Raw genomic sequence first — 114,117 nt, 5'->3', positions numbered from 1 at the left:
TTGCACCCGGTGTTGTGAGGTCCAAGTCGGCACGAAGTGCAGCAAATAGTTGTGATGCCTGGGGATCGACGAGTTCCAAGCGATTAGGGTCAACTGCGGCTTGTTGCGTGGGCACCGCTACGAACGCCACCTTGGAAACGTCAATATCCTTGAGCCGCCCGCCAATGGTGAGCAGCGAAGGAACTGAAGCGAGTCCCTCGTCCACCGTCAGGTTCTGGGTGACCACGTCTGCAATTTGCAGCAGCCTCTGCGGGTTGCCCAGAGTTCCCTCGTCTTTGAGCTTCCTGGTGAGGGACGAGAGGAACGCTTGCTGGCCCTTGATACGGCCGAGGTCGCCTCCGTCACCAAAAGCGTGCCGGGTCCGGAGGAACGCCAAGGCTTGTTCGCCCTCAACCAGGGAATCCCCCTTGGCCAACCGGAGCCGCGAGTCCGGGTCAAAGACCGGATCACTGACGCAGACTTTGACACCGCCGACGGCATGGGACAACTCCTTGACAGCGTTGAAGTCAGCCATCATGAAGTGATCGATTTCCAGGCCCGTGAGCTTGTTGATGGTGTCCACGGCGCAACCAATTCCAGCCTCAGCCATGGCCTCGTTGATCATTACGCCACTGCGGGCTGGGAATGTCTGGTTATTGGTGCGATCGGTACATTGCGGCACGTCAACCAACAGATCCCGCGGAAAACTCAAGACGTTGACCCGTTTGTTGTCCGCAGAAATGTCCAGCAGCATCATGACGTCCGAATGGCCGTAGCCAGTGGAGTCTTCGGTACTGCCGTATTCCGCATTCTTGCCATCACGGGTATCGGAACCGAGGATCAGGATCTGCAAACGATCCGTTTTGTCGTCGGCCAGGGCGTCACCGGCATTACGGCTTTCCGCAGCGCTCAAGGGCGCCTTGGTGATGTTGGTCTGCAGCCGGATAAACCAAAAAGCGGCAAAGGCAACGCCTGCAACCAGCGCAACGGAGACTACGCCGGTAACAATCTTCAACCAAAGTGGGAGCCCTTTGGGCGCCTTCATGTGGCGAGGGGTGCCGTCGGCATCCTCCCCATGGCGTGCCCCTGCAGGGCCAGCGGTGCCGGTGCCCTGCGGGCGGGCGTCACGACGTCGCACTATTTGGTTTACCTTTCATCAAACAGCTGGATCCCCGCAATCATAGTTGCCGTTTCTGGGAAGTTCCTTATGGAGCCCCGAGCCACGCCGGATCCAGTGATGCACATCAGAAGCCGAGTTTGACCAATTGCTTGGGATCGCGTTGCCAATCTTTGGCAACCTTAACGTGAAGATCAAGGTAGATCCGGGTGCCCAGAAGCGTTTCAATACCCTTACGGGCGTTGGTTCCCACCTCACGCAACCGACTTCCGCCCTTGCCGATAATGATCGCCTTCTGGGAGGGGCGTTCGACGTAAAGATTCACCCGAACATCCAACAGCGGGTTGTCCTCGGTACGGCCTTCACGCGGAACGATCTCCTCCACTACCACTGCCAGTGAGTGGGGAAGCTCATCGCGGACGCCCTCAAGGGCCGCTTCGCGAATAAGCTCGGCGATCATCACAGCCTCAGGCTCGTCAGTGAGCTCCCCGTCGGGATAAAGCGGTGGTGAGGACGGCATGTGGCTGATCAGGACGTCGGCAACGGTAGAAACCTGGAAACCATCGGCGGCAGACACGGGTACGATGTCCGCCCAGCCCTGCTCACCCAGAACGTCGCGGCCCAACGCGGCTACCGCCAGCAATTGCTCAGTCAACGCCTGACGGTCCACGAGGTCGGTCTTGGTCACCAGCGCCACAATGGGCTTGCGACCGACGGCGGCCAGTTGAGCCGCGATGTATTTGTCGCCGGGGCCGATTTTTTCGTTGGCCGGCAGGCAGAAGCCAATGGCGTCCACTTCCGCCAGCGTATCGGCTACAAGCTCGTTCAGACGCTTCCCCAGCAGAGTGCGTGGCCTGTGGAGACCCGGGGTGTCCACAAGGATCAATTGGGCATCTTCGCGGTGGACAATTCCTCGGATGGTGTGCCGCGTTGTTTGCGGTTTGGCGGAGGTGATGGCCACCTTTTGCCCCACCAAGGCATTGGTCAGTGTTGACTTTCCCGCATTGGGCCGGCCCACAAGCACCGAGAAGCCCGCGTGGAAGCCACCGAAATCTGCATCGGCGTCGAATTTCTTATTTTGCTTGCTCACGTGGAACTCCCTGTTGCGTTGAGTCGGCGTCATCGAGTAGGTCTTCAAAGTCAGTGTCTTCCTTTGGCATGGCTGCCGCAATGATGTGGCTGACCCTGTTTCGGCGACCCTCCAGCCTATCGGCCCGGAGCGATATTCCGTTCACTTCAACAGCGCTCCCCACAATGGGGACCTGGCCAAGGGCTTTAGCCAACAGCCCGCCCACTGTATCCACTTCGTCGTCGTCCAGATCAATATCGAAAAGTTCGCCCAGGTCATCGATGCTCATCCGGGCACTGACGCGGTACGTGCCATCGCCGAGGTCGACAGCCTCTTCCGCTGCGGCATCGTATTCATCCACAATCTCGCCAACGATTTCCTCAATGAGGTCCTCAAGGGTGACCAATCCGGCCGTGCCGCCGTACTCGTCAATGACGATTGCTACGTGCGTGGACTCCTTCTGGAGTTCCTTGAGAAGATCGCTCACCGGCTTCGATTCCGGGACATACCGCACGCCCCGCGCGAGCGAGTCGACGTCGTGGACCTGCAGTCCCGGCTCCCGCCGATGCATGGCAGCTGCCACGTCCTTGAGGTAGAGAATTCCACGGATCTGATCAGTGTTCTCTCCGATGACCGGGATCCTCGAGTAACCGGAACGAAGGAACAGGCCCATGGCAGTTTCGAGATCCGAACCAGTACCAATGCTGACAATGTCCGTGCGGGGAACCATGACGGAACGCACCAAGGTGTCTCCGAAATCGAAAACCGAATGAATGAGTTCCGCTTCGTTGTCTTCGATCATGTCCGACTCCGCAGCACGATCGACGAATTCGCGGAACTCTTCCTCGCTGACGAAAGCATCGTCCCCACTCGGCGCGCCGGGCGCAACTGCCTGTCCCAAAGCCACCAGCCATCCGGGGATCGGCCCCAGTATCCAGCAGAGGAACCTAATGAGCGGTGCCGTGAAACGCACGACGGGTCCGGAGTGGGCCCGGCCCAGCTGCCTGGGCGAAACGCCCACCAGCACGAAGCCGATCACCGCCATAATGCCCGTTGCTGCAAGCCCGGCGAGCCATACGTTGTCCAGCATGCTGTGCAGAACCACCGCGACGGCGACTGCTGCCGCCATCTCGAACCACACTCGCCAGAACCGGAGGGCGCGCATATGTGCGATCGGATTCTTGAGGATACCCCCCAGCGCCTTGCCCTTGCTTCGCACTATGGATTGTTCAGCCTCATGCCGGGGCAGGAAGTTGAACGCAGCCTCGGCTGCGGTCAGCAGGGCAACAAAGCTGAGGAAAACCAGCGCCATGCCGACCAGGATGATCGAGGTCACTGCATGGTCTCCATGGGGGCATCCTTGCCCAGGAATTCAGACAGCAGTTCCCGCTGCAAACCAAACATCTCTGCTTTTTCCTCCGGCTCGGCATGGTCAAAGCCAAGCAGGTGAAGAATGCCGTGAGTGGTCAGGAGCAGCATTTCATCCTGCGTGGCGTGGCCGGCATTACGTGCCTGCACCTCGGCCACCTGCGGGCAAATGGCAATGTCGCCCAGCATGCCTTGCGGCGTGGGCTTGTCCGGAGTGCCTGGTGTCAGTTCGTCCATGGGCACGGACAAAACGTCCGTAGCTCCGGGCTCGTCCATCAGTTCGATGTGCAGTTTCTCCATAGCCGGTTCATCGACCAAGAGGATGGACAGTTCAGCTTGGGGGTGAATGTACAACCGCTCAAAGATGAAGCGTGACAACGTCACCAACTGTGCCTCGTCCACCACCACACCGGACTCGTTGTTGACTTCAATGCTCATTGACGTTCTCCACGTTTGTTTTGCGCTCCGGGTTTGTACTGAGTGTGTGCAACCTGGCTGTTATGAGCGTCATCCCACGTGCTGTAGGCGGAGACGATATCCGCTACCAAGCGGTGCCGCACGACGTCTGTTGCTTCCAGGATGGAAAAGTTGACGTCGTCGATCCCCTTGAGGATTTCCCGGACGATCCGCAAACCCGACGTCGAACCGGACGGCAGGTCGATCTGCGTGACGTCGCCGGTGACCACCATTTTCGATCCGAAACCCAGACGGGTGAGGAACATCTTCATCTGCTCCGGCGTGGTGTTCTGTGCCTCGTCCAAAATGATGAAGGCGTCGTTCAGCGTACGTCCGCGCATGTAAGCCAACGGGGCTACCTCGATGGTTCCGGCAGCCATCAGGCGAGGAATGGACTCAGGGTCCATCATGTCGTGCAACGCGTCATAAAGCGGGCGAAGATAGGGGTCGATCTTGTCGCTTAGGGTGCCGGGGAGGAAGCCAAGCCTCTCCCCCGCTTCCACGGCAGGCCGGGTCAGAATGATCCGGCTGACTTCCTTTGTCTGCAGGGCCTGCACGGCTTTGGCCATGGCCAGGTAAGTTTTGCCGGTACCCGCAGGACCGATTCCAAAAATCACCGTATTGTCGTCGATCGCGTCAACATAGTTCTTCTGGTTCAGCGTCTTGGGACGTATGGTCTTGCCCCGGCTGGAGAGGATGTTATGAGTGAGGACATCGGCCGGATTCTGCACGGACTGGGCCCTCAAAAGGGACACCAGCTGCTGAAGGATATCCGGGGTAACCACGGTCCCTTTCGCCACGAGCCCGCGGACTTCCTCCAAGAGGCGCATCACGCGTGGAATGACCGTGGAAGGGCCGGTCATGGAGAGCTCGTTGCCGCGGACGTGGAAATTGACGTCCTGGAACTGTTCCTCGATGTAGCGCAAGGCTTCGTCGTGGCTGCCCAACGAGTGAACCATTTGGTCGGAGTTGTCGAACGTGACAACTTCAGTGCGCGTACCCGGTAGTGTGTGCGGGAACTCGGTAGGCGGCTGGTTGCCGTTTCCGGTCCTGAGCCGCCCGTTCAAAGATTCACTCATAGTGCTGGCCTTAGGCCTTTTCTCCTCCGGTTGGTCATATTAACGCCATCAATTCGACATTCGTGGCCGCTGTAACACGCCCGTCCGGATGCCGGAATGTCTTCAATCCTACGCCAGCACGGCGCCCGATGACCCGAAACCGGCTTCGCTGGCAGCACCTTTGCCGTCATGTCATACATATTGTCTCAACTCGGCATCAAGCGGGTATCAATCATGTTTCAGTTGGCGCCGGTCCGCCGAATCCCGGCTGACTGCCGTCGACGATGTGCCAAGCTGGCATAGCGGGTGACATCAGCACCTTGCGTCCCGGCTTGGCGGCCGGGGATCGGCGGCCGGGCTGCCACGAGACACACAGTGAGGCAGGACACCCATTACGGAGCCATCAAGCATCGGAAACGGCGCGAGCAGGCGGACGAAATCCGTCATTGCCGTGCCGGCGATGCTTGCTGTCCTGCTGCTGACGGGTTGCATTGCCAACGGCGGCGGCACAGAAGCCAGCACCATTTCCCCGCCGGTCACCGCTCAAGACGCACCGGCCAGTCACGCACCGCTTGAAACTACGCAAGCCTCCACGAAAATCCCGGTTTACTGGATTGGACGCAGCAAGGAAGAGGTCTACCTCTACCGCGAGTTCCGGGACATCTCCGGGGACGGAAACCCTGTGACCACCGCACTCCGGATCATGATGTCTGAAAAACCCCTGGACCACGACTTCTTCACGCCCTGGCAGGCCCCGGAGAATTTGGCTACGTCCATCTCCGGCAAGAATGTCATCACTGTTGATATTTCGCGTGATGCCTTTAACTCAAACCTCGACGCCGGAATGGCACAGCGTGCCGTCCAACAACTGGTCTACACAGCAACTGCAGCAGCATCGTCCTCGGGGCTCATCAACTCCGGCCAGCAAATCCAAGTTGTCATATTGGTTGACGGGCACAAGGACTACATGGCGTTCGGGCAAATAAAGCTCGGCCAACCCATGGAACGGAACGCATCCCTCGTGGCGCCGCTATGGATTATTGATCCGCAAGAGGAAACAACATTGCCTGCAGGTGCGGTCAAATTTAATGGCCGTAGCACCGACAGTTCAAAGCCCGTCAGCTGGCAGATCCTTCAAGAGAACGGCAAGGGCGAAAAGACCAGCCTGTTCACGGGACAGACGCAGGCAACCGGTGATCCGGATCAATACGGAGTCTTCACTTTCAGCGCCCAATTGAAGGCCGGAAAGTATGAATTGCGGGTTTCCCAAGTCGATGAGGCCGGCGCAACCATCGAAACGAGCATCGACACCCGCTTGTTCAACGTCGGATAACTGCTGCGTAGGACGTTTTTCGCACTTCCTGCCGGGGAGGGCTGCTACCAGCGGCCCAGAACGTCACTTGCAAGAACGACGGCGGCGGGCCCCGCCGTCGAGGACCTCAAGACGTGGTGACCCAGGAGTGCCGTTACGGCACCAGCGTCACTAAGCCGGGTTACCTCACGCGGCGAGATACCGCCCTCCGGTCCAACGATCAAGAGCACCTCTCGCGGAGTCCCTTCGTCTCCATTCAGAAACGCATGTGACTCATCAAGGACAGTCCGCAAAGGGTTCTTGGCGTCTTCATGGAGGATGATGGCCAGGTCAGCGGCGGCGACGGCCTTCGCCAAAGCGCTGGTGTCCACGATGGAGCGCACCTCAGGAATCCAAGCCCGCCGTGCCTGCTTAGCTGCCGCAGTGACCACCGATTGCCATTTCGCGTGCGCTTTGGCTGCGCGTTCACCCTTCCAACGCACGATTGCCCGCTCGGATTGCCAAGGAATGACCGCATCTATTCCGAGTTCCGTGGCAGTCTCAATGGCCAGTTCGTCGCGATCACCTTTGGCGAGTGCCTGAACCAGCACCAGCCGGATCTCCGGCTGGTGCTCGACCAGGACCTCCGACGCCTCAACCGTAAGGGTGCTGGAACCGGCGTCAACCACAGTTCCGGTCAACCGCATGCCCGATCCATCTGCTATGTCCACGGGCTCTCCCACAGCCAACCGCTTGACCGTGACGGCGTGGCGGGCCTCAGCACCCTCCAGGACGAAGGTGGACCCGGGGATCAAATGGTCGAGACTACCCGTGGGCGTAAAGAAGACCGGATTACTCACCGCTACAGGTTACCGAGCTTGTCCCGAAGCTTCGCGAACATGCCGCCGCTGGCCACAAGCTTTCCTTCGGTAAACTGCTCACCGCGCAGTTTGGCGAGCTGCTGCAGGAGTTCCTCCTGGGCGGGGTCGAGCTTGGTTGGGGTCTCCACGTGCAAATGCACCTTAAGATCGCCGCGGCCGTAGCCCCGGAGATGCGTAACACCCAACCCGCGGAGGGTAATGACTTCCCCGGACTGAGTACCGGCTTTCACGTCAATGTCCTGTGCGCCGTCGAAGGTGTCCAGCTGCAGTTCGGTGCCGAGTGCTGCTGCCGTCATGGGCACGCTCAGTGTCGCGTGGAGGTCGTCTCCTTCACGCATGAACATGGAATCGTTGTTGACCCGTATCTCCACATAGAGATCGCCGGCGGGACCGCCTGCGGGACCGGCTTCGCCTTGTCCGGACAACTGGATGCGTGTTCCGGTGGCTACACCGGCGGGGACCTTGATGGTGAGGGAACGGCGGCTGCGGATCCGGCCCTGCCCGTTGCACTCGTTGCAGGGGTCCTTAATGACCGTGCCGAAGCCTTCACAAGAACCGCAAGGGGCGGTGGTCATGACCTGGCCGAGGATGGAACGGACGGCCCGCTGGACCTGGCCGCTGCCACCGCAAATGTCGCATCGTTCCGGGTGGGTGCCCGGGCGGCAGCAGCTGCCCTCGCACGTGGGGCAAGTTACGGCGGTGTCCACTTCGAGCTTCTTGTTGACACCGAACACGGCGTCCTTCAGATCGATGCGGACGCTGATGAGCGCATCCTGGCCGCGACGCACCCGGGAAGCCGGTCCACCGTGGCCTCCACCTCCGCCGAAGAAGGTGTCAAAGATGTCCTGGAACGCGAAACCCTGGCCGGCGTAGCCGCCCCCAAAACCGTTGTCGGTTCCGTTTTCATTGCCCGTGGCGTCGTAGACGCGTCGCTTCTGGGGATCGGACAACACTTCGTAGGCGTGGGTTACGGCCTTGAACTGTTCCGCGACATCTTCACCGGGGTTTACGTCAGGGTGCAGTTTCCGCGCCAACTTGCGGTACGCCTTTTTGATCTCTTCCCCGGTGGCTTCCGGCGAGACTCCCAAAACGTCATAGTGGCTGCTCAAAGTCGGTATCTCTTCCTAGTTGTACTGCGGATGTTTCCTCGGACCGGTGTTCAGCCGCCGAGAATGCGGGAAAGGTAACGGGCCACGGCGCGAACTGCCGCCATGGTGGTGGGATAGTCCATACGGGTGGGGCCAAGAATTCCCACTTTGGCACCGGAGCCGTAGCCGGTTGCTACGACGGACGCCTCCGCCAAACCATCGTAGGGATTCTCCCGGCCTATGCTCACAGTGACGCCGCGGGGATCATCCCCCATGTCAGACAACAACCGGAGCATGACAACTTGTTCCTCGAGTGCCTCGAGCACCGGTCCGATGCTCAGGGGGAAGTCCACATTGGAGCGGGCCAGATTTGCGGTTCCGGCCATCAGGATGCGCTCTTCGCGGCTGGTGTCGCTGAGTGACTGCAGCCCCTGGGCCAACGTCTGCGCAAGGCCCCGAAGCTCCGGAGGGCACAGTGCAACTACCGAAGGAAGCACTTGCGGCAAAAGGGCCAGCTGGGTGCCTGCAATGTTGCCAAGGAACCGGGACCTCAAGAGCATCAAGGCCTCGTTGCTCACGTCAGTGCCGGCGTCGATCACCTTCTGCCCAACGCTGCCTGTGTCCGCAATCAGGACCACAAGGACCTGCTTGGGGGCGAGCAGGACAAATTCCACGTGACGAACCAACGCCCGATTGGAATGCGGGTACTGTACTACAGCCACCTGGTTGGTCAGCTGGGAAAGGAGCCTGACAGTACGCTCCAGGATGTCGTCAATATCATCCGGGCCTTCGAGCAATGAGTGGATGGCCCTGCGTTCGGCTGCCGACAGGGGTTTGACCTGCGAAATGCGGTCAACGAACAGACGGTAGCCCTTGTCTGTGGGGATTCGGCCTGCGCTGGTATGGGGTGCAGCAATAAGGCCCTCCTCTTCCAGAACAGCCATGTCATTCCTGATGGTGGCACTGGAAACGCCAAGATGGTGCCGCTCCACAAGGGCCTTGGACCCGACAGGCTCCCTGGAATGCACGTAATCTTCAACGATGGCACGCAGCACCTCAAGCTTGCGCGGCTCACTCATTGCTCCACCTCCTGACGACTGCCATGGTCCCTACGACCGGTCAACGCGTGATCTCAATCGGACCTCCACATTTAGCACTCAACATGCCCAAGTGCTAACAAGTCTAGTATGAGCTACCCCGTTGTTAGCATTGAAACCTGCCGCGGGCAGCTTCGGCCCGAACCATAAACCAGCACAAAAGGTAGGAATTCCTTGGCTTTGAACAATTGGGGTCCGCAGGATCTGTCAGCTCCAGCCAAAAAGCAACTGCCGGAAGTAGCTGTGCAACGGGGAATGGTCCTCGAGGACGTCCAGTCCGGTTGGGTGGGCGAAGTCACCCGCGTTGAGAAATCCGGCGGCATGCACGTGGTCTCCCTGGAGGACCGCCGCGGAAAGACCAAGTCCTTCCAGTTGGGATTCGGGTTCCTCCTCGAAGGACAGGCCATACGGTTGATGCCTCCTGCACCGCGCTCCGCCACATCCCCCGTTCCGGCTGGCCGGACGGCCTCAGGCTCCGTGAGGGTTAAGGGTCAACGCGCCCAGGTAGCCAAGGCCAGCCGCATCTGGGTGGAAGGAAAGCACGACGCCGAGCTCGTGGAGAAGGTCTGGGGTGACGATCTCCGGGTGGAAGGCATCGTGGTTGAACCTTTGCATGGCGTTGACGACCTGAAATCCGCCATCGCAGAGTTCAATCCGGGCTCTGGTCGCAGGCTTGGCATCCTGGTGGACCACCTCGTCCCCGGCTCCAAAGAGTCCAGGATCGCAGCCGATGCCATGACAGTGCCGGGGGCTGCAGGAAACGTCCTCATTGTTGGCCATCCCTACGTGGACGTCTGGCAAGCCATCCGGCCCAAGGTCCTGGGCATTGAGGCGTGGCCTGCCGTTCCCCGCGGGACCGACTGGAAGACGGGGATCCTCAGCGCCTTCGGCTGGCCGCATGAGACCGCTGAAGACATAGGCTTGGGCTGGCAACGGCTCTTGGGTGCAGTCCGCACCTATGCCGACCTCGAAGCATCACTGTTGGGTCGCGTCGAAGAAGTCATTGATTTCCTCACAGTTCCTTGACGCGGGGAGCCTCAGCCAACACCAACTACCGTGTCAACGGGGCGTTGGTCCAGGGAAGGGCGTTCAGGCCGGTATTCTGGGACAGCAACACCGCAGCATCGTTTACAGCAAAGGGAAGACACCGTGGCAGATAACGCTCCTGAAGAACCGGGCAGCGCCGCAGGCCGGCCCCAGTACCATGGCGCGCCTGCCAATGCACTGCCGTTGACGGCCAGCGAGGACAGGCAATGGGCTACTTTGGCCCACTTCGGCGGCATCCTGGGATGCCTTCCGTCCCTTTTGATCTATTTGATTTTCCGGGATCGCGGGCCGTTCACTGCGCAGGAATCAAAAGAAGCGCTGAACTTTACGCTGCCTCCCACCATCGCCGCAGTCCTGGCCAACATCCTGGTGCTGCTCCCCGTAGTGGGCAATATCTTCGCCGTTATCGCCACCGCTATCTGGGTGGCACTGACGTGCTTCTCAGTCTCGGCGGGCATCCGGGTAAACCACGGTCAGCCCCACCGCTACAAGGTCAACCTTCGCTGGATGAAGTAGCGGGGTCAGTCCGGCAAAATCCTTCGGACCACAGCGTCAGCCAGAAGACGGCCCTTCAGAGTCAGAACCAGCCGGCCCTTGAATGCCTGCACCGGGTCCACCAGTTGGTCCGCAATGAGACCGGCCATTGCGTGGCGTCCGATCCCATCCAAAGCATCTACGGACAATCCTGTGCCCAGCCGGGCTTCAAGCATGATGCGCTCGACTTCCCGGGTTTCGGCGTCCAGGGTTTCCCGTCCGGCGGCCGGCGAGCTTCCACTCCCGAGCCTTGAGGCGTATGCAGTGGGGTGCTTGACGTTCCACCACCTGACACCTCCCACGTGCGAATGGGCGCCGGGGCCAATGCCCCACCAGTCATCTCCACGCCAATAGGCAAGGTTGTGCCGGCACGCCTGTTCGGGCGTCCTTGACCAGTTGCTGACCTCGTACCAGTTCAGGCCCGCTTCGGAGATCATTTTCTCAGCCAGCTCGTATTTGGACGCGTGGTCGTCGTCATCAATGCCGGGTACCTCACCGCGACGTATCTGGGCGGCCAGTTTGGTGCCGTCCTCCACGATCAATGCGTAGGCACTGATGTGATCAGGCTGGTACGAGAGTGCAGTTTCAAGGGACAACTGCCAGTCGGCCATGGACTCCCCCGGCGTGCCGTAGATGAGGTCCAAGCTGACAGCGAGCCCGGCTTCACGCGCCCACTGTACAACGAGGGGCACACGGCTGGGAGTATGGGTGCGGTCCAGGACCTTCAAAACGTGCGGGACTGCGGACTGCATGCCGAAAGAGACCCTGGTGAAGCCTGCATCCGCCAGAACTTTGAGGGACTCGGGAGTTACGGAATCCGGATTCGCCTCGGTAGTAACCTCCGCGCCGGGTTCAAGTCCCCAATGATCGACGGCGGCGCGCAGGATCCGCGCCAGGTCTTCAGCCGGGAGGAGGGTTGGCGTACCGCCACCAAAGAAGACAGTACTGAGTGGACGTCTTGGCAAACCCGAGGCATCCAGCGCCGTTGCGGCGAAATCCAGCTCAGAGACGGCCGTAGACGCGTATGCGTCCTGAGAGGCACCCCCGCCAAGCTCCGTCGCCGTGTAGGTGTTGAAATCGCAGTAGCCACAACGTACGGCACAAAACGGAATGTGGACATAGAGCCCGAATTTGCGGTGCTCGACCCCGGCCAACACCTGCGGAGGCAAGATGCCGTCCGCAGGTGCCGGGTCGCCCAGAGGTAGGACGCTGGGCATTTACTTCTTGGCCTTGTCCTTGGATTCATCGGTGGTCAGAGCTGCGATGAATGCCTCTTGGGGCACCTCCACGCGACCCACCATCTTCATACGCTTCTTGCCTTCTTTCTGCTTCTCGAGCAGCTTGCGCTTACGGGTGATGTCACCGCCGTAGCACTTGGCAAGAACGTCCTTACGGATGGCCCGGATGCTCTCGCGGGCAATGATGCGGGATCCGATAGCCGCCTGGATGGGCACCTCGAACTGTTGCCTTGGAATAAGCTCCCGGAGCTTGCCGGTCATCATCACGCCATAGGCGTAAGCCTTGTCCCGGTGGGTGATGGCGCTGAAGGCATCCACTTGTTCACCCTGCAGCAGGATGTCAACCTTCACGAGGTCGGCCACCTGCTCGCCGTCGGCCTTCCAGTCCAGCGAAGCGTAGCCACGCGTCTTGGACTTCAGGAGGTCGAAGAAGTCGAATACGATCTCGGCCAGCGGGATCCAGTAGCGAAGCTCAACCCGGTCCTCGGACAGGTAATCCATGCCGCGCATCTGGCCTCGCCGGCTCTGGCAGAGTTCCATGATGGACCCAACAAACTCGTTGGGCGCGAGGATGGTTGCAGAAACCATGGGCTCGCGAACCTCGGAGATTTTGCCCGTGGGGTATTCACTGGGGTTGGTGACGTGGATAACCTTTTTGTCCTCAAGGGTTACCTCGTACTCCACGTTGGGAGCTGTGGAGATGAGGTCAAGGTTGTACTCACGCTCAAGGCGCTCACGCGTGATCTCGAGGTGAAGCAGACCAAGGAAACCTACGCGGAACCCAAAGCCCAGTGCCGCGGACGTCTCGGGCTCATAGACCAGCGCAGCATCGTTGAGCATCAGTTTTTCCAAGGCATCACGGAGTACCGGGTAATCCGTGCCATCCAGCGGGTAGAGACCGGAGAAGACCATCGGCTTTGCGTCAGCGTAGCCGCTCAGCGATTCCGACGCCGGCTTGGCGAGGTTGGTGACAGTATCGCCAACCTTGGACTGGCGGACATCCTTCACGCCGGTAATGAGGTAGCCCACTTCGCCGACACCAAGCCCCTTTGACGGTGTGGGCTCCGGGGAGCTGACACCAATCTCCAAGAGCTCGTGCGTTGCGCGGGTAGACATCATCTGAATGCGTTCGCGGGGGTGAAGCATGCCGTCCACTACACGGACGTAGGTCACTACGCCGCGGTAGGTGTCATAGACGGAGTCAAAGATCATGGCGCGGGCCGGAGCGTTCGGGTCGCCAACCGGCGCGGGGAGGTCGCGGACAATCTTGTCCAGCAGCGCCTCCACGCCAACTCCGGTCTTGCCCGAAACCTTGAGGACGTCCTCGGGGTCGCCGCCAATGAGGTTGGCAAGTTCTGCCGCGTACTTCTCGGGCTGGGCAGCCGGGAGGTCGATCTTGTTCAGCACCGGAATGATGGTGAGGTTGTTTTCCATCGCCAGATACAAGTTGGCAAGGGTCTGGGCTTCAATGCCTTGGGCCGCATCCACCAGCAGCACTGCGCCTTCACAGGCGGCGAGCGAGCGGGAAACCTCATACGTGAAGTCAACGTGGCCAGGGGTATCGATCATGTTCAGTGCATAGCTGTTGCCATCAAGTTCCCACGGCATACGGACAGCCTGGGACTTGATGGTGATGCCGCGCTCACGTTCGATATCCATGCGGTCCAGATACTGGGCCTTCATGTCGCGTTGTTTAACGACGCCGGTGTACTGCAGCATGCGGTCGGCCAAGGTGGACTTACCGTGGTCAATGTGGGCAATGATGCAGAAGTTCCGGATGATGGCCGGATCTGTTGCGGCGGGCACCGGTGCGGTGCGGGCCATGGGAGACACGCAGGATCCTTACTGTCGACACTCGCACGGCGATTCCTGGAACCGGGCATAGGCCAGCCGGAACACGCCGCGCATCTGATCCTCTAGTCTCCCATGAACCGGCGCTTCGCCGTACATTGCGCATCCGGCATTGGCAGCATCCGGCTGTAGCGTTGTCACATGGCTTTCGACTTGCGCCCCTTGGGCAAACTTCTGCTGCGATCCTTCAAGGCACTCGGAGGCAGCACCACCAAAGCCGGCATGCCGACCGGAGCGTCCGCCAAAGGCGCCTCCACAGCGCGAACCCGGCGCACCGCCGTCGGGCGTCAACCCGGCTACTACCCGGGGGACTTTCGGGGAAAGGCTTCCGTCCATTACTCCCCCAAGCCGGATGGCCAGCCGGACCCCGGCGAGATCGTGTGGAGCTGGGTTCCCTACGAAGAAGACCACACGCAGGGAAAGGACCGTCCAGTGCTTCTGATAGGGCGGGATGGGCAGTGGCTTTTGGGGTTGATGCTCACCTCGAAGGACCACGACAACGGCCACAGGGCTGGTGAGTACGTTGATATTGGTGCCGGTGCCTGGGATCGGCAAGGCAGGCCCAGCGAAATAAACGTGAGCCGCGTTATCCGCCTGGATCCCACGGCAATCCGTCGCGAGGGTGCGGTTCTGGGAAAGTCGCAGTTCCAGGAAGTAGCCAGGGCACTCCAAGCCCGGCAGTAGCAGTCCCATGCGCACAGTTCTGCGTGAGCCCGGACTTTCTGCTATCCTTTATAGCTGTGTGTCCGTGCAGGTCGACGGCCACTCATGGTTGGCTGCCATAGGCATCCCCACGCCGCTCAGTCGATGGCCAACCTGAAAACCCTCTAGACCATTTCCGCATTAAAAAGAGAGTTCATACGTGGCTAATATCAAGTCCCAGAAGAAGCGCATCCTCACCAACGAGAAGGCTCGCCTGCGTAACAACGCCGTCAAGTCTGAGCTGAAGACGGCCATCCGCGCCGTCAACACCGCCGTTGAGTCTGCCGACAAGGATGCTGCTGGAACTGCACTTGTTGCTGCCAGCCGCAAGCTGGACAAGGCTGTCAGCAAGGGCGTTATTCACAAGAACAACGCTGCAAACCGCAAGTCGGCGATCTCCAAGAAGGTCAACGCACTCTAAGGTTTTTCCAGTTCGACTGAGCTGATCAAAAGGCCGGCGCCCATTGGGCGCCGGCCTTTGGGTTTAAGCGGGAGTTTGCGGGATAGCCTTACTCGCTTACTCGCTTCAGCGGCGACTGGCCGAGGTGGCTATCACCGTTACCGCGTGCTCCACTGCGTAGACAGGGTCACGCGCCTCACCCTTCACTTGGGCATCCGCTTCTGCGATGACCTGAATGGAGCGGATCAAACCATCCGGTGTCCAGCGACGAACATCGCGCTGGGCCTGCTCTACAAGCCACGGCTGCATCCCAAGATTTTTGGCAATGGTGGCCGGTGAACCATTGGCGCCGGCAACTTTGGCCAACGTCCGCAGTTTGGCAGCAAGAGCCGCTACCAAGGGGACCGGATCAACGCCGGTGGCCAGGGCGTGCCGCAATGTTGACAGTGCCACCGGTCCGTTGCCGGCCATGGCGGCATCGGCCACCTTGAAAGCCGTGGCTTCAACCCGGCCACCGTAGTAACGTTCCACGGTGTCAGCGGTGACAGCTGTGGTGGCATCGGCGATCAGTTGACTGCACGCAGCTGCGAGTTCCGAAAGATTAGCACCTACGGCGTTCACCAACGCCTGCACGGCCTCCCCTTCAATGCGGCGCCCGCCGGCCCTGAACTCGGAGACCACAAATGCCGTCTTGTCAGAGTCCTTCTTCAGCGGTTGGCAATCAATGACGGGCCAGCCGGCGGACTTCACGGCGTCGAGCAGCTTCTTGCCACGTACTCCCCCGGCATGGCGCAGGACGAGGACAACGTCCTGGTCGGGATGCTGGAGGTAGGCCAATCCGTCCGCCAGGAAGGCATCGTTCATGGACTCCAGACCCTCAACCTCAATGAGTTTTTGCTCGCCGAACAGGGAAGGCGTCACGGCCATCGCCAGGGAGCCGGCCTCGTAGGAGCCCGCGTTCAGCCGGCTGAGCTCGACGTCAGGGGTGGTGCTCCGCACCTGGGTTCGGATGCCATCCATGGCGCGGATGCCCAGATATTCTTCCGGGCCCATGATCAGGACCACGGCGGCAGGCGCCGCATCGCGCCAGGTGATGGTGTTCGCCGCGACGCTCTTGGCCCGGGTGTTTTGGGCAGCAGCCACTGGTGGTTCCTTCCGGACGTTACTTTGGAGACTTCAAGTTTGCCACGTTTAATGGTGGCCCCTTGCTCGACGGGGATCGAGGCCAAAGGTCCCGCGGCATCACTAACGCATTCGAGTGACCTTCCCGCCGACCAGTTCTTCTAGTAGCTGACCAGTTCTTCTAGTACTTCTGCGCCAGGCTGACAGATGACGTCATCGTTGCCGGCACCTGGTACTTGGTGAGCACCTGAGCCATGACGTCGTTGAACACGCCGGCCTGGGTGACGCCGTAGATGTTGCCCTTCGGGCGCTGCACATTGACCATCACTATGTAACGGGGGTCTTCCATGGGCGCCATCCCTACAAAGGACGCCGTGTAGCCGTCAAATCCGGTCCCGTCGTCGGCAACCGCTTCGGCTGTGCCGGTCTTACCGCCAATACGGTATCCGGGGACGCTCACGTCTTTGGCGCCGCCGGCAGTAACCACACTTTCGAGGATGTCCCGCACTTGCTTGGCTGTTTCCGGGCTGATGACCGCTGTGCCGGCCGCGGCTTCAGTAACATGCTCAACGCCGTCGTTGTCCACCACGGACTCAATCAACTGTGGCTGCAACCGCACGCCGCCATTGGCAATGGCCTGGAACGCCATGGCAGTTTGCAGCGGCGTCTGCGATAGGCCCTGCCCAAAGAGCACGGAAAATTCCTGCCGGGAGTCCCACTCATCCGGTTGAGCCAACAGCCCTGCGGACTCGCCAGGTAGTGCAATGCCTGTCTTCTGGCCGATGCCGAACTTCCGGAGATACTCGTAGCGCTGTTCACGAGTGAGCTTCTCACCGACCATCACAGTGCCGGTGTTCATCGAGTCACCGATGATCCCCGCGAAGGTGCGTTGCTGTTCACCATGAACAAAGGAATCCTGGAACTTCTGCCCATTCACGGTGTATGTGGGCGGAACCAGCAGCTGCGACAAGGGGTCGATCTTGCCTTCTTCGATGGCGGCAGCGGCTGTGATGGCCTTCTCGGTCGATCCGGGCTCAATGGCCGCTGTAACAGATCTTGCGCCGCGGTCCTCGGGTCGCGTCGCCCCCGGGGCATTAGGATCCACGGTTCCTGTCTCGGCCATCGCGCGAATCTTGCCGGTCTTGGCCTCCACCACAATGACGTTCCCGTACTCGGCGCTTTGGTCCTGCACCTGCTTCTCGATCGCATTCTGCGAGTAAAACTGTAGATAACTATCGATGGACAACTTCACCGTTTCTCCGTCCGTTGGCGGAGTAATCCGGTTCGCGGCCGTGGGGATGATGATCCCGTCAGCGCCAATCTGGAAGATCCGTTCACCGTCGACACCCATGAGCTTGTGGTCGAGGGTTTGCTCGATGCCCGCAGCTCCGCCTTCTTCATTGACATAGCCGACGATGCTGCCCCCAACCGAACCGAGCGGATACGTCCGATGCGGGACCGGACGGGAGGTAACCCCGGGAATCCGCAATTCGGCAATGATGGACTCAACTGCCGGGGAAACAGAACGGGCCAGATAAACGAACTGGCCATCGCCCGTGAGAGCAGTTTTCATGTCCTCCACCGAGCGCCCAAGCGCCTGGGCCAGCTCGCTCAACCCATCATCACGGGCAACATCACCAATGGTTCCATCAGAACCAAGCCGCGGGAAGGTCTCAGCGCCGTTGTTCTCTCGGGGAGAACCTACGATGTCGTAGCGGATGATGCTCTCGGCCAGCACAACCCCTGAGGCATCCACGATCTTTCCGCGCGAAGCACCCAACACGGACGACTGAGTACGCAGATCATTGGCGGCATTGGCAAGCCCGGTCGGATCGAAGCCCTGGACAATTACCACCCGACAAGCAAGGACCAAGAGGAAGGCCAGCATTATTCCCAAGCCAATACGCAGCCGGGATGTACCGCGGCCAGCGTCGCTTTGGCATGGGTCCAAAGGTGTTGGAGTGCGCACAGCTGAAGTCCCATCCTCAACATTCTGATGAGCCATGACTGAAGGTGCGCATTTCCCAAGCCTGACAAGTACCCTCGCAGCCTACTGGATGCGGAGATTAATGGGGGAATTGCCGTCGCCGAGGCGCAGGCCGCCGACCGAGGAGCCTCACCAGGACCCTATGCAGCCCAACGATGACTGTCCACACCCGCACCGGATGAAGCGATCCCCAGACGAGGAGTACCGTCATCATCGAAAAGGCCACCATGGACGTGATACCGGCTGGTCCCTCTGCCCACGGCAGGGCCGCCCCCGGCAGATGGGCGAAGAACCTGGCTAAGCCTGCCACCCCTCCCGCGCAGGCGCCGGCTACAGAGACAGGGACCCCCGCCAACCACGGAAAAACGGCGGCAATCGGGACCGCAATGGTTCCGAAGATCGTTATCGGTGCTATCAACGGACCAGCCACCACGTTGGCGATCAGCGCGTACGGAGTGAACTGGGGTTGGAGGGCCACGATGACGGGGCCGCACAGTAATTGGGCGGACAGTGGCACCGCCACTCCGGCGGCAAGCCAGCGCGGCACCATGGAAGGAATCCAGGATGCAATGCGGGTGGCCAGTAGTACTATGCCCAAAGTTGCCAGAACCGACAGGAGAAACCCGACGTTCGCCGCCATACCCGGATCCAGCAGCAACAGAATAATGGTGGCCAGGCAGAGGAAGGTCAGGGACCGACCCCGCAGTCCTCCGGCCAATGCGGCCAGCCCTACGGTCCCCATGACGGCAGCCCGTAGAACGCTCGGATCCGGACCTGCCAGGACAACAAAAGCCATGAGGCCGCATGCAGCAAAAGCTCCTGCGAGCGGGCGGGTCAACCTGAGGCATCTCGCCAACAGAATGAAGCCTCCCAGCACCAAACTACAATTAGCGCCGCTGACCGCAGTCAGATGAGTGAAGTCCCGAATGTTAGTGTTATCAGGTGAAGGCTGCCATCTACACTCGCGTGTCTGTTGACCGTACTGCAAATGCACGCTCCGTAACGTCCCAAGAGCAGGAGTGCCGGGCCGAGGTGGAGCGCCGAGGATGGCAAGCCTCCGCCATTTACACGGACAACGATCGCTCCGCATCCCGATTCGCCAAGAAGAATCGTCCTCACTTCGATCAGCTCATGGTCGATATTGCAGCGAAGAAGTTCGACGTTGTAGTGACGTGGGAAGCGTCAAGAGCAACGCGTGACCTTGAAGTGTACGTAGCGCTCCGGGCGGTGTGCCGAGCCGCTGGCGTTCAATGGTCCTACTCGGGCAAGCTCTACGATCTCACCCGCCCAGATGACGCGTTCAGCACAGGCCTGGACGCACTCATTAGTGAGCGAGAGTCAGACCAGACCCGTGAGCGAATCATGCGAGCGATGCGCCAGACCGCAGCGACTGGCAAGCCGCATGGAAAGATCCCCTACGGCTATGCCCGCGAGTACGACAACAGCACAGGCGTGCTGATCAGGCAGTACCCGCACCCCGAAGAGGCGCCTGTTGTTCGTGAGGCAGCAAAGCGCGTGCTCGCTGGTGAGTCCATGCGAAAGATCGCTCAAGATCTCAAATCCCGCGGCCTCATGAGCCAGACTCAAGCTTGGGCGCCGGCCAGGCTTACGGAACTTCTAAAGTCACCTACTCTCGCTGGATACCGGGTCTATCAAGGGAAGATCATTGGCGATGCCGCTTGGGAGCCCGTGATCGATCGTGAGACGTTCCACGCGTTACAGGGCATTCTTGGTGACCCGTCGAGGTCCAAGCAGCGAGGCAGCGCACCGGCGCAACTACTCACCGGCATAGCGACCTGCGGCGTCTGCGATGGTTCGATGGTTCGGCGGCACACCCGTGGCAAAGACCAGTACCAGTGCCGGGTCAATTACTGCGCGTCGAGGAACGTTGAGAAGACGGACGCTTACGTTGCTCACGTCTTGCTGCAAAAGCTCCAAGAGAAGTCAGTGATGGACACGGCCGCTGCCGTCGCTGGCGAAGATACTTCTCCCATGCTTGATGAGATCAGTGCCTTGGAGGCACGCTTGAACGGCTTCTACCAGCAGGCCGCCGATGGGTCCCTCACACCCCAGGGTCTTGCACGCGTGGAAACCTCCATCCTTAATCAGCTGCAGTCCAAACGGCAGGCCCTCGCGTCAGCCTCAAAACCAAAAACCGCCACCCTTGATGCGGAATGCATCGTCGCCGGGTGGGATGGCCTTGAACTCATGGAACAGCGCGAGGTTGTACGCTCCATGATGAAAGTGCGGATCCTCCGGGCAGGACGAGGGCACTCGACTTTCGACCCGTCGCTTATTGAAATCACTTGGCTGCCTTAGGCTGTTGGGGCATGGCAGTCTCAGGTCTGTGTTTCGACAGTCTTGAGGGTGGCCCATTCTGCTGACGTAAGGGACGTGAGCCTGTCCAGCAGCACTCCCTCGGTGACCCAGAGTTCCTCCGCGAGTTCGGTGAGGGATCTGGACCAGGCGAGTTGTTTAGCCAGGTCGTCTAGACAGATTAGGCGCCGGGCCGTTTCCACCCGAACTGCCTTTTCCACGGCGGTCGGTTGGCAGCTTGTGTGGCCGCGCTCGATGTGGACCAGCTCGTGCGTGAGCGTGCAGCGGCGCTCGACCTGGTTGAGGGCTCGGTCCAACCAGATCATGTCACGGCCGTTGGTGCGGCCAGGGGCGCCGTCGGGCATGACTATCCACGAAAGCGTCACATTGGCTAGAGTCTGAAGAGTTTCCCAGGGATGAAACACACCTTAATGTGTGCCCGGCATCCCATTTATGTCGCGAAAATGGCTGGTAACGTCAAGCAAAGGCCAGGCGTTTTCAGAACCTAACCTGGGTGTGGCTTTCTGTCTGCCGGCCGTGCGATACTGGACATGAAATGACGCCTTTGGCGCCTACTGGGAAAAACGCGCGAGGTGCTGCCACCTCTCTCCTTAAGTGGATCCGCTCCCAGAGGCACCAAGGGTGTTATTTTTTTGTGTTTGCAGGCACCACACGGAAACCAGTCGTGCTGTGTGACCAGGTAGCTCTCCGGCATGGACATGATGCCCAAGGGGATGGCGCAGTGCGGGCTGTACGAATTGCCGCACAGGTGTGCTTGTCGAATCTGGTGCCAAATCGTTTTTATGTAGCTTCCCTCGAATGAGCCGTATTCGTCTTCCCAGATAGCAGATTTGAGGAAGCCACCGTAAAGGTCTGCGGCCTGAGACTCACTGTGGTCCTTGGAGGCCACCCACTTCAGCTCCCTCTGAACGAGGGCTTGGGCGGCTTTGGTGTCTCGATGTCCCTCAAGGTAAGTCTTGGTCTTGTTGTGGTCGTGGTGACGTACGTGCCCGAAGCGTATAGCCACGCTGAAGTACCCGCTGAATTGGGTGGCCCAAAGAATGGCCTTGTGCATCTTGTGGGCAAGGTAGTCGTAGGCACGCTGCTGATCCGTATGGTAGGTGCCTTGAGTGATGCGGTCCTTGCGGTAGTAGACAAACAGGACTGTCACGCCAGGGACTGCCCCGAGGACTGCCGCCGCATGCTTTCGACGCGAGTGGCTTTTGAGGTCCTTTTTCCATGACATGTCCCGATCGTCCGGGACGCCGAAGTCTTTGCGGAGGCGAGCAACAGCGGCTTGCAGCCGACTGGCGGCGGGTTGATCGACCAGGACGCAGGCCATCCCATAGATGGGGCTGGAATTGGCCACTGTCACGCTTCCCCGGTCGCCGGTCTCGTCGATGTAAGCCCAGAGCGGCGTTCGACTCGGAAGCGGGGCGGGTGCCGGCGGCGCTAGCCAGTCCTCATTCTGAGCGGAGAACCACTCTACAGGTGGTGGCGGATCACCCCACCCGTCCGGCCAACCATTAGTCATATTGTTGAAGTCCTAAATAGAGTTCCCTCTCCCCTATTCGTTGCCATTCTCAGCTTCCTGTGATTCTTCGCCGCGTTCAGACCACTGGCGTTCACGGTCGCGGTGGCTGGTTGGACCCTTGTAGGCCGCCATGTCTTGCCAGTTGTCCGGGAGCGGCACGGTGCCGTCCTCAACTTCCACAGGCTTGAGGTGTCGTTTCGCAGGGCTCTCCCCTGCTCGATTCATGGGGGCGGGATGATCTGCATTGCCCACCACCTCCTGCCGTAGTTCGTGAACCAGCCGGTTCTGCTTGATGAACACACGGGTCAGGTCGATCACTACGCGACGCTGGTCTGGCGTCAGAGTGTCCGCGTCCGGCGGCAGTTGTTCCGCAAGCGATGCTTGGGGAGCTTCGATGCCTGCGGCTTTGTACGCTTCGGCCGCTGGCACCCCTGCGAGCGTCGCCAGGGCTTCAACTGTCTTGATGCCTGGGCGGGAAGTGTAGGTGCCGGCGATGATCTTGTTGACTGTCGTGTAGGAGAGCGTCAGGCCCTTGCTCTTAGCGATCCGGTCCAGTTCACGGCCCTTAGCGCCTCCGTTGTTGTCAGAGGCCATCTGGGCGATCTGACGCAGCGAGAGTTCAGTGCTTTCCATGGCTCAATCCTTGCGGCAGTTGTACTACTTGTTGAAGTCTGGGTATGAGATTCAGATACAAGTAAACCGCCTACTCTCCTTATCCCCCAGTGCATCCGGCGGCGGCGTGTTGACAAGTGGGTGAGAATTGAGGCAAGCTCTACTTGTCAAAATCAAATCAGAGGAGTAGACATGTACTTGCGACAGGGAACAGTAAGGCCGGCGCCCAGCGCCTACCGTCGACCAAAACAGCGACTCAGAGGGGAGGTGTACATGCAACCCATCAACCGCGAAAAGCTGAAAGAGCGACGCATACGCGAGGGGTTCAATCAGCGCCAGCTGGCCATCCTTTGCCAGTGCAGTCAGGCCGCAATTTCCGCACTGGAGACCGGCACCATGAAGCAGTGCTCGGAAGACCTGGCGGCCCAAATCTGCAAGTGGCTCAAACGGGACCTGGACGAACTCTTCATCCGAAAAGAGGACTCTCGCGCGCATCGAATGACAAACGCGGCAGGCTCCACCCGTCGCAGAGCACTGATTCAGATATGAAAAAGGTCCCCTCCTGATGCACCAGGAGAGGACCTCGACAAGAAAGCAAATCTCAATGGCAACTATACGCAGCCGACCAACCCCTCCTAGCGGCCCCGTGACCGGAGCCGACCGCCTGTGCTCCACGCAAGCAGTCCCCGATGGAATCGTTCTGGCGGTGGCCGCATGACCGCCGTGAGGAATTTCGACTTCAACGGCCAACATGTCCGGACCTTGATGGTTGACGGGGAACCATGGTTTGTCGCATCTGACGTTTCATCCGTCTTGGGATACCGCAAAGCCAGCGATATGAGCCGCGTCATTGACCGTGATGACAAGGGGGCGCAGATGGTGAGCACCCCAGGGGGCGCACAAGAGGCGACCGTTATCTCCGAGCCTGGCCTGTACACAGTCATCATGCAGCGCCAGGCCGGATATGTGGCTAGTTCATCCATGCAAGAACAAATAAAGTCCTTCCAGCGCTGGGTAACACACGAAGTCTTGCCGACGCTTCGCAAGACAGGAAGTTATGGAACGGCACCGGCCCTGACTGGTAAGGAGCTCCTCGCAGCAGCGCTCCTCGAAGCGCAGGCAACGATGGCGGAGAAGGACTTCCAATTACACGCGCAAGCCCAGCAGCTCGAAGCAGCGGCCCCGAAAGTCACCTACGTAGACCAGTTTGTTGCCGAGCATGACCTGCTGAGCTTCCGCACCGTAGCAGCGAGCCTCGACGTCGGAGAGCAGGAGCTACGCCAATACCTGACTGCGAAGAAGTGGATGTACTGCCAGTCAGATGAGCGCTGGTCTAACACCCATGGCCGGAAGGTCAAGCGCAATCGGTACTCCGCCTACGCGGAGAAGAAGGCCTATTTCCAGCCCGTGCTCAACCATGAGGCTCCCCGGTTCCGTGGGGGCGAGGTCATGCACACCCTCAAGATCACCCCAGCCGGGGCTTCGGCCATCACCCGCCTGTACACCGCCAGCACGAAGGAACTCACAGCATGAAGACGTGCCCATTCACCCCAAAGGAGCAGGAGCTCGTGAATCGGGCGGCTGCCAGCATCAAGCAGGCCGGGTATCCCCCGCTTAGTTCAACCCAGGCGCAGGTTATCCGCCGCACCTTCGGCCGGTTGGTGACCACGTGAGACTCCGGGACCAGTCGCTGACCGTGAAGCCGCGCGTTGTTCGGTCGGGCGTCAGCTGGTTTGCCGACCGAATCAACCCCGCGACAGGCAAGGCGCAAACCTCTTTACCTGGTTCATTTGACCTCGCTGTCTCGACGGCCCTCGGGTGGGCAGGTGACCCATGCTGAACGGCCCGTTCCTCGTGGTGTTTGTCGGGGCGATCTTCGCCGGTCTCGCCATCATCCCGGCACGTAACCATGACCGGCTCCTCGAGCAATCCGAGGGCATCGACCATGACGCGGTTGCGGACGCTAAGGATCAGCGCGCAACTGACGACGCCGATGCCTGGCGGAAGGGAGAGCTGTGAAGGTTCACGAAGCAATCGTCAAGGTTCGCGAGGACGTCGGTGCCGTCCGTAAGGATGGCCGCAACACGCAGCAGAACTTCAACTTCCGTGGCGTGGATGCAGTGGTCAACGCCGTCTCGGCTGCCATGTCTAAGCACGGCGTGATGGTGTTCCCGTCCAAGGTGGAGCATCGTGACGCTTCCAAGCAGCTGTCTGGAGGGAAGGTAGCCACGGCACCAGTGCTGATCGTGGACTACACGTTCATCGGGCCTGAGGGTGACCAGTTCGTGGCTCAGGTCCCGGCTGAATCGTTCGACCTGGGCGACAAAGCGACAGCCAAAGCTATGTCAGTGGCGTATCGAACCTGCCTGCTGCAGGTCTTCACTCTGCCCACGGATGACTCCGACCCGGACGCCGACACCTATGAGCGGGCTCAGCGCCCGCAGCCGCAGCAGCAAGGAACCGACTGGGCTGCCGCCTTGGTAAACGCCAAGGGCAATCTGGAGCGCCTGACCGCCCTACGGCACACGGCCAAGCACGCCGGAGCCCCTGATCACTACATGGGCGCTGTAGAGGCCTCCATCCAAGAAGCAACACCCATCGAAGGGGTACTCGCCAATGCCTGAGCTGACTTTCAAAGAGAAGACCCTGCGCACGGCGGTCATGAACGCGATGACCTCCGTGATCGTGGATGCCAACAAGATCGGCCGCGAGGCTGCCCTGAAGGACCTCGTTGCCCAGTACAAGGAAACCGGTAACAAGTCCTTCAGCGTGTTCAACCCGGATGGCGACAAGGTTGCCCAGATCACCCTGACCGAGGCCAAAGCCGAGTCTGTGGTCACGGATCACGGTGCGCTCCTGGACTGGTGCCGCGAGTATCGCCCGGACCTCATCGAGACCGTGGAGCACCCGCCCGTTGAGGGCTGGACCGAGGTGCGGGTTAGGCCGTCCGCCGTGGAGCACATCGCCGCTGACTGCAAGCTGGCAGGCGATTCCTTCGTGACCGATGAGGGCGAGCTGGTGGAAGGCATCGAACACCGCCTGCCGGGCGACCCCACGAAGTTCACCATCACCTACACGGCCAAGGACAAGGGCTTGTCCCTCGTCCAGGCGTGGCGTGACGGCGGGATCCCGCTGCAGCTTGACCCGAACTTGCCACAAATCGGCGGGCGACCATGAGTAACGACGTACTGAACCCCGTTGCCATCGAGCAACGCATCCGTGAGATCAGTGAGCGGATCGCCAAGTCCGCCAGCGTTTGCAATGACCGATACATCACCTTCACGACCGCTGACCGGAATCATGATCTGGCCTACGCAGCGGCCTACATGGAGCACAAGGGCGCGGCTCATGAGAAGCGCTACGCCGCCGACCTCGCAACAGCTGAGACCCGGGGCGCCCGGGACGTAGCCGACGCTGCCTACCGCTACGCCGACCGGCTGGCCAAGGCTCTGGAATCGGAGCTGCGCGCGTACCAGTCCATCGGAGCCAGTGTCCGCGCCATGTACCAAGTCGCGGGGCGAGGCGAATGAGCGGCCCAACACCCAAGGTCCGCCAGACGGTCATCAAGCGGGACCAGTCCACATGCCAGTGGTGCGGCTGCCACGTGGACACCAGCAGCGGCTGGTACTCGCTTCAGCACCGCAGATCACGCGGGATGGGAGGCACCAAGCAAGCATGGGTCAACGGCCCAGCGAACCTGGTCTTGATGTGTGGCACTGGTACAACCCGGTGCCACGGTCACGTTGAGGCGCACCCCATCGAGGCAGCAGGACGAGGGTTCCGATTGGGCATTGGGGAACACCCGGACATGACACCTCTGGAGGACTGGTCTGGGTTCCGATGGCGACTTGAGGTCGACGGTTCCCGTACCGCGCTGGAGGTGGCACGGTGACCGCAACGACCGAGACCCAGACATTCAGGGCCATCTGGCCCATCGTCAACAACGAGGCATCAGGCGCCACGAACGACGAGCTGCTGCAGCTCGCCCTCGCTGACCTGCCTGCTGTCGCTCAGCGCCATCGAGTGAAGATCGACGGCCAGCCCCGCGGCTACATCACCGAAGCAGCCAAGATCCCCGGATCAGGCGGCTCAGGGCACGTCGTCGTCATAGAAGCCCCTGCCATCCGAGCACCCCACCGCGCCTACTGGAGGCCAACATCATGACTCAACTCACCATCACCGACATGTTCTGCGGCGCCGGCGGCTCATCCACCGGCGCAACCATGGTCCCAGGCATCGAAGTAGCCATTGCCATGAACCACTGGGCCCGCGCCATCGAAACCCACAACACCAACCACCCCGACGCCCTGCACATCGAAAAGGACATCAGCCAATACGACCCCCGCAAGATATTCACCACTGACATCCTGTGGGCGTCGCCTTCATGCACCAACCACTCAGTGGCCAAGGGCAAGAAGCGAGTCACCCATCAGGGCGCCCTTTTTGGCGAGCAGATTGACGAGGCCGCTGATAGGTCCCGCGCCACCATGTGGGATGTTGTCCGCTACGCCGAAGAGCACGACTACAAGCTGATCTTCACTGAGAACGTCGTGGACGCCGCCCGCTGGTTGTTCTTCGACCAGTGGCTCGGATGCATGCACGCTCTCGGCTACGAGCACCACATCGTCTACATGAACAGCATGCACGCCCAGCTCGGAGGGCTCCCTGCTCCCCAGTCCCGGGATCGCATGTACGTGGTGTTCTGGAAGAAGGGCAACCAGCGACCAAACTTCGACCGCCTCCGACCAAAGGCCGTCTGCCCTGAGCATGGCCTGGTTGATGCTCTGCAAGTCTTCAAGAAGGCCGAACGTTGGGGGCGCTACCGTGCGCAGTACAACTTCCGCTGCCCGCACACCTCATGCAAGAACGCCATCGTTGAGCCCGGCTGGCTGCCTGCTGCTGACGCCATCGACTGGACCCTGAAGGGCCAAAGGATCGGGGATCGCGACAAGCCGCTGTCCCCGAAAACCATGGCCCGGATTCAGGCAGGCCTTGACCGCTTCGGCGGAGCTCGGCTGGCCGTGGATGCAGTCCGCGGTGCTCCCATCCTGTCCGACGTCGACCGCGAAGCGTTCCGCACGCAGACCACCTCTTACACTCGCGGGCTGCTGGTTCCGGTTGGAGGTCGTCACGGAAAGGAAGCTCAGGAGATCGCCCAGGCGATGCGCACCCAGACCACGCGGAACGAAACGGGCTTGCTGGGCTATCCCGAGGCGTACCTGATGCGGAACAACACCGGTGGGGCAGAGATGACCACACCGGTCCAGGAGACCATGCGGACCCTGACAACTGCGGGCCACCAGTCGCTGCTGATGCCCTACTACGGTTCAAGCAAACCCCAGGGCATGGACAAGCCCATCGGCACGCTGACCACCGTGGACCGTTACGCGATGGTCACGCTGCGCGGGCAGAACGCTCCAAAGGACGTTTATGACCCGCTGGACACCTTCGCTGCCAGCGGCAACCACCATGCGCTGATGGGAGTGCAGCCGCCCAAGGTTGAGGACTGCACGTTCCGGATGCTGGAACCCCACGAAATCATGGCGGGCATGGCGTTTCCCAGGGAGTACGTCATGACCGGGAACAAGCGGGAGCAGGTCAAGCAGTCCGGCAATGCGGTCACTCCTCCGGCGGCCCGTGACCTGATCATGATCGGCGCTGAATCCCTGGGCGTGGCAGCATGAGCCGGCCCACCCCAGCAGCAACGGCACCATCCCCTGCATCTGGGCCAGCCTACTTACCCCTCGCCTCGAAAGCGGCGGCCAGCGCGTCGGGATGTTTACGAGCCTGTGCTAGCAGTTTCATGCCCCGGATTGTCTCCGCGTCGCCCTGGCGAGGAATGGCCGAAAACAGCGAGATGAATGTTTCAGTGGAAAAGATCAGCCGTTCGAACTCTGGCGTATTACGCGGCCCGTCAGGCGTGAGACTCTTCGCGGCGGCAATGGCCAAATTGGCAGTGTGGTGCGGCCAGCGCATGACCTCTTTCACCGCATTGCGGTCGGAAACCTCGGTACTCCAACGAAACACGGCTGATCGCATTCTCTGCAATATGGCATCGATGGCGTCAAGGCCCTTGTCATACTCAATTGCTACATCATCGGCTGCCGCCACGGCATCATGGACGGCCAGTCGTAGTCGGTCCTGCCGGGCTTCTTCGCTCTGCCGCTTAAGCGTCAGCTCAAACTGCCTTTTCTGTTCCTCCAAAGCAACCTCGGCGAGCCTCCGCTGCTCGTCGATTGCTTTTTGGGACAGCGTTGTTTGGTGCTTGTTTGTCAGAGTCACGACGAGAATGGCCACCCCGGCTGCGAGGACGGCACTGATTGCCGCACCAAATACGCCGCTCCACAGTTGGAGCAGCCAAATCTCGTCACTATTCACCAGCACATCCTATTTCACTGTCACCGTGGGCTATGCCTTGCAGTGCAGCATGGGGGACATTGAAGCCTCAGGCCTGCGGGGCACCTCTGAGGTGAAGCGCTGATGGCAAGCGCAATATTCACACACGCGGCCGAGCGCTGGAAAGAAATGCGTGACGCCTACGACGGCTACATCAAGCACGCCTACGACCAGGCTCTGGAGGCCACCGGCGGCGTGCTGGTGAACAGGCTAGGTCGGTCATTGCACATTGATGGGCTGGACCTCTTCACTGGCTCAGCCCATCGCGCCCAGCGTTATGCATCCTGGGAGCTCATCGAGCACTGGCAGCACACCCCACGGCTGACTCTCGAAGAGTTCGAGGCCCGCTGGGTCGCTGGGGAGGTGGAATACGTTGGCGCGTGACAGGGCGAACATCAACACCGCGATCCATACAGACGAGGACTGGCGGGGCCTAACCATCATCGAACAGCATCTGTACTGGCTACTGATGACTCACCCCAGGCTCAGCTATGTAGGCGTAGCCGATTGGAGGCCGGCGCGCCTGGCAGCAATGACCAGGGATATGACGCCGCAATCCATTCGGGCGGCAGCGGAAGGGCTTCAGGCAAGCCGTTTCGTACTCATCGATGACGAGACAGAAGAGATCCTGATCAGGTCATTCCTGCGCCATGACGGGCTTCTCAAGCAGCCAAAACTCTCCATCTCGATGGTGAACTCCTACGCGGATGTGGCTTCCAAGCGCATCCGGGAAGTGATCACCTTCGAACTGCAGCGCCTCAATGCTGAATTTCCGGAGTGGGCAGCGTTTAGGCAACCCAAGGTCATGTCACTGGTCAAGGGAACGGGCACCGACATTTCAGCCTTTACCCAAGGGCTTACCCCTGAAGTTACCCCGCTGTTTAGGGTAAACGACGCCCAAGCCCAAGGGTTGCCTACATCTACAGCTACTACTACAACTACCTCACCTAGCGGTGAGGGGGTGCAGGGGGAACGTAAGAAGCCGGAGCGTCCACTCCCTGCCACCTGGCAACCGAACGACGCGCACAGGAGCTACGCAGCGTCTCGGAGCCTCGACTTCTCAGGAGAGGCTGAGAGGTTCAAGCTTCACGCCCAGGCCAACGACCGGCGCCAGCGCGACTGGGATGCATCCTTCCGGATGTGGCTCAGCAAGGCAAAGCCGGTGGCATCCACAGGGGCCGTCCCGTCGCAGTATGGGTGGGCGAACCAATGACACCAGAGCACTACGTCATCGGCGCCTGCCTCCTGTCCCGGGATGCTGTCCGCTTCGCCACTGAGATCGTGAACCCGCTGGACTTTCAGTCGCACGTACTGGGCGAGGCGTTCGCGGCCATGCAGGAGATGCATCCGACGTCGGAGCCCATCGAGCCAGGGTCTGTGTACCTGAAGTTGAGAGCTCGCGGGCAGCAGGCCCTGCAGATCACGGAAGTGTTCGCCTGGATGGAAGGCACGTCTTCGGCTCACACGGTGGAGTTCTACGCCAAGCAGGTCCGGGAGGCGTCCGTGAAGCGGGCGCTCCGGTCTGCCGGGCAACGGCTCATCCAGCAGGCCACCGCTGAAGGGCTGCCACCGGCCAAGGCGCTCAGTGACGCGATGGAGGACCTGCAGGGCATCCGGGACAACACCCCCGGACAGGGCATCGACTCGAAGAAGCTGGGCGAGGTTCTTGCCACCGAGGAAGACCACGACTGGCTGGTGCCGGGACTGTTCGAACGCGGTGACCGGATGATCATCACCGGGTTCGAGGGCTTCGGTAAGTCCACATGGATCCGCCAGATGGCTGTCCAGTTCGCCGCCGGCATCAACCCAGTCAGCCTTGACCACATCGACCCGCTACGGGTGCAGGTGGTCGACGTTGAGAACACTGAGGGCCAGTGGCGGCGCGAAGTACGTGGCATGGCAGCCAAGGCCTGCCATTACGGCAGCAACGACCCGTCCAACATCGACCTTGCCTGCACAGGCCGGATCGACATCACCAAGGACGCCGCGCTGGGTGCCATCCACCGCCTGGTGGACAAGAACCGGCCCGACGTCCTGTTCATCGGCCCGATCTACAAGATGGTCCCGAACGGCATCAACAACGACGACGACGCGGCCCCGCTCATCACCGCGCTGGACTCGTTGCGGGACCGCGGCTTGGTGATGGTCATGGAGGGCCACTCCCCCAAGGGAAACGGCCAGCAGGCCCGCGACCTGTCCCCTCGTGGCTCAGCTGCGTTCATGGGCTGGCCGGAGTTCGGCTTTGGGCTCGCCCCCGAGGCTGACGGCACCACTGGCGCGACTATCCAGCGCTGGCGCGGTGACCGTAACCAGCAAACGGACTGGCCTAAACGTCTGGAGCGCGGCGGCCCGTTCCCGTGGACCGCAGACAACATCCACCCCGAAACCCGGCGCAAGTACTACGGCTGGGACCAACCACAGAAAGAGGCAGTCACTTGGTAGTCACCGTCTATTCGAAGCCCTCATGTGTCCAGTGCACCCTGACCAAGGACTGGTTGGAACGCGAAGGCTTCACGTTCAAAACCGTTGACATCAGCCAGGACCTGGCCGCATTGGAGGCAGTCAAGGCACTCGGCTACATGGGCGCGCCAGTGGTCAAGGTGGATGAACGGCACTGGTACGGCTTCCGGCCGGACCTCCTCGAGGAACTCAAATCAGAACGAAAGGCGGCCTGAACATGGCAGGCGAAACAACAATCACGATCATCGGCAATCTCACGAACGATCCCGAGCTGCGCTTCACCCCGAGCGGATCCGCGGTGGCTAACTTCACCATCGCTTCTACTCCCCGGACGTTCGACCGGCAGTCCAATGAGTGGAAGGACGGAGAAACCCTATTCCTCCGGGCCTCGGTGTGGCGGGAAATGGCCGAGAACGTGGCCGAGTCCCTCACCAAGGGCATGCGCGTCATCGTGGAAGGCCGGCTGAAGTCCCGTAGCTATGAAACCAAGCAGGCCGAGAAGCGCACAGTGATCGAGCTGGAAGTGGACGAAATCGGCGCCTCGCTCAGGAGCGCGACCGCGAAGGTAACCCGCACATCACGCAACGGTGGCGGCCAGGGCGCTGGAGGCTTTGGCGGCACCACAAACACCGGCAACAACTGGGGCAACCAGCCCGCACAGCAAGACCAGTGGGCAACTCCCAGCACCAGCGACAGCAGCAGCTGGGGCACCGCTCCACAGGGAGGATTCGGAGGTGGTGAAAGTGAGCCACCTTTCTAAGCCACTCGAAGGCAAGTGCAGGATCTGCAAACAGCCAGTCACTCTCACTGATAGCAAGTGGATGCACTCGTTCTTGGACCTGTTCGCCCACGCAGCGGCGCTAATGGCAGCTCCCACGACCAGAGTCGACTACGCGCTGGCCGGCCCCAGCGAGGGAGGTGCCCAGTGATTCACACTTTCATTCCCGGCACGCCTGTCCCCCAGGGCTCAGTGAACAACTACCGAGGCCGCATCGTCGGAGTCACCCCGAAACTGCGGGAATGGCGCCTGAAGATCCGCGCAGCGACCATGGCAAAGCACACAGGCGAACCGCTCGACGGCCCGATCACCGTCAGCCTCGTGTTCCAGCTCGCCCCGCCACAGCGCCCCCGCTGGCCGCTCCCCGCGGTCAAGCCCGACTTGGACAAGCTCATCCGCGCTGTCATGGACTCCCTGTCCACCACCAAGCAGCTTCGAGGCGTCATCACTGACGATGCCCGGGTTGTGAACATCACCGCAGCGAAGACCTATCACGGCACCCCCGGGGTCTTGGTCACCATCAACCAATCAGGAGCTGACCTGTGAGCATCCCCAAGCCGACAACCTATGAAGCTATGCAGATCATCTCCAAAGCTGTCGAGAGCGGATCATTGCAAAGTGGCACTGACGTGAGATGGAGCGGTGCGCACATCACCGTGGGCATCGAGACGTTGAATTACTACCACCCTGAGTTCAGGGACATCCGTCTGATGGCAGAGCTCTTCGCGGTTAGTTTCCCGGACGGCCAGACCCGGCGTCTCTACTGCGTGGGCCAGCCGAACAAGCGCTACAAGATCCCTGCCAAGGACCGCATCGAGTACAGGGCGAGCCTGGCCAACGGAACGATCATCCTGAACTACGTGGCCGAGCATGAATGCCGAGAGTACCGGGGCGTCGCAAGTAACTCGGAGCAGCCGACCTGGGAGTGCAGTGGATGCCGCCGGCAGCTCACGGTCACAGAGTGCCGAAAGCTGGGCTTCCTGCCGCCACTCATGCGAGGACGCAGGCCGGCCAAGGATGGAGGGCAGGCCAAGTGAAGAACTGCAAACGGTCCTGCTGCTGGACCCCGTACCGCTGCGCTAAGGGACGCGCCTGCGGCTGCCACTTCCAAGAGCGCCGGCAAGAGGCCGACGAGGAGCGAGTGGCCCTGATACGGGCAGAAGCTTCACGCGCCACGCCCGTCAACCGCCGCAACCCAGGGGAGCCACGGTGAACCTCGCAACCAACGTAGACCAGCTCACCATGGAGACCACACACAAGATTGAAACGGACAACGGCCCGCAATGGGTCAAAGCCCCGCCCCTGCTGGACCAGCTGCGGGTAGCGTGCAAAGGCATCAGCGGATCGTCTCAGGGTGGAGGGTCCGGAACACCGGCACCACTGGCCCTGTCCGCCTATGACCTGTACCTCCGCATCGAGTCCGTGGTGTTCTTCCAGCACGGCAAATTCTTCCCGGGTGTCAAGCATGGGTCGCTGGAGGACTCCATGAAGGCATGGGCGCGGGTGGCATCAGTGAACGATGGCCCGCGGAAGGAAGCCGAGCAGTTCACCGCGGAGTGGGTGGCCGCCATCGAGCAGGTGTTTCAGCCAGCCAAGCCGCTCGTGATCGACGCCCCTTGCCCGCAGTGTGGGGAGCTGTTCTACACGGCGTTCGAGGAGGACGAGTCCAGGTGGAAGCGCTGCCTCACTGGGCACGCGTTCAACGGCGAGGCATGGGTGGAGTGCGGCAACTGCGGATCAGCATGGGTGGGAGCTGAGATGCACCACCTCAACGCCGCCATCAACACGCCCACCCGCTAGCTTTTAATCCACGCCGATCTGAATTAAACTAGTGGTACCGCCGCGGAAGTGTCTCTACTTTCAGGCAGAAGGCCCGGACTGTTATCCCCAATACAGTCCGGGCCTTCGTCGTCTCTTGGGGAGACGCATAGGGGTCCGTTTCCGTGAGTAGCAGTGAGCTGTGGGGCTGCACCACGGAACTTGGGATAGCTGGCAGGTGCATAAGCCCCGAAACCTGCCCGGGCTGTAGCTCAATTGGAAGAGCGATGGAATTTGGCTGGGGCCACTCCAGAGATGCAGGTTCGAATCCTGTCAGCCCACGGAAGCTCCATAGCTTCTGAATGAGGTGTTCCCTCAACACAGCGTGCGCCCGTCAACGGCATCTCTTCGAACCGAAGGTTGAACCGGGCTCCCCTCGGATGTGCCTGTCATGGGACTTCCTGCGGGCGCACGCAACACCACACCATGGAGGTGGAGTGAGTCAGCATCACAAGACCACCCGCAACATGCAGACGCAGAAGCTCAAGTTCAAGGGTGAATGCCAAGACGCCGACGCACGCTGCTGGCTCTGCTCACAGCCCATCAACTACGAACCGGTAGACGACAACGACCCGTCCCGCTTCGAACTGGATCACTACTACCCAGTGTCCACACACCCAGAGCACCAAGAGGACCCAGCTAACTTCCGGGCATCACACGCTGAATGCAACAGGCGCCGAGGCAACAGAGCCCCGGCGCCCGGTCTTGGCACGCTCAGTAGAGACTGGCTCTAGGCAGGCGTACCCGCCGCCGTCCACTCAATGCTGTGACCCTTAGGGCAGTAAGGTCGGCCAACGCGCTGGTACTCCTTGACGTGGTTGATGCTCCCGTCATCGACCATCTCCCACCTCTCAACCAGCTGGGTCTCACACTTCGGGCATGCGTACTCGGACTCTTTGCGGGCCACTGCTGACTCTCCTCGGGTAGGTAGTTGCGAACACCCTGAGCATAAGCCGAACAAGGAGCGCATCGATGGTTACTACAGACGCTGGCAATAGCCAGCCCACAGAGACACGGATGATCGGTAGGGCATTGCGCCTCGCACCATCCCGCGCTCACATCCTCGGACTCGAACGATCAACCATCAGACGCCGGCTCGTAGAGAACCCAGCATTCAGGGACGGACCACTGCACGTCATCACAGGTGGCAGGCAAGAGGGTAAGACGACACTCGCAATGCAGTGGCTACTCGACGCACCCGATGGGACAGAGCGCGTCCTCGTCGTAGCGAACAGCGACCAAGCCAGCCACATCAGACGAGAGCATGGGCTGAAGCAGAAGGACCCACGCATCATCGGGTACCGAACACTCATCAACCAAGGACCCCGCGAAGGAGTCCAGTACGGCATCGATGACACTGCAGAGGTACTAACCCGGCTCCTCGGACTCACAGAGACACCGCACCTTCTCACTGTCGGATACGCAGCACCCTGGCAGGGGTAGGGGCGTCCAACTCTTGGGAGACCCTCCGGGCGGTACACCTCCCGCCTGCACTCTTCCTCCCTCCCCGAGGCCCCTGAGGGGGTCGCGCACACGCACACGCGATAGTTCGGAGGCTCGAAATTGTCAACGGAGCCTGATGACACGATCTACGACGCGACGGTGAAGGCTCTGGACGCTGCTACGCACCTGAAAGCGACGGATAAGGGTGCTGTTGCTGCTCTGAAGTTCCTGGCTCGGAAGATCGACACCGAGGACCAGCTGCGGGACTTGGTTTTGGAGCGTGCTGGCGAGGACAACGTGAAGCCTCCCCCGCTGGATAACGTGTCGATCCCCACCTACCTGAAGTATTGCGAGGCTCTTGGCTTGACGCCGGCCGCCCGCGGCGCGGCTGGGGCAAAGGGTGCCGCTCCTGCGCCCGAACCGGAGGATGAGCTTGCAGCATTCAGCAGGAAGAAGAAGCGCACCGGGTGATCTGAAGGGCAAGGAAACACCCCGCCTGTTCACGAAGCCTCTCCGGAAGCTGACGCCGAAAACCTCGCTCGGCTTCGACGTGATCCGCTTCGCGAGCGTGATCCTCGGCCTGGAGCTGTTCCCGTGGCAGAAATGGTTGCTGATTCACGCTCTGGAGCTGAACAAGGACGGCACTTACCGTTTCCGGAAGCTCTGCATCCTCGTTGGCAGGCAGAACGGCAAGACAACGCTACTCACGGTGCTGTGCCTGTACTGGCTGTACGTCGACTCTGGAGCATTCCCGGAGCACGTGAAGCCCCGCGATTTCCTTATCCTTGGCACCGCGCAGGATCTCGACACTGCCCAAGAGGCATGGGACCGCACGAACGCCTACTGCGATCCGGATCCTGAGAACGAAGCCGGGATCCCCACACTGCAGTCCAAGACCCTGAAGCCTGTCCTTGGCAACGGCAAGACTTCCATCCGGCTGAAGTCGGGCGCCAAGTACCGCGTGAAGGCAGCCAACCGTAAAGGTGGCCGTGGCAAGTCCGCCGCGCGGGTCCTGATGGACGAACTCCGCGAGCAGCAGAACTTCGACGCCTGGTCATCGGTCACGAAGACCATGAACGCCATCTTCAACTCGCAGCTGTGGGGCATCTCCAACGCTGGCGACGCGAAGTCCGTTGTGCTGCGCCACCTCCGCGATATTGCGCTGGAGTCGGTCAACGAGTGGGACAAGTACGTTGAGACCGGCATCCAGTCCGTCGAGGAGTACGCGAACAAGAATGACCTAACCCTCGGATTGTTCGAATGGTCTGCCCCTGACGGGTGCAAGAAGGACGATCCAGAGGCTATCGCCCAGGCGAATCCATCGCTCGGCTACACCATCGAGTGGGAAACGATCCTTTCGGACCTCAAAACGGACCCCGAGTTCGTGTTTCGCACCGAGGTTCTGTGTCAGTGGGTGACAGCGGCAGTGTTCACATACATCGACCCCCTTGCATGGGCTTCGCAATGCGATCTTGAGTCTGAGATCGCGCCCAACTCTCCTGTGGTCATCGGCGTGGACACCTCCGCTGACCGGTCGATGACCTACGTATCTGTGGCCGGCTTCCGTGAAGACGGCAACCGGCACGTTGAGACCGTGGCGCAGCGAGCCGGAATGATGTGGGCGCCTGAAGCGATCAAGAAGATCGCTGACAAGGCTGGCACGACCGATGTGGCCGTCCAAGCTAAAGGCACTCCAGCCATCGAGTTCATCGAGCCGCTCGAGAAGCTTGGGCTGAACGTCATCCAAGTTGGTGGGTCGGAGCTGGGCTCCTCCGCCGGGCAGTTCAAGGACCACGTCGAGGCTGGCACGGTATTCCACCGCTCACAACCCGTACTGGACATGGCCATATCCGGCGGCGTGACCAAGACCCTCGGCAACATGCAGGTCTGGGACCGTATCGGCTCCTTGGTCGACGTTGCGTCCGTCATCTCAGCTAACTACGCACTCTACGGACTGGACGTCCACAAAGAGCCCGCGACCGTCTCCGCATATGTGGCGATGGGTGAAGAAGACAACCCGGATTGGTGGTGAGCATGGGCGTCCTGGACGAACTGACACGACTGTTCACCTCGAAGACTCCGGGGAAGGTCGAAGGGCAGACACCCTACGGATATGTCCACGGGACCGCTTTCATGTCTGACCAGGACGGCGTCGAGCGATACAGCATCGAGAAGATGTGGGAATCGCAGCCGAACCTCCGCACAGTCGTGGATTTCTTCGCTCGGAACATATCCCAGCTGAACCTGCACCTGTTCGAGCGTGACGGTGAGGAAACCAACCGCGTCCGGACAGGTCCGGTTGCTGATGTGCTGGGCAAGCCCAACGAAAGTGACACTCTCACGGAGCTGCTCTACGCGCTCGTTGGAGACTGGGCCCTGTACGAGGATGTCTACGTTGTGGCCCTCCCAAACCTTGACGGCGGCAAGACAGTCCGAGTGATCCCCGCGGCGTGGGTGACCCCGAAGTACAAAAACAGCTTCGAGGTCGAGCGCTACGATGTCAGCCAAACTGACGGGGGCCTACTCAAGCTCCTTCCTGACCAAGTCTGCCGCTTCAAGGGCTGGACCCCGGCAAACACCAAGGCCGGGACCTCCAGAGTCGAGACGCTGCGCTTGATCCTCGAGGAGCAACACCACGCGCGCGTCTACCGGAAGCAGATCTGGAAGAAGGCTGGCCGGTTCGGCGGCATCCTGACCCGCCCCAAGGACGCCCCGTCCTGGGACAACGCGGCACGCCGCCGCTTCGACAAGATGTGGATGGCCTTCACCGGAGACGGCGGCTCACGAGCTGGCGACACTCCGCTTCTCGAAGACGGCATGGACTACAAGCGTGCTGGTTTCGCGGCGAAGGAAGACCAGTTTGTCGAGTCCGCAAAGCTCTCCCTGGAGACTGTCGCTCAGGTCTACCACGTGAACCCGACCATGATCGGCATGCTGGACAACGCGAACTTCGCAAACGTGCGGGAGTTCCGCCGCGGCCTGTATGGGGACACTCTGGGACCGGTGTTGAGGATGATCGAGGATCGCTTCAACACCTTCCTCCTGCCAATGCTTGGAGCGCCACCCAATCAGTACGTGGAGTTCAACGTGGAGGCCAAACTGCGCGGGTCCTTCGAGGAGCAGTCCAACGTGGTGTCTACAGCCACCGGGGCGCCATGGCAGACCCGCAACGAAGCCCGCAAGCTGTTCAACCTCAAACCCGTTGACGGCGGAGACGAACTAATCGTTCCTCTCAACGTCCTTGTGGGCGGCCAGGCCTCGCCACAGGATGGCGGCCCGGGCGCGGGGCAGAACTCCTTCGAGCACGTCCTACGGAAATTCCTTGAACGGCAGGGAACGGTCGTAGCAGCCAAACGCGCCAGCGGACTCGAGAACTGGTGGGACATCGAAAGGTGGGACCGCGAACTGACTGCGGACCTCAAGGCAGCCGGCATGAACGACCAATTTGCTGTCTTCATCGCCCGCAAGGTCAACGAAGAAGCAGAACGAATGCACGGCGAGGGCGCTGACACAGGTGCCTTGGTGCAGAAAGCACTGGAGGGAATCTGATGATCAAGATGAAAACAGCTCTGATCGAGCTAAAGGCCGCTTCTGACTCCTCGCTTGAGGAAGGCCAGTTCACCGGTTACGCCTCGGTCTTTGGCAACAAGGACTCCTACGGGGACATCGTCCTGCAGGGCGCGTTCGCTGACTCGCTGGCCGAGTACGGCGACAAGGGTTCAGGCATCCCCTGCTACTGGGCTCACCGCATGGATGACCCTTACATGAACATCGGTCAGACGGTCGAGGCTTACGAGGATGACCGCGGCCTGTTCGTGAAGGTCCAGCTGGATCTGGAGACCGCCAACGGCAAGCAAACCCACAAGCTCATCAAAGAGGGTCGCGTCACCCAGATGAGCTTCGCCTACGACGTGATCGAAGGCGCATGGGTCGACCGTAAACCGGAAGAGGGCGGCTGGTACTACGAGCTGCGCAAGCTCAAAATCCACGAAGTCTCGGTAGTGCCTGTTGGTGCAAACCAAGAGACCGAACTGACCGGCGTGAAAGACGCCATCACAGCTTTCAAGGCTGGCAGAACCCTGTCAGCTAAGAACGAAGACCGCCTCGCTCAGGCAAAGAGCCTCCTCGAAGAGGTACTGGCCGAGGTAATAGAGGTTGACGGAACGGACGTCAGCGACGAGGAACCGAAGGGTGGCAAGCCTCAGGAGCCGGAAACGGCCAAGGGTGAGGACCACGTGGAAGTCAAGGCGCGCAACGACGACCCGGAAGCAGCTCTCGCGCTAATCGCCCTGGCATCCGCCGGGGTTCATTTCTAAGAAAGGTGAAGCCACCATGGCTAAGCTCAAAGAACAGCGAGAGGCCGCTGCCGAGAAGGCACGCGCTATCGCAGAAGGTGCAAAAGCCGCCGAGCGCGCGCTGACGTCCGACGAAGTAGGCCAGATCCGCTCCTTTGTGGAGGAGATCAAAGCCTTTGACGAGCAGATCAAGTCCGCGATGGACGCTGATCAGCTCCTCGCCTCCATCGGGGCAATGCCCGAGTCGGAGAAGAAGAACGCCGATGGAACGGAAATCCTTTCTCTCGGCCATCACTTCGTGAAGCACGCCCACGGCGCTCTCCTGAGCGCCAAGGGCTCCCGGTTCGACATCGCGGCTCCCGAGTTCAAGGCAGCCTCGGACTCGCACCTGGTCACGACCACGGGTAACGGCCTGATCATCCCGGAAATCGACACGAACATTGTTCGCGGTTTCCGGGAACGCCTGACCATTGCCGACTGGCTTGGTTCCGGCACGCTGACCTCCAATGCCATCAGTTACTTCGTGGAGAAGGCCACCGTTGAAGGTGCCTTCACGACGGTCGCTGAAGGAGGAGCCAAGCCGCAGCTGCACTTCCCCGACTACGACAAGGTCACTGAGACCCTGGCGAAGATCGCCGGCTTCATCAAGATTTCCGACGAAATGACCGAGGACGCCGCGTTCCTGGTCACGGAAATCGAGAACCGCCTGCTCTACCAGTTGCGTCTCTTCGAAGAGGCACAACTGCTCAATGGCAACGGCACCGGCACCAACGTCCGGGGCATCCTGAACCGCTCTGGCGTCCAGACCGAAGCAGCGGCCAACAACACGGACAACGCTGACGCGATCTTCCGTGGCCTCACCAAGGTGCAGACCGCCACCGGCCTTACCGCTGACGGCATCGTGATCAACCCGATTGATTACCAGAAGCAGCGTCTGGCGAAGGACGGCAACGGCCAGTACTTCGCAGGTGGCTTCTTCGCTGGCCAGTACGGCAACGGAGGTATCTTGCAGGATCCGCCCCTGTGGGGCAAGAACACCATCGTCACCTCGGCAATCGCCGCGGGCACGGTCCTGGTGGGCGCAGGAAAGCAGGCCGCTACGGTCTACCGCAAGGGCGGCGTCCGGGTGGAGGGCACTAACACTCACGGCGACGATTTCACCAACAACATGGTGACGATCCGTGCTGAAGAGCGCTTGGCGCTTGCTGTCCGCCAGCCGGCAGCCTTCGTCAAGGTCACCCTGTCCAACGCAGCACCCGCCTAAGCAACCCCGCAGCTCGTGGCCGCTGATCTGATCAGCGGCCACGGTGTGGTGGGCCTGAAAGGAGCCATGCCATGAAGGAAATCGAGATCAGCATCAACGGGATCCCGCACACGGTGCAGGTAGATGACGATGTTGCAGCGGAGCATGAGGCCGCGCGCAAGGTAGCCGAGGAGAAGGCCGCCGCTGAGCGCAAAGCCGCCGAGGACAAGGCTGCAGCTGAAGCAAAGGCAGCAGAGGCCACCGCTGAAAAGAAGGCAGCCGAAGCCGCATCCAAGCAGCAAGCTCCGGCCAATAAGTCGGCTACACCGGCGAATAAGTAACGGGAGGGAGGGCGTCTGATGGCAACACCACCGATCTTGACGCTGCAGAATGGCGTCCTCCCAACCAACCCGCAGTTTTGGCTTGACGCCGCAACTGCTGAAGTCCGCAAGTTCTGCGGCTGGCACATCCTGCCGGAGGTCACCGAAGAGTTGGTACTGGACGGGGACGGCGGCACAGACCTGCTGGCGCCCACCGGTCACATCATTGATGTCACCGCATGCACCAACGACGGGGCCGACGTTCTGCCCGCCCTCGATTGGTCCGCAGCGGGGCTCCTCACACTCTCCTGTGGGCGCTGGACACGGAAGAACCGGGGCGTTCGAATCACGCTTACGCACGGCTTCACAGAGGCCCCGGACGTCGCCGGCGTCGTCGCTACCGTGGCAGGCAGGGCAGCCCAGCAAATAGGTCCTGTGGTCCGTCAGAACGCTGGCCCCATGGGAGTCTCCTACGGCACTGTCAATGGCGCCCCTATTAGCCTGCCGCTGCTTCAGTCAGAGAAGGACATCCTGACACCCTACAAGCTGGTGTGGGGGGCCTGATGTTCCCACTAGCCAACGGTCAAGCCGTCACCCGCCAGCGCGCTCCATTCGTGAATGACCCGTACTCTGGGGAATCCACGGAACGTGACTGGGACAACCCAGACGAACTGGAAATTGAGGGTGTGGCCATCGGCCCATCCTCCAGCGTCGAGAGCACCACGGAGAACCGGCAAACGGTCACAACCAGCATGAGTATCTACGGCCCTCCCGACATGGACGTAGAGCCGGCAGACAGGATCGTTGCCCGCTCTGGCGTCTGGGAAGTGACCGGAGAAAACGCTGCCTGGCTAAATGCCTTCACTGGCTGGCGCCCGGGCGATGAGTTCCCCATCAGGAAGGTCAAGGGCTGATGGCTGATGGTGTCCAGTTCAATGACAAGTTCTTCGAGCGGATCGGCAAGTCCGCCGGCGTCACGCAGATGGCTAAGGACGTGGCCGAGAAGGCCCTTGCCATTGCCAAGGCTTCCGCCCCTGTCGATGAAGCTGACTACGTGAACGGCCTGCACGTTGAGGTCAAGTCCGCGGATAACAGGAACGTCGCCCTTGTGGTGGGCAGTGACTGGAAAACCATGCTCATTGAGTCGAAGACAGGGAACCTCGCGCGCGCACTGAAGCAGGTGAAAAAGAGTGGGTAAGCGTGTCCTGTTCACTGACTTGGAGCTGTACCTGACAAGCAGACTCCGGGCCGAGCTGGCCGCGCTCGGGACGCCGCTGACAGCCAATGTGTTCGTCAGCAACAGATTCCCGGACCCCGCCCGAGAGAAAACCGTCGTCGTGCGAGATGACAGCGGGTCCACCTCATCCATCGTCACCAAGGAACCCAGCGTCGGCATCACGGTTCTGGGGAAAACGGACCAGATGGCCACTGACCTGGCCAACGTCGTCCACATGATCATGAGCGACTGCGCAGGTCCTGAGCTTGATAACCCAGTGGCAAACGTCCGCGGCTCCAACGGCCCCTTCAAGGTGCTCGATGAGGGCGGCCAGCCGCGCCGGTACATGACCTTCGATCTATCCGTAGTCGGCAACGCGTACCCATAGCACCACGCCAAACCAATCAACCAGCCATTCACGCCTGTGGATGGTTTTTCTATTTGGAGGCAAATAATGGCTGCTGATTCTTTCGGCAACGACGTCGAGGCTGTTGGTGTACCGGTAACCGGTCACATCGGCTTCGCACCCTTCGGGACCGCTGTTCCCACTCCCGTGGCTGGCAAGGCCCTGGACTTCGTACTCCCGGTGGACTTCAAGATCCCCGGCCTTCTCACGGAGGATGGCGGCTTCGAGTGGACCATGGAGGCCGATGGCGACGCCATCACCTTCTGGCAGGACGGTTTCTCCCTTCCCTCTGGCCTCGCGAATGTTGAGCTCAAGGTGAAGTTCGCCCAGACGGACGAGACCGTGCGCTCGATCATCCGCGGCAAGAACGCTGACGCCAACGGCTACATGACCATCGACGGCGGCGGCACTTCCGCCCGGTACGTCGTGTTCGCGGAGGAGATCTTCAAGAACGGCGTCATCCGGCGCCGTGTGGCCGCGAACATCGGCGTGAAGTCCGTCAAGGAAGACAAGTCCGAACGCGGCAAGGTCCTCGGCTACGAAGTGACCTTCTCCGTGTCCCGGTCCCCCGAGCTGGACAACCAGCACCTTGGTGAGTGGCTCATCCCGCTGCCCACCACCCCGTAGCCTCACCGGCTCCCCTAAACCTGTGGTCCCGCGCTTTCGATGGGTGAGCGCGGGACCGCAGCACCAACCCATCAAACCCACCACATCCCATAGGAGATCCAATGGCCCGCGCAGCAGCCCCCAAACCCAAGTACCTCGTTGTCGAGAACGTATTGAAGTGCCAAACCCCCAACGGCGAACTTTCTCTGCCTCTGACCGTCAAATTCGGTACCGTCCGCAAACTCATGGGCGGCGAGGAAAAGACCCAGTTCGAAGAGTTCGAATTTTTCATGTCCAAGATCTTCAGCGCAGCCAATAACAAGGCCCTGGACGAGCTAGACACCGCTGACGCAGCCGAAATCCTGACGGAATACAGCCAAGCCCTCGCCGCCCGGATGTCGGTGAGCATGGGAAAATCCGTTGGCTCGGCGGACTCCTCCGAGAACACCGAGGGGCAATAGCCTACGACTTCCGCCGGTTGGGGGTATCCGTCGAGGACATCGGCGGATCCCTGCCGGTTTGGGAAGCTGTCGAGCTAGCCGAGCAGGTCCTGCAGGACATGGGCTCGCACCTGTTCGCTGCAGTTTCGGGCTGGGCCTACCCAATGAGCCGCGCCGAGATGCTGGCCACAGCCTCACTCGCCCAGGCGATCAATGTGAACCGGGAGAAGGGCACTCCGCCTTATGTCCCGGATTGGCCGTGGCCCGCAGACCAGCCCGTTGAAGAGATCACCCCTGAGGAACGCGCCCAAGCCGAGGCTCAGCTGAAGCAGTACAGCGCTTTCGGGCAAATCAGAACTACATAAAGGGGTTGCACGTGACTGATGAAGTCGGGTCCGGGCAGATAGCAATCTTCCCCACGTTCCGGGGGTTCCGTTCTTCAGTCAATTCCGAGGCCTCTGGCGCTGGCCGCGAAGGTGGCAAGACCTTCAGTTCCGCGTTCAACGTCGGCGCCGGAGATCCTGGCCAAGCGCTGATCAAGAAACTCAACGCCCAAATTGCTTCCGGCGCTAAGGCCCTTTCCAGCGCGCGCCTGGCGGAGCAGGACGCCACTGGCAAGGTTCGTGTGGCCGAGGCTGCTCTGAACGAGGCCCGGGCCAAGGGTGAGCAGGGCAGTGCTCGTGTACTGGCCGCAGAGGAGCGCCTCGCTACTGCGAAGCGCAAGCTGGCCGAAGCCAGCGGTAAGACCATCACCGTATCGGACCAGCTACGGCAGTCCCAGGCGAAGCTGGCTGAGGCCATGGACGCCGCCGGTTCCTCGGGCGAGCAAGCCTCTGGCAGGTTCGCCCGCGGCTGGCAGAGCATCAAGTCAAAGCTCTCCGGGGCAGCCAAGAGCGCCGTTGATGAAGAGGGCAACAAAGCCAAGGAAGCGGCTGACAAAGCCGGATCAGATGCGGGTGGCCGGTTTGGTAGGGGCTTCAAGGCCCTCGTTGGTCCGGCGATTGCCCTGGCAAGCGCTGGGGTCTTCGGCGGTTTCGTGGCCGAGGCTGCCCGGGCTAGCGATGCCACGGACAAGTTCAAAGCCACGATGGACTTCGCCGGGCTGGACACCTCAGCTATCGAGGATGCCTCCAAAGCTGCGAAGGACTACGCGGATCAGACGGTCTTTGACCTGCCGACGATCCAGAACACCATCGCGCAGCTCGCATCGAACGGCGTCAAGGACTACACGGGCCTGACCAAGGCCGCGGGTAACCTAAACGCCGTCGCTGGCGGTAACGCTGACACCTTCAAGTCAGTGGCCATGGTCATGACCCAGACCGCGGGCGCGGGAAAGCTGACCACGGAGAACTGGAACCAGATGGCGGACGCCATCCCAGGCGCTGCTGGTCCGTTGATGCGGTCCTTGGAAGAGGCTGGCGCGTATACCGGCAACTTTCGTGACGCGATGGCCGCCGGTGAGATCACGGCGGACGAGTTCAACGAAGCTCTGATGAAGCTCGGTAACGACCCCGTTGCTGTGGAGGCTGCCAAGTCCACCAAGACCTTCGAAGGTGCCATCGGCAACCTTCAGGCCACGATCAACTCGGGCTTGATGGGTGCCCTGGACAAGATGAAGCCCGGAATCACTGGGGCTATCAACCTTCTTTCCGGTGGTCTCGGCAAGGCCTTCGAGTGGACAGGTAAGGCCGCTAGTGGCCTGATTGATGTGTTCGCCAACGGCGACTTCACCGGCAACCTGCGTGAAGCATTCAACGTTGAGGAAGACTCGGGCTTTGTCAGCTTCCTGTTCAGCATCCGGGACGGAGCTCAGGGGGTAGGCGGAGCGCTCCGCCCGGTTGTTGACGCTTTCAAGGCGCTTGCACCAACTTTGCTGGGGCTGTTCCAGTCCTTCTCCCCCATCGGCCTGCTTTTCAAGGCACTGGAACCGGTCCTGCCTGTTCTGGCCGCTGCGGTAGGGCAACTGGGCATGGCCCTTGCTGGGGTGCTGGGCTCTGCTCTGACAACCGTTCAGCCCTTAATTCAAACGCTTATCGGCGTCCTGAGCGGTGTTTTCATCGCGGTAATGCCGAGCATTGTCAGCCTCGTTTCGATGCTGGGTGACGCGTTCACCATGCTGTCGCCGGTAATTGCGATGGTCCTGGGTGCGGTGCTTCCGCTCATCACCACGCTGGTGTCGCAGCTTGCGCCGATCTTTATCAGCCTGGTCACGTCGATTATGCCTCCGCTGATCAGCATCTTCGGCATGGTCATTGCGGCCATTGCTCCGCTGATCACCCAGATCATGGGCCTGTTGATCCCTGTGATTCAAGCCTTGATGCCAGTTGTTGTGACGGTTTTCGGTGTGATTGCTGAAGTGATCAAAGCCGCTATGCAAATCGTCCAAGGCGTCATCCAGGTTGTGACCGGGATTATCTCCGGGAACTGGTCACAGGTCTGGTCCGGGATCCAGAACATCTTCGGCGGCATTTGGAACACGATCATCGCTGTCGTTAGCGGAGCAATACAAATCGTCTGGTCAGTCATTCAGGCCGGCTTGGGCATCGCTGGAAACGTTGTCTTCTCCGTCCTTGGCGGCATCGGATCGTTTTTCGCTTCAACCTGGCGGAACATCACAAGTGGAGTCGCCGGGTTCATTTCCGGGTTCCTCGGTTTCTTCAACGACCTGCCCGGCAAGATCATGGGAGCCCTATCCGGGGCAAGCACTTGGCTCGTGAGCGTCGGCCAAAACATCGTTCAGGGCCTTATTAGCGGCGCTAGGGGCATGATCGACAGCGCCGTGAGCGCGATTAAGGACGTCGGCGGGGCGATGCTGGATGGTGTCAAGGGCTTCCTTGGGATCAAGTCCCCGTCGCGGCGGTTCCGGTTCGAGGTTGGCCAGCAGGTTGGCGAAGGTGCGCGCTTGGGCATCCTCGACAAGGTGAAGTCCGTGGCGGCCGCAGCTAAGCAGCTCGTGACCATTCCAAACGTTCCTGACCTGGGCAATTCCACCACTAACGGGACCTCGGCGGCACGTTCTGCTGTTGCCGGTGGCACGGTGGTGAACTTCAACGCCCCCGTCTACGGGAACCCAGAACACATCGTCACCGAGATGGAAACGAAGAAGCGGCGGACCGTCCAGGTCACGCAGCTGCGCGCAGTAGCGGCAGGAGGCTAAATGGAAATCGTCTACGCGGCGCCATATGTGCCTCCTGCCCCACCCGTGCCCTTGTGGGTTGGTATGCGCGTCACCTGGACGGGTTGGGATGGTTCCGTGTGGGACCTGAACGACCCCTCCGGTGGTGTGTGTCTGATCCGTGCTGGCGTTGAGGGCCTGGCGATGCCGGCCTTCACGGAATGGGTGCAAAGCTCACCATCCGTTGCCGGGCAGTGGTTCCGTGGCGCTGTCGCGGATCCCCGTCGGGTGTTCTGGCCGCTGTGCGTATTTCAGGATGCCAGCACGCAGGGCTGGATCGACTTGGACCGGGCATTTTGGAAGACCATGGACCCGCAGAAGTACGGCATATGGACCATCACGACACCGGACGGGTCCTCACGATCCTTACGCTGCAGGTTCAAGGACGACGGCGGGCACCCGTTTGAGCATGACCCGTTCGAGCGCTGCTGGGCCACCTACGGGGTTGCTTTGGTGGCTGACGCGCCTTTCTGGTCCGGGCCGGAAGTCTCCCGCGTCTGGAATGGCAACGTGCTTGTGGACTTCTTCCCAGGCCCACCGTTTCATATCAGCTCCGGCTCGACCATGGCAAACGCGTCGATCAACAACCCGGGCGACGAGGATGCATGGCCCGTATGGACGATCGTTGGGGGCTCTACCGACGCATCTGTTGGTGTTGGAAGTTCCGTCGTGGAGGTCCCTTTCGTAGTTCCTGCGGGCAAGGCGCTTGTAGTGAACACTGACCCCACGGTTCAGACCGCTGTCATGTATACCTACATGCCGGCAACCAACGATGATCCGGAGATTCTGTCCAACCCGGTGGACCGCACCGTGGACCTTGGGACAGCAAACTTTGCGCCCATCCCTGCAGGGCAAGACCGGCGCCTCAACATCAGCATGACTGGTGACGGGATTATCCGTGCCGCAATCACTCCCCTGTATAGGAGGGCTTGGTGAAGAACCCTTTCAAGCTAACCATCTATGACCAGGCGTTCAACCGGACAGGCTGGCTGGGTGACGCTATCGAGGTCCACGCGACGCCGCGGTTCAACCATGCCGGTTCACTGGAGATCACGGTGTCCACGGCGAACGCCAAGCTTGGCCTGCTGAACACTTCAGGCGCTCGGCTTACATGTGAGTACGAGGGCGAACAGATCATCTCTGGGCCTGTTCGTATCCGTGGCGGCCACGGCCCGCACCTGCAGGGCACAGTCTCTGTCACCGTGGAAGACGACTTCCGGCTGCTGAACAACACGCTGGGCTGGCCAGTCCCCACAGCTGGGCTCGGCGGCCAGAGCGTCGAGTACTACACCGTGACAGGCCCGGCTGAGGCGGTCCTGAAGGACATTGTTCAGAAGAACATTGTCACCCGGCTAGGGCGGCCCCTTACCGTGGCTCCCAGCCTGGGGCGCGGGGCCACCATCACCGCGAGCATCCGCTTCCACCCCATCTACGACCGGCTGTTCCCGGCAGTGGAGGCCGCCGGCCTCGGCGTTACCATCAAGCAGTCAGGCGCCGGTCTGGTTCTGGACGTCTTCGAACCGAGCCTCTACAAACAGGAGCTCAGCGAAGCATCAGGCGTGGTCACGGAGTGGGACTGGAGTAACGAAGCCCCGCAAGCGACACGTGGCGTCATCGGAGGCAAGGGCGAAGGCGTTCTTCGGGCCTTCCAAGCATTCAATGCCGCATCCCGGGAGGCCGAATGGGGTGACGTCATTGAAGTGTTCCGGGATGCCAGGGACACCGAAGACGGTGACGTGTACAGCCAACGCGCAGCAGAGACTCTGGCGGAGACCTCCGAGAAGTCAGGGCTGTCCCTAACGCTCTCCGAAACGAAGGAATTCCGCTACGGCAGGAACGGGCTGAAGGTCGGCAACATTATCCCGTTCCGGGTTGGCCCGTCTTTGCTTATCACCGACTTGCTCCGAGAAGCCCAACTTTCATGGACCCGCGACAAGGGCCTGAACATCACACCCCAGGTAGGGGATATCACCGACTCAGCAGACCTCATCTTCGCGCGCGCCATCAAACGCAACTCGCAGGACATCAGAGACTTTAGGAGCAGCAGATGACCATCACCTCCATCGGATATGACGGAAGCGTTGATGAACTTCAGTCTGCCAGGTTCTTCCCGAGGATCGGCGGCGCTGACTACGGGGTTCTGGACCCGTCGCACTGGAAGCTGTCGCCGCACCCCTCCACAGCACGGGCAGTGAACCTCTCTGCCGGCATAGGGTACGGAGACAGCGTCATGGACAGCAGCGACTCTGTTGCCACCGTCCAATGCGATCCAATCACTTCCGGGACACGCTGGGACATGATCGTTGCGCGGCGCAATTGGCAGCCATTAGCAGGTGTAACCACCTTCACGAAGGTCACAGGCGGGGCCAGCAAAGCCCTCCCGGTGCGCGAGCACAACCCCGGCGTGCTGGCCGAACAACCCTTGTGGCTGGTTCAGTGGACGGCGGGGCAGACACAGCCCACAGCAATCGTGGATCTACGCTGCTTCGCCGGCCCAGGCGGGATCTACGCCAACGACTTCCTCAGCCTCGGCTACCTCGATGTGCCCGGTTCCCGCGTGCAAGTCGGTTCCCGGGCATGGCGATACACCCCGGACCCTACCGGATCCCCCGCCTGGGCCGTGGACAGTGTGACCTCGGCCTTATCGATGACGGGAACCCCATACAAGAACTACGGCGGCGCCTATGCCGCCCCTTCATGGACTGTGCACCCCTCCGGGCTGATCAGCCTCGCAGGCAGCGTCGGCCATAACGTCGCTGTCGTTAAACACGACTACCAGAAGGAATACCAGTTCGGGGCGATCCCAGCTTGGGCCGCACCCCCAGCAAAGACACCGTTCCCGGTAGGCATGTCAGCCCCACACATGGTGCAAGCCATTGGCTACGCATACCCGGACGGAAAGCTCACCTACTCAGTGGCAACCACGGCGGCCGCCGAACTTTGGATGTCACTCAACGCCTGCTGGATCGCCCGCGGGGGCATCAGCTAATTCCCACCGGCCCGCTGGAGTGGCCCGAAAAGGAGAACCCATGACTGACTACATCCACAACCCCGCGCTGGTTGCTGATCCGTTCACATTCGAGAGGGCCGCAAACGCACCAGTCACTGTGTATGACGCAGATGACACCTTTAACGCGGTGCCCCTTGTGCTGAAGGACTTGAACGGCATGCCGTTGGCGAACCCGATCACCTCAACGGGCGACGCCGTGACTCCCTGGATGGTCACGACGTCCCCGCAGCTCAAACTCGTTGGGGGCGGGCTCACAGTCGTGGTCTCAAGCTACAAGGGGCTGCGGGAGGATGCGCTGGCTGCGCAGACGGAGGCACAGCAGGCTAGAACTGCGGCTCAGGGCGCACAGGCAGCAGCCGCGCAGGCCGCCGAGTTCGCGCGAGCCCCCACAGATGCGCAGGTTGACGCCGGAATCAGCCGAGCCAACATCCCTGGGCAGGTCTCCGCGGTCGTGACACCCATGGTTGAGACTCAATTGCCACCGTTGATCGGTCCGCTCGTCGCGGAGGCCATTGCTGCGGACTCGACCGTGACCGACGCAGCGGCAGCGGCCGTGAACGGTGAACTCGCCATCCGGTCGTTGCTACAGTCGGCCTTTTCGGATGAGACGGACGTTGAGCTGGCCATCACCGACGAGGCCGGCAGGCGTAACTTCCTCGAAGCGACCAAGGACGGCACCCCCACGACCTTGTCTCAGCAGCTGCTGGCCCAAGTGTTCGGCCTCTTCCAAGGCCTCGCTTATGAGGGGTATTCATTCGTGGCCGTGGATGCTTTTGACCGTGCAGGCGTCATTGCCCAAACGGACGACGGCGGCTGGCCGGCGCACTCGGTAGAAGCGATGCGTAACGCCTTGACCCCGCCCGCGGCTAAGAAGATCACAACGATCGGGCACTCGTTCACCTCGAACGGCACCGAAGCGGACTACCTGCGCACTGCGCTGGGCTGGCCGTCCCACGCAACCCTGGGCGTTGGTGGTGAAATTGCATCCACCATCGCCGCCCGCATCGGCGCGCTCGTCTGGGAACTCCACCCCGTGGGCGGATCCATCCCAACAACCGGGCCGGTAGAAGTCCAGCTGGACCTGGAGGGTCGCGGCATTGCGTTGAATACCGCGTGGCCGCTGCTGTGGTCCAACGTTGCGACCGGACAGAACAACGACGGCCTGACAGGGCTGCGGGGCTCTCTTGCCGGGATCCCCGGCAAGCTCACGATCACCCGCCCAGCCGGAACCACATCCGGGGCTGCGCACCTTGCCGGAGATCAGTACTTCTTCACCAGGGACACAGCCGGAGCAGCAACACCCTGCGCCCGGGCCTCGTTCATGCCATCGTTCGCGCAAACCGCTGTCGGTGGTGTGGTCATCATCCATACCGCCATCAACGGGCTCGGCTTGCCGGACTCGGCAGAATCCGATGACACCTTCGGGGTGGTTCAAGCCATTATCGACTGGCTGCCGCATGATCGTTGGCTAGTCATTGGCGAATGGTGCGGCGCCACCGGAGCGCCTGGGACCACTGCCGGGGACGCTGTTATGGCCTGGAACCGGCGAGCCTCGCACCGGTGGGGGCGGCGGTTCGTTGACATCAACTCCTTCGCCCTGACGCACGGCCTTGCTACTGCCGGGATCACCCCCACGGCAGGTGACGTTACCGACATCGCCACGGGTATTGTCCCCCGCTCACTACGGGCGGACGGCCTGCACCCCAACGGGGCGGGCTATTCCGTTATCACCGCAGCAACTTCCCCCCGCGTTCGCGCCCTTGGCTGGGCCTGAAAGGACTAACCATGACCGCCATCATCCGCGCCATCGGCGCCACATTCTCCGACACCCTACCCAAGGCCCGCGCTATCCTCGCCAAAGACAACTTCACCCGGGCAGCCGGGACGGTGCTGGGTTCCACAGAAATCGGCGGAAAGACATGGGCTGCGGTTCATAACGCTGAAGCCCCCGCGCTCACCGGAACCGCGTTGCGCGTGAAAGCCATTGAGGCCGGGAAATCCGGTTGCCTCATTGACCTGGGTATTCCCGCGGCGGAGGTCGAGGCGGTTTGGGCGGCCAACGGCACGACGGTCCAAACGGGCCTCGCGGGTGTCATGGTACGCGCGAACTCCGCCGGAACGTCCGGGTTCTTCTTCGGCCCCGCGTACATTGGTGCGGGCTCAAGCCGCTGGCTGCTGGCAAGGCTCGACGGTGGCGTGTTGACCTGGTTGCTGAACGGGCCCGCTTCCGGCGCTGCTGACCGGCCAGTGCTTGGGGACAGGTTTTCGTTGCGCTGCAACGGATCAACCATTGAGGGCAGGGTAAACGGCATGACCTTACTGACCCTCACCGACGCGGCCTACGCAACAGCAACACGGGCAGGTCTGATAGCCATCGGATCAGCAGGCGGCAACACCCAATCAGACTTTGACACCTTCAAAGCCTTACCTGCCTAACCCCAATGGCGATCAAACGGCTGGAGGACCAATGAATGAATGGCTTGCCGGGCTGACCCTTGGTGAAATCATTTCGACGCTCGCGGTCATCACCGCCTGCCTCGCCGTGATCCTCAAGTTCTGGAGACCGTTCCGCAAAATCTTCAAGGGCTTGGAAACCATTGGTTCGGACTGGAACGGCGCCCCGGAGCGCAAGGATGCATCAGGGGAGGTCATCGAACCTGCCCGGCCAGGAGTCATGGCACAGCTCGAAACGCTACGCGCCCAAGTCCAGAACTCGCACAGCACCAACCTGCGCGACGACGTCGATAAGGCGTTGGAAAGGCTGGACGTGGTGACCGAGGTGCTAGCGGAGCATATCGGCATCGCCAAGCAGTCCGATGAGCAGCAGAAGGAACTGGCCGGAAAGGTCGATGACCTGCACGAACGCTACGGAACCAAAACAGGAGGCACCTCATGACAGCCCAACTCATAACGCCGAACCCGCACATCCCATGCGAACCGGGCTACTGCCTTCAGTACGTCCGCGAAACGTTCGGTCTCGGCGGCGTCTACCCGTCCGCTACCTCGGGCTGGTCCAACGCCCAATATAAGCATCGGGATCAGAATTTCCCGGACGCTTGGGTGCCGTTGTGGTTCTTCATGGCCGACGAACCTTTGGGCCATGTGGTCCTGCGCGCGCCGGACGGTTCGATCTTCTCCACAAGCGACGACTCAACCGTCCCACACCATCACCCGAACCTCGCGGACCTTATGGGCTACTACGCCCGCTATGGCCTGCCACTGATGTACCTCGGCTGGTCCGAGGACATCGAAACCGTTCGGGTAGTGAATGTCAGCAACTCCATCGAATACACCGGCTTCACCCAATCCCCACAGGAGGACGAATTGTCTGCTGCAGAAGTTCAAGAAATCAAGGACCACATCAACGACGTGTTCCTAGGCGACTACGCCTGGGACGGGCGCATGGATAACCCTGGCCTCGCTAAGGTGCTGATCGAAACTCAGAAGCGCGTGACGGCGCATCGGGAGGAAACAAGGGCAGCGTTTGATGCACTGCCCACCCGAGTCTGGTGGGGAACCACCGTTGTTCGTGATGGCAAGGAAATCGCGGTCATCCAAGACCAGGCAAACGTACGTACCGAGCAGCTCGGGCAGGGCCAAGTGCTGGTGGAAATTGCGGATAGCGTTTCTCCGGGAGCGCTGGCCACACTGGTTACCGAGGCCAACGCCGAAGCTGTCATTGAGGCTATCCGTGCCCGACTCGCTGCAACGGAAGGCTGAGCATGTTGACGTCCCTTCTCCGGACCGTTGTCCCCGCCCTGTGGGGTTCACTCATCGGCTGGACAATCGGCCTGCTGCCGGTCCTTGAACCCCACCGCGTGGCATTGCTTGAGTACGGGACGCCGCTGTCCGCCGTTGTTGCGGCCGTCCTCATCGGTGCCTGGTACGCGTTCTGGCGCTGGCTGGAACCACGCCTCCCCGACTGGCTTACCCGCGCTGTCCTCGGTTCCGCGAGAACGCCGAACTACGGAGCCAAACACCTCTTGATGAGCCCGGTAAGTGACCTGAGCGTCCAAGACACGCGAAAACGCTCCAAGAAATAGACATGAGAGCCCCCACCCTTCCTGGGTGGGGGCTCTTTTGCATTGCCCGCCGTCATGAAGCCCACGAGACCGCCACTGGCATGAAGAAATGGCGTTCGTCGAGTCCAAGCTGTTCGGCATCAGGACAGCCCTAGGTTTGCAGTGGAGTTGTGGAATGGCAAAACAAGAAACAGAAGGTCTGTTCGAAGGAGAGATCGGGCGAGCTATCGAAATGATCAAACCCGGAAATGGCGTTCGGATCATTGGAGCCGCGGGCAGCGGCAAGTCGACGGTAATAGCGGAGTTAGTAACCCGGCTGGAACGCTTCGGCCACACACCCCGCGTCATCAACGCCCTCCGCACCCAGCGGAACATCCCGCTCGCTGCAATTGACGCCCTCGAGTTGGCCACAAGGCCAGGACGCACAAGAGTCGTTCACCTCGCCAATGCACTATCCGCCCAACTCGCAGCCCAACACCAGCCCGTCATAATGATCGATGACATCCAATACGTCGACCAGCACTCCCTCGCAGTGCTCGAAGACGTTCTCCGGCGTACTGATTGCCCGCTCGTGACCTCAGCTCCAGCGTCCACACCCTTGGGGCAGGATCACTTAGCCCTGCTCGCTAGACGCTCCGAAGCCGTCATCCGGTTGCATCCACTCTCCGATTCAGAAACCAGTTCGCTTGCAAGAAGGACGCTCGGAAACCCATTGACCAGGGCGGCGGCAGCACGGCTCGTCTCCGCTTCGGAAGGAAACCCCAAGCTCGTTGTTCGAATCGTCCAGGCGGCCGTGCTGGCTGGACAGCTCTCCCTCAACGGTAAGGAATGGAAGATGACCTCCGATTCCCTTTCGAACGAACATATGGCAGGCACCCTTGAAGAAATGCAGTCAGAACTCAGCCCCGAACAGGTGGTTGCCTTGCTCCCCAAACCGGACACCGCGCCAACGGCAAACCCCGCCGGCGTCCGACTCACACCCCGCGAAGTCGAGTTGTCCGCCCTGGCCGGCGAAATGACGAACTGGGAGATCGCGGAATATCTGGAGATCAGCGTCCGCACCGTCGAAAACCACATCTCCAATGCCCTCCGAAAGACGGGTACCACTTCGAGGGCAGTGCTGTGCGAATTGGTAAGGAAGACGGCAGGACGAGGACGCTAGTTCTCTCTCTGCAGCTCGCGGCTCGGATTCACCGGTGCTGTGAACCGTGGGTCATGCCAGGGTGGGCACGTGCAGCCGGCATAGGACCCCTGACCGGATGAGGGCATTTTCTCGTTACTGTCCCCAAGCTTCGACAACAACCATGTCCGCGTTGGCAGCAATGTGCCGGCCCTCATGCCCCGCCGCTAGGACACAGGACACTTCAAACCCCAGATTGCTGGACTTAGCAGGGCAATCTCGCGTAGCGGCTACCGGGTTCTGCGGAAAGCTACTACCAACATTGACTATCTTCATTGACGCCCCTCTTCAGTGGTCCGGTTGCGGCCCGTGGTCCTCATGCTCGCCATTCAGCGCCTACCGTCCCGGATCTGGTACAGCCTCGCCTTGGATAGACCGGTGGCTTCAATCAGATCCTTGAGCCGGACGTTGTCGTCAGCGAACGCTTCCTGGATCAGCTCACGGAGCTCCAGCTCGAGGCGGGTTGCCTCAGCGGTGGCTTTGGTCTTCGCCTCGGCCGCCGCCCGCACTTTCTCCAGCTCAACCATGCCGGCGACGCTTCGTGAGGATGACCGCTGCAATCGCCGCAGCGACCACCCATGCGGCCAGGATTCCAAGACTGGCTGCCGGGTACTTGTCACCTGCGAGCATGGCCCCGGCCCCGATGGCGATGCCGGTAAAGATGATGGTGATGAATAGTGGGTCTTTGGTGATCTTCATATGTTTTCGAATGGTAGGTAGGCTGGGAGGGGAACCGGGCTACTTTCTCTAGCCCGGTTCCCTTATTGGCTACTTACGACGTCTGCCTTTCCCTTTGCGGGGCCACGCGATGATGATTTGGATTATCGCCGCGATCAGGCTGGCCGTCATAACTGCCAGTCCCAGTACTTCCATTCGTACCTCCTTCCTTGTCCGATATAGAAAGTATAGCGCGCTACACCCAAAGGGCAAGCGCGCTACACCTTGGGATTTAGGGCAACATGGAACCATGCCAATCCTCCCGCCCACATCGTTCCTGCTTGACGGGCAGAGGTACGACTTTGCTCACCCGGAGCGCGAGGGGCCCGTGAACGAGGTGAAATCGTGGGAGATGGGCCATTACCCCAAAGTGCTCGCGCAAGTGCCGCTGAAGGCCGGCGGGACGGTTGCTGTCTATGCCGAGGCGAAGTACTGGAACGGCACGCAGATCAGCGTCAACTGGTACGACGATGACAAGGACAGCCTCACCGCTTGGTTGCCCAAGGAATCGGTCCGGCCGGTCACTGAATCAGAGTGGGACATCGATGAGTACAACCGGTGCCCGGAATGGCTGCGCGGGGTGCAGTGGGGCAAGAGGCTCCCGGGGTTTCTTTCGCAGTAGGCGGCTGACCGGTCTTGCTTGTGTCCGGCGGCGTTGATGGAGGAGTGCAACAGTCTGCGGGTGGTACGCCACAGCGGCCTCCGTGCGGATCAGGCGGTTTCTTGTCTTTTCAGCGGCGGCGTCGTGTCCCGGTATGTTTATTCAGGATCAGGATCAGGATCAGGATCAGGGCCGACGACGAGGGAGAAATATGGCAAGCACAACTTGCGGCCGCTGCGGGACGCATAGCCACATGACAGTAATTGGGCCAGGTAACTGGGTTCCTGACGTGAACGGAATGGGCACTGGATGGAACGAGTCGTCGTTCAGGTGTGACAACTGTGGGCGTCTCAATGTCGGCGGACTCCGGCGTCCGCAGCGGCCCACGACAGCGGGCGATGTTGGGAACAATGTGAACTTCTGGTCTCAAAACGATCCTTCAGACTGGGCCCCAAGGTATGTCCAGGGCCAAGACTTCCCCGACGTCCCAGACGTTGTGGGAATTCCCGCATCAGAGGCCCACAAATGCCGCAGCATTGATGCTCTTATGTCATCCATACTGATGGCCCGAGCGGTCATCGAATCCGTTGCAAAGGAAAACGGAATCACCACCGGCAGCCTGTACAACAAGATCGAAGCCATGTTCACTGCCGGGCTCATTAACCAGTTCGCCAAGGATACCGCCAACACGGTTCGCGTCTTTGGGAATGACATGGCTCATGGTGATTTCACGGTGCCAGTTGACGCTGAGGACGCTGACGGCGTTCTGACATTCATGGATCTCATCCTTCATGATGTCTACCAGTCGAAAGCGAAACTCCAGCGCCTCAAGGATGCCGCGGATGCTCGTACGGCTGCCCGCAACTCCTAGTTAGCGGGCTGGGTGGCGCATCCGCATTTGGACGCGCCACCCTGACGGCGTTGTAGGTGATGGGGGCGTATCGGGGTAATATTCGGCGTGCAGATTTCTGAATCTTTCGCTGGCCTTGTCGCCCAGGTCTTTCCCGCCCTACTGATCGCGATGATGCTCGAGCAGAAATTGCTGCCCAGGGTATCCGCGATCAATCGTCCCCGGTTCTACGCATGGACCGGCTTTATCAACAATGTTGCTCGCTATGTGGCAGCGGCCGGGGCGATTTTCTCGACAATACTCTGTCTTCACATAGCGGCGGGCAGAGGGTCCACGCCACTTGCAGAGTGGGTCGTCTTGATTTCGATCTACCTTCTCGGCGGTTCTTTCGCGCTGACTATCAGCACTATGGCTTACAACTACTGCCACGAAGCGTGGGAGCAAGTGCAAGATGCCAGCGCTAAGGCCAACAAGGCTAAGAACCGCGCTAACGCCAACAAGGCTAAGAATCGGATCCGCTAGTTCCCAAGCATCCGAATCACGTCCTTCTAAGTTGTCAGGCACACGACGGATCGATCTATCCTTCTTTGCATTCTGGCCGTGCCGGTCTCGTGGCGGCAGCTGGGGTAGGGAATACCTCGGTCAATGGCTTCCAGTACCAATCTTGGAGTTTTCCGCCGCTGGCACAGAGGAATCGCTCCTTGAGGTTGTCCTCACTGATCCATGTGACAGCATTCCTTTTGACGGCGACCACCAACGTTTGCTTCCCTTGCTCGCCGATCACGTAACCGGAGATCTCCCGTTGCTGGTCGCCCTGATTGACGCTGATCGTTTCGGTAGGGACCCACGGAGTACTGACGAGAGCAGTGGCTTGTGTCACAACGATCATGCTGACCAGAAATGTTGGCCCTTCCCGCTGGATCCAGCCTCTGTTCACTGCATCTGTGGCCTTTCTGGCCGTGCCTCGCTTTCTTTTTCTGGCTTGGATGAGGCTCATTACAGCAAGAAGCGCCAAGCCCGCCGTGCCCATGGCAATTTGGAGGACCGGAAGGGTCAAAATAGCCACAATTACGCACAACGGAAGTAGGACCGATTGCAGTCCCGTGGAAAGGATGCTCTTGGAGGCCGGCACGTTTGGAAACACGTACTTGCTCAGTTGTGGGAGAAAGAGCCCGAAGAAGGAGGCTGCAGACACCAGGGAGAAGAGTGTGGAGGTGAGGATAGTGAATTGCTGTCCAGTGTTCAGGACAGCAAGTGCGATGCTCACGTCCCCTGCTGCAAAAATCAGAATGCGAATGGCGCAAAAGACCACCAGAACCCCTGAAGCGATTAGTGCGAAGTGCTGGATGATCATGGTTTTGATACTTGGTTCCGCTTGGGCGTTGGGTCGCATTTCCATGGTGTGGTCTTCCGGGGTGTGAGTTGGGGCAATTGTCCTCAAACATCATGCAGCCCTCGAAGCGCCAGCGGGAAGTTGATGGCTTCCGGCGCATGCCGATGCCGACTGTTACTGGATGATGGGTGGTGGTTTGACAACGCCCACTGAGGTGGTGTCGTTAGGTGGAAAGTGTCCCGCCCTCGTTGTTCTACGACTGCCGCGTCAGGGCGGCTCATTCAGCACTCGCCATCGTTGCTTTTCGACGCTTACTCATAACACTGCCTATCCCGATTTGTGTTGTGTCATGCCCGTTGTCTTCATATCCGCCTCAAGACTTTCCGGCAGCACGCTGGTGTCCCCCGTGACCATTCCCGGCAACAGGCCAGCCGGATCCGGAGGCAGCCAAGCCGATGCACTGACGAACTGTCTTCTCACGTCCAAAGCAGACTGCCGGACATCAAAATCATCCGCGATGAGAACAGGTGCTGAGGATGCGGACAGGACAGCGGCATCCGACTGTCCCTCACGTACAGCTTTCAGCGTTCCTGAGGTTCTGACGCGCTGACCGGGCCGCACGTCCTGCCAGCCATTGCCACCGACCACCATCACGTTTGCGGAACCCCGGGTTACGGAACCCTTGGAAGTGACCTCAACCAAGGCCGCAGCAGCAGACCACCGCTTTCCGCCGGAGTGGCCAGGCATAGGGACCTCTGCAGGAACTGCGGTGATGCGAACTTCGATTAGGACACCACTACTCCCTGCCACAGCTTGAGCCAACGGCCCCTGTTCCCGTGCGTTGGCCGTGACAGCGCAACTTACAGCCACCGCCGCACCAAGAACACTTGCCAGTGCGAGGGTGGCACATATGGTTCTTGCCCTATGCGCGTTGGGGCGATGCCTGCGTGCCACCACAAGCAGCAGGGCCCCCGCCAGCGCCATGACCGTCGCCAGAGCTGCTGATAGAGCGGCACCAATCAGCGACCCTGCAAAAGCAACGAACCAGGTCACCAGCACAGCAGGGACCAGCCTAAGGTCCATGCGTTTCGCTTGCGTTGGGCTACCTGTAGTGTTTGTAGGCCGAGCAAGCCCGGTCAACCCCAGTGGCTCAGCCACCCTGTACCGCGATCAGGTCTTTGAGTGACTCCATGAGCTTGGGTCCAATGCCCTCAACCGCGTCAAGTTCATCTACAGAAGCAAAAGGTCCGTGCTCCTTTCGCCAATCGATGATTCCTTGTGCAGTTACAGGCCCGACCCTGGGCAGAGTGCCCAATTCCTCCAGCGTGGCTGTGTTGATGTTTACCTTCGCCCCCTTGGCCGCGGGGGCCGCGGTTCCCCCGTTGCTGCCGGAGCCGCCACCAGGAGGGGATGGTGCCACCTGCATCTCCCCTATGACCGGCACGTGAATTTTCACGCCGTCACTGAGCACTTCGGCGAGGTTGAGCCCGTTAAGGTCTGCGTCGGACGCAGCACCCCCGGCGGCTTGTATCGCTTGAAAGACCCTGCTTCCTTGGGGCAGGGACACGATGCCGGGCTTCTGCACGGCACCGGCCACGTGCACCACCACCCTCTCACCGGCATCTGTTGCTTCCGGCTGAGGGGACACCGGGGATTCCGGCAATGCAGAACTGGAGGAAAGTGACGGACTGAGCGGTTCGGAGCGTGGCTGTCCAACAGCAGACTGCCACAAGTGCCAAGCAATGATGCCAACGCCCAAGATGGCCAAGAAGGCAGCTACCCTCCACGGGGTGCGCCACCGGGTTCGCGTTTGCTGCATCTGGACGTCGGGGTCTGGATCATCAAAAGCAGAACCAAGCTCGACTGGCAACTGTAATAGTGGAAGGGCTTGAGTGTCCGAACCCAATCGGGAAGTAAAACGCTGCCGGGCTGCCCGCCTTGCGGCATCTGGGGAGGCGTCCCGGTTCCGGCGTGGCATCTTTCGAGCCTATGGCTACCACTACTGGAACGACGTGGCCAAAATGCTCTATGTGGATAAGGCCAGGGATCAGTCCGTAGGCGTACTGCTCTCCCCCACGATGACCGCAAGAACGCCCAATCCTGCATGTGCTGCCAGAACGGCCGGGAGCGCGCTGATTTGGGGCGCCGGGCAGTCCGGACATTGCTCGGTCAAGCGGGCCGCCAAGGCTTCGGCTTCCAGCTGGTTACCAAAATGGTGAACCGCCAAACGCTGTTGGCCTGCGGGGCGGGAAGCGACATCCGCGGCGACAATCTCCTCAAGGCGGGCTATGGCGCGCACAGCGGAACGTACCTTTTCCAGCGGAACGATCCTGCCGCCGTCGACCGCCAGGATGGGCTTGATGGCAAGGACGGTACCGAACAAGGAGGCTGCCGCACCGATGCGGCCACCGCGCCTCAGTTGTTCGAGGCTGGGTACGTAGAAATAGACCCTGGTGCGTTCCATGCGCTTTTCGGCGAAGCCGCGGACTTCCGCCGCTCCCTGGCCGTCGGCTGCTGCTACGACCGCACTCTGTACACCCATTCCCTGTGCCATGCCAACGGTACGTGAGTCAACTATCTCAACCGGGATAGTGACCCGTGCGGCGGCCAGTCGGGCGGCATCAGCGGTCCCGGAAAGTTCGGATGAAATGTGGATGGACACCACAGACTCGAAACCGTGGCGCTGGGCAGCAAGGTACGCCTGCTCAAACTGCCCGGGTGATGGCCGTGACGTTTTTACCGAGGCGCCCGAAGCGAGGGCCAAGGACAGGGTTTGGGTGATGTCGTCTTCGCCCTCGCCGTAGATTTCGGTGCCCACCATCACCGGCATGGGAACAACTGCGAGGCGGCCGTCGGCGGTGAAGGCAGACACCCAGTCCGGAGGCAGCGCTGCTGCGGAATCAGTGACGATCGCAGTCTTGACGACGGCGGCCAACGGCACCTCAGCGGCAGGAGCCGGCGCGGTTGGTTGCCGCAGACGCGCCACTCTTTCTTTGAGCCACAGCCATGCAGGTGGTTCTCGCTCAGGCACGCGACCTCCAAAGATGATGGCCGGCCGCCGGCAGACTGCCGGCGGCCGCTCAATACCTGCTAGGCAGGAACGATGTTCACCAGTTTAGGTGCCCGCACGATCACCGTGCGGATGCCGCGGCCGTCCAAGGCCCGCTGGACGTTGTCGGAGGCCAGCGCAAGTTCACGCAGCGCGTCCTCAGTGATGTCCGGTGAAACTTCCAGGCGGTCGCGAACCTTGCCCTGGACCTGAACCACGGCGGTGACGGTGTCCTGCACCAGCAAGGCGGCATCGTGCTGTGGCCAGCCCGCATTTGCTACCGAGGCCGGGTGGCCCAGGGTGTTCCAGAGGTCTTCGGCCGTGTAGGGCGCAAAGAGGCTCAGGATTACTGCTACGGCTTCAACGGCTTCACGAACGGCGGGATCTGCAGCACCTGCACCAGAGTCGATGGTCTTGCGGGTTGCATTGACCAGTTCCATCAGGCGGGCAACCACCACGTTGAACTTGTTGTTGTCCAGGAGCTCAGCGGCATCGGCAATGGTCTTGTGTGTAACGGTGCGCAGGGCACGGTCACCGGTGGCAGGATCCACACCGGGTTCGCTGGTGACGTCCTGGCCAAGGCGCCAGGCACGGGCCAGGAACTTGGCAGAACCCGACGGCGACACATCCGCCCAGTCGACGTCGTCCTCCGGCGGGGAGGCAAAGACCATGGTGAGGCGGACGGCGTCGACGCCGAACTTGTCCAACTGCTCGCCCAGATCCACACCGTTGCCGAGGGACTTGCTCATGGCTTTGCCGCCGTTGAGTACTTGACCTTGGTTAAGCAGCGCGGAGAACGGCTCGTTGGCCTCGATCAGGCCGATGTCTTTGATGACCTTGGTGAAGAAGCGGGCGTACAGCAGGTGGAGGATGGCGTGCTCCACGCCGCCTACGTACTGTCCAACAGGCATCCAGTTGTTGATCTTTTCGGGATCAAACGGACCCTCGGTATAGTCCGGCGAGACGAACCGCAGGAAGTACCAGGACGAGTCCACGAACGTATCCATGGTGTCCGTGTCCCGCTGTGCAGCACGGCCACAGTTGGGGCACTGAACGTTGACCCACTCGACGGCGGCAGCCAGCGGAGAAGTTCCCTTGGGTGACAAGGCCTCACCGCGGAGGTTGTCCGGCAACCTCACCGGAAGCTGGTCATCGGGGACCGGCACTTCGCCACACTCACCGCAGTGGATGATGGGGATGGGGGTGCCCCAGAAACGCTGGCGGCTCAGCAGCCAGTCACGCAGCCGGAAGTTGACGAATTTCTCGCCGGTTCCCAGTTTCTCCAGGATCTCAATTGCTGCGGGAATGCCTTCGGACTTGGTCAGCCCGTCCAGTTCGCCGGAGTTCTTGAGCGTGCCTTCGCCGGCAGTGGCAACACCGGTCTCTGCCGGGTCTTCGGCGCCGGTGTCCAGCACTGCGCGGACGGGCAGTCCGAAGGCTTTGGCGAAGTCGAGGTCTCGCTGGTCGTGTGCCGGGACGGCCATAATGGCGCCTGTGCCGTAGTCGGCAAGGACGTAGTCGGCGGCCCATACGGGGAGTTTTTCTCCGTTGAGCGGGTTGATGGCGTAGCGGCCGGTGAAGACGCCGGTCTTCTCACGTTCGGTGGACTGGCGTTCAATTTCGGAGAGTGCCTTGACCTTCTCGCGGTAGGCCATCAGTTGGTCGTGCTGTTCCGGGGTCACCAAATCCAGTGCCAGGTGGGCATCAGCTGCGACCACGAAGAACGTTGCACCGTAGAGGGTGTCAGGCCGCGTGGTGAAAACAGTAACTTCGCGCTCGGCACGGTCCTCGGTTGCTTCGATGACGAAGCGCACGTGGGCGCCTTCGGATCGGCCGATCCAGTTGCGTTGCATGGCCAGAACGCGCTCGGGCCAGTGACCTTGCAGCTGATCCATGTCCTCGAGGAGACGGTCTGCGTAGTCCGTGATCTTGAAGTACCACTGGTTCAGGGACTTCTTGGTGACGGGTGTGCCACAACGCTCACAAGCACCGTTGACAACTTGCTCGTTCGCCAGGACGGTGAGGTCCTTGGGGCACCAGTTGACCGGTGAGTCCTTGCGGTACGCCAGGCCACGCTCGTAGAAGCGCTTGAACAGCCACTGGGTCCACCGGTAGTACTCGGGGTCTGAGGTGTGGATGCGGCGGGACCAGTCGGCAGAGATCGCGTAACGCTTGAAGGAGGCTGCCTGGGTGTCAATGTTGGCGTAGGTCCACTCGCTGGGGTGGGCGTTGCGCTTGATCGCCGCGTTCTCCGCGGGCAGTCCGAACGAGTCCCAACCAATGGGGTGGAGGACATCGAAGCCCTTCTGGCGCAGGTAGCGCGCTACGACGTCGCCCATGGCGAAGGCTTCCGCGTGGCCCATGTGGAGGTCGCCGGAGGGGTAGGGGAACATGTCCAGCACGTAGCGGCGTTCCCGGGAACCGTCGTCGACGGGGGTGAAGACTTTGAGGTCTTCCCAGACCTGCGGCCACTTGGCTTCCATCGCAGCGAAGCTGTAGACGCCCTCTTCAGGCGCTTCGGCTGCGGCTGTTGGTGCTGTTCCGGTCTCTGTCTCCGGCTGAACGCTCACTGCTGCCCTCTTCTGTTCTTCGATGGCGGTTTTGACTCCTGCTATGTCACCGGAATGTCCCGGACACACAAAAGCCCCTCAACAAATGGAGGGGCGGCCGCACGGCTATGAAAGCCGAGCGGCTAGCTAAGCAGAAGGATCGCACGCATAGATCTACAATAGCGCACGATTATCCATCCACTCACCGACGAATCACGGTTGGCGGCCCAGCACGTGGCTTGCAGACCGGCTCAATGACGCCGTGCTGTTATGGGGGCCCGGGAGCGGCTTCGGGCGTCCGCGAAGCGGGCGGGGCCCCCATAACAGCTAAGGCGCCATGTCGCTGGTCTTATTTCACGTCCTCGTCCACCCAGTCCATGGACTTTGTCACGGCCTTCTTCCAGAGGCGCAGCTGACGCTCCTGCTCCTCTGCCGGAAGCTGCGGCTCCCAGCGCTTGTCTTCGTTCCAGTTTGCGCTGAGCTCACCGAGGTCTTTCCAGAAGCCGACGGCGAGGCCGGCAGCGTAGGCCGCGCCGAGGGCGGTGGTTTCGACCACTTTCGGACGAACAACCGGTACGCCCAGGATGTCTGCCTGGAATTGCATGAGAGCCTCGTTGGCCACCATACCGCCGTCGACCTTCAACTCCGTGAGCGGTACACCCGAATCAGCGTTGACGGCGTCGAGTACCTCGCGCGTCTGGAAAGCAGTTGCTTCCAGTGCCGCGCGGGCAATGTGGCCCTTGTTGGCGAACCGCGTGAGCCCGACGATCGCACCGCGTGCATCGGCGCGCCAATATGGTGCGAACAGTCCGGAGAAGGCCGGGACGATGTAGACGCCTCCGTTGTCCTTTACGCCGGCGGCCAGTTCCTCTACTTCAGGAGCGGAACTGATCATGCCGAGGTTGTCGCGGAGCCACTGGATCAGGGATCCCGTGACGGCGATGGATCCTTCGAGGGCATAGTGCGGCTTTGCGTCGCCCAGCTTGTATCCGAGGGTGGTGAGGAGCCCGTTCTTGGAGTGAACGATCTCTTCGCCGGTGTTGAAGATCAGGAAGCAGCCCGTGCCGTAAGTGTTTTTGGCTTCGCCCGGCTGGAATGCCGCCTGCCCGAAGGTTGCTGCCTGCTGGTCACCAAGGATGCCGGCCACCGGTGTTTCCCGGAGCAATTGCGAAGTGTGGACGTGGCCGTAAACCTCAGAGGAGGACTTGATGGCGGGCATCATGGAGGCGGGGACACCAAATACGTCCAGGATTTCCTGGTCCCACTGGAGTGTTTCGAGGTCCATGAACAAGGTGCGGGAGGCGTTGGTGACGTCGGTGACGTGCACACCGCCGTCCACGCCGCCGGTCAGGTTCCAGAGGACCCAGGCATCGGTGTTGCCGAAGAGGAGGTCGCCGGCTTCGGCCCGTTCCCGGGCACCCTCCACGTTGTCCAGGATCCACTTGATCTTGGTGCCGGAGAAGTACGTTGCCAGCGGAAGGCCCACCTTCTGTTTGAAGCGCTCCACTCCCCCGTCCCGTGCCAGTTCGTCGACGATGGGCTGTGTGCGGGTGTCCTGCCAGACGATCGCGTTGTAGACGGCCTCGCCGGTGTTCTTGTCCCACACAACGGCGGTTTCGCGCTGGTTGGTGATGCCGACGGCGGCAATGTCGTGCCGTGTCAGGTTCGCCTTGGACAGGGCGGAGGCAATAACTTCCCGGGTGTTGTTCCAGATCTCGGCGGGGTTGTGCTCCACCCAGCCGGCCTGCGGGAAGATCTGCTCGTGTTCCATTTGGCCGGTGGAGACGATGTTGCCTGTGTGGTCAAAGACGATGGCGCGGGAGCTGGTGGTGCCTTGATCGATGGCGATGACGTATTGATTCATGGTGACGTCCTTGTCTGGGTTGTTGGCTAATCAGGTGATGATGTACAACGTGCGGGTGGGTGGTGCGAGCCTGTGCAGAACTAGCCGGCGATTGCCGGCATGATGTCCGGGACCCATAGGGCAACTACGCCTGCAAGGGCGCCGCCAACCAGCGGTCCTACCACCGGGATCCAGGAGTAGGCCCAGTCACTGCTGCCCTTGCCCTTGATGGGTAGCAGAGCGTGGGCGATGCGGGGGCCGAGGTCACGTGCAGGGTTGATGGCGTAGCCGGTGGGGCCACCCAGTGAGACACCGATGCCGACAACAAGCAGGCCAACGGCAAGCGGACCAAGTTCATTGGGGGTGCCGGCGAAGGTCAGGATGACGAAGACCAGAACGAACGTGCCGATGATTTCGGTGATGAGGTTCCAGGCGGTGGAGCGGATGGCCGGGCCGGTGGAGAAGGTGCCCAGCTTGTTCGCTGCGAGGGGTTCTTCATCGAAGTGCTGCTTGTAAGCGAGCCAGCAAAGAACTGCACCCAGGAAGGCGCCCAGCAATTCAGCACCGAAGTACGTCAAGGTGGAAGCGAACGTGACGGCCACGTCCGGGGCGTACTCGGCTTTGCCGTTGACAAGCAGGCCCAAAGTAACGGCCGGGTTAAGGTGCGCACCGGACTTTGCGGCCACAAAAACGCCCGCGAAGACCGCAATACCCCAGCCCCACGTCACCATCAAGAATCCAGCGTTGTAACCCTTGGTGCCTTTGAGCGCAACGTTTGCCACGACGCCGCAACCCAGCAGGGTCAGCATCATGGTTCCGAATACTTCGGAAAGGAAAACAATTCCAAGAGACATCTTTGACTCCTCATTTTCTGTTGTCAGCCTCCTCGCGGGTGAAGAGGCTGTTGGGACGGTTCCGTTGTCTCCGGAACCGTCCCGGTGTGGTGGTCCCCTGGCGGGCCCACCTACCCCATTCCGTCCCTACCGCACGCTGGGACGGTCAAGCTGTTTCCGCTGCCTGGGCTCAGGCTACGAGACTGTGCACGTCTACCTTGTGGAACCGTTGCAGTACGTCCTGGGCGTGGCGGATTTCTGCCTCACGGGCTGCAGCGTCCCAACCGAGTGGCCCGGCCAATGCCGCTGCGATCTCATTGAGCAACTCGCCGGTGACAAGGCCACGGAACGCGAGCGAGGTCCTGCGGATGAGGACATCCACCAGGTGCCCAATTTGCTCGTGCTCTGCCATGAAAGCCAATTCCCGAATGCTCAGTTCGCGGGTGGAGCGCAGTGGCGCGTCGTGTCCGGCGTTCAGGTAGTTGATGACTTCCTCGGCCCTGGTTCCGTAACGGGTCAGCAGGACAGCTACGCGGTCAGCGTCCAGGCCCGGACCCATGTGCTTCTTGATCCATTCCTGCTCACCTTGTTCCGTGGCAGGGAAGCCGGTGCCGCCACCGATGGCGAGTTTCGCCGTCGAGACTTTGCGTTCCATTCCCAGTTCGCGCAGGACGTCGTTGGTCATGTGCTCGGCGAGGGCGCGGAAGGTGGTCCACTTGCCGCCCACCAAGCTGAGCACGACGGCGGCCTTACCGCCCGGCGTCGCGACTGAGTCGTTGCCGGAGCGGACGCTGCGTTCAATGCGGTAGTCGCGTGAGACGAAGCCCGGCTGCGTCGCGTCGTGGCGCGGCAGGGGACGAACACCGGCAAAGCTGTACACGATCTGATCGCGCTCCACTTTGATGGTGGGGAAAACATGGCCGACGAGATCGAAGAAGTAGTCGATTTCTTCTTCAGTACATACAGCGTCTTCGGACATGTCAGCATCCACATCTGTGGTACCAACCAGGACGCGGTCTCCCATGGGGTAGATCAGGACGATGCGGCCATCGGTGTGCTCGAAGAAGATTTCGCGGCCGTTGCAGGCTGCGAGCAGTTCCGGGTGGTCCAGGACGATGTGCGATCCCTTGGTGCCGCCCATGAACTTGCTGACCGCGCCCATGGCCTGGTTGGTGAGGTCCACCCAGGCACCTGTGGTGTTGACGATGACGTCAGCCTGGAAGTCGAATTCCTTGCCGGTCAGTTCATCTCGGAGCCGGACACCGTCCGAGCCCATGGACACGAGCGAGACGTAATTGCTGGCGCGGGCTGTGCCGCCCGGCAGTCCCCCGCCCCGGCCTGCCTTCTCGCCGTCCTGCAGGACGTCAAGGGTCAGGCGTTCGGGGTTATGGACGGAAGCGTCAAAGTAGGTGGCCGCATACTTCAGATTTGAAGGAAGTTTGGGAAGTTCCGCCAGGGCCTTGGTCCGGCCGTGGAACTGGTGGCGGGGTACGCTGCCGCCGTCGCGGGAGAAGAAGTCGTACATGCTCAGGCCGACCTTGATGAGGAACGCGCCGCGTTCCTTGGGCTTGCCCTGTTTGTGGGTGAGAAAGCGCATGGGTGCTGACAGGATGCCGGAGAACGTGCTGAAAATCGGAATGGTGGTCTGCAGCGGTTTCACGTAGTGCGGAGCGATCCGCAGGAGCCTGTTGCGCTCTACCACGGACTCCTGGACCAGGCGGAACTCACCGTTCTCCAAGTAGCGGATGCCGCCGTGAATCATGTGGGAGGAAGCTCCGCTGGCGCCCTGGCAATAGTCGCCGCGTTCAACAAGTGCCACGTCCACGCCTTGGAGGGCGAGATCGCGGAACGTTCCCACACCGTTGATGCCCCCGCCGATGATGAGTACCTTGGCCGAAGGCCGCTCCTGCAGGGCAACGACGGAGTCGCGCTGAGTGTGCTGTGAGGTACCGGAAATCTTGTTGTGTCCCAAAACTGCTCCCTTGGGCTTGGTTCGTGCGCCGCGCCACTCGCTGCTGCACCGTTCACCACTAATCTTGCGAAGGTGGAAAATGGAGTCAAGCTATTTGCACAAACGTGCAGTAAGGAAATGAGATGGCACGATCACGTCACTCGGATGCGCTCCGGGCTGCACAGATGTATTACCTCCAGGACCTGACCATGGATGCGATTGCCCGGGAGCTCCGGACGTCGCGCTCCACTGTCTCCAGGCTGTTGTCCTCGGCGAGGGAAACAGGCCTGGTTCAGGTCCAGATTCGAAGCCCGTTCGATACAGGTCCTGAGCTGGAAAGCCAGATAAGGAACCAGTACGGCGTGGACGTCCACGTGGTTCCTGTGCTGGATACTCTCAACGAGGCCGAGACCCTGGACCGCGTAGCCATGCAGGCTGCAAGAACAATCGGCCCCCTGGTGGACTCAAACGCAATCATCGGCGTGGCCTGGGGCGCTACCCTGAGCGCGGTCAGCCGGCACCTCACCCGCAAGGTGACCCACGACAGCATCGTGGTTCAACTCAACGGCGCCGGAAACATGCAAACCACAGGAATTACCTATGCCAGTGACATCATGCGGCGCTTCGGCAGTGCGTACGGTGCGCGCGTGGAGCAGTTCCCCGTTCCTGCATTTTTTGATCATGCCTCCACCAAGACAGCCATGTGGAATGAGCGCAGCGTTCAACGCATCCTGGACTTGCAGGCCCGCATGAGCATCGCCATCTTCGGCGTCGGATCAGTGGACTCGGACTACCCTAGCCATGTGTACGCCGGCGGCTACCTGGATGAACACGATCTCACCATGCTGGCTGCCGACGACGTCGTAGGTGACGTGGCAACGGTCTTCTTCCGCAGCGACGGTTCCTCGGACGGCATCACCCTTAATGAGCGGTCCACCGGTCCCGGCCATGAACAGTTGCGTCAAGTCAGGCGGCGGATTTGCGTGGTCTCCGGAGCGTCCAAAATCAACGGACTCCAGGGAGCCTTGGCGGCCGGGCTGGCAACAGACCTTATTTTGGACGAAGCCTCAGCCCGACGCCTGGTGAGTTTCAACGGCCATTCCTGAAGCAATCGTGCAAGGAATAGGTAGAGTCGTTGCTATGAGATCCCCTTCCAAGCTGACATCGAATAGGTTGGCGCTCAACAACGGCGTACAGATGGACCGCATGGGATACGGACTCTACAAAGTTCCCGCCCAGGATGCAGAAGCGTTGGTTTCCACGGCCTTGGGCGAGGGCTACCGAAGATTTGATACCGCAGCCATGTACGGCAACGAAGTAGGTGTGGGCCGGGCTTTGGGCGGCGCAATCTCAGATGCGACCGAAGCCAACAGAAGTACCGGCGGCTCCGGTGAATCCGTGCACGCACTCACTCGTGAGGACGTCTTCGTCACCACCAAGGTCTGGAACGATGACCACGGCTACGATGCCACGCTGCGCGCCTTTGACACATCCATGGCGAACCTTGGGCTCGACTACGTGGACCTCTACCTCATCCATTGGCCGTGCGCCGGGCGCGGTTTGTTCATCGAAAGCTATAAAGCCATGGAAACCCTCTACAGGGAGGGCAAGGTGCGGGCGATCGGTGTTTCCAACTTCCAGCCGGCACATCTCGACGAGCTGATGCAAAAGGCCGAGGTGGTTCCCGCCGTCAACCAGATTGAACTGCACCCCTGGCTGCAGCAGAGCAGGTTGCGGACTTTTCACGAGCAACTCGGAATCCGCACCGAGGCGTGGAGCCCCCTTGGCCGCGGGCAGGTACTTGCGGACCCCGCCATCCTCTCGCTGTCTGAAAAGTACAGCCGCACGCCGGCCCAGATCATTCTGCGATGGCATCTACAGTTGGGAAACCTGGTGATCCCCAAAGCAAGCACGTCGGGGCGGATCAAGGAAAACTTCGCCGTCTTCGATTTCGATCTGGACGCCGCGGACATGGACGGCATGGCAGCACTCGAACGCCATCATCGAACGGGATCACACCCGGACAACGTGAAGTAGGGACCAAACGTATGGACAACGTGGACACCACACACTCCACGCCGGGGGCACACCCCTCCCTTGGCGCGCAGGCCGCCAACGAATTCTTCAGCACAACCCTGCCGGGCAGGACGAGCGCCTCCGGCGTCGAAGTGGACGGCAGCAAGGTTGCGTACTGGACGTACCAACCGGTCCGCGTCACGCCGAAGACCCGCACCATCCTGGTCATCCATGGGTTCCGGGGAGACCACCACGGATTGCTGCGAGTGGCCGATCACCTTCCCGAAATGCGCATTATCATGCCGGACCTGCCTGCCTTCGGGAGCTCGGAACCCTTCCACGAGGACGAACACACCGTTGAACGCTATGGAAAGTTCATCTCCGGTTTCATGAGCGCACTTGGTTTGGATGACAACACTGTGCTGCTGGGCCACTCCTTCGGCTCAATCGTCGCCAGCCACTTTGCCGCGGCGAATCCGGGAGCCATCTACCCGCTGATCCTCATCAACCCCATTGCCGCTCCGGCGTTGGAGGGTCCCAAAGGCATCATGACCAAGCTGGCGGTGCTCTACTACCAGGTATCCGCCAAACTTCCCCGCCCGCTGGGACTTGCCGTCCTTCGCAACCGGATGATCGTTCGCATCATGAGCATCACCATGGCCAAAACCAAAGACAAGAACCTTCGCCGTTTCATCCACGGCCAGCACGACGCCTACTTCAGTGCTTTCGCCGACAGGAAGAGCCTGCTCGAATCGTTCAAGGCCTCCGTCTCAGGCAACGTAGCTGAAGTCGCTGAGCAATTGACCCTCCCGGTTCTGCTGATTGCCGGCGAAAAAGATGAGATTGCCACCCTTCCCAACCAGCACAAGCTCATGAAGCGACTACCAGAGGCCACGCTGGAAGTGATTCCCGACGTCGGGCATCTCATCCATTACGAGACGCCGGTTCCGGCCGCTGAAGCAATCCGCACCTTCCTGGAGGAACATCCCGCGTGAAAATTGTCATCGACGCCCGCTTTACCCGAACGGACCATCACGATGGCATCAGCCGCTACGGTTCCAGCCTCATAGCCGCAACATCCAAAATCGCCGATGTCACCATGCTCATCAGCGACAAGCGGCAACTGGCCCTACTGCCGGACGTCCCATACGTGATGGTCAACAGCCCGCTGTCACCCTTGGAATTGTTCGTGGCCCGCAAAGTCAACCCCTTGGGCGCTGACGTGGTGGTGTGTCCCATGCAGACCATGGGAACCTTGGGCCGCAAGTACGGGCTGGTCCTGACCCTGCACGACCTCATTTACTACGAACACCCGGCTCCTCCGGGCTTCCTGCCCGCACCGGTGCGCTTGCTCTGGAGGCTATACCATAAGGCGTTCTGGCCTCAGCGGCTTTTGCTCAACCGCGCGGACATTGTGGCCACCATCAGCCGCACCACTGAGGCCCTCATGGCGAAGTACAAGCTGACAAAGCGTCCGGTTCGCATCGTAGGGAACGCACCCCAACCCGGTCAAACACCTCGGGACCCTGAAGCCGGCGCAGAGAAGTCGCTGCTCTACATGGGTTCGTTCATGCCCTACAAGAACGTGGAAACCATGATCCGGGGGATGTCCGGGCTGGAGGATTACACCCTGCACTTGCTCAGCCGGATCACTCCCCAACGCAAAGCTGAATTGGAGGCGTTGGTTCCCTCCGGAGCCAAGGTGGTGTTCCACAACGGTGTCACTGACACCGAATACGACGAACTGCTACTGCGGGCCACCGCACTGGTCAGCCTGTCACGAGCTGAAGGATACGGCTTGCCGCTGGTGGAGGCCATGGCCTTGGGCACTCCCGTTATAGCAAGTGATATCCCCATCTTCCGTGAAGTGGGCGGTGACGCAGTGAGCTACGTCCACCCCGAATCGGCGGCGGAATTCGCTGCGGCTGTAACTGCGCTCGGCGAGGACTCTCTCTGGAAGGAGCGTTCCCGGTCTTCGGTGGAACGCGCTGCGCAATTCAACTGGGACGAATCGGCCCGGCAGCTGCTGGCTGCCGCCCAGGAAGTCGTGGCTGGACGTCAACGCAATCAGCGTTAACGCAAGGCCCCGGCGGGGCTAGAGGATGTCCACCCCGTCCAAACGCAACTGCACCGGCCCGGACGTGCGCTTGGCAGCGCTGGCGACTTTCACAGCCCGCATGGCACGGGTGGTTTCTGCGGCATCTGCGTAGGGAATGAAGTAGAGCGTCCTGACGTCCGCATCGGCCTCGCCGGCAGACGGTTGCGCGCCGGAGAACAGCTGAATCGGGGCGGGCCCCGCGCTGCGGAGTTTGGTGCCCCGCGGCGCGCTGGCGTCGAAGGCTTCGGCAAAATGCACGACGTCGGCCCTCGACCCGGTCACGGATGCCACCCGCACCGCTGGCGGCAGCTGCAGTTCCTTTCGGAGGGCCAGTTCGCGTGAGGCGAAGCCGGCGGCATCCCACCGCAACAGTGCTCCCGTCGCCGCGGTGTCGTCGGCAGTAATCACCACGAGGCCCCCTTGGCCGGCCGGCTTCACGAGGGAGGCGGCATTGAACCACCGGCGGACGGTGTCCTCCCCTGCGCGAAGGTTCTCGCGCCGGAGCAATGAGTTGCCGTCCAGCAACAGGGCTGCCGCGTAACCGTTGGGGGCAACCGGTTCAGCGCCCACCGTAGCAACCACCAGGGCGGGAGTATCAGGGACAGTTGCTTTGATGTGCTCGCCTGAAGAGGTGACCACGGCTTTGCCGGGGAAGGCGCGCCCCAGTTCCTCAGCAGTCCTCATAACCCCCGCCGCTCCCCGGCGCAGCCGTGTCCCGCTGCAGTGGCTGCAGCGCCATTGCGGGGCGGGTGTGGAGCACCAGCGGCATGCGGGCATGGCGGAACTGCTGGATACTGCCAAGGGGCCTTGGCAGGCATTGCACCGCGCGAGTTCCCGGCACGTCTCACACACTAAGGACGGGGCGTATCCGGCCCGGGCCACCTGGACCAGGACAGGGCCCACCTCTAAGCCTTCCTTCGCCGCCCGCCACGCCGCGCCGGGCAGACGCGCGATGCGCGCCAAAGGGTCACGTTCTTGTTCGAAGCTGTCCGCAGTGTTGAGAACCCTGGGTGCCGTGGCGCGGACAGTAGGTCGCGGAGCTTCAATGGGCACCGCCCACTGCATCTCAACAAGGCGTTGGAGTTCGGTGCTTCGACTGTGCGAGGCCATCAGACACGCAGCGTTCTCCTGCTCCGCACGCAACAACAAGACTTCCCTGGTGTGCGCATAAGGAGCCCGTTGCTCAATGTGGAGGTCGTCGCCGTCGTCCCAGCACACCACTAAACCTAGATCGTGTACGGGGGCATAAGCCGCCGAACGAGTGCCGATAGCCACTCCCGCTGCACCGCTCAGAAGCCTGAGAAAGTTCCTGTAGCGGGGAGTTTGCCCGTCATCAGCAGTTAGCCGGGCGACGTCGGATGCGGGCAGGACGTTGCCAAGCGCTACCTCCAACCGCTCAAGATCGCGGTAATCCGGCACCACCACCACCGCGCCGCGTCCTGAGGAACGAACCGTGGCGACTGCCGTAGCGACCAAAGCCGGCCAACCATCGGGCCCGAATCCCTGAAGAGCAGTGAGCACTGCTTTGGGGGAACCGCCGCTTCCGAGGTGCTGCAGATATGGCTCACCATTGCCGTAAGAAGACCATGCTTTTGCCCCGGTGTCCGGCTTCAGGTCAACCACGCCCGCGTTCAGCTCGCCGGCCAGCAGTTCCTTCTCCACTTTGGCTACCCGCGGCGGAATTGCGGTTCGAAGGACATCGCTGCGGGTTCCGGCGTATCGGGCAGCGACGGTGCCTGCCAACTCCATGACGGCCGGGGTGAGGACCGCAACCGGCGAGACCACTTTGTGCAGGGTGCTCAGGGGTGCGGCAGCATCCGAATCTGCGCGCCGTTCGATGATGTAGCCGTTGAGCTCCTGGCCGTTGAACTTGACCTTCACCCGGACGCCAGGCACAGCCACCTCGCCAAGCCCGGCTGGAACGCTGTAGTCGAAGGGCCTGTCCAAATGGGGCAGGGACGACTCGAGCACCACCCGCGCCACCGGATTTTCTGCCGCGAGTGGCGGACCATCGGCCGCCGCGCGATCCGGAAAGCCCTGCAGCAACGAGGGTTGAAGCAACGACGGCTGGGCCTCGTGTCCTGCCATGCACTTCACCTCCACCTCTGAGCGTGGAAAAACCCACGCATTCTTAACCCGGGATGCCCGCAGCGGGATCGACCCGCTGCGGGCATCTCTGTGGCACCAGCCAATCATGGGGCACTGACATTACAGGGTGCCCCTGCAAAAACAGGTCAGGCGTTGAAGTATTCCTTCAGATCGGCCACCCGGTCCAGGCGTTCCCACGTGAAATCGGGGTCGTCGCGACCAAAATGACCGTGCGCCGCCGTCTTGGCGTAGATGGGACGCTTGAGATCAAGGGCATCAATGATGGCACGCGGGCGGAGGTCGAACAACTCGTTGATCGCTTCGCTGATGCGGGCCGGGTCAACGGTTTCCGTGCCGAAAGTCTCTACGTAGGTTCCAACCGGGCGTGCCTGGCCGATTGCGTAGGCAATTTGAATCTCAGCTCGCTTGGCCAGTCCTGCCGCCACCACGTTCTTGGCGACCCAGCGCATGGCATAAGCCGCTGATCGGTCAACTTTGGACGGATCCTTGCCTGAGAACGCGCCGCCACCGTGGCGGGAGAATCCGCCGTAAGTGTCCACAATGATCTTGCGGCCAGTGAGCCCGGCGTCGCCTACGGGACCACCAATGACGAAGGCGCCCGCAGGGTTGAGGATATTCGCAGTGTGCGAGATATCGAGGTTGGACGCGGACATGACGGGATCAATCACGTAGCTGGCCAAGTCCGCACGAAGCTGCTCAAGGCTTGCCTCTTCGGCGTGCTGGCTGGAGATAACCACCGTTTCCACGGACACCGGCCGATCGCCGTCGTATCCTACCGTGACCTGCGTCTTGCCGTCCGGGCGAAGGTAGGCCAGCTCGCCGTTCTTGCGGACCTCGGTGAGACGTTCAGACAGACGGTGGGCGAGCCAGATGGGCGTAGGCATGTAAGACGCCGTCTCATCGCTGGCATAGCCAAACATGATTCCCTGATCGCCCGCACCCTGGAGATCGTAATCGTCCTCCTGGCGGCCTTCACGGGCCTCAAGTGAGTTGAACACACCACCGGCGATGTCGTTGGACTGTTGGCCGATGGACACTGACACGCCGCAGCGGGCTCCGTCGAATCCGTTGGCGGACGAGTCGTAGCCGATGCCCAGGATGGTCTCGCGGACAATCTGCGGAATTTCCACGTAAGCGTCGGTGGTGACCTCACCGGCCACGTGCACCAAGCCCGTGGTGGCCATGGTTTCAACGGCCACACGGGACTCAGGATCAGCGGCCAGCAGCGCGTCCAGGATGGAGTCGCTGATTTGGTCGCAGATCTTGTCCGGGTGCCCTTCAGTGACAGACTCGGACGTGAAGAGCCGGAGCTTGGACGGGGTGCCATGGTGTTCATGGTGCAGCGGTAAAGTCACTCGACCACCTTACTGGGTTGCGGGACGGCGGGATCTGCCGTGTGTCCCTTTGCTAAGAATTCGGGTGTGGGCTCAGTTACATGGCCGGGAATACCCGTGTGAGTTCAGTCCCCACCCGGTCGATCACAGCAGCGGCGACGTCGGCCTTTGAGCCGGCGGCCGACTCCGGTTCGGCTCCATGACCGGACAGAATGACCACAGAGTTCTCATCCTGTCCGAAGACGCGGCCAATGCCCACCTGGTTTACCACCAGGAGATCGCAACCCTTGCGCTTGAGCTTGGCAGTTGCATGTTCCAGGACGTCGCCTTGGGCATCGCCCGTTTCGGCTGCGAAACCCACAATCAGCTGCTGGCCGCCCTCTGCATTGCGACGCTCCACCAGTTCGTGCAGGATGTCCGGGTTCCGGATCAAACGCACAACAGGGGCATCCTCGCCGTCCACCTTTTTGATCTTGGTATCCGAGACCTCCGCCGGACGGAAATCCGCCACGGCAGCGGCCATAATGACGACGTCGGAGTCCACTGCCGCCTCAAGCGCGGCCTCGCGTAGTTCCAAGGCGGATTCAACGCGGACAAGCTCCACTCCGGCAGGCGGCTGGACGTCCATGTGCGCGGCGAGGAACCTCACCGTTGCCCCGGCTGCCAAAGCCGCCGCGGCCAACGCGACGCCCTGCTTGCCGGAGGATCGGTTACCCAGGAAACGGACGGGATCCAAAGCTTCACGGGTCCCACCGGCCGAAATGGTGACGGTGCGTCCGGCCAAGGATGCATGCGGGGCAGGTGTCGCGTTTTCTCCGCTGTCCAGGGAAGGTCCGGCCAAAGCCATGGAAGCTGCAAAGATGGCTTCGGGCTCGGGCAGACGGCCCGGGCCGGAATCGGCACCCGTCAGGCGCCCGGAGGCGGGCTCCAACACCGTGACGCCGCGGCTGCGCAGGGTCTCCACGTTGGCCCGGGTTGCGGCATGCTGCCACATTTCCGTGTGCATGGCAGGAGCAAACAGAACCGGCCCGTGGGCCATCAGGAGCGTGTTGGTGAGGAGGTCGCCCGCTTGTCCGGTTGCAGCTTTGGCAAGGAGATCGGCGGTGGCCGGAGCAACCACGATCAAGTCGGCCTCATGCCCCAAGCGGACATGGTTGACCTTCTCGACGTCGTCAAAGACGCTGTTGCTCACAGGGTTGCCGGAGAGGGCTTCCCAGGTGGCCACTCCGACAAATCGGGTGGCAGCTTCCGTGGGAATGACCGTCACCTTGTGACCGGCTTCAGTAAAAAGCCGGAGGAGCGATGCAACCTTGTAGGCTGCGATCCCTCCCCCGACTCCGAGGACTATGCGCACGTGACCTCCGTCAACAGGCAGTCTTTGTTATTCTGCGGGCTCGATCGGTGTGGAAACCAGCAGGCCTTCGTTGATCTCGCGCAAGGCGATGGACAGTGACTTCTCGTTCAGCTTGGTGTCAACCAACGGACCGACGTACTCGAACAGGCCCTCGTGCAGCTGTGCATAGTAGGCGTTGATCTGGCGGGCGCGCTTGGCGCCGAAGATGACCAGGCCGTACTTGGAATCAGCAGCCTCAAGCAGCGAATCGATCGGCGGGTTGATGATGCCTTCAAGGTTCGTGGACACGAATTCTCCAAATTTTAGCGGGCCAACAAGTGCAAGCGCTTAGCGCTGGTGCGGGGTAAGCCCCATGAGTGAAACAAGCTCGTCCGCTGCCCGGCGTACGTCGTCATTGATGACGGTGTGGTCAAACTCCGGTTCAGCAGCAAGTTCCAGTTTAGCGGTTTCCAGCCTGCGCTGCTGTTCCTCGGGTGTTTCTGTGCCGCGGCCCACCAGGCGGCGCACCATTTCGTCCCAGCTGGGCGGTGCCAGGAACACGAAATTTGCATCCGGGACGGCCGCTTTGACCTGCCGTGCGCCTTGGAGGTCGATCTCCAGAAGCACCGACTTGCCGTCGGCGATGGCCGCGTCAACGGTGCTGCGGAGGGTTCCGTAGCGATTCTGCCCATGCACTACGGCCCACTCCAGCAGCTCACCATCGGCCACCAGGGAGTCGAACTCCTCAGCGGACTTGAAGAAGTAGTGAACCCCGTCTTTTTCACCCGGACGCGCAGCCCGCGTTGTCGCCGAAACTGAGAGCCAGACCTCCGGGTAGTTGTCCCTGATGTAAGTGGATACGGTTCCCTTGCCAACGGCAGTGGGGCCTGCAAGGACAGTCAGTCCGGGTTTCTTGCTCACGGATTCCTTCGGGGAGATGCGTTAAACGCTTTGTTGGGTATCCATAAAATCTACCAGCGCCCGGGCCTGATGAATTCCCAACCCCCTGATGCGCCGGGATCCTGCAATCCCTATCTCCGCCATGATCCCGGCAGCCCTGACCGGGCCAATGCCAGGCAGGGCCTCCAACAATTCCACCACCCTCATGCGCGCAATCGCGTCATCGGTAGCTCCGGAGGAAATCAACTCCGCGACGCTCACCTCACCGCGCTTGAGTCTTTCCTTGGCGGCGGCACGCACGGCCCGCGCCTTGGCAGCCTTCTCAAGCGCATCGGAACGCTCCTGCGGTGTCAGCTCTTTAAGGCCCACTGCCAAACCCCTGTCAGATCGCATTGTGATCCAGATCACGCGGACTGATCCTGAACCTACCGGCAGGGGCTCCGTTGCGCAATGAGTTGAACCAACGCTCTAGGAAAGCAGTCCCCGCAGCGTCTCTTCTGTTGCGGCACGGAGATCTGCCACGGAAGGACCCGCGGACAGAATCCCCCGGCTGGAGGTGGCCAGGACCGTGGGATAAGCATCGCCGAACGTCGCTCGCAGATCAGCAGGAGTGGCCCCCTGGGCACCAAGTCCCGGGGCAAGGATCGCGCCGCGGACCGGACCAAGGTCGATGTCCAGGTCCTCAAGCGCGGAGCCGATGGTGGCGCCGACAACCAAGCCAACGGAACCCAGGGCTCCGCTGTAGCGCTGGTTTTCAGCTGCAGTTGCGGCCACAATCCTGCGCGCTACCGAATCGCTCCCCCCAACGTGCTGCACGGACTTTCCTTCAGGATTGGAGGTCAGCGCAAGCACGAACACTCCCCTGCCGTGCTGCGCCGCGAGATCAAGGGCAGGGCGCAACGACTCAAATCCCAGGTACGGGCTCAGCGTTACCGAGTCCGCAGCCAAGGAAGAACCATCCCGCAACCAGGCATCCGCGTAGGCCGCCATGGTGGAGCCGATGTCCCCGCGTTTCGCGTCCGCGATACTCAGCACGCCCGCCTCTGCCGAGGCGGTGAGGGTGCGTTCCAGTACAGCCATGCCGGCCGAGCCGTGGCGCTCATAAAGCGCCACCTGCGGCTTCACCGCGGCAGCGAGGGAAGCCACGGCCTCCACCACCGTCAGCGAGAAACGCTCCAGGCCGGCGACGTCGTCGTTCAGTCCCCATTCAGCCAGGAGCTGCGGGTGGGGGTCGATGCCGACGCAAAGGGGACCGCGGGCCGCCATGGCCGCAGCCAGCCGGGAGCCAAAGGACTCCCGGGCCGGCTGCAGCTCCTGCTGTGGTGAGACAGGCTCAGGCATTGGCCGCTTCCATTGCTGCCTTGAGGTTTGCTGCGTGCTCCTGCAAGCTGGTCACGGACCACTCATAGGTTCGCAGGGCCTCAATGGCCTGCACGGCTGCGTTGAACTCCGCAACGGTGGTGATGCAAGGAATGCCGATGGACGTGGCCGCGGCACGGAGTTCATATCCGTCACTGCGGGCTTCGCCACCGGAGGGCGTGTTGAAGACCATGTCGATCTCGCCCGCGATGACCAAATCAGCAATGGTGCCTTCGCCTTCTGCGCTGCTGCCCTCGGCAACCTTGCGCACCGGAGTCGCCTGGATGCCGTTACGCCGCAGGACGTCAGCGGTGCCACCGGTGGAAACGATCTCGAAGCCCAGGTCCGAGAGGCGCTTGACGCCCATGATCACCGAACGCTTGTCACGGTTGGCTACCGAGACGAAAATCTTGCCTTCGGTGGGCAGGGCGTTGTTGGCCGCTGCCTGGCTCTTGGCGAACGCCGTGTCAAAGTGCTTGTCAATGCCCATGACTTCACCGGTGGAGCGCATCTCAGGGCCGAGCAAGGAGTCCACCACCTTGCCTTCAGGAGTACGGAAACGGCTGAAAGGAAGGACTGCTTCCTTCACGGCAACCGGGGCGTCCAGCGGCAGGGTGGAACCGTCGCCGGTTTCGGGCAGCATCTTGTAGGCGCCGCGGAGCTGGTTGATGGTGACGCCTGTTCCAATGAGCGCAGCCGCCTTGGCCATCTGCACGCCCGTTGCCTTGGAGACGAACGGAACAGTGCGTGAAGCACGCGGATTGGCTTCAAGGACATACAGGACGTCGGAGGCCAGAGCGAACTGGATGTTGATAAGGCCCCGGACGCCAACGCCTTCGGCAATGGCACGGGTTGCCGTGCGCACGCGCTCGATCACGTTGTTGCCCAGGGTGATCGGCGGAAGCACGCAAGCAGAGTCACCGGAGTGAATACCGGCTTCCTCAATGTGTTCCATGATGCCGCCGAGGTACATGTCCGTGCCGTCAAAGAGAGCGTCAACGTCAATTTCGACGGCGTCCTCAAGGAAGCGGTCGATCAGCACCGGGTGGTCCGTGGTGATTTCCGTTGCGTTGGCGATGTATCGGGAAAGGTTTGCTTCGTCGTAGACGATCTCCATGCCGCGGCCGCCCAGGACGTAGGACGGACGGACCAACACCGGGTAGCCGATTTCGTCGGCGATCTTCTTGGCGTCCTCGAAGGATACGGCCGTGCCGTTCTTCGGGGAGGTCAGTCCGGCCTCATCCAGGACGCGGGCGAAAGCGCCGCGGTGCTCCGCGAGGTCGATAGCTTCCGGCGAGGTACCCAGGATGGGTACCCCGGCGTCGGCGAGCTGCTGCGCCAGCTTCAGCGGGGTCTGGCCGCCGAGCTGCACGAAGACGCCCATTACCCCACCCGTGCGCTCTTCGGCGGCGATGACCTCAAGGACATCCTCAAGGGTCAACGGCTCGAAATAGAGGCGGGTGGAGACGTCGTAGTCCGTGGAGACAGTCTCCGGGTTGCAGTTGACCATCACAGTCTCATAGCCGGCCTTGCGCAGCGCCATGGAGGCGTGGACGCAGGAGTAATCGAACTCGATGCCCTGGCCAATGCGGTTGGGGCCGGAGCCAAGGATGATCACCGAGGGCTTGGCGTGCAGGCCAACTTCATCTTCCTCGTCGTAAGAGGAGTAGTGGTACGGGGTGTAGGCGGCGAACTCGGCGGCACAGGTATCCACCGTCTTGTACACCGGACGGATGCCCAAGGCCTGGCGGACGCCGCGGACTACAGCCTCGTTGTTGTGCGTCAGAGCACCGATCTGCTCGTCGGAGAAGCCATGGCGCTTGGCGTTGCGCAGCATTTCCTCAGTAAGAACGCCGGCCTTGCGGATTTCCTGCGCGGTTTCGTTGAGGAGCTGCAGCTGGTCAAGGAACCAGGGATCGATCTTTGTGGCCTCGAAGAGGTCTTCCACCGTGGCGCCGCCCAGAAGCGCACGCTGCACCTGGTGCAGGCGGTCCGTTGTGGGGCGCTTGGCTTTCTCGATGAGTTCGGCAACCTCGTACTCCGGCACAGAGCTGAAGTCGAGCTGCGAGCCCTTCTGCTCCAAAGAACGAAGGGCCTTCTGCAGGGCTTCGGTGAAGTTACGGCCCATGGCCATGGCTTCACCCACGGACTTCATGGTGGTGGTCAGTGTGTTGTCCGCGGCCGGGAACTTCTCGAAAGCAAAGCGCGGAACCTTCACCACTACGTAGTCCAGCGTGGGCTCAAACGAGGCCGGCGTCTTCTGCGTGATGTCGTTGGGGATTTCGTCCAAGGTGTACCCCAGGGACAACTTCGTGGCGATCTTGGCGATGGCGAAGCCGGTTGCCTTGGAGGCCAACGCAGAGGACCGGGATACGCGCGGGTTCATCTCGATGACCACTACACGGCCCGTGGCGGGATCAATGGCGAACTGGATGTTACAGCCGCCGGTGTCTACGCCGACTTCGCGGATCACGGCGATGGAGACATCGCGCAGCTTCTGGTACTCGCGGTCCGTCAGGGTCAACGCCGGAGCAACCGTGATGGAATCACCGGTGTGGACACCCACGGGATCGAAGTTCTCGATGGAGCAGACAACAACGACGTTGTCGTTCTTGTCGCGCATCATCTCCAGCTCGTATTCCTTCCAACCGAGGATGCTCTCTTCGAGCAGGACTTCGGTGGTGGGGCTGTACTGGAGGCCCTGGCCGACAATTCGGCGGAGATCGTCCTCGTTGTAGGCCAAGCCCGAGCCCAGGCCGCCCATGGTGAAGGAAGGACGGACAACCATGGGGTAGCCGAGGTCCTCGGCAGCGGCAAAGGCCTCGTCCATGGTGTGGATGATGTGGCTGCGTGCTGATTCGGCACCGCAACGCTCCACCACGCCCTTGAACTTCTCACGGTCTTCACCGAGTTCAATCGCGGCAATGTTGGCGCCGATGAGCTCCACGTTGTACTTCTCCAGCACACCGTTCTTGTCCAGTGCGATGGCAGTGTTCAAGGCGGTCTGGCCACCCAGGGTGGGCAGGATGGCGTCCGGACGCTCCTTGGCGATGATCTTCTCCAGCACCTCAGGAGTGATGGGCTCCACGTAGGTGGCATCAGCGAACTCGGGGTCGGTCATGATGGTGGCCGGGTTGGAGTTCACGAGGATGACGCGGAGGCCCTCCTCCTTGAGGACGCGAAGGGCCTGGGTGCCGGAGTAATCGAACTCGGCCGCCTGGCCGATCACAATGGGGCCGGAACCGATGACAAGGACGCTCTTGAGATCTGTACGCTTGGGCATTACTTCGTGTCCTCAGTCTTGGAATCGGTGGAGTTGGCGCCTGTGGCCTTGGACTTGGTGTCGGCCATGAGGTCGATGAAGCGGTCAAAGAGGTAGGCGGCATCGTGCGGCCCGGCCGCGGCTTCGGGGTGGTACTGGACCGAGAACGCGGGGATGTCGAGGCAGGCGAGTCCTTCGACGACGTCGTCGTTCAAGGAGACGTGGCTGACTTCCACACGTCCGAAGCGCTCTTCCGGCGCCACAGTGGAACCATTGAGCGGCGCGTCAACGGCGAAGCCGTGGTTCTGCGAGGTGATCTCCACCTTGCCCGTGCGGCGGTCCATGACGGGCTGGTTGATGCCGCGGTGGCCGTAACGGAGCTTGTAGGTGCCAAAGCCCAGCGCCCGGCCCAGGATCTGGTTACCGAAGCAGATGCCAAAGTACGGAAGTTTTTCGTCAAGTACCGAACGCAGCAGGGAGACCTGGTGGTCTGCCGTGGCGGGGTCGCCTGGTCCGTTGGACATGAAGAAGCCGTCCGGCTTGACCGCATTGACATCTTCCAGGGTGGAGGTGGCGGGCAGGACGTGAACGCGCACCCCACGCTCTGCAAAGCGCACCGGTGTCATTGCCTTGATGCCAAGGTCAACAGCCGCGATGGAGAAGCGTGGCTCGCCTTCCCAGCCGTGGTCCTTGGGTTCCACAACATAGGCCTCATCAATGGAGACTTCCTCAGCCAGCGCTGCACCTTCCATGGGAGCGCTGGCCAGGACGGCGTTCAGAAGCTCCTTGTCGGTGGCCTGTGCAGCCTCACCGGAGAAAATACCTGCACGCATGGTCTTGTGCTCGCGAAGGTGCCGGGTGATGGCACGGGTGTCAACGCCCTGGATGCCAACGATTCCTTGCTCCACCAACTCTTCATCGAGGCTGCGCTCGGAGCGCCAGTTGGAGGGTCGGCGTGCTGCATCGCGCACGATGTAGCCGGCCACCCAGATGCGGCGCGATTCAGCGTCTTCGCTGTTGACTCCGGTGTTTCCGATGTGCGGGGCAGTCTGGACCACCAACTGACGGGCGTAGGAGGGGTCTGTGATGGTCTCCTGGTAGCCGGTCATGCCGGTGGCGAAGACTGCCTCACCCAGAGCGGTTCCCTGGGCTCCGTAGCTGCGGCCGCGGAACATGCGGCCGTCTTCGAGCACGAGTACTGCTGCTGAGGGGGTGGGGGCGGTGGCTGCGTTACTATCCGTCACTTTATTACTTTCCACTATCGGCATCTGCCTGAGGGGCTGCGGAGATCAATTCTTGGAGGGCTTCGAGGAGGAGCTGTTTGTCGGTGGCATGCCTGGAACGGAATCCAGTGTCCAGTTCACGGGAGCCCAGCTTCCAGTTGATGACCAGTAGTCCGTCTTTTTCGACGAACTTTCCGGCCATGCCGTTGGTTTCGCGGCTATCCACCAGTGCGGAGCGCGGGATAAAGATCGGCGCGGCACCGGACCGGTCGAACAGCACGCCTTCAGCGTGAATGCTCAGTTCCGCGTTGGTACGGATACCCAAGCCCTGGACTGCTATCCGGTCCAGCCAGTCGCCGGCCGTGGTGGTGGCCACGTACTGGCCCTCCGCCACCACCGTGGCCGGTGTCAGCTGCCCGGGCACTTCGGGGAGGCGTTCGACGTCGGCTTGTCGCCTCAGCCGGTTCCGCCAACCCCACCAGATCATCGCCAGGACGAGGACGATCAGCGGCACCGTGATGAGCACGGTCAGTGTTTGGTTATCCATTAGTTACTGCTGACTGCCGGGTACCTGTAAGGCGTGTTGAGCTGACCGTCGAGGACAGTGGGGTGGCCTTTGAAGAAGGTGGCCACCACGGATCCGGGCAGCTCCTTGCCCTTGAACGGTGAATTGCGGCCCATGGTTGCCATTTTATGCGGGTCAACCGTCCAACGCGCAGCCGGATCCACCAGGATGACGTTGGCAGGTTCGCCAACCTCCAACGGACGGCCCTGATCAGCGACGCGCCCGATGACTGCAGGCGTGAAGGAGGTAACCCTGGCGAAATCAGCCCAGGTCATGAGGCCGGTTTCGATCATGGTCTCCTGCACGACCGACAGTGCGGTTTCAAGGCCGGTCATGCCCATGGCCGCTTGCGCCCATTCACATTCCTTGTGCTCGCTGGGGTGGGGGGCGTGGTCGGTTCCCACGACGTCGATGGTGCCATCGGCCAGGCCCTCCCGGAGCGCCTGAACGTCGGCATCGGTGCGCAGCGGCGGGTTGACCTTGTAGACCGGATCGTAGCTGCGGACCAGTTCATCAGTGAGCAGCAGGTGGTGCGGGGTGACCTCGGCAGTAACATTGATCCCCCGCGCTTTGGCCCAACGCACGATTTCCACCGAACCTGCCGTGGAAACGTGGCAAACATGCAGGCGCGAACCAACGTGCTTGGCCAGCAGGACATCGCGGGCAATGATGCTTTCCTCGGCAACAGCGGGCCAGCCGGTGAGTCCAAGCACTGCCGAGACAGTGCCTTCGTTCATCTGTGCCCCGGCGGTAAGGCGGGGTTCCTGCGCGTGCTGGGCCACTACGCCGTCGAACGCTTTGACGTATTCCAAGGCACGGCGCATCAGGACGGGATCGTGGACGCAGATGCCGTCATCGGAGAACATCCGGACCTGGGCACGGGAGTCCGCCATGGCGCCCAGTTCTGCCAGTTGCTCTCCGGCCAGCCCCACAGTGACTGCACCAACCGGGCGGACATCCACCCAGCCCGAGGCACGGCCGAGGCTGTGAACCTGCTCCACCACGCCGGCAGTGTCTGCCACCGGGTTGCTGTTGGCCATGGCGTGGACAGCGGTGAAACCACCCAGGGCAGCAGCACGGGTGCCGGTCTCTACGGTCTCGGCGTCTTCGCGGCCGGGTTCGCGCAAGTGGGTGTGGACGTCAACCATGCCCGGCAGCGCAACGAGGCCCTGGGCGTCGATCACAGTCGCGCCATCGGCGGAAAGGTTTTTGCCCCGTGCTTCAATGATGCCGTCGCGGATCAAGAGGTCTTCAGCTTCGCCGCCGAGGATGGCGGCCCCACGGATCAAGTAGGTGTTCTCGGCCATCAGTTGGTCTCCTTTGTGGACTGGCTTACGTTCGAGGCGGCTTCACGGGAATCCCCGGAGAGCAGCAGGTAAAGGGCGGCCATGCGGACCGAAACACCGTTTCGCACCTGGGCGAGCACGGTTGAACGCGGAGAGTCGGCGGCCGCCGATGAAATCTCCAAGCCGCGGTTCATGGGGCCGGGGTGCATGATGATGGTGTCTTTCATGCCCAGATCATCCAGTGCCCGGAGCCTTGCGTCATCGAAACCCCAGCGGCGTGAGTACTCACGGGTTGAGGGGAAGAACGAGGCGTTCATCCGCTCCCCCTGGACTCGCAGCATCATCATGGCGTCTATTCCCGCTTCCAGGGTCTGGTCCAGGTTGTAGCTGACCTTGCAAGGCCAATGCTCGACGCCGATGGGCAGCAGGGTAGGCGGCGCCACCAGAGTCACCTCGGCTCCAAGGGTCCTGAGCAACCAGACATTGGAACGGGCAACGCGCGAGTGCAGGACATCACCGGCAATCGCTACCCGCATACCTTTGAGGTCCGCCCCAGTGGACTCGGTGCCGTTGACCTGCGACCAATGCCGGCGCATGGTGAACGCGTCCAGCAGGGCCTGGGTGGGGTGCTCATGGGTGCCGTCGCCCGCGTTGATGACCGCAGCGTCTATCCAATCGGTGGCAGCAAGCCGGTGAGGCGCGCCAGAGGCCCAGTGACGGATCACAACGGCGTCCGCGCCCATGGCTGCCAGTGTCTGCGCCGTGTCCTTGAGTGACTCTCCCTTGGAAACCGAGGAGCCCTTGGCGGCGAAGTTGATGACATCGGCTGAGAGTCGCTTGGCTGCGGCCTCAAAGGAGATGCGGGTACGGGTTGAGTCCTCAAAAAAGAGGTTCACCACCGTCCGGCCGCGGAGTGCCGGTAGTTTCTTCACTTCACGCTCGCCGACGGCGGACATTTCCTCGGCCGTGTCCAGAACGCGGATGGCATCGAAAAGACTGAGGTTCTCGGTGGAAAGGAGATGCTTCACTTGCCGGCCTCGATAACTACCTCGTTGACGGGCACGCCGTCCACGGAGTCGATCTCCTCCAGGTGGACCCGGACCTTTTCCGATGAGGAAGTGGGCAGGTTCTTGCCAACGTGATCTGCCCGGATGGGAAGCTCGCGGTGTCCCCTGTCCACCAGCACTGCAAGACGCACAATCCGAGGGCGGCCAAGATCAACCAAGGCGTCCAAAGCGGCGCGAATCGTCCGACCTGAGTACAGGACGTCGTCAATCAGGACAACAACTTTGTTATCGATGCCTGACAACGGCAGCCGGGTGTGGCGCGGGGGCCGCGTAGGCTGGTGGGAAAGATCATCCCGGAACATGGTGACATCCAACTGGCCCACCATGGTGTCTGCATTTACCGTGGGGTCAGCTGCAGCGATCTTGTTGGCAAGCCGCACGGCCAGCGGATAACCGCGGCTGGGAATGCCCAACAGAACCAGGTCCTGGGAGCCTTTATTGGCTTCGAGGATCTCGTGGGCGATACGAGTGAGCGCACGATCAATGTCCGCCTGATTGAGAACAACCCGCGACGGCACGTGCGCTGAAGTGACTTCAGTCATCGCTCGTCTCCCCTTTCCCCGCCTCACGGGACGGAATTAAAAAAGGAATATTTGCTTTTCAAAGCTACCACAGCGCCCCTTGCCCACCCTCACCCGGGTCAGCCACGAGCAGTGAGTTTAAGCTCACAGTCCATGCGGTGGAATAGGCTCTTGCCCATGACCACGAACCACCACGGCCACCCAGGCGGACAACCCTATCCGCGGCCTTACTTGGAGCCTGGCGCAAACCCTACGTGGATCGGCCGCGTTCAGCCCGGGAATTACCAACCGGCCCCCGGTAATCCGGCAACGCTCCCCCGGCAACCTTGGGCCGTGCCACCAGCTCCGCAAGCACGTCGGTCCCGGGGTACGCTCCCCCTGCTCATCGGGGCAACCGTCCTGATCCTGTGCAGCCTGTTCCTGGTGGTGCCGTTTCTGCTGGGCAACACCGGCATCACCGGCTTTGTGATCGGCTTCATCGCTTCCCTGATTCCACTCTCCGTGGTGCTCTTGACGGTACGCCTGATCGATCGCTGGGAGCCCGAGCCCAAAAGGCTTCTGTGGTTCGCGTTTACGTGGGGTGCCGCGGTTTCCATTGCCGGGACGCTTCTCATCCAGCCGCTCTTCGCCCTTGCCGCCCCCACCTCCAGTGAAGAGGCATTCACCTACTTCATGGCCACGGTCCAAGCGCCCATCGTGGAGGAATTCACCAAGTCACTCGGACTGCTGGTCCTGATCCTTGCCGCACGGAAGTACTTTGACGGTCCTGTTGATGGGGTGGTGTTTGCGTTCACCATCGCCGCCGGTTTCGCTTTCACGGAAAACATTCTCTACTTCGGCCGCGAAATAGCGTCCTCCTCCGATCCAAGCACCGACCTCATCCGCATCTTCATCCTCCGGGGTGTCATGTCACCGTTCGCGCACGCAGTCTTCACGGGCACAACCGGACTGATCATGGGCTTCGCCGCCCGCAAGTGGCATTCAGGATATGCAATCCTGGCCTTCTTCGTCGGCTTGCTGCCCGCGATGTTCCTGCACAACCGATGGAACAGCATGGGCCAGAACTTCCTGGTGGAGTACTTCGTAGTCCAGGTCCCGATCTTCCTCGTGGCAGCAGCGGGCATCATCCTGCTCCGCGTCGCTGAAGGAAAACTGACGCGGCAACGGCTCCTCGAATACGCCCGGGCGGGCTGGTTCACTCCGGCAGAAGTCGAAATGCTGGCTACCTCACAAGGGCGGCGGCATGCTATCCGCTGGGCGTCCTCGCGCGGGCGTGGCAGCGAGATGAAGTCGTTCATCAAGGGGGCCACAGCACTGGCGTTTACCCGGCAGCGGATACTGAGCGGCCGCGACGTCCACGTCCATCAGCACGACGAGCTCGAACTTCTCATGACCATCCCCACACTCAGGGCAGCAGTTCTCCAATAACGCAAAAGAACCCGCATCCAGTGGATGCGGGTCCTTTTGCGTTTATGGCGTCTAACTCATCACACGAAGAGTGCTTAAGCGAGGAGCGACGGCTTGAGCTTCTGCAGGCGGCCAAGGAGCCCATTGATGAAGGCGGGCGACTCATCTGTGGACATGGTCTTGGCCAGAGCCACAGCTTCGCTGACTGCTACGCCGTCCGGAACTTCGTCATTGTAGAGAAGCTCCCATGCACCAATGCGGAGAATGATGCGGTCAACAGACGGCATGCGCTCCAGCGTCCACCCTTGGGCGTACGTCTGCAGGAACTCATCGATGGTGGCCTGCATGGAAACAACACCCTCGACGATTTCCACGGTGTAGGGGTTGATGACAAGATCCGTCTTCTCCCGGCGGGCTGTCATCGCGTCGAAAGCTGAAACGGAACGTTGCTCCGCTTCGAAAAGTACTTCAAGCGCCCTGCTACGGGCTTTACCGCGTGCGCTCACTAGTCGTTGACCCGACCCAAGTAGCTGCCATCCCGGGTGTCGACCTTGACCTTGGTGCCCTGTTCAACAAACAGCGGTACCTGGATTTCGTAGCCGGTCTCGACTGTTGCCGGCTTGGTGCCGGCTGAGGAGCGGTCGCCCTGAAGCCCCGGCTCCGTGTAGGTGATTTCGAGTACGACGCTCGCAGGCAATTCAATGTACAGCGGCGTGCCCTCGTGGATGGCAATGTTGACCATCTGGTTCTCGAGCATGAAGTTGGTGGCGTCGCCCACAGTCGCGCCGGACACTGTGATTTGGTCGTAGTCCTGAGTGTCCATGAAAACGAAGTCTTCGCCGTCCTGGTACAGGTACTGGTAATCACGGCGGTCAACCGTAGCGGTTTCAATCTTCAGGCCGGCGTTGAAGGTCTTGTCGACCACCTTGCCGGACATCACGTTGCGCATCTTGGTGCGGACGAAGGCGCCGCCCTTGCCAGGCTTGACGTGCTGGAACTCAATGATGTTCCAGAGCTGGCCCTCGAGCTTGAGTACGGTCCCGTTCTTGATGTCGTTTGTGGTTGCCACTCGTATCCTCTGGTTATCGCACTGGTTCTAGCTGCCAGCTATCTATGCCAAGCAGGCGTACCAAACGGCCCGCCAGCGCGTATTTATCAAAAATCCAAGAACCATTCTACCGGCAAATGCGTCCAAGGCTTGCGGGAAGTGTTTCGCCGGGCTTCAGGATGCGAGTTCCAGGACATTCCGGGCCCGTTGAAGGGCTACTGCGGAGGAGTAGATCAACGCGGCATCAGCGGCCATGGCTACCCGCAGGTCCAAAGCTCTGGCGAATTCCTCGGATGCAGCCAGGGCGTTGCCGCTGACGAAGTATGCCCGGCCAAGGTACTGGTGAACAATTGCTTCCTTCGGGCTACCCTGGACATCCTGCAACAGATGCTTGAACAACTGGACAGCACGGTCTAAGCGGTTGGTTGCCCGGTGAACTTCGGCCTCAAAAATCCTCAGCCGGAATGACTCCGGATCTTTATAGCGGGCCTCGGCCAGGAGTTCTGCTGCTTCTTTGGGCTGGTTGTCCAGCAAAAGTGCCATGATCCGATCCGCAGGGTCTTCAGAAGCGGCAAGTGCGGACTCCATGACTTCCTCATTGACAACCACGGGAAGCAAAGTGTCCGGGTTCATCCGGACTCCCGGGAATCCTGCGGTAGGCCAGTCGCTCACGCCTTCACGAAGTGTGACCGTCATGATGCAATCTCCTGGTATGCAGCAAACAGGAGTGAGGTGTCGGGAACTTCCAGGATCCCGGGCTTGGCCACGCCGTCGAGGACAACAAACCGGAGAAGGTCACCGCGGGACTTCTTATCCCGGCGCATCCCGTCCAGAAGGCCCTGCCACCGATCCTTCCGGTATGTAGTGGGCAAACCCAGGCTTTCCAGGATGGTGCGGTGCCGGTCCGCGTCAGCATCGGACAAGCGGCCTACGCTCCGAGACAACTCGGCCGCAAACATCATTCCCACTGAAACAGCGGCCCCGTGACGCCACGAGTAGCGTTCCACGAGCTCAATGGCATGGCCCAGGGTGTGCCCGTAGTTCAGGATTTCGCGGAGGCCGGATTCCTTGAGGTCCTGGGAGACAACATCGGCCTTCACGGAAATGGCACGTTCAATCAGCTCACGGACAACAGAGGATCCCGGGTCCATCACGGAGTCGGTGTTCTTTTCGATGAGGTCCAGGATGGCAGGATCAGCGATGAAGCCGCATTTGATGACCTCGGCCATGCCGGAAATGAGCTCATTCTTCGGCAGGGTCTGGAGCGTATCGAGGTCAGCAAGAACAGCGGCCGGCGGGTGGAACGAGCCCACCAGGTTCTTGCCTTCGGCGGTGTTTATCCCGGTCTTCCCGCCCACCGCAGCATCCACCATGCCCAGCAGGCTGGTGGGCATGTGGATAACTTTGACTCCGCGGAGCCATGTGGCGGCCACAAAGCCGGCAAGGTCAGTTACTGCACCGCCGCCGACTGCCACGATGGCATCAGATCTGGTGAAATCATTCTGGCCCAGCACTTGCCAGCAAAATGCAGCCACCTGAATGTGCTTGCCTTCCTCGGCATCCGGGATTTCAGCCGTGAGTGCCGTGAAACCGGCGGCTTCGAGCTCGTCCCGCACAGTATCGCCGGTCAGGCGGAGCGCCCGTGGGTGGATCACTAAAACGCGTCGGACACGTTCACCAAGCTTGGCCGGCAGGGTGTCCAGCAGGCCCCTGCCCACCACGACGTCGTAGTTTTCGTTAACGGACTGGCCGGTCACCTTGATGACAGTTGCTTCGTTGCTCACTTTTCAACTTCCTCTTTCAAGGCTGCATGCTGGAGCAGCCGCTCCTCCAAATGGAGGCCGATTTCCGCCACGGATCCGGAACGGACGTCCATGACAATGTCAGCAAGTCGCTCATAGACCGGCCGCCGGGTGGCGAATAGCGCCTCCCAGCGGGTCATGGCGTCGCCCTGGAGCAATGGCCTCCCGGTGTTCCGGGCAATCCTGTCCGCGACGGTTTCCGCGTCGCACTCCAGGTAGACCACCGTGCACTCCTCCAACAGTTGCTGGGTTCCGGAGTCAAGCACAGCTCCACCGCCGAGGGAAATAATGGCCGGTTCCACCCTCGCGGATTCAATGGCTTTGGCTACAGCCCGCGCTTCAATCTCGCGAAAGGCGTGTTCACCCCTGCCGGCGAAGATATCGGCAATGCTGCCGTGGGCAGCCACAACCACTGCGTCAGTGTCCACAAAAGGCAGGCGCAGCTGGTGGGCAAGCTGCTGGCCAATCGCCGATTTTCCGACAGCCATGGGGCCAACCAGAACAACGGGCCGGCCATCCGGGATAGCGCGGGTCACTACCGGCCGACCGAGTCCAAGGTGGCCGGGATGCTTTCAAGGTACCCCTGGAGGTTGCGCTGGGTCTCGGCTACCGAGTCACCGCCGAATTTCTCGGCAACAGCCTCAGCCAGGACCAATGCGACCATGGCCTCAGCCACCACGCCGGCTGCAGGAACTGCACACACATCTGAGCGCTGGTGGTGCGCCTTGGCAGGCTCGCCGGTGCTTACGTCGACGGTGCGTAGCGCACGGGGGACCGTGGCAATGGGTTTCATGGCAGCGCGAACCCGAAGCACTTCACCAATGCTCATGCCGCCTTCGATGCCACCGGCCCGGTTGGTCTGGCGAACAATCTTTCCGTTGTCATCCTTGAGGATCTCGTCATGGGCCGCAGATCCACGGCGAGCCGCCGTAAGGAAGCCATCGCCTACCTCTACTCCCTTGATGGCCTGGATACCCATGAGAGCGGCCGCCAGGCGGGAGTCGAGTCGACGATCCCAGTGGACGTAGCTGCCCAGTCCGGGCGGAAGTCCGTAGGCCAGGACCTCTACCACGCCACCCAAGGTTTCGCCTTCTTTGTGGGCAGCATCCACTTCTGCCACCATCGCGTCCGAGGTCTCACGGTCGAAGCAACGCAAGGGGTCCGCGTCCAGGGCCATGACATCCCTGGGCAATGGCAGAGGCCTGCCTTCGGGGACAGCCACGCTGGCAATGGAGACGGTATGGCTTACCAGCTCGATGCCCAGCTGCTTCAGGTATCCGGCGGCAACGGCACCAAGGGCCACGCGCGTAGCGGTTTCACGTGCACTGGCACGCTCAAGGACCGGACGGGCTTCGTCGAACCCATATTTCTGCATGCCCGTGAAATCGGCGTGCCCCGGCCGTGGTCGGGTCAGAGGTGCATTGCGGGCTTGATCGGCGAGGACGTCAGGGTCAACGGGGTCGGCAGACATAATCTGCTCCCACTTGGGCCACTCTGTGTTTCCGACCTGAATGGCCACAGGGCCACCTTGGGTCAGACCATGCCGGACGCCGCCCATGATGGTGACCTCGTCCTGCTCAAACTTCATGCGGGCACCGCGCCCATAGCCCAAGCGGCGACGCGCCAACGCGTCACGAATCTGCCCGCTGGTGAGTTCAACACCGGCAGGCACGCCTTCAATAATTCCGATCAGGGCCGGACCATGGGATTCACCGGCAGTCAACCAACGCAACATATAACCAATCCTGCCATGTAGGGCCTCTAGAACACTCGCCGGGGTAGCCCGACTGAGTCGCACATCACATCTATGACGGCGGCATCGACATCACAGCCGCTAAAGCGCCTGATCTGCTCGGCAGCCTGGTACATCAGCATCTCAAGTCCCGGGACCACTGCTCCCCCGCGACCGTGCCACACCTCGGCCAGACGGCTCGGCCAAGGGTCGTAGGCGACGTCCAACAGGACTCCAGCCGCGGAGCCGGGCAACGCTGCAAGCTTCTCAGCCAGGGAATCAGCGGCACGGGGTGGAAACGTTGAGATCACCAGATCCGTCCCGGCCAACGCCTCAGCCGCTTCCGTCAAAGGCCGGACGGCCAGCGCAATTCCGACGGCGGCAGCGGCGGCTTGCGCATCACCGGCACGCCCTGCGTCACGGACGAAAACGTCCACCTGACTGGCACCGAGTTCCTTCGCAGCGGCGACGGCCGCGGCCGAGGTGCCGCCTCCACCGAGGATGGCCGTGCGGGGCGCCCCAACCACACCCGCATAGCGGACTGCCTCGACGATGCCGGCCACATCGGTGTTATAACCCACCCGACGCACCTGTCCGGCGTCGTGCTCGAATACCACCGTGTTGATAACCCCAAGGTGGGCACCCGCGCCACGTACGTCATCGACTTCCTTGACCATGGCCGACTTCAACGGCATGGTCACCGAAAGGCCGCACCAGGCCTGGTCACCCCGGAGGGAGTCCATGAAGGCAGGAAGCCCCTCCACGGTGACATCGATCGCCGAGTAGTTGATGTCCACGCCCAACTTGGCGTAGGCAGCGGAGTGCAGTGCCGGAGACTTTGAATGTGAAATCGGGTGCCCCAGGACTGCGGCACGACGACTCACACACACCGTCCCGCATTGGCCTGGCACCATGCGTTGTACTGCTCCACATAGGTGTTGTGCTCAGCCAGCGTCTTGGAGAACTTGGTCTCCTTGGTATCGAGGTTGATGGTCACCCAGTAGAGGTACTCGTTCTGTGTGGGTTTGGCTGCGGCATCAATGGCTGTCTTACCCGGTGAGCCGATGGGCCCCACCGGCAGCCCGACGTTGGCGTAGGTGTTGTAGGGGTTGGACTTATCGGCCTTTTCTTCCTCAGTGAGGTGGAACGACTTCTTACCCAGACCGTACGTCACCGTGGCGTCGGACTGGATCAAGCCGCTGGTCTCGACGTTGTTCGGTTTGAGCCTGTTGTAGATTGCTCCAGCAACATTTCCGTAGTCCGCTTGGCCGCCTTCAGCCTGAACAATACTGGCGATGGTGACGGTGTCGTACTGCTTGGCGGGGTCGGTAACCCCTTGGGCCTTGAGCTCATCAAGGGTGGTGGTCACCAACTTCTGGATGATGTCCTTGGCCGGCGTCCCGAGGTCGAAGCGATACTCGCCCGGGGCAAGGAATCCTTCCAGGTTCTTGGCCTTGGCCGGAACACCGAACTGACCGGGTGCCTGATTCAGGGTGTTGAGCTCTTGCATCGGAATGCCCGAACCCTTGGAGATAGCCTCCAGCGATTCGTTGATACGCAGTCCCGCGCTCAGGGCGAAGTACATCACCTTGGAGGCATCCTTGTTCACCAGTACCGCCACGGCATCCGAATTCTTCATCTCGGTGCGGAAAGTAAAGGAGCCGGGTGACAACTCTCCACCTTCGTTGAGGAACTCCTTGACGAAGGTATCAGAATCAGCCACCACACGGTTGGCAACGAGGTCGTTGGCTACGGCCTTGGGACCGGACCCCTCCGGCACCGTGATGGTTACCGATCCCGTGCCCGGACCCGGGTAGTCAGTGACTTTGTCCATGCCCAGCAAAGGCTTCAGGAACTGGGCACCAATGGCGATCGCGGCAACGAAAACGCCCAGCGTGATCAGAAGGGCCAGGACACGACGACGACGACGGGCCTTCTTAGCGGCCGCCTTGGACGCCGGACTCGCCGGAGCGGGGATCAGATCGTGGGGATGGTCATCAAGAAGAACGTCATGGTGGACTTCCTCATGATGGAGTTCGTCATGAGTATCCAAGGGGTAGTGCGCATGGTGCTCCACGTACTCATGGCCACCAGCGTGCACCTCCGGATGTAGCGCCGAAACAGCATCGTGTTCTATCTCACCGTGAAGGAGATCATGGGCATGGAGATCACCGTCCGGCGTATCCAGATGTTCAATTGCAGGATGCTCAACCGTGGCGTGCTCATTGCCCTCGAGGGTTTGGCCGTCATGCTCAGAGGCTGCCTGACCGTGGCTCTCCGGCTCACCATGCGCTTCAGCGGCGGGAGCCGGGGCATGATCAGCCTCCTGGAAATTCACCGGGGGTTGCGCCGTGCCAGCTGAGGACGCCGCAGATGCCGGGGGTGCGGCCGGCGTTGGAGGTGCCACCGGCGTTGGAGGTGCCACGGGCGTTGGGGGCGCCGTGGGTACAGGACGCGCGGCGGCAGCTTGTGCCGCCGGTACCGGTCGGGGCAATTCCGGCTCGCTCTCCTCTGTGGAAGCTGCCTCCCCCGGAGTCGCTTCGGGAACGGGCACCACATTGTGGTTCTGCGTGGCGAGGAATCGTTCACGCGCCCGCAGTTCTTTGCGGGTGAGCGGCATACCGCCGCCGGCGGTACCGCTGGAGGGGTCGTTGTTGACCGGGCTCACAATTGCAGTCCCCTCTTAGAAGAATCGGATTCACTGCCGGAGGCAGCCCGCAGCGTTGGGGCACTGCTGGGTTTTTCGGACTGCACCGGTGCCTGCACTCGGCGGCCAACGTCCGTTCCTCTGGCTTTTTGCATGTCGATTGCGTGCTGCAGTATTCCGGCAGCGGCAACCTGATCAACCACTTTACGGTGGTTCTTGCTGCTCATGCCAGCTTCGTGCAGGTTGCGGTGTGCCGTAACGGTTGAAAGTCGCTCGTCCACAAGGTTTACGGGAATGTCCAAACCGGCGCGGAGAAGCTCGCTGGTGAGCAGTTCTGCATACTCCATGGCCATTTGCGCGGATGCCCGCTCCTCGCCCTTCATGGTGCGGGGTAGGCCCACAAAAATCTGCACGGCCGGCAAGCCGGCAGCATGCTTGACCACTGCCCGCACATCGGAGTTTTTCTTGTTGTCCCGCCCCACCGTCTTGAACGGGGTGGCCAGGATCCCGTCAGGATCGCAGATGGCCAGACCCACCCGGACGGTACCGACGTCTACCCCCAGCTTGATGCCGCGGGGGTAGACGTCACTTTCAGTACTGGAATCCACCGTCAGCGCTTGGCTATCGCATCCACCACCGCTGTGAGGGCCTCAGAGACCTTCCCAGCGTCGGTGCCGCCGCCTTGGGCGACGTCGTCCTTGCCGCCACCGCCGCCGCCGAGGATTCCCGCAGCCAGACGCACCAACACTCCGGCCTTTACCCCTGCTTCACGGGCAGCCTCGTTGGTGGCGATCAAAATGACGGGACGGTCATTGCTGACACCAGCAACAGCCACGGTGGAGGGTTCCGAACCCAGACGATTGCGGAGATCGAGGGCAAGGTTGCGCAAATCATCAGCTCCACCCACCTGGCCGGCGTCGTGGGCTACAACCCGAACACCGGCAGCATCCTTGGCGGTACCCACCAGGTTGGCGGCCGCTGCTGCGAGCTGCTCTTTGCGGAGGCGGTCCAGTTCCTTCTCCGTGGCCTTGAGCTTGTTCAGGGTGCTGGAGATGCGGTCGGCAAGCTGACCGGACGGAACCTTCAAGAGATCCGTGAGCTCGGAAACCAGGGCCCTCTCGGCAGCCAAGTGACGGAATGCGTCCAAGCCAACAAAGGCCTCAACACGACGGTTTCCGGAGCCAACAGACTGTTCGCCCAACAAGGAGAGGCTGCCAATGAGTGACGTGTTGGCTACGTGGGTGCCACCGCACAACTCACGGGACCACTCGCCGTCGATCTCCACCACACGCACTTCACTGCCGTAGTTTTCGCCGAAGAGAGCCATGGCGCCCAACGCCTTGGCCTCAGCGAGCCCCATCACCTTGGTGTCTACCCGGAAGTTGTTCCGGATGGCGATGTTGGAGACTTCTTCGATTTCGGAGCGTGTAGCGGTGCTGAGGCCTTCGCCCCAGGCAAAGTCGAAGCGAAGGTATCCGGCCTTGTTGTACGAACCCCGCTGTGTAGCTTCCGGGCCCAGAATTTGGTGCAACGCGGCATGCACAATGTGCGTGCCGGTGTGGGCCTGCTCTGCGGCGTGACGGCGCTCCCGGTCGACGGCGGCGCGTACCAAAGCTTCGGTTCCGATCTCACCTTCACGGACAATCGCCTTATGAACGCTGAGGCCCTTGATGGGTCGCTGTACGTCCAGAACCTCCACGACGAAGCCGTCGCCGGTGATGATGCCCGTGTCGGCAGACTGTCCGCCGGCTTCTGCGTAGAACGGGGTTTCGTTGAGGACCAGCTCGATTTCGTCGCCGGTGGACGCGTGCGCCACCGGTCGGCCGCCGCTGACGATGCCCCGGACCTTTGCTTCGCCTTCAAGTTCGTCGTAACCGGTGAAGACGGTTTCGCCCTTGCCCAGAAGCTCTTGGTAGGCGCTGAGGTCGGCGTGGCCGCCCTTCTTGCCCTTGGCATCGGCCTGGGCGCGCTGGCGCTGCTCGAGCATGAGAGCCCGGAAGCCTGCTTCGTCCACCTTGAGGCCGGCTTCTTCGGCCATTTCCAAGGTCAGGTCGATCGGGAAGCCGTAGGTGTCGTGCAGGGCAAAGGCGTCGGCGCCGGAAAGGGGAACGCCGGCAGCCTTGGACTCGGCTACTGCATCTTCCAGACGGGCAGTACCGGACGCAATGGTGCGCAGGAACGCCTTTTCTTCGGCGTAGGCAATACGGCTGATCCGGGCGAAGTCGGTCTCCACCACCGGGTAGACACCCTTCATGGCGTCGCGGGAGGCCGGAAGAAGGTCCGGCAAGCAGGCTTTTTCGACGCCGAGCAGGCGCATGGCGCGAACAGCGCGTCGGATCAGGCGGCGCAGCACGTAGCCGCGGCCTTCATTGGACGGTGCAACGCCATCGGCGATGAGCATCAAAGCGGAACGAATGTGGTCACCAACAACACGCATCCGGACATCGTCGGTATGGTGCGGATCTTCCGGGGATTCAGCCGAGGTGTACTCGCGGCCGGACAGTTCAGCGGCTTTGTCGATCACAGGACGGACCTGATCGGTCTCGTACATGTTTTCAACACCCTGGAGGATCATCGCAAGACGTTCCATGCCCAGGCCGGTGTCGATGTTCTTCTGCGGAAGTTCACCCACGATGTCAAAGTCCACCTTGGAGCGAACGTTCTCGATCTGGTACTGCATGAACACGAGGTTCCAGATCTCGATGTAGCGCGTTTCGTCGGCCAAGGGGCCGCCTTCAATGCCGTAGGCAGGACCGCGATCGTAGTAGATCTCCGAGCAGGGACCCGCGGGGCCGGGCTGGCCGGTGGACCAGTAGTTATCAGCCTTGCCCATGCGCTGGATTCGCTCAGCGGGAATTGCGGTGTTCTTGAGCCACAGCTCCTTGGCTTCGTCGTCCTCTTCGTAGACCGTCACCCAGAGGCGATCGGCCGGAAGTCCGTACCCGCCGTCGTCAACGCTGGTAGTGAGCAGCTCGAAAGCAAACTTGATGGCGTCTTCCTTGAAGTAATCTCCAAAGGAAAAGTTGCCGCACATCTGGAAGAACGTGCCGTGGCGGGCAGTCTTGCCCACTTCTTCAATGTCCCCGGTGCGAATGCACTTCTGGACGCTCGTGGCACGGCTGTAGGGAGGCTCTTCGCGCGCAGTCAGGTAAGGAATGAAAGGCACCATTCCAGCCACAGTGAAGAGGAGGGACGGGTCGCTGGAAACGAGCGACGCGGAGGGAACGGCGGTGTGGCCCTTGTTGACAAAAAAGTCCACCCAGCGCTTGGTGATCTCCTGCGACTTCATTAGCTGATTACTTACCCTTCTCAATTCACTGCACACGATGTGCGCGGTACCGGCTGGTGCCGTTCCGCAGCTTTCCATTCTGCCCTGTTGAGGGCGCGGGGGCGAACCGCAGCCGCTAGCGGCGCGAGGCTACGGCGTCCTCGATACCCAACGCTGCCCGCAATTCCTCTTCGCGCTGATGTGTTCCTGTACGCACGGCATCGGCAAAGTCGAACAGGCCATCTGCCATCCTGCCCACGGCCCGATTCAGACCTTCCGGTCCAAGACTGGCCTGGGCTTCGGTGATTTTACGGAATGCAATGACGCCGATGGCGACGCCGATGCCCATCCACACAATTCGTTTCATGAGGTCTCCCTGTATGTCAGCAGCCGGGTAGTTCACCATCCGGCTGGTTCAGCGGCTGGTTGGGTCAGCGGCTGCGTCGGCCGGAGGACGGTGTACGGCGGCCGGCGAACGCCGAGCGGACGCCGTAGCTGAAGGCGGCCACCTTGATCAACGGCGAGCCCACCGTGGCTGCAACAAGCGAGGACAGCGCGGAGATGTTGGCCGAGGCGTCGGAGACGTTGGAGGCGATGCCGTCAACCTTCTTCAGCTGCTGGTTGGTGGTGGTGACTGTTGCAGTAACTTCATCCATCAGGGGCGTGGCGCCGTCGCTGATGGAACGGATGGAGGTCCGCACTTCATCAAAAACGCCGCCCAGCTTCAAAATGGGCACGGCCAAAAGCAGGACGAGGAGCGCAAAAACTCCTGCTGCGATGAGGCCGGCGATGTCGCCACCAGACATAGAACTCTTCTCCTTGGATCGTTTCGCTGCCTCAACCCGGCCGGTTCCCCGGCTTTGGGCAAGGCCTCCCCCAGTACCTTACCTATATTGGCCCGGTACCTTACAGACAAAGAAGCCCGCGGCGTGTGCCACGGGCTTCTTTGTATGCGCTGCTGAAATTTAGCGAGCGTAGAATTCGACGACGAGCTGCTCTTCGCAGATCACGGGGACCTCGGAGCGCTTCGGGCGACGAACCAGGCGGGCCTGGAGGGCGTCAATCTTGACGTCCAGGTATGCCGGCACGTTGTTCAGCACGTGTGCACCAGCGGCTGCCACCTGGAACGGGGGCATAACCTCGGAGCGGCTGTGAACGTGGATGAGCTGGCCTTCGCCAACGCGGAAGGACGGGCGGTCCACGCGGATGCCGTCAACCATGATGTGGCGGTGCACAACCAGCTGGCGGGCCTGTGCAATGGTGCGGGCGAAGCCTGCACGGAGCACGAGGGCGTCCAGACGCATTTCGAGGAGCTCAACCAGGTTTTCACCGGTGAGGCCCTTGGTGCGGCGTGCTTCTTCGAAGGCACGGGTCATCTGGGCTTCGCGGATGCCGTACTGGGCGCGCAGACGCTGCTTTTCGCGCAGACGTACGGCGTAGTCGGAGTCCTGCTTCTTGCGGGCACGGCCATGCTCGCCGGGGCCGTACGGACGGCGCTCCATGTACTTGGCGGCCTTGGGGGTCAGAGCAATGCCGAGTGCACGCGAAAGGCGTGCGGTACGGCGAGCACGAGTGTTGTTAGCCACTTGTGTCCTTCCAATTACTGCGGTGTGTCAGTGTTACTGGCCTCCATCAGGGAGAGCATCGGCCAACCGCTACCTCTTGCTACTAGCCCGGGCGCACAGCACTATTGAAGGAATCTTCAGTGGGATTGTGCGTCGGGCCATGCCAGACAAGGATCAATCCTACCATGGGCATGGCTGCCATCCGGAGCGGGCGAGAAGGGGTTCTACTCTCCACGCACAATCTTGCGAAGCCGTTCCAATCTGGCGGCAATATCGCGTTCAGCTCCGTTATTGGTGGGCTGGTAATAGTCCTTTCCCACCAAGTCATCCGGCGGATACTGCTGGGTTGCCACACCGTGCGGTTCATCATGGGCGTACTTATAGCTCTTCCCATGGCCCAGTTGCTTTGCTCCCGGGTAGTGGGCGTCACGAAGGTGCATGGGAATACCCCCTCCAAAGCCGGCACGAACATCTGCCACGGCTTTATTCAACCCCATATACGCGGCATTGGACTTGGGCGCGGTGGCCAAGTGGACCACCGCTTCGGCCAGTACGATCCGCCCCTCCGGCATGCCGATCAACTGCACTGCCTGCGCGGCTGCCACTGCGGTCTGCAAAGCAGTGGGATCGGCCATGCCAATATCCTCCGCGGCCGAGATCACGATCCTCCGCGCAACGAACCTGGGGTCCTCACCAGCCTCAAGCATGCGTGCCAAATAATGCAGCGCAGCGTCCACGTCCGAGCCCCGGATGGACTTGATGAACGCGCTGGCGACGTCGTAGTGCTGGTCACCGGCGCGGTCGTAGCGGACCGCCGCAGCATCCAACGCGCGTTCAGTATGGCGGAGCTCCACCACCACAGGGGCGTCGGGAAGGCCGTCGTTCGCAAGTCCGGGTTCGCCGTCGTCGGCTTCACCATCTTCCTCTTGCCCCATGGTTCCGGCCTCAGCACTGTGGACCGCAGCGGAGTCACCGAATGCGACGCCTGCAGCGGCTTCCAGTGCGGTCAGCGCCCTGCGGGCGTCTCCTCCGGACAGCCTGACCAGATGGTCCAACGCCTCAGCGCTTAGCTCCACGCGGCCGGCAAGGCCCCTGGCGTCAGCCACAGCACGCTGGAGGAGACCGGAAATGTCCTCATCGGTGAGCGGCTTCAGGGTGAGCAGGAGCGAGCGGGATAAGAGAGGCGACACCACGGAGAAGGATGGGTTTTCAGTGGTGGCGGCCACCAGCACCACCCAACGGTTCTCCACCCCAGGGAGCAGGGCATCCTGCTGGGCCTTGTTGAAACGATGGATCTCATCGAGGAAAAGAACGGTGGTCTTCTTGTGAAGGTCCCGGGCCGTCAAGGCCTCATCCATGACGCGGCGCACGTCCTTGACACCGGCGGTAATGGCTGACAATTCAACGAACTTACGTCCTGGGCCGCGCGCAATGACATGGGCGAGCGTCGTCTTCCCGGTGCCGGGTGGACCCCAAAGAATCACCGAACTGGGGCCAGAGGGGCCCTTGGCCTCAGCACCTGCAGCCAGCTGCCGCAAAGGCGAACCCTGCCCCAGCAGATGCTGCTGTCCCACCACCTCGTCCAAGGACCGGGGACGCATTCTTACCGCAAGCGGACTCCGCTGGGAAGCCATCCAGTGGGCATCGGAGGTTCCCCCGGAGGCAGGCAGATCGCCGGACTCATCGTCGTCAACTGCACCGGCACCAAAGAGATCTTCCACATGGATAGGCTACTCATAGTTCCAGCAAAGGAGACATCGACGTGGATCGCCGAGCATCTGCCGCTCATCAGAGTCCCGGCAGCCGTGTGGCATTGGTGCCCGCAGCCAGGTTGCAGGGTTGGGTGGAACGGTTCGCAGCCAGCCATGGTCCGGTTGATGAAGACCTCGACGACGACGGGGTGCTGTTGCGGGCAGCCGACGGAGCGATTGCACGCCTCAAAGCCCCGTGGCCTGCCGATGGACGTCCGGGCCGGGGAGCAAACGAAGTTGACCGTTTGGCTTCACTTTCAAACCAGGAACGAGGACTTGGCCTGCTGCTGGTCCGCAAGGGCGGATACGCCATAGCCGCTGCCAGCGGGGCCACGATCCTCTCCTCAAAGAGCGGCAATCGATTCCTTGAAGCCAAGGCCACAGCAGAACACGCTGCACGGATCTTTAACGACCACCGCATTGAGTACATCGTTCCGGGAGGCGACCGCGTACTGGTGGAGCAGGTTCTCGCCCAACCGTTGCTTAGGGCCTTGTCCGGGCGAACACGTTTGGCTTTCCTGGACGTTCAAGCTCCAAAAACCGCAGTGCTGGCCAAGGCCGCTGCCGACGCCTGCGCCGTGCGCGTCACGGTGACCGATCCGCCCGGCTGACAGCCATTTCTAGCAGCCGCCGGACGCCCGCTTCAGGGGTGCCTGCCGGTACAAGTAGCTGCCGTGGTGGGTGAATCCGGCGTTCGAGTAGAGTATCTGCGCTCCATAATTCCCCTCGGTGACGAGCAGCCAAAATCCCTTGAGACCCTGTTGGGCTCCGGCGTTCAGTAGCGCGGCCAGAACCTCTGTCCCATAACCGCGCCTTCGATGCTCTGCAGAAGTCGCCATGCTGTAGATACCGCCCCAGCCGTCCACCAAGGCCAGACGCCCGACGGCGGCGGGAACGCCGTCGTCGTCCCTCACCATTGCATACAGCGCCGGGCACGCCATAAGAATCTTGTGCGCTACGGCCAGCTCAGCGTCGCCGCCACGGCCATCCACGGACCACCACACCTGAAGCCATTCCCCGGACGGTTCCCCAGCCAGGTCAACCTCCCGGACTGAGGTGTTCACCGGCAGGCCTTCCGCGCCGCGGACCATGATCCTTGTAGCCGATTGCCGCGTGAAGCGCTGCTCATCCAGGACAGCATTGAGGGTGGAGGTGCGGGGGTCCTCGAAGACTTGGAAGATCAACGGAAGCCGGCGAAGCCTGTACCATTGCGAGGCTGCACGCACGGCTCGCGTAAGGCCCTTGATTTCGCCCTGCGCGCCGAGGGATGTGCGGGGCCATACGGAATTAGCCCGCTGGGTCACTCCGCCTGAGGCACGCAGGACCCACTCCCCCGCGTTTCCCGCGTCAAGCTCTTCGCGATCAAGACCAGGCCAGGCCTGATCCATGAGCGATTCCAGGAACGCCTGCTCCACCATCAGGAATCCTTCCTTGGCTGCAACACAAAAGGCTCCCCACCTGAGTGAGGAGCCAATTGCAGGAACTTATTCGGACTTGCTTTCCGGCTTTGCCGCCGGCTTGGCCTCAGGCTTGAAGTCGACGCCTGCTTCCTTGCGCTGTTGCGGCGTGATCGGAGCCGGTGCGGCCGTCAGGGGGTCATAGCCGTTGCCCGACTTCGGGAAGGCAATGACGTCGCGGATGGATTCCACTCCGGCAAGCAAGGCAACCACGCGGTCCCAGCCGAGCGCCATGCCGCCATGGGGAGGGGCGCCGTACTTGAAACCTTCAAGAAGGAAGCCGAACTTGGTTTCGGCGTCTTCCTTGTCCAGGCCCATGAGCTGGAAGACACGCTCCTGTACCTCACGCTCATGGATACGGATGGAGCCGCCGCCGATCTCGTTGCCGTTGCACACGATGTCGTAAGCGTAGGAAAGTGCCGACTCCGGGTCCTGATCGAAGGTATCCATGAACTCAGGCTTGGGCGAGGTGAAGGCGTGGTGCACTGCCGTCCACTGGCCGGCACCCACTGCAACGTCACCGGAAGCGACAGCTGCGGCTGCGGGCTCGAACATTGGCGCGTCCACGATCCAGACGAATGCCCAGTCCTTGGGGTCGATCAGGCCGGTACGGTGGCCGATCTCAACACGGGCAGCACCCAGCAGGGCGCGCGCCGCGGACTTTTCACCGGCGGCGAAGAAGATGCAGTCGCCCGGCTTGGCGCCAACGGCGTCGGCCAGGCCCTCGCGCTCGGTGTCGGTAAGGTTCTTGGCGACGGGGCCGGCAAGTTCGCCATCTTCCTTGAAAAGGACGTAAGCCAGGCCCTTGTGTCCGCGCTGCTTGGCAAATTCCTGCCAGCCGTCCAAAGTGCGGCGCGGTTGGGATGCCCCGCCCGGCATGACGACGGCGCCGACGTAAGGCGCTTTGAAGACGCCGAAGTTGGTGTCCTTGAAGAACTCCGTGAGCTCAGTCAATTCAACACCAAAACGCAGGTCCGGCTTGTCCGAGCCGTACTTGGCCATGGCGTCCAAGTAGGTCATGCGGCGGATCGGCGTGGGGATCTCGACGTCGATCAGCTGCCACAGCGCCTTGACGATTGCCTCGCCCAGCTCAATAACATCGTCCTGGTCCACGAAGCTGGCTTCGATGTCCAGCTGAGTGAATTCCGGCTGGCGGTCCGCGCGGAAATCCTCATCGCGGTAGCAGCGGGCAATCTGGTAATACTTCTCAAAGCCACCCACCTGAAGGAGCTGCTTGAAAAGCTGCGGGGACTGCGGAAGGGCATACCATGAACCGGGGGCCAGACGTGCCGGAACAACGAAGTCCCTGGCGCCTTCCGGCGTCGAACGCGTGAGCGTGGGAGTCTCGATTTCCACATAGCCGCGCTGGTGCAGGAGTTCGCGTGCCACACGGTTTGCCTCCGAACGCAGACGCATGTTGCGTGCGGGGCCGGGGCGGCGGAGGTCCAGGTAGCGGTGCTTGAGGCGGGCTTCCTCGCCGACCTCCACGTGTTCGTCGATCTGGAACGGCAAAGGGTCAGAGGTGTTGAGGACGACAACCTTGTCAGCTATGACCTCGATCTCACCGGTTGCAAGCGCAGGGTTCTCATTGCCTTCGGGACGCTTGTTGACCGTGCCTGTCACCTGCAGGACGTACTCGTTCCGCAAGCCGTGGAAGACTTCTTCCTCACGGACAACCACCTGGGCTACACCGGACGCATCACGCAGGTCAACGAATGCAACGCCGCCGTGATCGCGGCGGCGCCCCACCCAGCCGGCCAGGGTAACGGTTTGTCCAATGTGCTCGGAACGAAGAGATCCGAGGTCATGTGTGCGCAGCACAGCATTCCTTTCAGCATGAAATATAGAGGGACCGCTGCAAAGACGGTCCCGTCCGAGTTTACCTTCCCCGGCCCCGGCTCCCGCCACAGCCTTGGAACAATCGTTGGACCTCAGCCGGCGGTGGTGACCCGGACGTGCAAATCCTCTTCAGCAGGCATCCAACTGGCGGGATCGGCGTCAACCTGTTCGCCTGAACGGATGTCCTTGACCTGGTGCTTGCCGTCGTCATCGGTAAACCACACGAACGGGATACCGCGACGGTCCGCAAACTTGATCTGCTTTCCGAACTTCTCAGCCTTGGCTGCAACTTCCGTGGCAATTCCGCGGCCGCGCAACTGGGCTGCAATGTCCTGCGCGGCGGACCAGCTGTCGTCCGAGTTCAAGGCGATCAACACCGCCGTCGGCACTGTGCGCGACGCGGCAGCCAGTTCCTGGCTGAGAATGCGGGACACAAGCCGGGTGACACCAATGGAGAGGCCGACGCCGGGGAACTTCCGGTTGCCCTTGCTCGCCAGCGCGTCATAGCGGCCTCCGGAACAGATGGAGCCCAGCTGCTCGTGGCCTACCAGCACTGTCTCAACAACGGTGCCCGTGTAGTAGTCCAGGCCGCGGGCGATGCTGAGATCCGCGATGACTTTCCCGGGAGCGCGCAAAACTGCTGCCTGGATAACCTGCTCAAGCTCGCTCAGGCCTTCTTCCAAGAGATCATCTTTGACCCCGAGTGCGCGGACCCGGTCCACAAAGGAGGCGTCCTCGGTACGGATCGATGCCAGTTCCAGGGCAAGACCAGCCTGTTCGTCCGTAGCTCCGAGCTCACTCTTGAGCAGTCCGGCGACCTTTTCGGCGCCGATCTTCTCCAGTTTGTCGATGCTGCGCAGTACCCCGGCAGTGTCGGCGAGTCCGATCCCGCGATAGAAGCCTTCGGCCAGCTTGCGGTTATTGATACGGAGCCGGAAGTCCGGGATGGGCAAGGCGCTGAGGGCCTCGGCGATTACCAACGCGATTTCGACGTCATAACGGAACGGCAATTCGCCGTCGCCCACAACATCGATGTCTGCCTGGGTAAACTCGCGTGCCCGGCCTTCCTGAGGCCGCTCACCCCGCCAGACTTTCTGGATCTGGTACCGGCGGAACGGAAATGCCAGGTAGCCGGCATTTTCCACCACATAGCGGGCGAACGGAACTGTCAGGTCGAAGTGGAGGGCCAAGGCGTTGGGATCGGACTTGTCAGATTTGACGTCCTCACCTTCATCGTCCTGGAGCCTGCTCAGGCCATAGACCTCTTTGTCGATCTCGCCTTTGCGCAGCAGCTGGCCCACGGTTTCAACAGCACGGGTCTCTATGGACGAAAATCCGTGGAGTTCAAACGTCTTCCGGAGCGTATCCAGCACATGGAGTTCCACCAACCGCTCCTGGGGAAGCCACTCGGGGAATCCGGACAGGGAGGCGGTACGTGCCATGGTGGAATGTCTCCTCGAAGAAAGCTGACGCTGGCAAGGCACCGCAGCTTTAAACGCCCTTTCGGCGTTTACAGGGCGGGCGTCCAGCCGGTCATGCATAAACTATGTGCGGCAGCCAGTTTATGCTTTCCGCGCGTGCACATCTAATGCAGCATGCCCGGTTCCTGTCGGCAGCCATCGAATGTGGACACAATCAGGAGGACTCTTGGCAACAAGGTCGCGGGATGACCGCGAAGCAAAACGGCGCATCCGGCAGATGGAAGCCAAGCGTGCCCTGCGGCAGGAACAGGGCAAGCGACGCAAAAGGGACAACACCATCGCCGTGAGTGCGGCCGGCGTGGCAGTGGTCCTGGCCGTAGTGCTGCAATTGACCGTTTTCAGCTCCAACCCCACTGAGGCGGAGTTTGCCGCTGCTGAAGCAGGGCTCAGCTCGCCCTCCGCTTCGCCTGCCGCGTCAAACAGCGCCGACATCCCCGGCCCGGAAACGGCTGTTGGAAAGACTTTCACCGGCGAGCTCGCTTTGAACAGCGGAGTCCTCGGCATCGAATTGAACGGAACCGCAGCACCGCAGGCTGCCGCAGTGTTCAAGTCCCTCAGCGACGCCGGCTACTACAACGGCGCCTTTTGCCACCGGTTGACCACTTCCGAAACGTTCGGTCTCCTCCAGTGTGGCGCCAAAACCGAAGACGGGGCCGAGGACGCAAATTACCGGTGGGGTCCGCTGGAGAATGTTCCCGCAGATAACAAGTACCCTGCCGGGACGATTGCCGTGGCACGAACAGGCAATAACGCCTACGGCAACGGGCACCAATTCTTCATCGTCTACAAGGACACCACCATTCCGGCTGATACCGCCGGAGGTTACACCGTGGTGGGCAAGGTGACCAGCGGCCTCGACGTCGTCGCCAAAATTGCGGCAGCAGGCCTCAAACCCGGCGGAAATGCCAGCGACGGCGCCCCTGTGGCACCTGTCACGATAGACTCGTTTTCTCTGAAGTAACCAGCTCCAGGCCCGGCCCGGAGTGCATTACCTGAGCAGTTCCCTCCAAGCGAAAGACTTTTAGCGGTGACAGACAGTCAGAAATCCGACGAAACAGCAGTAGTGGCCAACGAAGAAGAAGTCGAGGCAAGCGGCAACAACGGCGCCGGTACGCCGGCTCCGGCGGAGAATGTTCAGGCCGACGACGCAACGGCAGCCAAAGATGCAGCGGACGCTAACGACGCAGCGGACGCTAACGACGCAGTCCAGGCGGAAGCGCCGGCCACAGAGCCCGCAACACCGGCTGCTCCTCGTCCGACACCCTCCGCAGCGCCTTCCCCGGCAGCCTTCGCGGCCCGCCCCAAGGCTCCCGCCGCCGTCGTTCCCGCGGCTCCCGCGGTGTCCGCTGCGTCTCTCGCCGAGGCAGCCAAATGGGGACGCGCTGAAGGTGATGGCCATGTCTTCCTGACGCTGGACGGGGAGGAGATCGCTGTTGGTCAGTACCCGGGCGTCAGCACGGACGAGGCACTTGGTTACTTTGCCCGCAAGTTCGACGACGTGATCGCACAGGTAGTTCTCCTGGAACACCGCGTAGAGTCCAAAGCTCCCGCCACGGACATGCAGAAGACCGTCACTCACCTGCGTGAACAGCTTGCTGAGCGCAACATGGTGGGAGACATCCGTGCTGCCGAGGCCCGCCTGGATGCCCTGTCTACGCAGATCGTGGAACTGGAAAAGTCGGAGAAGGCCGCTCATGAGGCGGTTCGCGCCAACGAGCTCGCGGCACGGGAAGCAATTGTTGCCGAAGCTGAGACCATTGCCGGCCAGGACCCCGCGCAGATCCAGTGGAAGACCTCCAGCGCACGCATGAACGAGCTGTTTGAAACGTGGAAGGCAGCGCAAAAGAGCGGTGTCAGGCTCGGTCGCAGCAACGAAGACGCGCTGTGGAAGCGCTTCCGTTCTGCCCGGACGGTATTTGATCGTCACCGCCGCGCCTACTTCTCGCAGTTGGACAGCAACAACTCCGCTGCAAAGTCCGCCAAGGAAGCCCTGATCGCAGAGGCGGAAGCCCTCTCCACGTCTACTGACTGGGGATTCGCAGCGGGCGAGTACCGCAGGCTGATGGACCAGTGGAAGACAACTCCGCGTGCGAGCCGCAAGGATGATGACGCACTGTGGGGCCGCTTCCGCGCCGCCCAGGACGTCTTCTTCAGCAACCGGCAGGCCGCCAACGATCAAATCGACCAGGAATACACGGCGAACCTCGCCGTGAAGGAACAGTTGGTCACTGAGGCGCAGGCGCTCCTGCCTATCAACGATCTCAATGCTGCCAAGAAGGCCCTCCAGTCCATCAGGGACCGTTGGGAGGACGCCGGCAAGGTACCCCGCGCCGATATGGGCAGGATCGAAGCCGGGCTTCGCAAAGTTGAAGATGCGGTCCGTGAAGCTGAGGAAGAGAAGTGGCGCCGGAGCAACCCGGAAACCAAGGCCCGCACCAACAGCGCCTTGTCGCAACTTGAGTCTGCCATCGCAGGCCTCAAGGAAGATCTCGAGAAGGCTGAAAAGGCCGGTGACCAGCGCCGCATCAAGGCCGCCCGCGAGGCCTTGGAAGCACGTCAGGCATGGCTCGACCAGATCCAGCGCTCAGCCAGCGACCTCGCATAGGGGGTTTTTGAGTAAGCAGTTCTCCTGCAGGCTCCGTTCAGGTTATCCACATAACCCGGACGGAGCCTGTACTCGTAGGGCGGCCGCACGGAATGATCAATGAATGGTCCCCGCTGTCATAGCCCCCCACTTGCAGGAGCCGGTCATATCCGAGCTCTACTCCCCCAGCCGTATCTTTTCGTGGAACGAACTGCAGGGCATGGCTTTCGATGGCATCCTGCTGCCTCTGTACGGGAAGAGTTATGCTTCACCGGGTGTGGCTGTCACTCACCGTCTCAGAGCCCGCGCAGCGGCCCTGACAGTCCCGGAACGGATTCGGACCAAGGTGGTCGCCGGACGGCTTACGGCGGCATGGATTTACGGTTGCGCCAAGCCGCCGGAGCATTTGTCGCTGCTGGTTGATGCGAAACACCGCATTTCAAGCCTGCGGGGCAGCACAGCATGCAGCCTGCACGAAGTCCGGCTGGGACAAATGGACGTGGTCAGCCTAGGAGGGATGCTGGTCAGCAGCCCGCTCCGTACCGCAGCTGACATCGCCCTCCACGTGGAAACGGAACGCGCGTTACCGGCCCTGAAGCGCCTCCTGGCACGGGAGGAGCTCGGTATCAAGCTCCGGCTCCTCATACTGGCCGTCGAAGCCGCTCCGCGGGTCCCCCACAAACGGCGCGCCTTGGCTACCTTGGCACAACTGGCCTCAACAGATATCCGTTAGCTGAAACCTTGCCGGCCGGGAACCTCGCTAACTGCGGCGCCGGTTTCCCGTGGTCCGGTAGACGTCGAAAACGCCGTCGATTCTGCGGACCGCATTCAATACGTGGTGCAGGTACTTGGGATCGCCCATCTCGAAAGCAAACTTCGAAATCGCAACCCTGTCACTGGAAGTGTGAACAGATGCAGCGAGGATGTTGACATGATTTTCGGACAAGATACGGGTCACATCGGACAGAAGGGACTTCCGGTCCAAAGCTTCCACCTGAATCTCCACCAGGAACACACTGGACTGGGTAGGCGCCCACTCAACTTCAACGATTCTGTCCGGCTGGTCGCGGAGACCGGAGACGTTGGTGCAGTCTGTCCGGTGGACGGAGACTCCTGAACCACGGGTGACGAAGCCCAGGATGGGGTCCGGCGGTACCGGGGTGCAGCACCTGGCCAACTTGACCCAGACATCGCCCACGCCGCGCACAATGACGCCGGAGTCCGAGAACTTGGACTTCGCAACCTGGGTGGGGATGCTGACTTCATCGAGGTCTTCGTCGGGCGTTTCATGGCCGCCCAGGTGCTCGACGAGCTTTTCCATGACGGATTGGGCTGATGTGTGACCGTCACCGACACCCGCGTACAAGCCGGAGATGTCAACATAGTGGAAGTCCTCTGCCACCGCAGACAAGGCGTCGTGAGTCATCAGGCGCTGCAGGGGCAGGTTCTGCTTGCGCATGGCCCTGGTCAGCATGTCCTTGCCACGTTCAATAGCTTCTTCGCGGCGTTCCTTGGTGAACCACTGGCGAATCTTATTGCGCGCTCGAGCCGACTTGACGAAGTGCTGCCAGTCTTGGCTGGGGCCTGCACCTTCTGCCTTGGAGGTGAAGATCTCAACCCAGTCACCATGGTTCAGTTCGCTGTTGAGCGGAACCAGCTTGCCGTTGACACGCGCGCCAATGGTTCTGTGGCCCACCTCAGTATGCACGGCGTAAGCGAAGTCCACAGGGGTTGACCCTGCCGGAAGGGCCATGACTTCGCCCTTGGGGGTGAAAACGAACACTTCCCGGGCGTTGATCTCGTAGCGAAGTGAATCCAGGAATTCTCCGGGATCCGAGGTCTCTTGCTGCCAGTCAACCAGCGACCGCAGCCAGCCCATGTCGCCGTCACGAGGGCTGCCGGGACCTTGTGCGGTCCGGTTGGGCTGGTCCTTGTACTTCCAGTGGGCCGCCACGCCATACTCTGCGCGCCGATGCATTTCGTGGGTGCGGATCTGGATCTCCACGGGCTTGCCACCCGGGCCAATCACGGTGGTGTGCAGCGATTGGTACATGTTGAACTTGGGCATGGCGATGTAATCCTTGAACCGGCCCGGAAGCGGGTTCCACCGTGAATGCAGAGTTCCCAGTGCGGCATAACAGTCCCGCACCGAATCCACCAACACCCTCACGCCCATGAGGTCGTTGATGTCGTCAAAGTCCTTGTCGCGGACGATCATCTTTTGATAAATCGAGTAATAGTGCTTGGGCCGGCCCGTGATGGTCGCCTTGATCCGGGCCGTCCGAAGGTCATCCGCGATCTGGTTGCGGATAACGCTCAGGCTCTTTTCCCGCTCAGGCGTACGGTCTCCCACCATGCGCACGATTTCCTCGTACACCTTGGGGTAGAGCGCTGCAAATGAGAGGTCTTCCAGTTCCCACTTGATGGTGTTCATGCCCAAGCGATGGGCCAACGGTGCGAAGATCTCCAGGGTTTCACGGGCCTTGCGCGACGAAGACTCCGCAGAAACGAAACGCCAGGTACGCGCGTTGTGGAGGCGGTCCGCCAGCTTGATCATCAGTACCCGGATGTCCTTGGCCATCGCGACGACCATCTTGCGAACCGTCTCCGACTGGGCAGCTTCACCGAAACTCACTTTGTCCAGCTTGGTGACGCCATCTACCAACATGGCAACTTCGGGGCCGAAGTCGCGCGTCAGGTCCGCCAGTGTGTACGGAGTATCCTCCACGGTGTCGTGCAGCAATGCCGCCGCCAACGTTGTCCCGGTCATGCCGAGCTCGGCCAGGATGGTGGCCACTGCCACCGGGTGGGTGATGTAAGGATCACCGCTCTTTCGCTTTTGCCCCTGATGGCTCTGCTCTGCCACAGCGAAGGCGCGCTGGATCAGATCGAAGTCCTCTTTGGGATTATTCGCCCTGACTGTACGAAGCAGTGGTTCCAGAATGGGTGAGTACGGAGCAACTCCCCGGCCTGTCAGGCGGGCCAGGCGGGAACGGGTGCGCTCCCTCCGTCCCGGGAAGGTGGGACGCACGCCGGGAGCATCGACCGGAACCGCCGCTGCAGTCCGTCCGGGCACGCTCGTTGCCGGAACTGCCACAGCCTTGCGGCTGTCATCCCCGCCCGCCGGTGGTGCCGACGTCGCACGTTCTTCCACAGAAGTACCCCTCACAACCGATTTAATT

119 protein-coding genes and 1 tRNA gene (1 of these 120 cut by a window edge) are annotated in these 114,117 nt (G+C 61.3%); 62 read left to right on the top strand and 58 right to left on the bottom strand.

The features are described from left to right. From BACI9J_RS09420 to BACI9J_RS09400, 5 genes are all read right to left on the bottom strand, one after another. Positions 1 to 1,117, bottom strand: the 5' portion of a protein-coding gene (locus tag BACI9J_RS09420; protein ID WP_159734139.1) for an LCP family protein. 443 nt of this gene lie to the left of the window's left edge; only the first 1,117 of its 1,560 coding nucleotides appear in the window; it begins with the start codon at positions 1,115 to 1,117; the stop codon falls past the left edge of the window. Positions 1,118 to 1,223: 106 nt separating this feature from the next. Further along, complete coding sequence (gene era, locus BACI9J_RS09415) at positions 1,224 to 2,186, bottom strand: GTPase Era (protein WP_159734138.1); 963 nt, start codon at positions 2,184 to 2,186, stop codon at positions 1,224 to 1,226. Next, positions 2,170 to 3,501: a hemolysin family protein gene (locus BACI9J_RS09410; RefSeq protein ID WP_159734137.1), complete on the bottom strand. Its 1,332-nt coding sequence runs from the start codon at positions 3,499 to 3,501 to the stop codon at positions 2,170 to 2,172. The genes era and BACI9J_RS09410 overlap by 17 nt, the downstream gene beginning before the upstream one ends. Next, positions 3,498 to 3,971: an rRNA maturation RNase YbeY gene (gene ybeY, locus BACI9J_RS09405; protein ID WP_159734136.1), complete on the bottom strand. Its 474-nt coding sequence runs from the start codon at positions 3,969 to 3,971 to the stop codon at positions 3,498 to 3,500. The genes BACI9J_RS09410 and ybeY overlap by 4 nt, the downstream gene beginning before the upstream one ends. Then, complete coding sequence (locus BACI9J_RS09400) at positions 3,968 to 5,068, bottom strand: PhoH family protein (RefSeq protein ID WP_159734135.1); 1,101 nt, start codon at positions 5,066 to 5,068, stop codon at positions 3,968 to 3,970. The genes ybeY and BACI9J_RS09400 overlap by 4 nt, the downstream gene beginning before the upstream one ends. 439 nt (positions 5,069 to 5,507) lie before the next feature. Between BACI9J_RS09400 and BACI9J_RS09395 the strand changes: the two genes are divergently transcribed. Next, the gene (locus BACI9J_RS09395; protein ID WP_159734134.1) at positions 5,508 to 6,380 is read left to right on the top strand and encodes a GerMN domain-containing protein; all 873 of its coding nucleotides are present in this window, start codon (positions 5,508 to 5,510) and stop codon (positions 6,378 to 6,380) included. A 44-nt stretch (positions 6,381 to 6,424) separates the two neighbouring features. Here the strand turns inward: BACI9J_RS09395 and BACI9J_RS09390 are convergent, their stop codons facing one another. Genes BACI9J_RS09390 through hrcA form a run of 3 tightly spaced genes read right to left on the bottom strand, consistent with a single transcriptional unit; the run spans position 6,425 to position 9,386 of the window. Beyond that, positions 6,425 to 7,198 (bottom strand): 16S rRNA (uracil(1498)-N(3))-methyltransferase, encoded by a 774-nt coding sequence (locus BACI9J_RS09390; protein WP_159734133.1) that lies wholly within the window; start codon positions 7,196 to 7,198, stop codon positions 6,425 to 6,427. 2 nt (positions 7,199 to 7,200) lie between these two features. Beyond that, positions 7,201 to 8,328 (bottom strand): molecular chaperone DnaJ, encoded by a 1,128-nt coding sequence (dnaJ, locus tag BACI9J_RS09385; protein WP_159734132.1) that lies wholly within the window; start codon positions 8,326 to 8,328, stop codon positions 7,201 to 7,203. Between the two features lie 50 nt (positions 8,329 to 8,378). Then, a complete protein-coding gene (hrcA, locus tag BACI9J_RS09380) occupies positions 8,379 to 9,386 on the bottom strand; it encodes a heat-inducible transcriptional repressor HrcA (RefSeq protein WP_159734131.1) in 1,008 nt (335 codons plus the stop codon). Between the two features lie 192 nt (positions 9,387 to 9,578). On the opposite strand from hrcA, the gene BACI9J_RS09375 reads away from it, so the two are divergent. Beyond that, positions 9,579 to 10,430 (top strand): DUF3097 domain-containing protein, encoded by an 852-nt coding sequence (locus BACI9J_RS09375; protein ID WP_159734130.1) that lies wholly within the window; start codon positions 9,579 to 9,581, stop codon positions 10,428 to 10,430. Between the two features lie 123 nt (positions 10,431 to 10,553). Next, complete coding sequence (locus BACI9J_RS09370; protein WP_159734129.1) at positions 10,554 to 10,967, top strand: DUF4870 domain-containing protein; 414 nt, start codon at positions 10,554 to 10,556, stop codon at positions 10,965 to 10,967. A gap of 5 nt (positions 10,968 to 10,972) precedes the next feature. Here BACI9J_RS09370 and hemW read toward each other — a convergent pair whose 3' ends face one another. Continuing rightward, positions 10,973 to 12,202 carry a radical SAM family heme chaperone HemW gene (gene hemW, locus BACI9J_RS09365; protein WP_159734128.1) on the bottom strand — a complete coding sequence of 410 codons (1,230 nt, stop codon included), beginning with the start codon at positions 12,200 to 12,202 and terminating at the stop codon, positions 10,973 to 10,975. Continuing rightward, entirely contained in the window at positions 12,203 to 14,056 is a 1,854-nt protein-coding gene (gene lepA / locus BACI9J_RS09360) for a translation elongation factor 4 (protein ID WP_011774924.1), read from the bottom strand. Positions 14,057 to 14,215: 159 nt separating this feature from the next. Here lepA and BACI9J_RS09355 point away from each other — a divergent pair, with 159 nt between their 5' ends. Continuing rightward, positions 14,216 to 14,758: a type II toxin-antitoxin system PemK/MazF family toxin gene (locus tag BACI9J_RS09355; protein WP_159734127.1), complete on the top strand. Its 543-nt coding sequence runs from the start codon at positions 14,216 to 14,218 to the stop codon at positions 14,756 to 14,758. Positions 14,759 to 14,936: 178 nt separating this feature from the next. Next, on the top strand, positions 14,937 to 15,197 hold the full coding sequence (gene rpsT / locus BACI9J_RS09350) for a 30S ribosomal protein S20 (protein ID WP_011774926.1): 261 nt from the start codon (positions 14,937 to 14,939) through the stop codon (positions 15,195 to 15,197). 105 nt (positions 15,198 to 15,302) lie between these two features. Here rpsT and holA read toward each other — a convergent pair whose 3' ends face one another. The 3 genes from holA to BACI9J_RS09335 all read right to left on the bottom strand — a co-directional run bounded on the left by holA (position 15,303) and on the right by BACI9J_RS09335 (position 19,279). Next, positions 15,303 to 16,319 (bottom strand): DNA polymerase III subunit delta, encoded by a 1,017-nt coding sequence (holA, locus tag BACI9J_RS09345; RefSeq protein WP_159734126.1) that lies wholly within the window; start codon positions 16,317 to 16,319, stop codon positions 15,303 to 15,305. A gap of 160 nt (positions 16,320 to 16,479) precedes the next feature. After that, complete coding sequence (locus BACI9J_RS09340; RefSeq protein ID WP_236558629.1) at positions 16,480 to 18,303, bottom strand: peptidoglycan D,D-transpeptidase FtsI family protein; 1,824 nt, start codon at positions 18,301 to 18,303, stop codon at positions 16,480 to 16,482. 61 nt (positions 18,304 to 18,364) lie between these two features. Continuing rightward, a complete protein-coding gene (locus BACI9J_RS09335) occupies positions 18,365 to 19,279 on the bottom strand; it encodes a ComEC/Rec2 family competence protein (protein WP_268891934.1) in 915 nt (304 codons plus the stop codon). Here BACI9J_RS09335 and BACI9J_RS09330 point away from each other — a divergent pair. Further along, entirely contained in the window at positions 19,228 to 20,604 is a 1,377-nt protein-coding gene (locus BACI9J_RS09330; RefSeq protein WP_236558625.1) for a recombinase family protein, read from the top strand. The two genes, BACI9J_RS09335 and BACI9J_RS09330, sit on opposite strands and share 52 nt — an antisense overlap. A 20-nt stretch (positions 20,605 to 20,624) precedes the next feature. Here BACI9J_RS09330 and BACI9J_RS09325 read toward each other — a convergent pair whose 3' ends face one another. From BACI9J_RS09325 to BACI9J_RS09315, 3 genes are all read right to left on the bottom strand, one after another. Next, positions 20,625 to 20,987: an ImmA/IrrE family metallo-endopeptidase gene (locus tag BACI9J_RS09325; protein ID WP_236558617.1), complete on the bottom strand. Its 363-nt coding sequence runs from the start codon at positions 20,985 to 20,987 to the stop codon at positions 20,625 to 20,627. 119 nt (positions 20,988 to 21,106) lie between these two features. After that, a complete protein-coding gene (locus BACI9J_RS09320) occupies positions 21,107 to 22,135 on the bottom strand; it encodes a DUF3800 domain-containing protein (RefSeq protein WP_159734123.1) in 1,029 nt (342 codons plus the stop codon). A gap of 33 nt (positions 22,136 to 22,168) precedes the next feature. Further along, positions 22,169 to 22,768: a hypothetical protein gene (locus tag BACI9J_RS09315; protein WP_159734122.1), complete on the bottom strand. Its 600-nt coding sequence runs from the start codon at positions 22,766 to 22,768 to the stop codon at positions 22,169 to 22,171. A 252-nt stretch (positions 22,769 to 23,020) separates the two neighbouring features. Here BACI9J_RS09315 and BACI9J_RS09310 point away from each other — a divergent pair, with 252 nt between their 5' ends. The 9 genes from BACI9J_RS09310 to BACI9J_RS09270 all read left to right on the top strand — a co-directional run bounded on the left by BACI9J_RS09310 (position 23,021) and on the right by BACI9J_RS09270 (position 28,431). After that, positions 23,021 to 23,296, top strand: a complete 276-nt coding sequence (locus tag BACI9J_RS09310) for a helix-turn-helix transcriptional regulator (protein WP_159734121.1) — start codon at positions 23,021 to 23,023, stop codon at positions 23,294 to 23,296. Positions 23,297 to 23,470: 174 nt separating this feature from the next. Continuing rightward, entirely contained in the window at positions 23,471 to 24,280 is an 810-nt protein-coding gene (locus BACI9J_RS09305) for a BRO family protein (RefSeq protein WP_236558616.1), read from the top strand. After that, positions 24,277 to 24,420, top strand: coding sequence for a hypothetical protein (locus BACI9J_RS09300; protein ID WP_159734119.1), 144 nt, complete (start codon positions 24,277 to 24,279; stop codon positions 24,418 to 24,420). The genes BACI9J_RS09305 and BACI9J_RS09300 overlap by 4 nt, the downstream gene beginning before the upstream one ends. Positions 24,421 to 24,580: 160 nt before the next feature. Next, positions 24,581 to 24,766 carry a hypothetical protein gene (locus BACI9J_RS09295; RefSeq protein WP_159734118.1) on the top strand — a complete coding sequence of 62 codons (186 nt, stop codon included), beginning with the start codon at positions 24,581 to 24,583 and terminating at the stop codon, positions 24,764 to 24,766. Next, positions 24,763 to 25,371: an ERF family protein gene (locus BACI9J_RS09290; protein ID WP_159734117.1), complete on the top strand. Its 609-nt coding sequence runs from the start codon at positions 24,763 to 24,765 to the stop codon at positions 25,369 to 25,371. Before BACI9J_RS09295 ends, BACI9J_RS09290 begins: the two co-directional genes overlap by 4 nt. Beyond that, positions 25,364 to 25,924, top strand: a complete 561-nt coding sequence (locus BACI9J_RS09285; protein ID WP_159734116.1) for a hypothetical protein — start codon at positions 25,364 to 25,366, stop codon at positions 25,922 to 25,924. The genes BACI9J_RS09290 and BACI9J_RS09285 overlap by 8 nt, the downstream gene beginning before the upstream one ends. Next, a complete protein-coding gene (locus BACI9J_RS09280) occupies positions 25,921 to 26,277 on the top strand; it encodes a hypothetical protein (protein WP_159734115.1) in 357 nt (118 codons plus the stop codon). Before BACI9J_RS09285 ends, BACI9J_RS09280 begins: the two co-directional genes overlap by 4 nt. A 358-nt stretch (positions 26,278 to 26,635) precedes the next feature. Continuing rightward, complete coding sequence (locus BACI9J_RS09275) at positions 26,636 to 26,911, top strand: hypothetical protein (protein WP_159734114.1); 276 nt, start codon at positions 26,636 to 26,638, stop codon at positions 26,909 to 26,911. Further along, the gene (locus BACI9J_RS09270; RefSeq protein WP_159734113.1) at positions 26,908 to 28,431 is read left to right on the top strand and encodes a DNA cytosine methyltransferase; all 1,524 of its coding nucleotides are present in this window, start codon (positions 26,908 to 26,910) and stop codon (positions 28,429 to 28,431) included. Before BACI9J_RS09275 ends, BACI9J_RS09270 begins: the two co-directional genes overlap by 4 nt. 49 nt (positions 28,432 to 28,480) lie before the next feature. Here BACI9J_RS09270 and BACI9J_RS09265 read toward each other — a convergent pair whose 3' ends face one another. Then, positions 28,481 to 29,125: a hypothetical protein gene (locus BACI9J_RS09265; protein WP_159734112.1), complete on the bottom strand. Its 645-nt coding sequence runs from the start codon at positions 29,123 to 29,125 to the stop codon at positions 28,481 to 28,483. Between the two features lie 102 nt (positions 29,126 to 29,227). Here BACI9J_RS09265 and BACI9J_RS09260 point away from each other — a divergent pair, with 102 nt between their 5' ends. The 34 genes from BACI9J_RS09260 to BACI9J_RS09100 all read left to right on the top strand — a co-directional run bounded on the left by BACI9J_RS09260 (position 29,228) and on the right by BACI9J_RS09100 (position 55,537). Continuing rightward, complete coding sequence (locus BACI9J_RS09260; RefSeq protein WP_159734111.1) at positions 29,228 to 29,527, top strand: hypothetical protein; 300 nt, start codon at positions 29,228 to 29,230, stop codon at positions 29,525 to 29,527. After that, positions 29,517 to 30,356 (top strand): hypothetical protein, encoded by an 840-nt coding sequence (locus BACI9J_RS09255; RefSeq protein WP_159734110.1) that lies wholly within the window; start codon positions 29,517 to 29,519, stop codon positions 30,354 to 30,356. The genes BACI9J_RS09260 and BACI9J_RS09255 overlap by 11 nt, the downstream gene beginning before the upstream one ends. Further along, the gene (locus BACI9J_RS09250) at positions 30,353 to 31,585 is read left to right on the top strand and encodes an AAA family ATPase (protein ID WP_159734109.1); all 1,233 of its coding nucleotides are present in this window, start codon (positions 30,353 to 30,355) and stop codon (positions 31,583 to 31,585) included. The genes BACI9J_RS09255 and BACI9J_RS09250 overlap by 4 nt, the downstream gene beginning before the upstream one ends. Then, positions 31,579 to 31,818 (top strand): glutaredoxin-like protein NrdH, encoded by a 240-nt coding sequence (gene nrdH / locus BACI9J_RS09245; protein ID WP_159734108.1) that lies wholly within the window; start codon positions 31,579 to 31,581, stop codon positions 31,816 to 31,818. Before BACI9J_RS09250 ends, nrdH begins: the two co-directional genes overlap by 7 nt. A gap of 2 nt (positions 31,819 to 31,820) precedes the next feature. Then, on the top strand, positions 31,821 to 32,363 hold the full coding sequence (locus BACI9J_RS09240; protein ID WP_159734107.1) for a single-stranded DNA-binding protein: 543 nt from the start codon (positions 31,821 to 31,823) through the stop codon (positions 32,361 to 32,363). A 165-nt stretch (positions 32,364 to 32,528) separates the two neighbouring features. Beyond that, positions 32,529 to 32,927, top strand: coding sequence for a RusA family crossover junction endodeoxyribonuclease (locus BACI9J_RS09235; protein ID WP_159734106.1), 399 nt, complete (start codon positions 32,529 to 32,531; stop codon positions 32,925 to 32,927). Next, positions 32,924 to 33,418, top strand: a complete 495-nt coding sequence (locus tag BACI9J_RS09230) for a hypothetical protein (protein WP_159734105.1) — start codon at positions 32,924 to 32,926, stop codon at positions 33,416 to 33,418. The genes BACI9J_RS09235 and BACI9J_RS09230 overlap by 4 nt, the downstream gene beginning before the upstream one ends. Before the next feature lie 172 nt (positions 33,419 to 33,590). Next, complete coding sequence (locus BACI9J_RS09225; protein ID WP_159734104.1) at positions 33,591 to 34,181, top strand: DUF7341 domain-containing protein; 591 nt, start codon at positions 33,591 to 33,593, stop codon at positions 34,179 to 34,181. A gap of 219 nt (positions 34,182 to 34,400) precedes the next feature. After that, positions 34,401 to 34,481: transfer RNA gene (locus BACI9J_RS09220), tRNA-OTHER, on the top strand. A 20-nt stretch (positions 34,482 to 34,501) separates the two neighbouring features. Further along, entirely contained in the window at positions 34,502 to 34,933 is a 432-nt protein-coding gene (locus BACI9J_RS24695) for an HNH endonuclease (protein WP_328699795.1), read from the top strand. A 238-nt stretch (positions 34,934 to 35,171) separates the two neighbouring features. Then, positions 35,172 to 35,642 carry a hypothetical protein gene (locus BACI9J_RS09215; RefSeq protein WP_159734103.1) on the top strand — a complete coding sequence of 157 codons (471 nt, stop codon included), beginning with the start codon at positions 35,172 to 35,174 and terminating at the stop codon, positions 35,640 to 35,642. 120 nt (positions 35,643 to 35,762) lie between these two features. Then, positions 35,763 to 36,113 carry a terminase small subunit gene (locus BACI9J_RS09210; protein ID WP_159734102.1) on the top strand — a complete coding sequence of 117 codons (351 nt, stop codon included), beginning with the start codon at positions 35,763 to 35,765 and terminating at the stop codon, positions 36,111 to 36,113. Further along, on the top strand, positions 36,076 to 37,674 hold the full coding sequence (locus BACI9J_RS09205) for a terminase (RefSeq protein WP_159734101.1): 1,599 nt from the start codon (positions 36,076 to 36,078) through the stop codon (positions 37,672 to 37,674). The genes BACI9J_RS09210 and BACI9J_RS09205 overlap by 38 nt, the downstream gene beginning before the upstream one ends. Before the next feature lie 2 nt (positions 37,675 to 37,676). Continuing rightward, positions 37,677 to 39,191 (top strand): phage portal protein, encoded by a 1,515-nt coding sequence (locus tag BACI9J_RS09200; RefSeq protein ID WP_159734100.1) that lies wholly within the window; start codon positions 37,677 to 37,679, stop codon positions 39,189 to 39,191. Next, positions 39,191 to 39,958 carry an HK97 family phage prohead protease gene (locus BACI9J_RS09195; protein ID WP_201296546.1) on the top strand — a complete coding sequence of 256 codons (768 nt, stop codon included), beginning with the start codon at positions 39,191 to 39,193 and terminating at the stop codon, positions 39,956 to 39,958. The genes BACI9J_RS09200 and BACI9J_RS09195 overlap by 1 nt, the downstream gene beginning before the upstream one ends. Before the next feature lie 16 nt (positions 39,959 to 39,974). Then, the gene (locus BACI9J_RS09190) at positions 39,975 to 41,201 is read left to right on the top strand and encodes a phage major capsid protein (RefSeq protein ID WP_159734099.1); all 1,227 of its coding nucleotides are present in this window, start codon (positions 39,975 to 39,977) and stop codon (positions 41,199 to 41,201) included. Positions 41,202 to 41,272: 71 nt separating this feature from the next. Next, entirely contained in the window at positions 41,273 to 41,521 is a 249-nt protein-coding gene (locus BACI9J_RS09185) for a hypothetical protein (protein ID WP_159734098.1), read from the top strand. An 18-nt stretch (positions 41,522 to 41,539) separates the two neighbouring features. Then, positions 41,540 to 42,064 (top strand): hypothetical protein, encoded by a 525-nt coding sequence (locus BACI9J_RS09180; protein ID WP_159734097.1) that lies wholly within the window; start codon positions 41,540 to 41,542, stop codon positions 42,062 to 42,064. Beyond that, positions 42,064 to 42,414 (top strand): hypothetical protein, encoded by a 351-nt coding sequence (locus BACI9J_RS09175; protein WP_159734096.1) that lies wholly within the window; start codon positions 42,064 to 42,066, stop codon positions 42,412 to 42,414. The genes BACI9J_RS09180 and BACI9J_RS09175 overlap by 1 nt, the downstream gene beginning before the upstream one ends. Then, positions 42,414 to 42,698 carry an HK97 gp10 family phage protein gene (locus BACI9J_RS09170; protein WP_159734095.1) on the top strand — a complete coding sequence of 95 codons (285 nt, stop codon included), beginning with the start codon at positions 42,414 to 42,416 and terminating at the stop codon, positions 42,696 to 42,698. Before BACI9J_RS09175 ends, BACI9J_RS09170 begins: the two co-directional genes overlap by 1 nt. Next, positions 42,691 to 43,104, top strand: a complete 414-nt coding sequence (locus BACI9J_RS09165) for a hypothetical protein (protein WP_159734094.1) — start codon at positions 42,691 to 42,693, stop codon at positions 43,102 to 43,104. Before BACI9J_RS09170 ends, BACI9J_RS09165 begins: the two co-directional genes overlap by 8 nt. 66 nt (positions 43,105 to 43,170) lie before the next feature. Beyond that, positions 43,171 to 43,749, top strand: coding sequence for a phage tail tube protein (locus BACI9J_RS09160; protein WP_159734093.1), 579 nt, complete (start codon positions 43,171 to 43,173; stop codon positions 43,747 to 43,749). Positions 43,750 to 43,850: 101 nt separating this feature from the next. After that, complete coding sequence (locus tag BACI9J_RS09155; RefSeq protein WP_159734092.1) at positions 43,851 to 44,189, top strand: hypothetical protein; 339 nt, start codon at positions 43,851 to 43,853, stop codon at positions 44,187 to 44,189. Positions 44,190 to 44,206: 17 nt separating this feature from the next. Continuing rightward, entirely contained in the window at positions 44,207 to 44,533 is a 327-nt protein-coding gene (locus BACI9J_RS09150) for a hypothetical protein (protein ID WP_159734091.1), read from the top strand. 11 nt (positions 44,534 to 44,544) lie between these two features. Then, entirely contained in the window at positions 44,545 to 47,325 is a 2,781-nt protein-coding gene (locus BACI9J_RS09145) for a phage tail protein (protein ID WP_159734090.1), read from the top strand. After that, positions 47,326 to 48,279 (top strand): hypothetical protein, encoded by a 954-nt coding sequence (locus BACI9J_RS09140; RefSeq protein WP_159734089.1) that lies wholly within the window; start codon positions 47,326 to 47,328, stop codon positions 48,277 to 48,279. Next, positions 48,276 to 49,394 (top strand): Gp37-like protein, encoded by a 1,119-nt coding sequence (locus tag BACI9J_RS09135; RefSeq protein ID WP_159734088.1) that lies wholly within the window; start codon positions 48,276 to 48,278, stop codon positions 49,392 to 49,394. The genes BACI9J_RS09140 and BACI9J_RS09135 overlap by 4 nt, the downstream gene beginning before the upstream one ends. Further along, positions 49,391 to 50,332, top strand: a complete 942-nt coding sequence (locus tag BACI9J_RS09130) for a hypothetical protein (protein ID WP_159734087.1) — start codon at positions 49,391 to 49,393, stop codon at positions 50,330 to 50,332. Before BACI9J_RS09135 ends, BACI9J_RS09130 begins: the two co-directional genes overlap by 4 nt. A 40-nt stretch (positions 50,333 to 50,372) precedes the next feature. Continuing rightward, entirely contained in the window at positions 50,373 to 52,127 is a 1,755-nt protein-coding gene (locus BACI9J_RS09125) for a hypothetical protein (protein ID WP_159734086.1), read from the top strand. 11 nt (positions 52,128 to 52,138) lie between these two features. Then, positions 52,139 to 52,789 carry a hypothetical protein gene (locus BACI9J_RS09120; RefSeq protein ID WP_159734085.1) on the top strand — a complete coding sequence of 217 codons (651 nt, stop codon included), beginning with the start codon at positions 52,139 to 52,141 and terminating at the stop codon, positions 52,787 to 52,789. Between the two features lie 31 nt (positions 52,790 to 52,820). Beyond that, positions 52,821 to 53,249, top strand: coding sequence for a hypothetical protein (locus BACI9J_RS09115; RefSeq protein WP_159734084.1), 429 nt, complete (start codon positions 52,821 to 52,823; stop codon positions 53,247 to 53,249). Further along, positions 53,246 to 54,073, top strand: a complete 828-nt coding sequence (locus BACI9J_RS09110) for a hypothetical protein (RefSeq protein WP_159734083.1) — start codon at positions 53,246 to 53,248, stop codon at positions 54,071 to 54,073. Before BACI9J_RS09115 ends, BACI9J_RS09110 begins: the two co-directional genes overlap by 4 nt. Before the next feature lie 2 nt (positions 54,074 to 54,075). Continuing rightward, positions 54,076 to 54,396, top strand: coding sequence for a hypothetical protein (locus BACI9J_RS09105; RefSeq protein WP_159734082.1), 321 nt, complete (start codon positions 54,076 to 54,078; stop codon positions 54,394 to 54,396). A gap of 154 nt (positions 54,397 to 54,550) precedes the next feature. Next, the gene (locus tag BACI9J_RS09100) at positions 54,551 to 55,537 is read left to right on the top strand and encodes a helix-turn-helix domain-containing protein (RefSeq protein ID WP_201296545.1); all 987 of its coding nucleotides are present in this window, start codon (positions 54,551 to 54,553) and stop codon (positions 55,535 to 55,537) included. Positions 55,538 to 55,884: 347 nt separating this feature from the next. On the opposite strand, the gene BACI9J_RS09095 is transcribed toward BACI9J_RS09100, so the two are convergent. Together BACI9J_RS09095 and BACI9J_RS09090 are read right to left on the bottom strand one after the other, a co-directional pair. Then, the gene (locus tag BACI9J_RS09095; protein ID WP_159734081.1) at positions 55,885 to 56,082 is read right to left on the bottom strand and encodes a hypothetical protein; all 198 of its coding nucleotides are present in this window, start codon (positions 56,080 to 56,082) and stop codon (positions 55,885 to 55,887) included. After that, the gene (locus BACI9J_RS09090) at positions 56,075 to 56,254 is read right to left on the bottom strand and encodes a hypothetical protein (protein ID WP_159734080.1); all 180 of its coding nucleotides are present in this window, start codon (positions 56,252 to 56,254) and stop codon (positions 56,075 to 56,077) included. Before BACI9J_RS09090 ends, BACI9J_RS09095 begins: the two co-directional genes overlap by 8 nt. A 268-nt stretch (positions 56,255 to 56,522) precedes the next feature. Here BACI9J_RS09090 and BACI9J_RS09085 point away from each other — a divergent pair, with 268 nt between their 5' ends. The 3 genes from BACI9J_RS09085 to BACI9J_RS09075 all read left to right on the top strand — a co-directional run bounded on the left by BACI9J_RS09085 (position 56,523) and on the right by BACI9J_RS09075 (position 58,245). Beyond that, entirely contained in the window at positions 56,523 to 56,894 is a 372-nt protein-coding gene (locus tag BACI9J_RS09085; protein WP_159734079.1) for a hypothetical protein, read from the top strand. 133 nt (positions 56,895 to 57,027) lie between these two features. Then, on the top strand, positions 57,028 to 57,744 hold the full coding sequence (locus BACI9J_RS24615; RefSeq protein ID WP_328699822.1) for a DUF4145 domain-containing protein: 717 nt from the start codon (positions 57,028 to 57,030) through the stop codon (positions 57,742 to 57,744). Positions 57,745 to 57,831: 87 nt separating this feature from the next. Next, positions 57,832 to 58,245 (top strand): hypothetical protein, encoded by a 414-nt coding sequence (locus BACI9J_RS09075; protein WP_159734078.1) that lies wholly within the window; start codon positions 57,832 to 57,834, stop codon positions 58,243 to 58,245. Between the two features lie 55 nt (positions 58,246 to 58,300). Here BACI9J_RS09075 and BACI9J_RS09070 read toward each other — a convergent pair whose 3' ends face one another. The 3 genes from BACI9J_RS09070 to BACI9J_RS24320 all read right to left on the bottom strand — a co-directional run bounded on the left by BACI9J_RS09070 (position 58,301) and on the right by BACI9J_RS24320 (position 60,704). Further along, on the bottom strand, positions 58,301 to 59,077 hold the full coding sequence (locus BACI9J_RS09070; RefSeq protein ID WP_159734077.1) for a hypothetical protein: 777 nt from the start codon (positions 59,075 to 59,077) through the stop codon (positions 58,301 to 58,303). A gap of 306 nt (positions 59,078 to 59,383) precedes the next feature. Further along, positions 59,384 to 60,139, bottom strand: a complete 756-nt coding sequence (locus BACI9J_RS09065; RefSeq protein ID WP_159734076.1) for a DUF4131 domain-containing protein — start codon at positions 60,137 to 60,139, stop codon at positions 59,384 to 59,386. A 67-nt stretch (positions 60,140 to 60,206) separates the two neighbouring features. Beyond that, a complete protein-coding gene (locus BACI9J_RS24320; protein ID WP_236558614.1) occupies positions 60,207 to 60,704 on the bottom strand; it encodes a ComEA family DNA-binding protein in 498 nt (165 codons plus the stop codon). Between the two features lie 84 nt (positions 60,705 to 60,788). On the opposite strand from BACI9J_RS24320, the gene BACI9J_RS24315 reads away from it, so the two are divergent. Beyond that, positions 60,789 to 60,932, top strand: a complete 144-nt coding sequence (locus tag BACI9J_RS24315; protein ID WP_236558604.1) for a hypothetical protein — start codon at positions 60,789 to 60,791, stop codon at positions 60,930 to 60,932. A 171-nt stretch (positions 60,933 to 61,103) separates the two neighbouring features. Here the strand turns inward: BACI9J_RS24315 and BACI9J_RS09055 are convergent, their stop codons facing one another. The 5 genes from BACI9J_RS09055 to BACI9J_RS09035 form a co-directional block, all read right to left on the bottom strand. Beyond that, positions 61,104 to 62,087 (bottom strand): DegV family protein, encoded by a 984-nt coding sequence (locus tag BACI9J_RS09055; protein ID WP_201296543.1) that lies wholly within the window; start codon positions 62,085 to 62,087, stop codon positions 61,104 to 61,106. Between the two features lie 59 nt (positions 62,088 to 62,146). Further along, positions 62,147 to 64,675 carry a leucine--tRNA ligase gene (leuS, locus tag BACI9J_RS09050; RefSeq protein WP_159734074.1) on the bottom strand — a complete coding sequence of 843 codons (2,529 nt, stop codon included), beginning with the start codon at positions 64,673 to 64,675 and terminating at the stop codon, positions 62,147 to 62,149. Positions 64,676 to 65,003: 328 nt separating this feature from the next. Then, positions 65,004 to 66,518 (bottom strand): glycerol kinase GlpK, encoded by a 1,515-nt coding sequence (gene glpK / locus BACI9J_RS09045; protein ID WP_159734073.1) that lies wholly within the window; start codon positions 66,516 to 66,518, stop codon positions 65,004 to 65,006. Positions 66,519 to 66,598: 80 nt separating this feature from the next. Beyond that, positions 66,599 to 67,351, bottom strand: coding sequence for an MIP/aquaporin family protein (locus tag BACI9J_RS09040; RefSeq protein ID WP_159734072.1), 753 nt, complete (start codon positions 67,349 to 67,351; stop codon positions 66,599 to 66,601). A 169-nt stretch (positions 67,352 to 67,520) separates the two neighbouring features. Then, positions 67,521 to 69,302, bottom strand: a complete 1,782-nt coding sequence (locus BACI9J_RS09035) for a glycerol-3-phosphate dehydrogenase/oxidase (protein ID WP_159734071.1) — start codon at positions 69,300 to 69,302, stop codon at positions 67,521 to 67,523. Between the two features lie 122 nt (positions 69,303 to 69,424). On the opposite strand from BACI9J_RS09035, the gene BACI9J_RS09030 reads away from it, so the two are divergent. From BACI9J_RS09030 to BACI9J_RS09015, 4 genes are read left to right on the top strand one after another with little or no spacing between them, the layout of a single operon-like run. Further along, the gene (locus BACI9J_RS09030) at positions 69,425 to 70,387 is read left to right on the top strand and encodes a sugar-binding transcriptional regulator (protein ID WP_159734070.1); all 963 of its coding nucleotides are present in this window, start codon (positions 69,425 to 69,427) and stop codon (positions 70,385 to 70,387) included. Between the two features lie 34 nt (positions 70,388 to 70,421). Further along, positions 70,422 to 71,318 carry an aldo/keto reductase gene (locus BACI9J_RS09025; RefSeq protein ID WP_159734069.1) on the top strand — a complete coding sequence of 299 codons (897 nt, stop codon included), beginning with the start codon at positions 70,422 to 70,424 and terminating at the stop codon, positions 71,316 to 71,318. Between the two features lie 11 nt (positions 71,319 to 71,329). Then, positions 71,330 to 72,292, top strand: coding sequence for an alpha/beta fold hydrolase (locus BACI9J_RS09020; RefSeq protein ID WP_159734068.1), 963 nt, complete (start codon positions 71,330 to 71,332; stop codon positions 72,290 to 72,292). Continuing rightward, positions 72,289 to 73,374 (top strand): glycosyltransferase family 4 protein, encoded by a 1,086-nt coding sequence (locus tag BACI9J_RS09015; protein ID WP_159734067.1) that lies wholly within the window; start codon positions 72,289 to 72,291, stop codon positions 73,372 to 73,374. Before BACI9J_RS09020 ends, BACI9J_RS09015 begins: the two co-directional genes overlap by 4 nt. Positions 73,375 to 73,392: 18 nt before the next feature. Here BACI9J_RS09015 and BACI9J_RS09010 read toward each other — a convergent pair whose 3' ends face one another. From BACI9J_RS09010 to pyrR, 13 genes are all read right to left on the bottom strand, one after another. Then, positions 73,393 to 75,483 (bottom strand): primosomal protein N', encoded by a 2,091-nt coding sequence (locus tag BACI9J_RS09010; protein ID WP_159734066.1) that lies wholly within the window; start codon positions 75,481 to 75,483, stop codon positions 73,393 to 73,395. A 146-nt stretch (positions 75,484 to 75,629) separates the two neighbouring features. Next, a complete protein-coding gene (gene metK / locus BACI9J_RS09005; RefSeq protein ID WP_159734065.1) occupies positions 75,630 to 76,859 on the bottom strand; it encodes a methionine adenosyltransferase in 1,230 nt (409 codons plus the stop codon). A gap of 76 nt (positions 76,860 to 76,935) precedes the next feature. Beyond that, positions 76,936 to 78,192 carry a bifunctional phosphopantothenoylcysteine decarboxylase/phosphopantothenate--cysteine ligase CoaBC gene (gene coaBC / locus BACI9J_RS09000; protein ID WP_159734064.1) on the bottom strand — a complete coding sequence of 419 codons (1,257 nt, stop codon included), beginning with the start codon at positions 78,190 to 78,192 and terminating at the stop codon, positions 76,936 to 76,938. 27 nt (positions 78,193 to 78,219) lie between these two features. Then, positions 78,220 to 78,480, bottom strand: coding sequence for a DNA-directed RNA polymerase subunit omega (rpoZ, locus tag BACI9J_RS08995; protein ID WP_017197559.1), 261 nt, complete (start codon positions 78,478 to 78,480; stop codon positions 78,220 to 78,222). Positions 78,481 to 78,519: 39 nt separating this feature from the next. Continuing rightward, positions 78,520 to 79,092 carry a guanylate kinase gene (gene gmk, locus BACI9J_RS08990; protein ID WP_159734063.1) on the bottom strand — a complete coding sequence of 191 codons (573 nt, stop codon included), beginning with the start codon at positions 79,090 to 79,092 and terminating at the stop codon, positions 78,520 to 78,522. Positions 79,093 to 79,113: 21 nt separating this feature from the next. Then, entirely contained in the window at positions 79,114 to 79,440 is a 327-nt protein-coding gene (gene mihF / locus BACI9J_RS08985) for an integration host factor, actinobacterial type (protein ID WP_141283573.1), read from the bottom strand. A gap of 99 nt (positions 79,441 to 79,539) precedes the next feature. Continuing rightward, a complete protein-coding gene (gene pyrF / locus BACI9J_RS08980) occupies positions 79,540 to 80,412 on the bottom strand; it encodes an orotidine-5'-phosphate decarboxylase (RefSeq protein WP_159734062.1) in 873 nt (290 codons plus the stop codon). Continuing rightward, the gene (gene carB, locus BACI9J_RS08975) at positions 80,405 to 83,713 is read right to left on the bottom strand and encodes a carbamoyl-phosphate synthase large subunit (protein ID WP_159734061.1); all 3,309 of its coding nucleotides are present in this window, start codon (positions 83,711 to 83,713) and stop codon (positions 80,405 to 80,407) included. Before carB ends, pyrF begins: the two co-directional genes overlap by 8 nt. Beyond that, entirely contained in the window at positions 83,713 to 84,960 is a 1,248-nt protein-coding gene (carA, locus tag BACI9J_RS08970; RefSeq protein WP_159734060.1) for a glutamine-hydrolyzing carbamoyl-phosphate synthase small subunit, read from the bottom strand. The genes carB and carA overlap by 1 nt, the downstream gene beginning before the upstream one ends. Beyond that, on the bottom strand, positions 84,941 to 85,462 hold the full coding sequence (locus BACI9J_RS08965) for a PH-like domain-containing protein (protein WP_159734059.1): 522 nt from the start codon (positions 85,460 to 85,462) through the stop codon (positions 84,941 to 84,943). Before BACI9J_RS08965 ends, carA begins: the two co-directional genes overlap by 20 nt. Continuing rightward, the gene (locus BACI9J_RS08960; protein ID WP_159734058.1) at positions 85,462 to 86,787 is read right to left on the bottom strand and encodes a dihydroorotase; all 1,326 of its coding nucleotides are present in this window, start codon (positions 86,785 to 86,787) and stop codon (positions 85,462 to 85,464) included. Before BACI9J_RS08960 ends, BACI9J_RS08965 begins: the two co-directional genes overlap by 1 nt. Further along, positions 86,787 to 87,794, bottom strand: coding sequence for an aspartate carbamoyltransferase catalytic subunit (locus BACI9J_RS08955; RefSeq protein ID WP_159734057.1), 1,008 nt, complete (start codon positions 87,792 to 87,794; stop codon positions 86,787 to 86,789). The genes BACI9J_RS08960 and BACI9J_RS08955 overlap by 1 nt, the downstream gene beginning before the upstream one ends. Beyond that, positions 87,791 to 88,375 carry a bifunctional pyr operon transcriptional regulator/uracil phosphoribosyltransferase PyrR gene (pyrR, locus tag BACI9J_RS08950; RefSeq protein WP_024816826.1) on the bottom strand — a complete coding sequence of 195 codons (585 nt, stop codon included), beginning with the start codon at positions 88,373 to 88,375 and terminating at the stop codon, positions 87,791 to 87,793. The genes BACI9J_RS08955 and pyrR overlap by 4 nt, the downstream gene beginning before the upstream one ends. A gap of 111 nt (positions 88,376 to 88,486) precedes the next feature. On the opposite strand from pyrR, the gene BACI9J_RS08945 reads away from it, so the two are divergent. Further along, positions 88,487 to 89,782 carry a PrsW family glutamic-type intramembrane protease gene (locus tag BACI9J_RS08945; protein ID WP_159734056.1) on the top strand — a complete coding sequence of 432 codons (1,296 nt, stop codon included), beginning with the start codon at positions 88,487 to 88,489 and terminating at the stop codon, positions 89,780 to 89,782. A 74-nt stretch (positions 89,783 to 89,856) separates the two neighbouring features. On the opposite strand, the gene nusB is transcribed toward BACI9J_RS08945, so the two are convergent. The 14 genes from nusB to BACI9J_RS08875 all read right to left on the bottom strand — a co-directional run bounded on the left by nusB (position 89,857) and on the right by BACI9J_RS08875 (position 103,544). Further along, the gene (gene nusB, locus BACI9J_RS08940; protein WP_011774956.1) at positions 89,857 to 90,267 is read right to left on the bottom strand and encodes a transcription antitermination factor NusB; all 411 of its coding nucleotides are present in this window, start codon (positions 90,265 to 90,267) and stop codon (positions 89,857 to 89,859) included. Then, the gene (gene efp / locus BACI9J_RS08935) at positions 90,267 to 90,830 is read right to left on the bottom strand and encodes an elongation factor P (RefSeq protein ID WP_159734055.1); all 564 of its coding nucleotides are present in this window, start codon (positions 90,828 to 90,830) and stop codon (positions 90,267 to 90,269) included. Before efp ends, nusB begins: the two co-directional genes overlap by 1 nt. 153 nt (positions 90,831 to 90,983) lie before the next feature. Further along, complete coding sequence (locus BACI9J_RS08930; RefSeq protein ID WP_159734054.1) at positions 90,984 to 91,505, bottom strand: tetratricopeptide repeat protein; 522 nt, start codon at positions 91,503 to 91,505, stop codon at positions 90,984 to 90,986. Further along, positions 91,502 to 92,593, bottom strand: a complete 1,092-nt coding sequence (gene aroB, locus BACI9J_RS08925) for a 3-dehydroquinate synthase (protein WP_159734053.1) — start codon at positions 92,591 to 92,593, stop codon at positions 91,502 to 91,504. Before aroB ends, BACI9J_RS08930 begins: the two co-directional genes overlap by 4 nt. Continuing rightward, complete coding sequence (locus tag BACI9J_RS08920; protein ID WP_159734052.1) at positions 92,590 to 93,147, bottom strand: shikimate kinase; 558 nt, start codon at positions 93,145 to 93,147, stop codon at positions 92,590 to 92,592. Before BACI9J_RS08920 ends, aroB begins: the two co-directional genes overlap by 4 nt. Further along, positions 93,147 to 94,346: a chorismate synthase gene (gene aroC / locus BACI9J_RS08915; RefSeq protein WP_159734051.1), complete on the bottom strand. Its 1,200-nt coding sequence runs from the start codon at positions 94,344 to 94,346 to the stop codon at positions 93,147 to 93,149. Before aroC ends, BACI9J_RS08920 begins: the two co-directional genes overlap by 1 nt. A 26-nt stretch (positions 94,347 to 94,372) precedes the next feature. Continuing rightward, positions 94,373 to 95,227: a shikimate dehydrogenase family protein gene (locus BACI9J_RS08910; protein WP_159734050.1), complete on the bottom strand. Its 855-nt coding sequence runs from the start codon at positions 95,225 to 95,227 to the stop codon at positions 94,373 to 94,375. After that, positions 95,224 to 97,011, bottom strand: coding sequence for an endolytic transglycosylase MltG (mltG, locus tag BACI9J_RS08905; protein ID WP_159734049.1), 1,788 nt, complete (start codon positions 97,009 to 97,011; stop codon positions 95,224 to 95,226). The genes BACI9J_RS08910 and mltG overlap by 4 nt, the downstream gene beginning before the upstream one ends. Beyond that, a complete protein-coding gene (gene ruvX, locus BACI9J_RS08900; protein ID WP_159734048.1) occupies positions 97,008 to 97,598 on the bottom strand; it encodes a Holliday junction resolvase RuvX in 591 nt (196 codons plus the stop codon). Before ruvX ends, mltG begins: the two co-directional genes overlap by 4 nt. Positions 97,599 to 97,600: 2 nt before the next feature. Next, the gene (gene alaS, locus BACI9J_RS08895) at positions 97,601 to 100,279 is read right to left on the bottom strand and encodes an alanine--tRNA ligase (RefSeq protein ID WP_159734047.1); all 2,679 of its coding nucleotides are present in this window, start codon (positions 100,277 to 100,279) and stop codon (positions 97,601 to 97,603) included. Positions 100,280 to 100,394: 115 nt separating this feature from the next. Next, positions 100,395 to 100,625 (bottom strand): hypothetical protein, encoded by a 231-nt coding sequence (locus BACI9J_RS08890; RefSeq protein ID WP_159734046.1) that lies wholly within the window; start codon positions 100,623 to 100,625, stop codon positions 100,395 to 100,397. Between the two features lie 64 nt (positions 100,626 to 100,689). Then, a complete protein-coding gene (locus tag BACI9J_RS08885) occupies positions 100,690 to 101,064 on the bottom strand; it encodes a DUF948 domain-containing protein (protein WP_017197541.1) in 375 nt (124 codons plus the stop codon). Between the two features lie 159 nt (positions 101,065 to 101,223). Further along, on the bottom strand, positions 101,224 to 101,844 hold the full coding sequence (gene rpsD / locus BACI9J_RS08880) for a 30S ribosomal protein S4 (RefSeq protein WP_011774968.1): 621 nt from the start codon (positions 101,842 to 101,844) through the stop codon (positions 101,224 to 101,226). Between the two features lie 203 nt (positions 101,845 to 102,047). Continuing rightward, positions 102,048 to 103,544: a replication-associated recombination protein A gene (locus BACI9J_RS08875; protein WP_159734045.1), complete on the bottom strand. Its 1,497-nt coding sequence runs from the start codon at positions 103,542 to 103,544 to the stop codon at positions 102,048 to 102,050. A gap of 41 nt (positions 103,545 to 103,585) precedes the next feature. On the opposite strand from BACI9J_RS08875, the gene BACI9J_RS08870 reads away from it, so the two are divergent. Continuing rightward, complete coding sequence (locus BACI9J_RS08870) at positions 103,586 to 104,185, top strand: Vms1/Ankzf1 family peptidyl-tRNA hydrolase (protein WP_159734044.1); 600 nt, start codon at positions 103,586 to 103,588, stop codon at positions 104,183 to 104,185. Positions 104,186 to 104,194: 9 nt separating this feature from the next. Here the strand turns inward: BACI9J_RS08870 and BACI9J_RS08865 are convergent, their stop codons facing one another. The 3 genes from BACI9J_RS08865 to hisS all read right to left on the bottom strand — a co-directional run bounded on the left by BACI9J_RS08865 (position 104,195) and on the right by hisS (position 108,312). Continuing rightward, positions 104,195 to 104,992: a GNAT family N-acetyltransferase gene (locus BACI9J_RS08865; RefSeq protein ID WP_159734043.1), complete on the bottom strand. Its 798-nt coding sequence runs from the start codon at positions 104,990 to 104,992 to the stop codon at positions 104,195 to 104,197. Between the two features lie 66 nt (positions 104,993 to 105,058). Continuing rightward, positions 105,059 to 106,852: an aspartate--tRNA ligase gene (gene aspS, locus BACI9J_RS08860; protein ID WP_201296542.1), complete on the bottom strand. Its 1,794-nt coding sequence runs from the start codon at positions 106,850 to 106,852 to the stop codon at positions 105,059 to 105,061. Positions 106,853 to 106,962: 110 nt separating this feature from the next. Next, positions 106,963 to 108,312 carry a histidine--tRNA ligase gene (gene hisS, locus BACI9J_RS08855; protein ID WP_159734041.1) on the bottom strand — a complete coding sequence of 450 codons (1,350 nt, stop codon included), beginning with the start codon at positions 108,310 to 108,312 and terminating at the stop codon, positions 106,963 to 106,965. Positions 108,313 to 108,517: 205 nt separating this feature from the next. Between hisS and BACI9J_RS08850 the strand changes: the two genes are divergently transcribed. The 3 genes from BACI9J_RS08850 (at position 108,518) to BACI9J_RS08840 (ending at position 111,668) form a co-directional block, all read left to right on the top strand. Next, a complete protein-coding gene (locus tag BACI9J_RS08850) occupies positions 108,518 to 109,312 on the top strand; it encodes a peptidylprolyl isomerase (RefSeq protein ID WP_201296541.1) in 795 nt (264 codons plus the stop codon). Between the two features lie 66 nt (positions 109,313 to 109,378). Next, entirely contained in the window at positions 109,379 to 110,956 is a 1,578-nt protein-coding gene (locus BACI9J_RS08845; RefSeq protein ID WP_159734039.1) for a DUF349 domain-containing protein, read from the top strand. Positions 110,957 to 111,059: 103 nt separating this feature from the next. Next, positions 111,060 to 111,668, top strand: coding sequence for a hypothetical protein (locus BACI9J_RS08840; RefSeq protein WP_159734038.1), 609 nt, complete (start codon positions 111,060 to 111,062; stop codon positions 111,666 to 111,668). 27 nt (positions 111,669 to 111,695) lie between these two features. On the opposite strand, the gene BACI9J_RS08835 is transcribed toward BACI9J_RS08840, so the two are convergent. Continuing rightward, positions 111,696 to 114,089, bottom strand: coding sequence for a RelA/SpoT family protein (locus BACI9J_RS08835; RefSeq protein WP_159736409.1), 2,394 nt, complete (start codon positions 114,087 to 114,089; stop codon positions 111,696 to 111,698). Positions 114,090 to 114,117 lie beyond the last annotated feature (28 nt).

It is taken from the genome of Arthrobacter sp. 9V, from assembly GCF_902506065.1.
GTDB lineage: Bacteria > Actinomycetota > Actinomycetes > Actinomycetales > Micrococcaceae > Arthrobacter.
The sequence above is the reverse complement of the archived record's forward strand: the minus strand, read 5'-3'. Positions and strand labels throughout refer to the sequence as shown.

Bases quoted from the DNA above. Each gene is read 5' to 3' on its own strand.
- hemW (WP_159734128.1), bottom strand. From the start codon at position 12,202: ATGCCCAGCGTCCTACCTCTGGGCGACCCGGCACCTGCGGACGGCATC.
- BACI9J_RS09140 (WP_159734089.1), top strand. From the start codon at position 47,326: ATGGAAATCGTCTACGCGGCGCCATATGTGCCTCCTGCCCCACCCGTG.
- BACI9J_RS09065 (WP_159734076.1), bottom strand. From the start codon at position 60,139: ATGGACCTTAGGCTGGTCCCTGCTGTGCTGGTGACCTGGTTCGTTGCT.
- BACI9J_RS09110 (WP_159734083.1), top strand. From the start codon at position 53,246: ATGACAGCCCAACTCATAACGCCGAACCCGCACATCCCATGCGAACCG.
- BACI9J_RS09320 (WP_159734123.1), bottom strand. From the start codon at position 22,135: ATGACTAATGGTTGGCCGGACGGGTGGGGTGATCCGCCACCACCTGTA.
- BACI9J_RS08930 (WP_159734054.1), bottom strand. From the start codon at position 91,505: ATGACGGTCACACTTCGTGAAGGCGTGAGCGACTGGCCTACCGCAGGA.
- BACI9J_RS08840 (WP_159734038.1), top strand. From the start codon at position 111,060: ATGGTCCCCGCTGTCATAGCCCCCCACTTGCAGGAGCCGGTCATATCC.
- hrcA (WP_159734131.1), bottom strand. From the start codon at position 9,386: ATGAGTGAGCCGCGCAAGCTTGAGGTGCTGCGTGCCATCGTTGAAGAT.
- BACI9J_RS09250 (WP_159734109.1), top strand. From the start codon at position 30,353: ATGACACCAGAGCACTACGTCATCGGCGCCTGCCTCCTGTCCCGGGAT.
- BACI9J_RS09195 (WP_201296546.1), top strand. From the start codon at position 39,191: ATGATCAAGATGAAAACAGCTCTGATCGAGCTAAAGGCCGCTTCTGAC.
- BACI9J_RS09040 (WP_159734072.1), bottom strand. From the start codon at position 67,351: ATGTCTCTTGGAATTGTTTTCCTTTCCGAAGTATTCGGAACCATGATG.
- BACI9J_RS08885 (WP_017197541.1), bottom strand. From the start codon at position 101,064: ATGTCTGGTGGCGACATCGCCGGCCTCATCGCAGCAGGAGTTTTTGCG.
- BACI9J_RS09300 (WP_159734119.1), top strand. From the start codon at position 24,277: ATGAAGACGTGCCCATTCACCCCAAAGGAGCAGGAGCTCGTGAATCGG.
- BACI9J_RS09105 (WP_159734082.1), top strand. From the start codon at position 54,076: ATGTTGACGTCCCTTCTCCGGACCGTTGTCCCCGCCCTGTGGGGTTCA.
- BACI9J_RS09100 (WP_201296545.1), top strand. From the start codon at position 54,551: ATGGCAAAACAAGAAACAGAAGGTCTGTTCGAAGGAGAGATCGGGCGA.
- BACI9J_RS08865 (WP_159734043.1), bottom strand. From the start codon at position 104,992: ATGGTGGAGCAGGCGTTCCTGGAATCGCTCATGGATCAGGCCTGGCCT.
- BACI9J_RS24695 (WP_328699795.1), top strand. From the start codon at position 34,502: ATGAGGTGTTCCCTCAACACAGCGTGCGCCCGTCAACGGCATCTCTTC.
- carB (WP_159734061.1), bottom strand. From the start codon at position 83,713: ATGCCCAAGCGTACAGATCTCAAGAGCGTCCTTGTCATCGGTTCCGGC.
- BACI9J_RS09310 (WP_159734121.1), top strand. From the start codon at position 23,021: ATGCAACCCATCAACCGCGAAAAGCTGAAAGAGCGACGCATACGCGAG.
- BACI9J_RS09120 (WP_159734085.1), top strand. From the start codon at position 52,139: ATGACCGCCATCATCCGCGCCATCGGCGCCACATTCTCCGACACCCTA.
- BACI9J_RS09340 (WP_236558629.1), bottom strand. From the start codon at position 18,303: ATGGCTCATCAGAATGTTGAGGATGGGACTTCAGCTGTGCGCACTCCA.
- BACI9J_RS09130 (WP_159734087.1), top strand. From the start codon at position 49,391: ATGACCATCACCTCCATCGGATATGACGGAAGCGTTGATGAACTTCAG.
- pyrF (WP_159734062.1), bottom strand. From the start codon at position 80,412: ATGCCTGAGCCTGTCTCACCACAGCAGGAGCTGCAGCCGGCCCGGGAG.
- BACI9J_RS09160 (WP_159734093.1), top strand. From the start codon at position 43,171: ATGGCTGCTGATTCTTTCGGCAACGACGTCGAGGCTGTTGGTGTACCG.
- BACI9J_RS08965 (WP_159734059.1), bottom strand. From the start codon at position 85,462: ATGGATAACCAAACACTGACCGTGCTCATCACGGTGCCGCTGATCGTC.
- BACI9J_RS09260 (WP_159734111.1), top strand. From the start codon at position 29,228: ATGGCAAGCGCAATATTCACACACGCGGCCGAGCGCTGGAAAGAAATG.
- BACI9J_RS09170 (WP_159734095.1), top strand. From the start codon at position 42,414: ATGGCTGATGGTGTCCAGTTCAATGACAAGTTCTTCGAGCGGATCGGC.
- aroC (WP_159734051.1), bottom strand. From the start codon at position 94,346: ATGTTGCGTTGGTTGACTGCCGGTGAATCCCATGGTCCGGCCCTGATC.
- BACI9J_RS09175 (WP_159734096.1), top strand. From the start codon at position 42,064: ATGTTCCCACTAGCCAACGGTCAAGCCGTCACCCGCCAGCGCGCTCCA.
- BACI9J_RS09020 (WP_159734068.1), top strand. From the start codon at position 71,330: ATGGACAACGTGGACACCACACACTCCACGCCGGGGGCACACCCCTCC.
- BACI9J_RS08890 (WP_159734046.1), bottom strand. From the start codon at position 100,625: ATGAAACGAATTGTGTGGATGGGCATCGGCGTCGCCATCGGCGTCATT.
- BACI9J_RS09185 (WP_159734098.1), top strand. From the start codon at position 41,273: ATGAAGGAAATCGAGATCAGCATCAACGGGATCCCGCACACGGTGCAG.
- BACI9J_RS09395 (WP_159734134.1), top strand. From the start codon at position 5,508: ATGCTTGCTGTCCTGCTGCTGACGGGTTGCATTGCCAACGGCGGCGGC.
- pyrR (WP_024816826.1), bottom strand. From the start codon at position 88,375: ATGACTGAAGTCACTTCAGCGCACGTGCCGTCGCGGGTTGTTCTCAAT.
- BACI9J_RS09180 (WP_159734097.1), top strand. From the start codon at position 41,540: ATGGCAACACCACCGATCTTGACGCTGCAGAATGGCGTCCTCCCAACC.
- BACI9J_RS09315 (WP_159734122.1), bottom strand. From the start codon at position 22,768: ATGGAAAGCACTGAACTCTCGCTGCGTCAGATCGCCCAGATGGCCTCT.
- BACI9J_RS09115 (WP_159734084.1), top strand. From the start codon at position 52,821: ATGAATGAATGGCTTGCCGGGCTGACCCTTGGTGAAATCATTTCGACG.
- BACI9J_RS08960 (WP_159734058.1), bottom strand. From the start codon at position 86,787: ATGGCCGAGAACACCTACTTGATCCGTGGGGCCGCCATCCTCGGCGGC.
- BACI9J_RS09215 (WP_159734103.1), top strand. From the start codon at position 35,172: ATGGTTACTACAGACGCTGGCAATAGCCAGCCCACAGAGACACGGATG.
- BACI9J_RS09155 (WP_159734092.1), top strand. From the start codon at position 43,851: ATGGCCCGCGCAGCAGCCCCCAAACCCAAGTACCTCGTTGTCGAGAAC.
- BACI9J_RS09090 (WP_159734080.1), bottom strand. From the start codon at position 56,254: ATGAAGATCACCAAAGACCCACTATTCATCACCATCATCTTTACCGGC.
- BACI9J_RS09400 (WP_159734135.1), bottom strand. From the start codon at position 5,068: ATGAGTGAATCTTTGAACGGGCGGCTCAGGACCGGAAACGGCAACCAG.
- BACI9J_RS09095 (WP_159734081.1), bottom strand. From the start codon at position 56,082: ATGGTTGAGCTGGAGAAAGTGCGGGCGGCGGCCGAGGCGAAGACCAAA.
- ybeY (WP_159734136.1), bottom strand. From the start codon at position 3,971: ATGAGCATTGAAGTCAACAACGAGTCCGGTGTGGTGGTGGACGAGGCA.
- BACI9J_RS09190 (WP_159734099.1), top strand. From the start codon at position 39,975: ATGGCTAAGCTCAAAGAACAGCGAGAGGCCGCTGCCGAGAAGGCACGC.
- BACI9J_RS09200 (WP_159734100.1), top strand. From the start codon at position 37,677: ATGGGCGTCCTGGACGAACTGACACGACTGTTCACCTCGAAGACTCCG.
- carA (WP_159734060.1), bottom strand. From the start codon at position 84,960: ATGCCGATAGTGGAAAGTAATAAAGTGACGGATAGTAACGCAGCCACC.
- BACI9J_RS09010 (WP_159734066.1), bottom strand. From the start codon at position 75,483: ATGGCAGGACACGAGGCCCAGCCGTCGTTGCTTCAACCCTCGTTGCTG.
- BACI9J_RS09125 (WP_159734086.1), top strand. From the start codon at position 50,373: ATGACTGACTACATCCACAACCCCGCGCTGGTTGCTGATCCGTTCACA.
- BACI9J_RS09030 (WP_159734070.1), top strand. From the start codon at position 69,425: ATGGCACGATCACGTCACTCGGATGCGCTCCGGGCTGCACAGATGTAT.
- BACI9J_RS09025 (WP_159734069.1), top strand. From the start codon at position 70,422: ATGAGATCCCCTTCCAAGCTGACATCGAATAGGTTGGCGCTCAACAAC.
- BACI9J_RS09355 (WP_159734127.1), top strand. From the start codon at position 14,216: ATGGCTTTCGACTTGCGCCCCTTGGGCAAACTTCTGCTGCGATCCTTC.
- glpK (WP_159734073.1), bottom strand. From the start codon at position 66,518: ATGAATCAATACGTCATCGCCATCGATCAAGGCACCACCAGCTCCCGC.
- BACI9J_RS09085 (WP_159734079.1), top strand. From the start codon at position 56,523: ATGCCAATCCTCCCGCCCACATCGTTCCTGCTTGACGGGCAGAGGTAC.
- BACI9J_RS09070 (WP_159734077.1), bottom strand. From the start codon at position 59,077: ATGATCATCCAGCACTTCGCACTAATCGCTTCAGGGGTTCTGGTGGTC.
- BACI9J_RS09270 (WP_159734113.1), top strand. From the start codon at position 26,908: ATGACTCAACTCACCATCACCGACATGTTCTGCGGCGCCGGCGGCTCA.
- BACI9J_RS09240 (WP_159734107.1), top strand. From the start codon at position 31,821: ATGGCAGGCGAAACAACAATCACGATCATCGGCAATCTCACGAACGAT.
- hisS (WP_159734041.1), bottom strand. From the start codon at position 108,312: ATGGCACGTACCGCCTCCCTGTCCGGATTCCCCGAGTGGCTTCCCCAG.
- BACI9J_RS09295 (WP_159734118.1), top strand. From the start codon at position 24,581: ATGCTGAACGGCCCGTTCCTCGTGGTGTTTGTCGGGGCGATCTTCGCC.
- BACI9J_RS09285 (WP_159734116.1), top strand. From the start codon at position 25,364: ATGCCTGAGCTGACTTTCAAAGAGAAGACCCTGCGCACGGCGGTCATG.
- BACI9J_RS24615 (WP_328699822.1), top strand. From the start codon at position 57,028: ATGTTTATTCAGGATCAGGATCAGGATCAGGATCAGGGCCGACGACGA.
- BACI9J_RS09280 (WP_159734115.1), top strand. From the start codon at position 25,921: ATGAGTAACGACGTACTGAACCCCGTTGCCATCGAGCAACGCATCCGT.
- alaS (WP_159734047.1), bottom strand. From the start codon at position 100,279: ATGAAGTCGCAGGAGATCACCAAGCGCTGGGTGGACTTTTTTGTCAAC.